Genomic DNA, 115,343 nt, shown 5'->3' on the forward strand with positions numbered 1-115,343 from the left:
AGCCACCGGCGCGGACTCGCAACCATCACCGATTTGATTGGCGCAGAGCGCGACCTGATGGCGGCGCGATATACGCTCATCCAAACTAAGGCAGGCCTGTTGATCTCGTCGTCCGCCGTGGTTCACGCGGTCGGGGGCGCGTCGGCCTCGAGTGCGCCTGTACCGTGAATACTCAACCCCGAATTGAACTGTCGTTCGGTCTGCTAGGCCCGCCTATCTTGGCAGGGTGCAGTCCAGTCATTAGTCCCGTCATTAGCGTGGCCGGGGCGAATTTCCCCTTGTGGACATTGTGTCTTCTGGTGTGAGCTACGATCGCGCTATCTTTGCGGCCATTGTTTGTTGCCATTGGACTCGACCAATGGATGGCGCCCCGAACCCTCGTCTACTGCTGTCTTGCGCTGGTGGTCGCCTTCCTTTGCTGGCTGCTCGTTGGGAGGTGAACCGGTAAAAGGTTCCTATGGCGCAGCCAAGCAAAACGGCATCGAGACGGCCCCCGTGGACGCGAGCGCTCGGGCGAACGTTGAGCGGTGTTCTGGTCCTGGCGGCCTTGGTGCTGGGGTGGGTCGTTTACCGAGCGTATTTTGCAAATCCGCGGACTGATGACGCCTACGTTCGCGCGGACACGGCGTCGGTGGCGGCCCATGTCAGTGGTCAAATCCTTCAACTACCCATAAAGGACAACCAGCGAGTAAAGAAGGGCGACCTTTTGTTCGTGGTCGATCCACGTCCCTACAAACTTGCGCTGGATACCGCGTGGACCAAACTGCACTTGACCCAGATCGAGATCAAAACGCTGCAAGACACGATCAAGGCGGCGGATGCCCAGTTGTCCCTGCGCAAGGCTGACGCGGCAAATATCAAACAGTATCTGGACCGTATCGTCCCGTTGCGCGAGCGCGATTTCGTTACCGATAACGAGGTGGTTGAGGCGCGCAACAAGCTTAAGGCCGCGCAGGCGGGCGTCGCTGCCGCGACTTCTGATCTGCAGAAGGCGCAAGATGCGTTGGGTGTTTTGGGCGATGTCAACCAGCGAATCCGTGCGGCTCAGGAAGCGATTGACGACGCGCAGCTCAACTACGATTACTGCTTCGTGCGTGCGCCTTTTGATGGCTACGTAACCAACCTGAACATTGCCGAGGGGCAGTACGCCAATGTCGGGCAGCCCGTGCTTACTCTGATTGACGACAGCAATTGGTACGTGCTCGCGTATTTCAGAGAAGACCTGCTGGATCGAATCCGGCCTGGAATGGGCGCTGACGTCTCGCTGCTGAGCTACCCGGGAAGGCTTTTCCACGGAGAGGTGGAGGGGATCGGGTGGGGACTCTTTCAATCCAATGGTGCTACGGTCGGCGGCCTGCCGAATGTCGAAGAGACGCTCAACTGGGTGCGACTTAATCAACGCTTTCCCGTTCGAATCAGCCTTAAGCATGCTGACGCCAACCATCCGTTTCGTATGGGCCAAACGGCAGTAGTCACGGTAAGGGGCAGATAGTGGCCTCGTCGGCCATCGAATTCCTGACAAAGGAGCTGGCCCCGACTCGCCGGCGGTTCATCGAGGCAGCGCGGACCGCAGTCAAAGCCACTGTTACTACGGGGTGCGCTGCCACACTACAGATACTTGGCCCGTTCGGAGCCCTGTTCGCCTTCCGACTTGGACAACCTGGAATTTCTTTCGGACTGTTCGAAGGAGGCCTAACCATTGTCTCCGCCGCGATAATGCAGGCAGCCATCGTGCCGATAACCGGCAAACTGTTGGACTATCCGGGGCTCATTATCGCCTTCCTGTTTGTGGTGTTCGCGACCGTGGCCTACCTGCTGTCCAACACCCGATTGTTTCTGATCCTGGCGCTGGTGGCAGTGGGAACCATCACGACCGTGTATGTCGGAATTTTTGAGCCGGGTCAGATCGGCTGGGGCTCGACCTACACTTTCGACGGGATTTTGGCCGCGACCTTGGTGATGGTCGCAGTCGACAGCTGGATTTGGCCGTCTCCGGCGGAGCCAAAGCTGCTGGAGTCCGTAGCCGCCGACTTCGAACGATCTAGAATGCGCCTCCAAATGGTCGAGCAACGCTATCTCGATCCGCTTTCCGCGCCACTGCCGACTCCACTACTTGCATCGCAGCTGGCATCACACTTGGCACTGTTGGAGTCGATCAAGGAACACGAGAAGCCGACACCCGAGCATCTTGCTCGTTTACTCGACGCAGTGGTTACCGCCGAGCGGGTCTTTCTGGAAGTGGAGCGTCTCGCGGTGCTCGCCGATGAACCGGTATCAGATGAAATCAGACGAACCTATCGATACCAGCTCAGGGTGGTTTTGAGCGATCTCGACGCGGTTCTCGCGAGACGGGCCGAGGACGTGCTCGCCGGAATCCAGGGTGTTGAGAATCCCGCAGAGGAAGTCTCACCTCATTTGCGCGGGTTGATCCGGCAGCTGAAAGACGCGAGCGCGCAAATTCTGACGGGCCGCGAGACCGCGACGGCGGGTGGGGTGTCGAATTTTGCTGGATTTGTGGACGCTCTGGATGTGATCGAAAATCTACTGGCCACGCCGCTTTTCGGAAGGGTCGCTAGCGAGGCAACCGGAGAGGAAAAGACTGTCGGGCATGAATTTTTTAATTCGGACAGATTTCGCTTCAGTGTAAAGCTCGGAGCCACAATGGTATTGGGGCTCCAGGTCGGACTGACGACGCAACGCGCCGACCTTCAGACCATCCTTTGGAGCATCGCGGTCGCGGGCCAACCCAACCAATATGGCGCAGTCTTGCGCAAGACTATCCTGCGCCTAGTCGGATGCATGATGGGCGGGCTTGCCGCGCTCGGGGCAATGCTCCTTGTGTCACAGAACTTCGACTCGCTGCCAGCATATCTGGTCGCGATATTCGCGGTGACCTTTTTCTCTACTTACCTGTCGCAGAGCAGCGACTGGTTGAACTATGCGGGCATTCAAACCGGCATCACGTTTCTGATCTGCTATGTCGGACTGGGGCCATCCTCGGACATTTACCGGCCCCTGTGGCGCTTTTGGGGCATCGTGCTGGGCGTTCTCACGACCGGCTTCGTGTTTTTGTTTCTATGGCCGGAATATGCCAGTGACAAGCTGGTTGAGAGTCTTAGTAAATTGATCCGCACTACGGTAGCTTTCGCAAAGGAAGTTGCCGACGGGACCGTCACCGAGACACAGAGCGCCGCCCTAGAGCAACGCCTGAGCATAGACCTGTTTGAAGTCCTCAACCTCGCGGATCAGGCGAAACTTGAAGGCCGACGCGGGTTGGTGAATTCAACCAATGGAGTTAATGCCGCGGCTACCCTCATCCGAATCGCGTATCGTTTTCAGGTCATAGCGCGTGCGCGGGGGTCGGGAGCGGAAGCAACTCTACCCCACGAGGTGCTCGCACGCCGCTTTACGCAGGAAAGGGAATATTGCGATGCCCTCGAATCGAAAATTAATATGCTTGAGTCCGTCCGTTCGCCGGACCGATCCCCCGCACCCCTAAAGCAATCAGTTAATGAATTCATCCACATGAGCGACGATTTAACGACCCGCGCTGCGTCGGAAAGTGGTGACCTGGCTGCACAGCTGGAGTCCTATCGTCGACTTCCCGTACTTCTCGAGCATCTTGACGCTGCGCTCTCAAAGATTGTGGTATCGTAAACTTGCAGTGGTTCATTTTTGAAAACGTTCGGATTTGAATCAGCGCCTGCGATCGGGAGCCAGAAATGACACGGCTCCGTCTGCCCCGTTCTTTCGCAGAAAATCTAATGATTTTTCACTCGCGGACACCGAGGCTTCTCGCGATGAGGAAAGGATTTCTCGACGGCGCACTCCCAGGTTTGTTGCACGGGCTGGCCTTAGGAGACTCTGGTCATCTTGAAGGGGCGAGCCGGGGAGGTGAGTCATGGGACTGCTAATAAATGGTGAATGGCAAGATAGCTGGTACGACACGAGTAAGACCGAAGGTCGTTTCGTGCGTGCCGACGCCGCGTTTCGGAACTGGGTAACCCCGACGGGCGAACCTGGCCCGAGTGGCTCAGGCGGGTTCAAAGCCGAGCCGGGGCGCTATCATCTATATGTATCTCTAGCCTGCCCGTGGGCACATCGAACGTTGATTTTCCGCAAGCTCAAGCGACTCGAGCAGGTGATATCGACGTCGGTGGTTGATCCCATCATGGGTAGCAATGGGTGGGCGTTCACGGCTCCCGACGGGTCCCTTTATCCGGGATCAACAGCCGATAGTGCGAACGGGGTTCGGTATCTTTACGAGGTCTATCGATTGGCTCGCCCCGACTTCACGGGCCGCGTGACGGTTCCGGTATTGTGGGATAAACACCGTAACACGGTCGTCAATAACGAATCCGCCGAGATTATCAGGATGCTGAACAGCGCCTTCGACGAGTGGGGAAGTCGGGAGATCAATTTTCTTCCCGCTCACCTGCGTACCCGGGTCGACGAGATCAACGCCTATGTCTATGACAACGTGAACAATGGAGTTTACAAGTGCGGCTTTGCCACCGCCCAGACAGCCTATGAGACCGCCTTCGACGCGCTGTTCGCCGCTCTTGATCGAATCGAGACACAGCTCGCAAGCCAGCGCTATGTCGCGGGTAACGAACTGACAGAAGCCGACTGGCGCCTGTTCACCACCTTGGTGCGGTTCGATTCAGTTTACTATGGCCATTTCAAATGCAATCTGCGTCGGCTGGTCGACTATCCAAATCTCTGGAACTACACGCGCGAACTCTATCAGAAGCCCGGTGTAGCGGAGACCGTCAATCTCGTACATATCAAGCGCCACTATTACATGAGTCACACGACCATTAACCCCACCGGCATCGTTCCCAAAGGACCCCTGCTCGATTTCGGGGCAGCACACGATCGCGCGCGCCTGAAAATATGATGTTAGCAAGTCTGGGTGGGGCGTGAGCGCATGAAGATTCTACATACGCGCAACACGATTGTGGCTTTGGTCGGCCTGTGGTTCAGGTTGATGGGCAGTTTGCGCTGCGGAGAATCTCGCTCCCGGATGGAACCCAAACGCATTTCGGGATCTGAGCACCCTAGAGATAATGACAGTCGGAGCGAAAGAAGGTGAACGCTGGTCGAGGCTGTGGCCGGTCGTTATCGACGGGAAGCTTTACGTGCGGCTGGGCGATCGGGCCTTCGAGCGAGTTCAGAAGAACGTTGCAAGCCCATATGTGCAGGTGAAGATTGGCGGCCAGAGGTTCGACAGGGTCCGAATCGGGGCCGCTCCTGAGATGGCTGAGAAGGTCGCGGCCACGATGGCTTACAAGTACTTCTTGGATATTCTGGTTCGGCATGAGTCGCATCCAATGACGGCGCGTCTCGTTCCTGAATCGATCTCACCGCCATGAGGTAGAGGATAAGGTGGTCGAGCTTGAGCTGAGCTTTTGAGACGGGCGCTCAAGCCGAGGCCACGTGCCGCTTTCGGCATTCACCAGGCCGACGCTCTGTTTCAAGATCTGCTGGGCGAAACGGAGCGCACCTCGCAGATCCGTGGCGCCTCGCTTGGTTTGGCCCCAGCCTTACATCTCTGCGACTGTCTTGCTGAGTGTCGTCCAATCGACGATAGGACTAAGTTTTCGCTTGCTTACCAACCCGCGCGCAATCGCGTCGCTGAACGGACGGAACGTGAGCTCATGGTCCTGGATGTCAAGTACCAACACTATCTTAGCCTCTTCGTTCGAGGCCCACGGACCAGCCTTCAGCGTGACACCCGGCGGAAAGCCATTCTTCATAGCAGCCTCAATGAGTTGGTAGGCGCTTTTGAAACTTTCTTTGCTGGTGACGTTTAAGAAGATTTCGTCGAGATAGAGAGACATCGAACTCCTCCTCACTAATTTCGGTCGGAAGGCGAACGAATTTGGCCCGTGGTACGGAAGGCGATTATCGCTCCACAGAAGCGGGAATATTCCCCGCACGCAGATGCTCAACGACCTTCACGGGGTCTTCCACAACTATGACCGCATATTTTGAGACTAGCTTGGTACCTGACTGCGGCTTGATGCCACTCTCGCTGAGCAACTTCAGCGCCTTCACGAAACTGTCGGACAGGTCGTTACCACTTGCCGCGGGTTCAACGATGATTCTGGCCATCAGTTTTCTCCCAACGATAAAGGATCCTCGCCTTGCTCATCGTGTACAAAATTGCCTCGGAAGATGCCACCCTGTGAATATGGCGGGGTTTCTATTCCGGCTAGCCTTCTTCTCCCGCGGGAGTTCGCGACCAGCTGGAGGCGAACTTTTCCTGACCGCCCCTGGGCAGTTTTTGGGTTCGCCCAAAAGCTCGGGCATTTGTGACCATGCGGGACAACATGAAACCTTCTTCGCGTTGTGGAAAGACGCATATGCGGATCGCCTCGAAATGTTGGCTGTAAAGCAATTCCTTACGTCGACCAGGCCAAACCGAAGTGGCTGAGCCGCCTGTGAACCGAACAAAACTGCACCGGTACTAGCATCCCTGCTTTAAGAGCGACATCCAGGCGATCTGAAGGAGAGCGCTCCCGGAGGTGCAAGTCGCGTGAGGCCCGTTAGGTCGGGACTTGCCGCATCGCACATCACGGTCGAGGTGTTTTAAGCCTAAAGACTCGCAGACTTAAGCACGTCGTTAACCCGCCAATCTCATCCGTGGTGCCGCAGCAATCTCGGCTCTTCTTTCCCCGCTGTGCAAAAGATCGGTAGCTAAGCGTTCCTAGAAGACGATGGCCGTTCGCTCAAATTTAACCAGAGTGGAATCGTTTAATTCAGGTCAGCCCCGATCAACTCTGGCGATTGCGCGTGAAGCGGCAGCTTTCCGAACCTGCGATTCTTACGCGACAAGATTGAGTGAACAATGTCGACGGTGACGGTACCTGCAGGCGGCGAGAAACCGAAGGCGCGGCCAAACTTGATTGTAGCTATGAGGAAGGGAACCTGCACTCTGGCCAGAGGCAGGCTCCCTTCCCCGCAATTTCAAGGAGCCGATGAGAAGTTGAACAAATCGGTCAGATCTCCGATGGCGGGGCGATTGTTCGGGACATAGGGGTTGCCCGCACTGGTCACCGGATTCTTCAGATTGTCTCGGCTCCGACTCGTGATAGGCGCGACGCTCCAGTTGAACTCGATGAACTTTAGGATGGACACGTGGTCGCTATAGACGTGGGAAATGTGGCCGCCAGTTGAAAAGGGCGAAACCACCATCATCGGGATACGGGTACCATCGCCGAAGAAATCGAGCGCCTGGATGTAACCGGAGTCGTAGTAGCCACCGCCCTCGTCAAAGGTGATGAAGATTGCAGTGCTCGCCCACAAGCTTGGGTTGGCCTGCACTGCATCGACGATCTTCTTGACGAAGCCCTCGAACAGGATGAGCTTCGATGAAGCCGGATGGCCATCAACCCAGCCGCTGGGCTTGACGAAGGATACCGCCGGCAGCGTACCATTAGCGATATCGCTGTAAAGGTCAGTCGTGTCTTTCAGGTGCGTAGTGCGAACCGCCGCGTTGGTCATGATGGAGGTGGAATACTGGAAGAAGTTGCAGATGTTGCAGTACTGATCGCTGGTCGGCCCGATTGCCCCAAAATTCAGCTGGTACTTGTCGGTAAGATAGGCGTTAAACTGATCGCCGTAGTATTTAAAGGAAACATTTTTATCAATTAACGCGTCACCGACATTGCGTACAGTCGACGGTGGAATCGTAAAGGGAGTGTTGTTCACATTTGTATCGGTGGAGGCGTTCGACCCATCGCCGAAATAACCCGGGTTGTAATTGTTGAGCAGATAGTAGTGGTCAGGAGCGCAGTTGGGGTTGATAGATACTGAACCGAGGTACGTAGTGACTGCGGTCACCCCCGGTTGTGTGGTATCGGCGCAGTCGCTGTACGAGCCGCCGCCGAATGCGGCGGAGCCAAACGCCCCACCGCCGTAGCCGTCCTCAGTGTACCAGTTGTTTGTGCCCCCAGCCGGATTTGGGTCTTCCACCTCATCGACAACGCCGGCATTGGGCGTCCCTTTCAGGACCAACCGGTTATGAGGTGGAATGGCTGGATTTCCCGCCGCATCACTGAAAAAGAGCGCATCGCCATATCCCATCATGATGTGATTCGCGCCGGTGCCGCCCATAACCGCCTGGTGATAGTTGTCGCTCATCGAGTAAGTGTCAGCGAGGAACTCTAGATAGGGGGCGTCGCCTTGCTGAACGTTATAGAAGCCGAGCGCCGTCGACCCTTCGCCAGTGGTCTTCGCCGAGGGAGAAAACTCAGTGCTAAAATTGCGCGGCTGCGCCAGGCCGTTAGTACCAGCACCAACCGTCACTTCGACCCACGCAAACAAGTCTTGTAGACAGCCGCCCGGGTTCATAAGGGAGGCGAAAGTCAGGTTACAGTCGGCTTGCTGCCACATCTGGTAAAACCTGTGTACGGGACTAGCGGCGTAAGCGTCATAAGGGAACGTGGCGGAAGTTAGCTGGAAGGGTCCCGGGGAAAGACTGTTGACGTTCTGGATCCTGGTGTCCGGAGTCTTCGACTTCAGGCCGGTGCCGCCAGTCAATAGGAACTGATAATAGTTGGGCGCCAGGCCGTTCTCCGAGGTGGTCGCGTCTCGCGGAGTACACATACCGTTGTCTGTACAGACGTTGGTGGGACCTCCGGCCAACGGGTCTGGAAGAAATGGGTAGAGCGCCTTGTCGCCCGGGCTGGTCTCGTACAGCTGACCGGTTGCAGAAGTGTCTCCTGTGTTAGGACAAAGGCCCCCCTTCCCGACATCGCAAGCCGAGTTCTGGTTGGCCATAGAAAAGTTCGGCCCTGGTGATCCGTCGGCGTTGATGATCTTTTCGGACAGAAGATTGTTCACCGTCTGCCCAGTCTTTGGCTGATAGGTGGCGAAAATGTGGTCGAACGTGCGGTTTTCGCCGATGATCACAATTACATGTTTAATGGGAGTACTAGTGTTGTTGTCGTTGCTGGGTGGAACTGCAGCGCCGACGAGAGGAATCCCAATCACAAAATTCATCGCTGCGACAAAACTTAGCGTAACCGCAGAGTTGTGGATGATACTTTGAACACCGGATCTGATCTTCATCGTGGTAGTCCCCCAGCGAGGTTGGCGAGCGATCGGAATAACCGCTTGGGAACTACTACAGCATTCCCATTAACCAGGTCTTACCAATCGATTAAAAGCGTCCGGGATTTTAAAAAAATGTTGGATGCGCCGTCGGTTGGATTGTTGGACGAGGTTCATCAGTTATCCGATTGGAGTCTTCAAAACTTGAGTTTTAGAGAAACGCGGTAACAACGCACCACACCTTTGTAAACAAGACCCCCCTGCCGTTTTTGAACTCGAGAGATGACCGGTGTTGTTTCACGAGGTTTTGTCTGACACGGACCAGTGAGGTCCTGCTATTTGGCACTTAACACCGAATTCAGCGATGCATACCTGATCACCTTAGCCGCCGAAGCTCATGCGAAGCCTGCATTTGGTGGGCGCTAGGGGTATGCGCTCGTCAAGTTCGGAACATGGTTGACGATAAGGGGGGAGCGAGCCATGGCCACCCACCCGAGGCGAAGAAACCGTACTGGGGCTAGATGTGCGCAGTCGCGTCTGCGACGGCTGAGTACTCTCCTTTGTCGTCGCGCCTACTCCGCGATCATGGACGCTAGAGTTTCGATGATCGCGATATTTTGGAGCAGTTCCTGTGGCAGGCCATGCCGCTCCTTCAGGTAACTCGGGCTGTTGTACGAAACCCAAACCTTTCCGTTCTCATCCTCGCCGACCAGGATCTTGAGGGGTAGATCGATCGCGCTGCTGGGGGCAGCCAACATAAGCGGCGTGCCGGCCTTGGGACTCCCAAAGATCAACAGCTTGGTAGGACGCATTTTCAAACCCGCCCTTTGGGCTTCGCCGCTGTGGTCGACCATCGCGAACAATTGGACTCCCTTCGCCTTGAGTATGTCCTCAAGCTTTTGCACGGTTTGGTCTACCGAATGATTGCTAGGTATTTCGACGATTCCCGTAACTTCACTGGGGGCCATGGAGCGTCTCCGTTTTTCTTACCGTAGACGGGTTGAGCCCGGAACGGAAGTTGGACTGGCAAAGGTCTTGTGCACCGAGTCGCGATCCGGTTCGGACCTCACTTAGACTTCGCGGAACGCGGAGATCATTTTTGAGGCGAAGAGCTCAAGATGGGGTTGGACCCAGCGCGGTGGCAAGGTCCGGGAATAGTAGTGGGTCAGCGGAACTGTGTTGATGTAGTCGCGGATTGACGATGAATTCTCGGGATCGATGGTGGCGCCGGATTCTACCTACCTCCGCACTCGACGTAAGCGATCCAGACGCCGCGGCCAAAATTATGTAAAACTGCGAGTTTCGCTCGCTTTATATCGACGACCTGGACGCGGGTACATCGAGGCAGTAAGCGATCGGCGAGGGGTCGTGAGGTTCGAGGTTCGCGGATCCGCTGATCTCCGAGGTGAACGCAGAATGATGACGAGGCCCACGTAATGTTCGTAACCCTCGTCGAATCTCCTCTTCGCGGAAGCTCCCCAACTTGGAGTTGAGCATCTCGGAGGGAGACATCCTCTTAGATCATCAGACGGGAGTCGCGCGGATGCGGGTATGTAGCCATTTTTCAATAAGGTCGCGACTGAACCGCCAATCACTGCCGACCCGGAATGCGGGGAGTTGGCCGTTTCTGAGCAACCTGTAGACCGTCGAGCGATGGACCCGCAGAAAGTCCGCCAACTCATCGGCGGTCAGCAATTCGTCATGTCCAACTCTGAGTGCTTTCACTTCCAAGTCGGGTTTCACCTTCGAGCTGAGGGTTACTACTCGAGCGGACCAACTAGTGATTTGTTCGTACCAGAAGCGTGAGCCTTGTGAAATTGGACTTTGGTCCAATGGGCACTCGAGGGGGTGGGCGCGCGCTCATCACGGCGAGCGCGGACTGTGGGTCTATCGCTCGACGAACGCGTCGATATCCGCGATTCGCAGATGCTCGAGAACCTTCAATGGGTCTTCGGTGACGATAACTGCATATTTTGAGACCAGCTTCGTGCCCGAGCGGGGTTTGATGCCGTTCTCATTGAGAATATTCAGCGCCTTTATGAAGCTGCCTGGGAGGTCATGACCAGGGGCTGCAGGCTCTACAAAAATTCGGACCATTTTATCTCTCACTTTGGAATCGACTATCTGCTCGATCTATTGATGGTCAGACACAGGAGGAGGGCTATCAGCGATGAAACTCCGAAAGCCGAAACAAAACCAAGCCAAAACAAGGTCACCTCTCTGTCACCCTCTGAAATTGGTCTTTACGAAGGAGGAAACGGATCTACCGCCTTCAACTAGCAGCTCGCGGCAGTCACGAAGATCGTTCTAGTAGCACCTTGCTAGTTGGACGCGCTCGCGGTCCTGCGTATTCAGGCGGGAAAAGACCAGCTGTCGACTGCAATAAATGGGTTCCGGAATTGAGGCCAGGCTTTTTGGTTCCTCTCGGAGGAACTTCGCACTGCGGATGCGTTTGACGGCCGAAATCGTAACGCGGTCCGAGCAGCGCATCCGGTCTCTTGAGGGAGGATGTCTTTCTCTGAAGGGTCCGGCGCCAACACACACGCTGGCCGCAGCCAGCAAGGGACGGCCGCGCGATCTTTCGGACTCACGTCGCTAAAAAGAACCAGCGGGACGGTAGCGGCGCGCTTGGCCCTTTCCCGCGTCGGTCGATCAGACATATAAGAACGAGACGGGAACTGCCCGTTCGCCAAGCTCATGGCGATGCTCAGACGGGCAGCGAAGCTTGTACGTGGCTGCGCGTTTGAAAGAAACCAAAAAAACCTCCGGTGCGGGCGCTCATCGTGCACAAAAGGGTGCTGGAGCTACAGGGGTAGATTTCGAAGCGCTGCTCAGCGATTTATCGGCCGCTTTCGTCCGTGTGGCGGTTGACGAGATCGACCGTGAAATGGAGCACGGGCTTGAGCGGATCGTGCTGGCGATGAAGGTCGATCGCAGTACCGTCGTGCAAGTAGTTCCCCAAGACGGATTTCTCTACGTAACCCATCAGTGGGCGCGAGCGGGTGTTGGGACCCCGCAGCGGGGCATACCGATTGATCGGACACCTGAAACCCCTTGGCTCGATGACCAGATAGCATCGGGCCACGTGGTAGTGTTCTCGCGCCTGGACGACGTTCCGCCGGAGGCCTCAACTGATCGGGAGGTCTTCCGTGACGCCGGGAGCAAATCTAACGTTACGATCCCATTGCGGGTCGGCGGAGTCGTGGTCGGTGCCCTCTTGTTTGGCGCGGTCCGTTTCGAGAAACATTGGTCGGAGCAGGAAGTGCAGCGCCTCAAACTGGTGGCTGAGATCTTCGGAAACGCCTTTGAACGAAAGCGTGCCGAAACGGAGATCCGCCGGCTCGCGGAGGAATTGCGTCAGGCTTCACAGGTAATGACGATGGGAGAGCTGACCGCTTCGCTGGCGCACGAGCTCAACCAGCCGCTCGGAGCAATCTTGAACAATGCGAAAGCTGCTCGACGCCTGCTTACCGCCAAGACCCCGGATCTAATCGAAATTGACGCCGCGCTGGACGATATTATTCGCGATGATGCACGGGCAGTAGATATCGTCAAGAATGTTCGCGCCATGTTCCAACGCGGCGCGGCCAAGATGGCACCGATCGATGTCAGGCAACTCATAGTTGAGGTAGCTCGCATAGTGAACAGCGATGCGAGGATGAAGGAAATCTCGTGGTCCTTGGAGTTGTCCGATTCGCTGCCACGCGTGCGAGGCGACAAGACACATTTGACGCAAGCCATCCTGAGCCTGGTCGTAAATGCATTTGACTCGGTTTGCGACGGCGACGGACCGCGCGAGGTTGTTCTGCGCGCGGATCAGGTGGAGCCCAATCACGTACACGTATCCGTGCGCGATTCCGGCAAGGGTATCGACGCCAAGGTGATACCGAATCTGTTCGAGGCTTTTTACACGACCAAACCGCGTGGCATGGGCATGGGCCTCACCATCGTTCGTTCAATCATCGAGAATCATGGAGGCCGGATCTGGGCCACTCGCAATCCAGTGCGTGGCGCTACCCTGGAGTTTATTCTGCCAGTCGAACCGAATAACCAGCCGACCAGCTGAGCCGAACGCCAGGAAGCTTACCCATCGTCCGACGCGTTTGCGCCGAAAGCGGTATGCGACCGCGACGACCAAAAATGAAGGCCTTTCGACGGCCGTTGTGGTGGGGGGATGCGGGGAACTAGCGCCTAGGGCAGCCGCCTTCATTGGACCAATGTCCAATTGCGCGATTCAACAGGATGTAAGAAAAGAACCTCAACCATAAAGCGGTGGCCAGGAAGCGTCGGCTGCAGGGTCACGGACGAATCAGCGGTTAATAACAATGAATAAAGAATTTTTACAGGGCAGGCGATGGGTAGCTAGCGCTCTCTTCGTCGTGGCGTCAGCCGTACTCCCGTCATTAAGCTCTGCGCAAGAGGTTCCAGTTTTTCAAATTACGCCGCTCGAAAGCACGATCAAGTTCGGCGTGAAAGCGTCCGTGCCGATCGAAGGTCGGTTCGACCAGTGGAGCGCCACTCTAACCTTCACGTCCCCGGAGGTGACGACTGCAGTCTTTGACGTTGAGATACAGGCTGCCAGCGTGGATACGGGGAGCAGCCTGAAGAATAGCAAGCTCAAAAGCTCGGATTTCTTCGACGTCAACAACAATCCGTTGATTACGTTTAAGTCAACCAAGGTCGTACAGACCGCTCCTGACACCTTTGAGCTGGACGGCAACTTTACAATTCGGGGTGTTACTAAGGCCGAGAAGCTGGCACTCACGGTGTCTGGCAGAGGAACCGGCACGGGGCAGATTAACGGGACCATGGCCTTCGACCGCAAAGATTACGGGATGAACAGCGGCATTCCCTTTATTAAGATCGCCGACCGTGTATCGGTGACGGTCTCCCTGAAGGCGACGCGAGTCGCCGGGCCTCCGGTAGTGTTTAAGCAGTAGTCAGCGGAGCCAATGCGCCAGCGGACCCCAATCCCGCTTGGGATACCAGCCACCCTGAACCTAGCGGAGGCCAGGCAGGGTCATACGGCGCGGACCCCGAGCTCCGACACCTCCCGGGAACTGGGCAATTTTTAGAGGGTGGCAGATGTCACCAAGGTGTCATTTACAGCGCCACGCCAAAGGCCACAATCGGATCATGGTTTAGCAGCCGACGGAATTGCGGGCCGGAGGGAAGCGGGACTTCTGCCGCTTATAGGCCCGAGTTCCGTCGATTCATCGAGGAGAGGTTTCAATGGCGAAGGCGAAGCCAAACATTCTAGTCATCTGGGGTGACGACATCGGCACCTCCAACCTCAGTATCTTTACCAAGGGGATGATGGGTTACCGGACACCTCATATCGATCGAATTGCCGAGGAGGGAATTCTGTTCACTGACAGCTACGGGGAGCAGAGTTGCACTGCGGGACGATCGGCATTCATTACGGGTCAGAGCGTATTTCGTACGGGTTTGAGCAAGGTCGGATTGCCGGGAGCCGATCTGGGCCTGCGTGGTGAAGATCCCACCATCGCGGAGCTGCTAAAGCCGCTGGGCTATGCCACCGGCCAGTTCGGCAAGAACCATTTCGGCGACAAGGATGAATTTCTGCCAACCAACCACGGATTCGACGAGTTTTTTGGCTTCCTCTACCACTTGAACGCGATGGAAGAGCCAGAGTTGCCGGATTATCCTTTGTCCTCCGACTATCCCAACTTCAAGAAGAATTAAGGCCCCCGCGGTGTGCTCGAGTGCAAGGTAAATCCAGACGGCACCCAATCAATTCACGATACCGGTCCACTGAGCAAGAAGCGTATGGAGACCATCGATGATGAGGTCGTGGCCAAAACGAATGACTTCCTAGAGCGTCAAGTCGGGGCCAGCAAACCGTTCTTCGTATGGTTCAACACCTCACACATGCATTTCCGCACACACGCCAAGCCCCAGATCCGGGGCCAGGCCGGGCGCTGGCAGTCGGAATATCACGACGTGATGATTGAACACGACCTGGTAGTCGGCAAACTGCTACAAAAACTGGACGACCTGGGCATCGCCGAAGATACGATCGTCATGTACAGCACCGATAACGGCCCGCACATGAACTCGTGGCCTGACGCTGGTATGACACCCTTTCGCAACGAGAAGGACTCGAACTGGGAAGGGGCCTTCCGCGTCCCGTGCATGGTCCGTTGGCCGGGCGTTGTCAAACCTGGCAGTGTCTCCAATGAAATCATCAGCCACCTGGATTGGCTGCCAACCTTCTTGGCCGCCGCTGGCGAGGGCGACATCAAAGAAAAACTTCTCAAGGGCCATCAGGCGGGCAAGAAAACCTTCAAGGTTCACCTCGACGGATACAATTTCCTGCCTCACTTGAGCGGCCCGGCGAAGGCGCCGCGGGTGGAATACTTTTACTTCTCCGACGACGGCGATATGATGGCCATGCGATACGACAATTGGAAAGTGACGTTCATGGAACAGCGGATGCCCGGCACCCTGCGAATCTGGCAGGAACCACTCGTCTCGTTGCGGTTTCCTAAGCTATTTAACCTCCGCACCGATCCCTACGAGCGCGCCGATATTACCTCGAACACCTATTGGGACTGGGTGTTAGATCACATCTTTCTGTTCCTTCCCGCGCAGGCAATCGTGGCAGATTTTCTAAAAACTTTCGGGGAATATCCGCCACGCCAAAAAGCAGCGTCCTTCACCATTGACCAGGTGCTGGAAAAGCTTCAGCGGCAAGGCGGAAGCCATTAGATGCAAATGCGCTGGGATCGACCGTCGGCCGCGAAGAACATTAGATACTGCCGGATACGGCCCAACCTTCAGTCATTTTGCCTGCGGGATTCCAACCATTGCTCAAATGAAACGCGACTGAAGCGCCAATCACCCCAACCCCAACTGGGAAAGCCCACAGATCACCGCTCTTCGCCAGCCCGTAGATGGTCGACGGATGGATCGGGAGAAAGTTCGCCACTTCCTTCGCAGTAAGGATTTCGTCGCTTAACGGTTTACGCGCCTTCATTTTTTCTCCATCAAGTTTGGGCTCCCCGCTGAGCCTAAAATCGGAACACCAGAATTCCGCGCTTCTCCGCTCGCTTGAGGACAGAGCGCGCATGAGCCTCGCAGTAATCGCGTTTCCAAAAGGACTGACCTATTCGGTCCGCGCATTCGATCTGGACTCTCGCGTATCGGGCGCAGTGGCTCTGGCTCCTGCATCTGGTGACTTAGTAGATGCGCCTCGCGAAAATAAATGAAGTTGTGCCCTCGAATCGCCAGAGGATTCTACTGAGGTTGGCCACCTCCGGGCCTCGCTTGAGGCGGGGGTAGTAGCTCGCGATACATTTGGCGTCGCTGACCCGTTCGCGTAGATGTTGAGACTGAGCGGATGCCAACTTCATAAGTCGTCCGAGTCCCCCAGGATCAGTGCTTGGGCGAAGGCGAGGATGTGTGGTTTGTGGGGCATAACCGCGTGCTTGCAAATTGTCGGCGTGGTCAAATTCCGCGACAGGTTGCGATGTGGGACGGAAGTTGCTGGATCCTACCAGCGCACAGCGAGCTGAGGCTTTGCCACTAGGGTCGGTCTCGTCGAGTCGGTTTCCACGCGGCCCTCATCTAGCTGTAGGAACGCTGCTTCAGCAGCTTCCGATTCATACGACCGGAAAGCCGCTCGAATACGTCTAGCGAATCCGCCGACAACTCAGTTTGCCAGGACCGATCTTCGACCAGGCTCAAGTCAGGCTTCAGGCGCACATCATTGCCGCCGATAAGATGGTAAGGCTCCGCGGGACTCGCAAACATTGAAGGAAGGTATTGAATACCGATAAACCGGCAAAGTTTGCGAATGGTCTGCTGCGGGGGCGCGGCAGAGTTCTTCGTAAGCCAGACGGATCTGACGCTCAGGCGGGACACGACGAAGCATCCACTTTGTATACAGGTTCGCGCGCCACCATCTCTTGGCGGCCTCGTGAGCTGTGTAGCCGGTCTTCATGAGCGAGTTCATTACCGCGCGGCCGTCCCTGGTGAGGTAAACGGCGAGGACCTCACACGGCCGCATGAAATGGATGTGTAGAAAACGGTAGATACTCTTCGAAGAGTCGACCACAATAGGCCGTCCGCTAACCTCACATGCAGCGCATAAAACTCAACGGCATTGCGAGTTCGCTCGAGTAGCGCCGACCAAGCCGACAAGCGAGCCATTTGAAGCCATATGGGCTTCGGGAAGGTCCGCACGGCGATGATTGATACTAGATGCGCCAGGCGTTGCGGGGGAGGGTTCGCTCGAAGATCCTGGACAGATCAATTGCAAACTCGTTGGCGAAATCGGTTGGGCTGAAGGCCCGCTTCGCGCTCAGCCGATCTACCACCTTCGACCATAGGGGACAGGACCTGACTGGTACTCCGCAGTTGCAAAGTTGGTTGAGCCCTATCCAGCGGTCGAAGAAAGCGATCTCGCTCAGCGCAAGAATCTCCGCATGGGCGCCGAGGATCATCGCCAGCACCGTCGAACCGCTATGTCCAGATCCGACTATGAAAACGAACCGGCGTGGGAATCTGCTGGCAGTGGAGGGGGATTTCTCGATTGCGCAACTTGAGCGGTGCATAGAAACCACGACCCTACCGGCATTCCTTCCGGCTCGCTGAGAACACGAGACGCTTCGAGCCAGCGAGGCCGCTGCTCGCTGGGCAGGCTTCGTGCCAAGTCAAAAGCGCCGGCCTGCCGACTCCGAATCCCGTCAGGTGAGGCAAATTGCTTCGCGTTTGGTCATCGTCGCGTAGAAAATTGCCGCGATCGTCCGACCTGGTCAGCGCAGGTCGGTGCGCGTTACCTGCCTTGACGACTGTCGAAAGCGAAGCCGCTGGCACCTGTTTCAGTGAAGATCTGGATCCGGACAGGATTTAGGGAATAGCCGCGCCGTTGGCCAGAGAAAGCGTTCCCCACAGTTGCTGACAGGAGAGGCTGCCTGTTTTTCACTATTGCGGCGAAGCGGCGCTGCCGCCTCACGCTAGAGACTTCGGTGAACGCAACGCTTATCGGGCGAATGCTCAGGGGCCATCGGCGTCCTCCTGGGAGCCGGGGCTCAAGCGAAGAGGGCCGACCGGGCAAAAGGGTAAAGCCCAGCGGTGACGATTGGAGCGTCACCGCCGGTGCGTTGAGTCCGTGAAGGTCTTTGATCAGTCAGGCCAATTGACAGAGGGCCACCGGGTCTTCCAGGGTTTCTGCGCGGCTGTTTGTTGGAGAGCGTTGATATACCAGACTGCGCCTGATGTCGAGTCGCCATCGTACCAACTGCCGGAATAGTGCAGCCCGATGCATCCCCATAAGATCGTGTTGAGATTTCCGCTGGCGATATCACCAGCATAGGTGTGCCCATTGTAGGCAGGCTTGCCGGCAAAGTATGGCGCCAAGTCACCGTCCATGCAGGCTCTTTGGTCAGCGAAACGGTAGTCCGCCGAAAACGCAGTAGAGGTCTGCATCATCGGCCAGGTTTGCCAGTCGTAATAGACTTTGGTCTGGAAGTCGCCCCATGAGTCATAACAGCAATCGGAGCATTCGTAGTTCCAAAGACTAGTGAAATCCCCGTTAACGCACTGGGATTCGACGGTGTGTTTGTCCCCGCCGCTGTTCAGCTGGTCCCAGCTCCAATGTTCGTCGGTCGCCTGAGCGCGGACCACATCCTCGTCGATACCCCATTTGCATGCGGCCCAGCGAAAAATCATATCGGTGGTGCCGGTGTATTGCCCGTCCACCCGAGCATAGGCCCAAGTTCCGTTGTAGGGACTCCACGCATAACCATTGTTAGCGTATGCTTGGAGCTGTGCAGAGGTTGGTTTGGTATTGTTCGGCCCTTGATTATCAGGAACCATTTCCTGTTCCCAGGGGATCTCCGCCGCACAGGTCTCGTCGTTGGGTAGCGAAGCGCTCGCCGGAAGCGTATAGAAATGCCCCACGGGTGAAGTACCGCTGTTGTTCACGTTGACTTTGATCGTCTCGGCGGCATTGGCCGGCTTGCCGCTCGGGTACGCGTCGACCTGCAGGGTGTGGGTGCCGTTTGCAAAGGAATTGGTTTTCCAGGTGAAGCTGACGTTGCCGATTCCTGAAACCGCGATCCCCTTTCCGTCAACCCAGAGTTTAGACCACCACGCCGAAGTGATTTGCGCACTGACAGTGATGGTGCCGTTCACCGTCGCTCCATTGGTAGGATTGGTTATTATAACCTCCGCACATGCCGCTCGAGCCGTGGCCAGCACGAGCGATCCAAATAGCAACCCGATTAGTTTTCCAAATCTCATCTTTAGCCCTTCTTCCATTCCATCGACCGCCAGTAACTGGCGAACTCGGGCACACCGCTGCGTCGCACTGGGCACTGCTTTTTTCGCTTTCGGCGCGCGCGTCGAGGGTACCGCTGTCGTCGCCGCAGGCAGGGAGCCCTCGGGAGAACGAGGGACTCAAGAGCTGCGACGAGACCGGTTGCTCTTTGAGCGCGGAAATTCACCGCGCATCAAGGCGACTCAAAAATGTCCGCTTTCAGAAAATCAGGCAGTGGGCGAGCCGCGTCCGCCAAAGGTGTGAATGGTAAGGAGTTAGGTGATAGAATTCAGGCGTGGGTTCAGGACTATTGCGAACGGGCCGGACTTCTGATTTCTTCCGATACCTCCAGTCATGGTTCCCCCAACTCAACGGAAAAATCAGGGTCGCAAATGGATACATTTAGCATCACAAAAAGTCAAGTAAAGTTTTGTGTCAACGCTCCTTACAGACGTTAGTTGACCCGGTTGCCAGCATCAGGGGTGATGCTAAGCACGTCTGCATTGAAATAGCGACTTTAGCTCTAGCGTTGTTAAACGTATTTTCGTGGAACCGTGCAGAAGTCGCCCCCGCGAGAGGCTGTGGATAACCGAGATTTCCTTTGACGTGTCTCGGGGTCAGGTACCTCAGGTGAATGAAAAACGTTTACTTCACCTCTCGCTCTACCTCCTCCCGCCCTGGTGGTTCTTGGCATCCTCAGGAGACCTGGCAACCGATCCAACAGGCGCGTTTAGAGGTGCCGAGGAGTTGGGAAGAATTGATTAAAAGTTACCAACAGCCTGCTTTCCCGCAGCCCTCTTGGCTTCAAAACCAACCTTTGACAACCGCGCCCTGATCGGTTGTTCTTGGTCCAATAGTGCTATGCGAGCGTATTTCGCCAGGTTAAAATCTGCCGCGCTTGTGGATAACCTGTGGATAGACTCCCGATTTTTTATCTGGCGCCGGGGCGTCTTTGCATTGCGATGGGAACGATGAGAGCCATTCAGTTTGACCGGCTAGGCGGGGCTGAGGTGATGGAATTGAGGGAGGTTCCCGTGCCGGAACTTCGTCCCGGTACGGTGCTGGTGAAGAATCACGTCATTGCGATCAACTACGGCGATACGTTCTTCCTTCGCGGTACCTATCTGGTCAAACCCCGATTTCCCGATACGCCGGGCATGGAGGCTTCGGGAGTGATTGCGGCGGTCGCCTCCGATGTGAAAGCCCTGAAGACCGGAATGCGGGTTGCCTACATCGGGATGGGTGCCTATGCCGACTACACCCTCATTCGTGCCTCGCGGGTCATGCCGATTCCTGAGGAAATGAACTTCGAGCAGGCCGCTGCGTTTCCCATCGCAGTCTTGACCGCCTGGCACATGCTCCACACCTGTAACGACACCAAGCCGGGCGAATTTGTAATCGTGCACTCGGCCGCCGGGGGCGTCGGGATAGCCGCGGTGCAAATCGCCAAGGCCGCGGGTGCGCGCGTGATCGGGACGGTCTCGAGCGATGAAAAGCTCGCGCTAGTTACGCAGTTTGGTGCCGATTGGGTGATCAACTACGAAACTCAGGACTTCGCCGAGCAAGCGCTGAATCTTAGCGAAGGACGCGGAGTGAACCTGATTCTCGATGCGGTCGGCAAGCCAACCTTCGAGAAGGGACTACGATGTCTAGCCCCGCTCGGACACCTGATAGTCTATGGCCGTGCGGGCGGCGCACCGGGTCCGGTTAATCCGCTCGAATTGTTCGGCAAGTCGGTGAAGGTCAGCGGATTCGCCGTGACGATGATGTATGCGCTGGCCGACCATCACAAACGAGCCCTCGACGAGGTGTTTCGCCTCGAGCGCGAGGAGAAATTGACCGTGCCGATCGGAGGCAGGTTTCCACTGGCCGAAGCAGCGCAGGCCCATCGTTTTCTCGAATCGCGCCGCTCTACCGGAAAGTTGCTGCTCATTCCTTAGGATCGCCGTCGTCTCAGTCCCACCGCAGCAACGCGTCACTTCGGACCTAAGCCCGGAAGCCACAGTTGTAGGAATAAGGATGCTCGCGTCAATGATTGCAATCGCCACCGCGGCTCTACTTTCTCTGCCGTTTGCCTTACCCTCATCTGTGACTCCGGAATAAGGAAGAAAAATGGAACACGCACAGATAAACGGAATTAATATTGCTCACGAAGTTGGCGGCGCAGGCACCCCGATGGTGATGATTCACGGCGCCCAAGGCGACCAGACGATGTTCGCTGGCGTCGCAGCCACATTCAGGCCAAGGTTCAAGGTCCTGACTTTCGACCAACGCGGCTCGGGTCTGAGTGATAAACCGGACATGCCTTACTCGGTGGCGATGCTAGCCGACGACACGGCGGCACTGATGGACCATGTCGGATTTGCGGATGCTCACATCATCGGCGTCTCGATGGGAGGGATGATCGCCCAGGAGTTTGCACTGCGGCATGCACCCAAAGTACGTTCTCTCGTGCTTGGCTGCACAACGCCCGGCGGCCCGAAGTCGATTCGCGCGACGGGGCTGGCCACCAACGCCTATTCAACGAAAGAAATGTCGGCTGAAGAGCGGGGCAGGGCGCTGACGGAAGCTGCATTTACCAAGGGCTACCTCGCAAGCCATCCGGAGTTGATTTCCCTGATGGTCGAGCAGCGCCGGCAGCGGCCAATCGATCCGGTCGGCTTTGCCCGGCGCCTGGAAGCGTTACAAACCTTCGATACCTACGATCGCCTGCCGCAAATCAAATGCCCGACCTTGGTGATCACGGGCAAAGACGACGCGCTCATTCCTTGGGAGAATTCCCGCCTGATTGCAGGTCGTATCGCCGGCGCGCAGCTCAGGATCCTCGAGCCCGCCGGCCACTGCTTTTGGCTCGAGCAGCCCGAGCAGTCGCACGAGGCGATCGAACACTTTCTCGAAACGATTGCGAACCCGTCCGTCTAGCATCGGTCTCGGCTGTTGTGAGAGACGGCGTTGTCCAATCTGGAACGGGCGACGGACAGTCCCGAACAGCGATCGACGACCGAAGTCGCTCGCTCTGTGGCTCGTTGAAGTCCGAATAGCGTCAGATTCGGACCCGAGGTTTTCTGCCGCTATCCGGGTAACCTGTCGTCTAGAGAACCGTCAGTGCAGGTTGCCAGAATCCGTCTCGGCTCCCTGGGCACATCGCCGGGACAGGTCCCAAGGTGCTGCTGCTCTCGTGAAGCGCTGCTACATTTGTGCGACGCACCTGAGCGTCGAGCGCACTACTTCCAGTGTGACTGGGAGTCCAAACGCCCAACCCATGGTGAGACCCACCAGAAAAATCGTGCCGATCATAGCCCTCACCTAACAACCCGACCGAAGTCAGTGTTTCTTTCGGAGCCGTCCCCAGTTCAGTACGTTTCGATGGCCAAATTATTAAGCAAAGAGCGCGCCAATCATGAGATCGAACCAATGCCGACCTCCGCTCCGTGCCTACGCACCAAGGATGGCACCTTTACCTTGTCGGGGAGGGGCTGCTCTCCTTAAAGAAGGAAGAACTCTTCATCGCGGTACCTTTACGCTCCCCGTTGCCGCGGCAGCTCATCGTTTTCTACTTGTCGGGACGCGCCTTGGCATCGGCACTTGAAAGGCAGTACCCACGGCCGTGGAGCAAGCACGAGGAGTCAGCCTCGTGGGCGTCTCGGCGGAGGCACCGAATTTCTGCTAGCCGGCCGCCATCGAAAGCCTGGGCCAGCGCCCGGTCGGCCTCCTCATCGAGTGCGCCCACGCACGGAAAGACCGCGAAATAGGAAAGAAACCTCGCTGCAAAGCCGTGCTCTTCCCGATCGATTCGGAACATCGCACCAATTCCGGCAATCCCAGATCCAAATCGGCTTCCCTTTGGCCATCGGACCAGAGGTAGGATCAGTGTTCCAAGTGGCTTGAGGCTGTCGAGCCAGCGCGGGCAAGGGAAGCTCGCACCGGCATTAACGAAGATCGCGTCGACCTTGCCGGCATCGTAGGTCGTCGCATCGGCGCAAAGGATCTTGACTTGAGGAAACCGCTTCAGATTCTCGCGCGCTCTCGTCGCCAACTGAGGATCGAGTTCGAGCCCGACCACGCGGCCAGTTTCGCCGACGCAATGGGCGATGAGCGCCGTGTAGTACCCCGTCCCGGTTCCGGCGTGCAGGACTGTCTGGCCCTCTTTCAATTCCAGGGCCTCGATTAACGCCGTCAGGGCGCTGGGCAGCCCGTTATTCAGATTGCGCTCGGGATCGAGCGCTACTACTACGTCGTCGTAGATTTGAGCAAGGTCGCTGGTAAATTCCCGGTTCCAGAGGTTCGGTAGCCTTATGATTCCCCACGGGGGCGGTCCAAGGAAATCTTCACGGGCGACCGTTCCAAGCGCCTCGATTAGGCGCTCCGACCGCAAGCCTGCCTTGTGGCGAACCTGGCTAGCGTACCGCTTGCGCGCTTCCGATGAATCCACCGCTCGTTTTAAGAGTGTCGATATTCGAGGTCGGCGGCCTCGTCCCGCGTATTCTTTAGTTGAGCTTGTTGGTGAGGTCCACGTCCACGCGCCAATGGATTCGTGCCCGCGCCGCATCCGCATGCTCGCGAAGGATGCGCTCTCTGATCGACCTCAGCGCCATTTGCTCCAACCTTCCGGCTGCCGCCGAAGGGTCTACTAGGAACGCTCGCAATTCCTCTCGAGCTTCATCGATCTCATCGGGTGCAACCTGGTCAAACAGCTCCGCGAGCGTTGCGATCGAGCGCCGCCGATTCCTGCGTTTTTTACTCATGGGTGGATTGCTCCGCGTGACGCAGCGAGTCCTTCCGCGTCCGCCGAAATCTTCAGGGCCAGTCGTCGCAGTCGCTTGAGGCAATTGTTTACGTGGTTCACCGGTCTTCCGATTCGAATCGCGATGAGCCGCGGCCTCGTCTCGTTAAACTCGAGTATTGCATTAAGTACTTCAGCCAACTCCGGTGTCCCCTTGGCCGCTTCTGCCAGCTGGTCAATCCTCTCATCAGCGTCGCATTCGGACTCAGAAGGGTCGGCGGCATCGAAATCTGCGGGGCGCCGCGGCCACGGACCTTCGTCGCCATCCTGAAAAGCGATTCGCTCGGCGCCATACGGCGACGTATCGTCCTGAAAAAAGCGTTCAATCCGCCGGTTGTCAGCGGACAGGGCCAGGTGATTGAGCAGACTGTCGACGACGCGTTTGAGAAACGGCAGCAACGGTCCCCGTTCCGGTTCCCATTTCCGTTCGCCTCCGATGACACTGACGATCGCCTGTGCCGCGATGTCGTCGGGCATCAGGCCTTTGGCCAATGCAACGTCACTTCCGGTGCGCCAGAGAAGGTTGCGGGAGCGGAAGGCCGCGTAGGCAGCCAGCTTCATGCCTGTTTCCCCCCAATCTACCCGCAGAAGCTCTTTTACTACATCCAAGGCGGGCGGCCTCCACCCTCGCTCATAACACCAATACCGGTAAGTGTTCGATTCTTGCCACGAACAAAATTCGCGATCTTGCCGATATTAATTTTTGGGAGGGCGTTGATAAAGCACCTCCCTTGGAAAGCCAAGGCGGTTAATCTAGCCCTTCAAGGATACGCCATGTCCGTACCTACCATCACTATTCCCGAGTCTTGGGAACTGGCCGTCGATGCTCTGGTCGAAGCGACCACGCATATTCGGGATTGTTTCCGTTGCAGGAGAGTCTTCGCTGTCGCTTACGAGGCGGTCGACGTGGGTCCGACCTTCTTCGATGAGTTCCGCCCCTGGGGACTGGTGAATCTGATCCTGTCCGAGCTCCGGCGGTGCGATGCGTGGCCGAAAGAAATCTGATCCGCGGACGCGTCGGTCCTTGGAGACTGCTATGCCGCGTAAGCCTGTTTGCTCCAGTTTTCGACGTCGACACCCATTACGAGGAGCCATAAGGATAGCGCTAGTTCACCAACAGCGGAGGGTATCAGAATGTATGGCAACAGGTGGGCAGCGAACCGAGGGGATAGAAAGCTTGCCAAGCTACTGGCCAAGTAACACAAACCCGCGACCGCCATCAGGACGCCCAGTATGCGCGTGGTCGCCCTCGTCCCCGCGTCGCCGCGTGTGATCGTGGTGGATCGAACGAACCCATAGGTGAAGGCACCCGCTGCTATGTTGAGCAGGTAGAGTAAACCGGCCAGTCTGGCCTCAAGTCCTGGTATGCTTCGGCGCTATGGCCTGTCATAGGGACTTCATCTCATTATCCAATATGGCGCCGGGTTGCGTAGAGCGCGACGGGCGGAGCTGATCGGACTGACGGATCCCGCGAAATTTAGTGACTTTGTCTTTTGGGAACCCGAAAGGAGAAAGCGAGCGAGAGAGACCTGTCTACCCATCCGATTGCAACTCGTTAGCCTGCCCGTCTGGGATTTCAGAGGACCTTCCCGAACCGAGATGCGAAACAAACGCGGCGGATTCCTGACGGTGATGGCTCTACTTCTCGCCTTGGCTATGGTCGTGGACGTGCTCAAGGCTCTATCGAAACCGCTGCCTCCCGGGTCGAAGGTAGCGGGGCTCCAGATGCCGCCCAGCGGTATCGTGGTTCTTGGCGTGCGCCACACCGGGGCGGGCGCGACAATCTTGGCCCTGCTGGTGGCAGGTGTCCTTTTTTTCTATGCAGTGGGAATCTGGTGTATGAAGCGCTACGCGCTCACGGTAGCCTGGCTGTACGCCGCATACGCGATAATCAACGTCACGCTCTTTAGCATTCGAAATCCGGCGCCGCCAACACCAGGCACAACGATCTTCGCGATCGTATATTTGGTCGGGGCGATCATCCTTACGCTTGCCACCGCGATCGTACTTACCCGACGCCGTGGAGACCTGAGCTAACGTCCACGTCGCGTCCTAGGTAGGCAAAAGGGTGCTCGAGGTTTGCCCCCTACGAGGTGGAGTGGAGAAGCGTCTGGGGATAGAGCTTTCCCGGCGAATGCACCGGTACCGGGACCCCAGGAAGGGCCTCGTGGAATCGCTTTCAGTAAACGCGGTAGTGCTAAACCAAATCTCCACAACCAAAACATCACGAATGGAGGCGGATCTAATGAATTATCGGCAACTTGGGCGCAGCAATCTCCGGGTCGCGACCATCGGCCTGGGATGCATGGGGATGTCCGATTTTTACGGTCCGCGTGACGACGCCCAGTCTGTCGCGACCATCCAGCGGGCGCTCGACCTGGGGGTCAACTTTCTGGACACCTCAGACGCGTACGGTCCCCACAAGAACGAGGAACTCGTCGGACGTGCAATTCACGGTCGTCGGGATCAGGTGCTGTTGGCCACCAAGTTTGGAATCGTGCGAGGATCGGACGGCTCGCGAAGTATCAACAGCAAACCCGAGTATGTTCGCCGTGCATGCGAGGCGAGTCTGAAGCGTTTGGGAGTCGAAACCATCGACCTCTACTATCAGCATCGTGTCGATCCCGACACTCCAATTGAGGAAACCGTCGGCGCGATGGCGCGCCTGGTTGAAGCAGGGAAGATCAGAACCCTCGGCCTGTCGGAGGCCTCGCCACAGACCATCCGGCGCGCGTGCAAGGTTCATCCGATCACGGCGCTGCAGACAGAATATTCTCTTTGGAGTCGTGATCCCGAGGACGAACTACTGGGCCTCTGCGCAGAACAGGGAATTGCCTTCGTAGCGTACAGCCCGCTGGGCCGCGGGTTCCTTACCGGACAAATCAAAAAAATCGAAGATCTGGCTGCTGACGATTTCCGCCGCATGTCGCCACGCTTCCAGGGCGACAATTTTCAGAAGAATCTGCAGCTGGTCGACCGAATCGCTAAGATCGCGAGTGAGAAAGGCTGCACTCCGTCCCAGCTAGCCCTGGCCTGGGTAACCGCGCAGGCGCCCCATATCGTCACGATTCCCGGCACCAGACGAATCAAGTATCTCGAGGAAAACGTCGACGCAGACAAAATTCGCTTGACGCCGGAAGAACTGAAACGAATCGATGAGGTCGCGCCACGCGGAGTGGCGGCGGGGGAGCGTTATCCCGCGGTCCTGATGGGTTCGATCAATCTCTAATTTAGGATGGCCTCGCTGCTTAGGTCAGATCGCACAATTCCATTCTTATTGAGCCTGGCGGTGCAAAAAGAGGTCCCGCGTAGTCTGGGTTACCGGTCATCGCAACGGGGCATCGTCGCGCGGTAACGCGACCGTTGGAGCAATCGGTGGATGGGTTACCGGTTAGCCCGTTCACACGCTTGCCCCTCCAATCCGGGGCAGAAAAATTTTTTGCTTTGGGACGCGAGCTGATGTACCAGACTCTGCCGAGCCTTTCCGCCGGAAAAATATTCCAAAGCCGTGCTGATTCCGCGACGCCTCGACGCCTCCTACCAATGCGTCGTTGATGGAACTTCGCCAGCGATGGGGCGCTGAAGATGCTCTTGCCCGGTAAATTGGCGGAACAGGTTTTGCGGCCCAAGCATCGTTAGCATGATCTGCGCCGCGGGCACGAGATAGAAGATCGAGCCGGGTACCCACATGATGGCGCCAGCGACGATTTGATCGCCCATAGGCGTGAAACCGGCGACTGACGGCACGCTCGCATAGTAGGGGTAAAGGAGGCGGCCAGAGAAAATGAACAGCGCCGAGAGGATCGTGTTCTGGCCGTCGGCGAGGAACAGGTAGGGCAACAACGCCCATCGCGGCCATCGCGCGACGCTGGGCCACGGCTGGATGACGGGAAACCAGAACATCAGGGCTGTCGTGAAGAAGCATGCGTGCTCGACCACGTGCCAAGGGTCCGAGCGCAGGGCGAGCTGGAAGGTTGCGGGGAGGTGCCAGATCCAAGTGGCGAGCACAAAGGCGAACCAGCATACCAGCGGCTGTGTGAGCCATCGGTAGGCGCTCCTGGTTAGCCTCGGGCGGAGCGCGCGGCCAACCAGCTTGGCGGCGCGGGGGGGTAAGCCCCGGAGCAGAGGTATCGCCGGCGCTCCAGCGAGCAGGAGCGTCGGCGATACCAGCATCAGCAGCAGGTGCTGGGTCATGTGCACCTGCAGCAGAAGGTCGTCGAGCGCCTCGAGCGGCGACGCCACAGCGAGGGCGAGGGCGGCGATGCCGCCGAGGAAGGCGCCCAGATGCCAGCGCGTAAAGCGCGCCGGCATCTGACGGTGGACACGGCGGTAGCCGCGGACGTAGAGCGTGGCGATCGCGATCAAGGTCGCGAGCGTAGTGACCGGAGGCCGCCACGACGCGAGCGCAGTTTGCAGCGAGGGGTCCATCTAGTTGCTCGAAACGGGAACCGCCGGTTGCGCCGAATTGCGCGCCGGTGGTTCGCTGCGCGGATGCATCGTCGCGAGGAATGCGACGATCGCGTTGACTTCGGCGGGTGAAAGATTCTTTCCGTAGGCCGGCATGTTGCCACCGCCCTGAAGAATCTGGCGGACGATCTGGCTGCGGGTCAGGCGTGTGGCAGTGGCGTCGAGCGCAGGCCCACGCATTCCGCCCTGGCCCCCGAGGGAGTGACAATTGCGACACTGCTTGCTTTGCACGAGCAGCGCGCCCCGGAGCTCGAGCGGAGTGCGGCCTTTCACGTAGTCGACGGGCGTCGGCGCCGCGCTCCACGCTTCCATGTCGGGAGACCACGGCGAGAACGTGCCGAGCCAGGTGAGGCTGCCGATCGTCGTGACGATCAGGATGACGATTACCACCGAGATGGGACGGCGGCGCCAGCTCTTCTCGCCGGTGCCAGACAGGAAGGGCAGGGCGAACAGCAGTCCGATTGCGATGGGCGGACCCGTGAGCATCAGAACGGTTTCGGTCCACGGCGGCAGCAACGCGAACACCGAAAACAGCCACAAGAAGAAGAAATCTGGCCGCGGCACGGTCTGGATGATGGTCGGATCGGGCTGGCCGTTGGGACCGATTGGGCCGGCGAGCGCCGCCACGGCGAGGAGGGCCAGGATGATCAGTCCGGCGAAGACGAGATCCTTCTGCGCAGCGTACGGCATGAACGGCTCGCCGTCGCGATGCACCATCTCCTGGTACTGCTGGAGGTAGGTGGAGCGCCGCACGATCCGACCCGGCATCGGCCATTCGTTGATGCCGAGTCTCAGCACGAGAAACAGATGCAACCCAACGAAGCCGATCAGCGCGCCGGGGATGACGAAAACGTGCAGCGCGAAGAAGCGCGACAGCGTCCCGCCGGCGATGATCGGTCCTCCGAGTATCAGAGCGACGATCTTAGAGCCGACGATCGGAGTGCGGCCAGCGATCGATGCGCCGATGCCTAGCCCCCAGTATGCGTTCTGATCGAAACGGAGCACCTGGCCGGTGAACGCCATGCCGAGGGTGCATAGCAACAGGAAGCAGCCCGCGACCCAGGTCAGTTCGCGCGGATATTTGTACGCGCCAAACAAAAAGACCTGAATCATGTGGATCAGCATCAGGGCGACCATGAAGTTGGAGCCCCATCCGTGCAGGGCGCGCAGATACCAACCGAGCGGCTGCTTGTAGTTGAGGAAAATCAGACTGTCCCAGGCGCGATCAGCGGCGGGCGTGTAGACCGTGGCGAGGCAGATGCCGGTGACGACCTGCAGAATGAAGACGACCAGGGTGGCGCTGCCGAAGACGTACCACCAGCTGGCCGAGCTGCGCGGCACGGGGTGCTCGGCAACCCCGACGATCGCATCGGCCACCTGGAGGCGCTCGTCGAACCATCGGCCGATCGATTTGAGCAGGTCGTTCATGCTTCCGGCTTGCCGAGAGTCGGCAGCTCGCCGGCGTAGATCCACAGCTGGCCCGCTTCGATCTTGTATCTGTATTGATACAGCGGGCGCGGCGGCGGCCCCGAGGCGTGCCTGCCGTCGGCGTAGAAAACGCCACCATGACACGGACACATGAACAGCTCGGACTCGGCGAACCATCGGACGGGGCATCCGAGGTGCGTGCAGTTGATGGCGAAGACCCGGAAGTCATTACCGGTCATATGGCGCACCCAGCATGGAATCTTTGCGGTTTCGCCGTCCCATTGTTTCTTAAACGGATTTACATATTCGGCCAGACGAGTCTGATTTTGCGGATAGTCAGTCAGCGGGCCGAGCGATATCCAGTTAAGCCAGATGAAACGTCGCGCAGGCGAGAGTATATATCCGACAATCGGTATTGCGAACACTGCAATAGCGATCGCGTTGATAGCTATTCCGAGACTGAACAGGAAATGACGACGAGTAGTCTGGTCTGCCACTTCATTTCCTCGAACTCAGAGTCGCAGGACGTTTCGAAACGAGCCAGGCGACCACATCCGCGACCTGCTGAACGGTGAGGGGTTGGCCGGAGGCAGCGTGCTTCCAGTCGGGATGGCCGAGGTCCGGCCGTCCCGCGATCACAATCGTGCGCAGGTACTGATTGCTGACCAGCGAAAGAAACGAGGGATCGACGACTGAGCCGGCAGCGATAGGTCCGCTCGCGTCGGGGCCGTGGCAGGACTGGCAGTTCGAGGCGTACACCTGCGCGCCATTCTCCAGGTTGCCTGCTGTCCCGAGCGAGTACGACGGAGCGCCGTCGGCCGCTCCAGGAGCACCCGCCCATTTGTCGCGGATACCGGCAATCAGCAAGTCGATCTGATGGCCGGTCAGACTGCCGCCGGCTTCTTGCGCGAATGGCGGCATTGGGGTGCCGGGAACTCCTTGGGCGATCACGTGGCGCAACGAAGTATCGTCAACGATGCCCAGATACACGGGATTGTTGAGGTCGATCGCCGCGCCGAAGCGGCCGTCGGCGCCGTGGCATCCGGCGCAGTTCCCCAGGTAGAGCGTGCGGAAATCAGTCACGTCAGTCGGCCGCAGCGGAAAATCGGCGAGCGTAGGACGCCCGGGAGCGGAACGGCAGCCGGTGATGAGGAGCGCGGTCAACGACACGCCCACAAAAAGCGATCTTACGACGTGCGGGGTCAAATCAGTTCTGACCTTCGCGGTCACCCCCGAGTCCCGGAGCCTCGATGCCGGTGCGCACCGCGAACGGAAGGTGCTGCATAGTGGTGACGCGTTCGGTTTGATTGACCACGAAGCCCGCGACCGCGCCAAAGGCGATCTGGCACAAAATGAACCAGCGCCACTCGATACGCGCATCGAGGACCGGGTTGATCACGCTAAGCGACGACCACAATAGGCCGGTCCACAGAAGGGGCGCGACGATCGCAGCCCAAAACGCCGGGTAGCGGGGGAACATCGGCAGCATGACGCCGTACAGCAGGCCGACCAGGATAGACGCAGAGGCGTGAATGATCAGGGCAACGACAAAGGCCTCCGGAATAAACGACGAAAGCGTCGCAGTGCTGGCGTTGGCGAGATTGGCAAGCACGGTCGCCGCAAGGACGTTGGCTGTGTACCAAAGGCTGTGATGAACCACCACGCTTTGCAGGACCGCGAGCCCCGCCATGGCAATTCCGCCAGCGATGCCCCCCTTTATACCCGCGGAGTACGAGTAAATTTCCAGCGGCAGGATCGCGCGATTGCCAAGCTCGCCGACGTGCAGGTAATCAACGCCGATCGTCGCAGGCACGATGGCTGCAGGGGCGGCCTCGACCCGCAGCGGCTCACGATGCTCGACCGGCAACACTTCCCCGAACCATCCGACGGCGCCCGAAATGAACAGCACGCCCCCGACCAGCGTAACTGCGACGTTGGTCACCAGGCCGGCAAACACGAGGGTTAGGCCGAGCGCCATCAGCATCGGCCATGGAGTCGGCGCGGGAGCTTCGATTGGATTGTCGGGGTTCCCCTCTACAGGCATTGCATTAGCTCATCGTCCAATCACGTAGACGGTAAGGAATACCACAACCCACACTGAATCCACGAAGTGCCAATACCAGGAGAGAACGTCGGCGCGCTCGACGTGACGCTCGCTCATATAGCCGAGCACTGTCAGGATCAGCACGAGCAAAATTAAAACCAGTCCTATTGTCACGTGCAATGCATGCAGTCCGACGAGTGAGTAATAGGTGGTTCCGAAAAGATTTGTTCGAAGGGTCAGTCCCTCGTGATAGATGAGGCGGTGCCATTCGATGGCGGTGCCGATCAGAAACTCAGCGCCCAGTACAAAAGTCACGAACCACCACGCGCTGAAATTGCGAATAGAGCCGGCGCGCAGCGATCGGATCGCGATAACGATCGTGATGCTGCTTGAGAGCAGGCAGATCGTATTCACGATCGGCACGGAGAGGACCTCTCTAGGTGAAGGACCGCTCAAGCTCTTCCCGATATAGAAGATGTAGGCGACCACGAAGATCAGGAAGAACGACGATTCGGTGAGAATGAGGGCGAGAATCCCGACACGACCGCGATAGGGGAGTGTCTCGCTCCACGGTGTTGACGACGCGCGCATGGTGGTCGATGCGGCGGCCATCAGACAGCGCTCCGGTTCATTCGTATCTCCAGTCCGGGTCGTCGGGATGCTTCAGGTCCCACAGCGGGCGGCGACTGCGAACCACCGGCAGAGTCGCGAAGTTGTACTCGGGCGGAGGCGAGGTCGTCGACCATTCGAGCGTCCATGCGTCCCAGGGATCGTCGCCGGCCGGCTCTCCTGATCGCAACGACCGAACGACATTGATCACGAATATGAGCACCGCGATGCCCTGTACGAGCGCGCCGATCGACGCGACAAAATTGAGGGTCTCGAGTCCGCGCCCAGGTTGATAGGTATAAATACGACGCGGCATTCCTTGCATGCCGGCGAAGTGCTCAGTATCGAATGTCAAATGGAAGCCAATCACGAAAAGCCAGAAATGCCAACGGCCAAGACGCTCACTGAGCATTCTGCCGGTAGCCTTTGGAAACCAATAATAGATGGCGGCGAATATCATGAAGACAATCGCGCCGACCAGTACATAGTGAAAATGCGCTACGACGAAGTACGTATCGGTAAGCTGCCAATCGAAGGGTGCAACCGCGAGCATGATGCCGGTCAGACCCGCGACCAGAAACTGGAACAGGAAGGCGATACTGAACAGCATAGGAACCTTGAAGCGCAATTTTCCACGCCACATGGTTCCGAGCCAGTTGAATATTTTGATGCCAGTGGGAACGCCGACCAGCATGCTCGAGGCTGCAAAGAAGGAATTGCCCGCCGGCGTCATGCCGACCGAGAACATATGATGCGCCCATACGCTCATGCTGATGAATCCGATCGCGCAGCTGGCGGCCACCATCACGCTGTAGCCGAAGATAACCTTGCGGGAGAAAACCGGAATGATTTCAGACGCGAACGCGAAGGCCGGAATCACCAGTATGTAGACCTCGGGATGGCCGAAGATCCAGAAAAAGTGCTGCCACAGGACTGCCGAGCCTCCCGCCTGAGTGTCGAAGAAATGTGCACCCAGAAAACGATCGAGCAGCAGCATCACTTGCGCAGCCGACAGCGGCGGCAGCGCCACCAGAATCATGAACGACACGACGGTAGCCAGCCACACGAGCACCGGCATCTTGGTGAGCGTCATTCCTTCGCATCGCATGCAGAACACGGAGCTGACAATGTTGGCCGCAGTCGCAGTCGAGCCCACGGTCGTGAGCAGAATACTGAGTATCCAATAGTCGGTACTGTTGCCGCGCGAGAACGGCAGTTCCGTGAGCGGTGCATATGCGAACCATCCGACATCGGGCGCGCTGCCGGCGCCATACAAGCCATCGCCGCCGATATAGCTGAAGTAGAGGAGCAGGGCACCGAAGAACCATAGCCAGAAGCCGAAGGCGTTGAGCCGCGGAAAGGCGAGATCGCGCGCACCGATCATGAGCGGCACCAGGTAGTTGAACAAACCGGTGAGGATCGGCATCCCGACCAGGAACACCATCGCCGTGCCATGCATCGTCAGCAGGCGGTTGAAGACCTGCGGCGGCACGATGCCGGAATTAGGTACCGCGAGCTGAAGCCGAATGGTGGCGGCCTGGAGGCCTGCGACCAGGAAGAAGAAAAGGCCGCCGGTGATGTACATCAGTCCCAGCCGCTTGTGATCGACCGTGATGACCCATTCGTGCAGCCGGCCGAGGATCGGAAGCTGCTCGAGGTCGTCTACGGCGTCCAGTCCCATTTCGCGATCGATAGTTCCCGCCAAGCGCGTTCCCCTCCTTCAGCGCAGAGTCGCCAGGTAAGCCACGAGGTCGTCGAGGTCCTTGTCGTCGAGATTCATCGCCGGCATTAACGCCCCAGGCTTCATCACGCTTGGATCGCGCACCCACACACGCAGATGATCGAGATTATTCATGGCGACACCGGCGCCGATGGTCTCGCGCGCCATCAGATGCGTCAAGTCGGGGCCGAAGCGGCCGTTCGCACCGGTGCCCTGAATCGCATGGCAGTTGACGCATGCGGTGGATTCGAAGATCTGCTGGCCGTGCGCGACTGACGCATCGACAGCCGCCGGCTGCTTTTGCGCCGCGACCCAATTATCGAAATCCGCGCGCGGCTCGACGATCACGCGCAGAAGCATCATCGCGTGCTCGGTGCCGCAGAACTCGGCGCATTGTCCCAGATAGGTGCCCGCGACGTGCGGATCGATCCACATCGTGTTTTTCTTGTTCGGGATCACATCAGTCTTGCCGGCCAGACGCGGAACCCAGAAGCTGTGCGCTACGTCCACCGACTCGAGATCGAGAAAGGTTGGTGTGGGATTTTTCGGATCGCTCAGCGGGACGTGAAGCTCGTTGGCGGTCACGATGCCGAGCTCAGGGTAGTGAAACTCCCACCACCATTGATGCCCGATCACGTGGACGCTAATGGCGCCCGGCGGGCGCCTCGGCGCCTGGACCGAATAGATGGTGCGCGCGGTGGTGAGGAAGAGGACCAGCACGATAAGGACGGGGACGGTCGTCCACGCAAACTCGATCGGATTGCTGCCGTAGACCTGCGGCGGTTCGCGACCGTTGTCACCCTGGCGGGCGCGATCTCTGATGAGGCTGATGACCAGGAGGCCGGCGACGATCAGGAAAATCACAGCGGTGATCGAACACGTGAAGAACGCCAGCGTCCTGATCTCGTGCGCCGGAGTCGAGACCGTGTCGAAGATGCTGCTTGGGGGAATCTTCGAGTTCGACTCGCCCATGCCCCAGTCGTTCGCAAACGCGGCGACGGGCATAGTGGCAACGATGACAATAGTGAAGAACCAGCGGTGCACACGTCCGAGCAAGATTTTCTCAGCCTCCCGAAACTTCCCAAGTCAGGGTCAGGGCATCAGCAGTTCCTCCACCTTCCGATGCCAAGGTGTGCTTTTTGAACGCAGTGTAGCTTACACCGGGACCCTTCCCGGTGTCACGATACCTAACGCCGCGAGTGTTCGTGAACGCTTCGAACTCCCGCTTTTAATTAGTCGAACCCGCTCCGAAACGAGCCTAAGACGCTTCGGGAACTGACCTCGATTCGTCGCCGCTCCAACGACAAATCAGTTCGGGGACGGCGGCTTTGGATACCCGCAGTGTGCCCTTCTTCAGGGGCGATGGACAAATGGATCCCGGACTATCCGGGAACCTCGCAGCGAATTTAACCTGGGAGTAACCGAGAAGTACATTCCGAAACTGGGCGAGGAAGATGGTACCAAACAAACACCAGGCGGTCGCACACTGGTCACTGACATACCTAAGTTGGCCCTGAAACGCTTCTGTCGTTTCTGGCCGGAACCCCCGACAGATTCCCGGAATTCTCATGGAGCCCGGCGAAACCCGGTCTGTATCCGAAGAGCCTGACAGCCTTCAGCGTCGAATTGGCAGTAGGCTATGCTTGTGTGGAACCTTACCTTGCCTGGGTTGGTGACGCCCAGGGAGTTTTCTGTGCCCTCTGGGGCGCAACGAGTCCTGAGTTCAGGTTTCTACCCGATGCGGGACAGGAGCTCGCGCGCTCGCTCGATGGCAGTCTCCTGATGGGGCTGCAATTCCTGGTGGGCGCGACTTTGCACCCATTCCAGATACGGATCGCAGACTTCAGTGCGTAGTCCCGCGAGCTCTTCAACAATGGCCAGTCCACAAAACGGTACGTACGTCCTCTGCGTATCCGCCTTCGTGTGCAAGCACCAAGCGGCCTGCGCAGAGATCTGAGGCGGCCTGCACCATCATGTTCGTCATTCGTCGATAACATTCGCTGTGCAGCATCATGCGGCCCAGCGGATCGTACGCGTTCGCATCGAGACCGCTGGCCACCACGATCAATTCGGGCTTGAAGTTGTACAGGGCCGGCACGACTACACGCTCAAAGGCCGCAAGGTAAGAACCCACCCCAGATCCCGGTGGCATCGGGATGTTCAGATTTAGTCCCGCACCCGGACCCAAACCGTTGTCGGAGATAGAGCCGCTTCCCAGCGGGTACAGGTTGTCCTGATGAATCGAAATAGTGAGCACCTCGGGATTCTCGTAAAAGGCCAGTTGAGTGCCATTCCCATGATGAACGTCCCAGTCCACCACGGCAATTCGATTGACGGCTAACCTGGCCCTGGCATACATCACCGCGACAGCAATGTTGGCGAATATGCAAAAGCCGCGGCCGCGATTCGGTTCGGCATGGTGACCAGGTGGGCGCACCAGCGCATACGCGTTGTCGGCCGCTCCTTTCACAACTTCTTCAACGGCCGTCATTACGCCACCAACGGATAGCATCGCAATTTCAAAGGCGCCCGCACCGAACGGAGTCAGCTCGCCCGCATCGCCGCCGCGCTGCGCCGAAAGCTGGCGAATCAATTCGATGTACTCGTGGGTGTGGAACCGTACGAGGTCGACTTCTGAGGCCGGTCTTGGCCTGATGGATTGCAGGTTATCGAGGAGCCTCGTGGCGGCCAGAAGATTGTAAAACCGTCGCTTGGTTTCCGGGTTCTCGAAGCCCGCACTGGGTTGGGTCGGGAACGAGCCGCCGCCGGAATCGTGCCACATGTAGAGCTCATCGAACACGAACCCTGTCTTTCTTTTCGGCATCACATTCCGGATTTGCGCCCAGCCGGGGCGATTAAACCAGCTCCGCTTCCCGCCTGAAAAATTCCTCGCAGAGAAAGCCTGTGCCGGTACGTTTTCACGTTGGGCAGCGGATCAGGCTATTTGTCCCTCGATCCATAAGATACAGCTAGCCCCGCTCGCGCGTCGGACTGGATGCCGTATTGTGGAATCGGATAACGCAATCCGTTCGATGCAAGCCGCTTCATTCCTTCGATCGTCTTGGGCAGAAAATGGGGCGGAATCGCCATCAGCAGCTCTTCATCCAACACACCACCATAGCGCCGCTCCGCGTAGCACGGGATCGAAAGACTCGGCTCTCCAGTTTTGAGCGCCCGACCCCATGAGTCCGCGCAAGCCGATTCTCCGACCACACCCCATTGAAATTTGCGATAGCCCGACCACTGAAGGCCATTGATGAAAATGATCATCTGGCCCGGCGTTGCGTAGATCAGACAAATATCGGGGGGATTGAGTCGTCCAGAAACCAGCGGCGATACCGCCATCGCGGTGTAGCGGCCGTGTGGCACGGTGTCCATCGCGTGCTGATGCGCCGATGAATCCTCGAGCGTGGAGTACCAGACTCCCGCCATCGCCTTGCCCGAGAGCCATTCCTCGTCTTGTGGATGTAACCCAATCACGGCCCCGCACTGCGCGCCAACCAGATCTTTCATAGTGATACCAACCGTCCATCCTAGGCGCGCCGCCTGAGCGACGATCTGATCGGTGGTGTGAGTCGACTTGGGTCGCCGGATTTTTGGGATGGCTTCCATCTCCTCAGCCGCGCGGAACAACTTCATGCCGATAGGCGTGGTGCGCAGCCGCAACAGCTTGTTCAAATCGTCGACAATCGCATTCCAGTCGTAAGTGACTTGATCGGACATCCGGCCATACCTCTCTGACAAAATACGGCAGAAACCTCCCAAAGCTCCATGGCCCCCTGACTTTCGCCCTCCCACTCAAACCGCAGGGAGAACATGCCTTCTCGTTCACCTAGGAACCGAATCCGCCCAAACCGACGAGTGCTCTCCAACAGAGCGAGCGCATAGCATTATGGCCATACGGATCCCCCACCTAGTGCCGCGCGAAGCCTGCGCGACGGCCCATGCGCGGCGTTTAACAGACTGCCTTCTAAATGGAAAATGTCGTAGCAGAGCACCCCAGCTCTTACCTTCTCGCGGCTCGCAGCCCAGCCAAAAATCCCGCTTGGCAACGCCGATTATTCCACTTCAATTGAAGCATCCTTGCGCGCATGATAGATGATGGCGGTTCTAAGCGGCCAGACTCGGCGGGGCGGCGTACCCAAGTGGTAAGGGAGAGGTCTGCAAAACCTCGATGCATCGGTTCGAATCCGATCGCCGCCTCCAATTCCCCAACAAAGACAAGGGCTTTTCTAATCCTTCGAAATGGCGCTTCTGCTGGTCTTGTGTGAGTGTGCGACGCTTTTCCCAGTCGGGGAATGGGACTTACTTTTGCTGTGAGCAGCGTCTTTCCAATATGCGGGTCTCGCGCGTCTTGGTCATTTTTAGATTCACGATAGTCAAGTCCCTGGTCGCCCACCTAAAAACTTCGCCCCCACGGTCCCCCGTAAAGGTTTGGTTGGATGATATGTTCGTACCCCTCCCCAGCACCATCTTGGGAATCACCCATGTGCCGTCTGCCGTTTTCTGAAACATGTCGCAGGGCGCATAGTTTATCGCGTCTGCCCAGTTGTTTGCCCTGTACTCGGTGGGCTGAGCGGAGGTTGTCGACCAAACAAACAAGGCAGCGACAACGACCAGCACGTAAGGGTATTTTCTAATATTTCGGTTTTCTTTCATTTGGTTCCCTAGTCGACTCGCTTGAGGTTCTGCTCAGTAACCCGCGCCATCAGCCGCAAGACGCAGTCCCTAAAATGGTCACGCTTGAAGGGGTTGCCACCGCAGAAGCCGCACTTCTCAAACGCCGAGCGTCTCGGCGTCGGCGCTTTCCTCGGTCCCTAACAAGGGACGAAACGAGCCTGATAGTTGTCGCAGTGAACCTCCACATCGTGAACGGCGTTTTTCACCACGGGTACGACCGAAGAGGGCTCGGTGAACGCGCGCCCGCCAGGTGAGTAAAGGCCCGGCAGACGTCGGTCCGACTAAAATCCACTCAAAGTATCGCTGCACGGCCAGAGCTCCGATTGTAGGTAGTGGCGGTGGCTCAGGGAAAACGCAAACAGGAGGATCCAGCTGACCTAAAGCCGGACGCGAAAGAAAGCTCGCTTTTGGACAATCTGTAAGAATTTTAATACTTCACTCCGAGAAAGCAAAAATGCGTTTCCAGTCGTTCCGCATGCTAATAACCGCCCAGCCCCTCTTCTTTGCTTCCGCCATAAGCGTATCGGGAAAAGAGCCAACTTTGGTATCCGGCAGACCGTCAGCGGGACCGTATGCGTACTCGCGCTCCGGATCGTCGTGCAAAACCAGCATCATGAGCCTTGCACCACCGGCCCCTTGGGTCCATTCGAGCATCTGTTGATCACCGCCCGAATTTCCGAAAGCGGCGCAAGGCCGCTTGCCAATGAACAAGTTAATCCCAATGGCCTTGCCCGTGAAGTCGTCAACGAAAAACACCTTCGGTTCGCGCAACAGTATTGGCTTGCCCTCTCGATACGCATACTGGGTTAGGACACTGGATCCGATTACCTGTTCCGGCGGAATCCCATATACGCGGTCACTGTATACGCGGACGAACTGCTGACCGCCCCTCGTTACGATATAGGTCTTGAACTCGTTGGCGCGCAGAAATTCCAGGACTTCGAGCATCGGTTGATACACGAGATCGGTGTAGCGCCGATGAAACCTGGGGTGTTTTGCCCTTGCCAGCCACTGCTTCACGATCTCCCCGAAGGCTTCAGTGCTCATCCCGGTGTGAGTGGCGGCGACAATTGTTTCCCAATCCGATTCGGAAAATCCAGCCAGGGCGGAAGGGTCGTTGGCGAGAACTGCCTTGAATGGTTCCTGTTGATTCCATTCCCGACGCCGGGGCGCTAGCTCGTGGACCCGGTCGAGCTCAAACACGGCCTTTGTATAGAGAGGATGTTCGACCCAAAGGGTGCCATCTTGATCGAACGTGGCAATGCGGTCTGCAGGATGGACGTACCTGGGGCTCGATTTGTCGGTTACCTCGCTGACGAAAGCCATGATGGCTCGCTTCGCCAGGCCTTCGTTCCAGGAGGCAAGTGAAGGTGCTTGGGCGCGAGCGCGAACTGCCAGCAGCAATCCGCAAAGCAGCGCGATAACGGCGAATGCACAGACTCGTCCTCTGAACCTTCGAAGAATGCTCATTTGGTCAGCTACTAGCGCATCGTGCAGCTCACGCACAAAGGACCTCCGGCGGTCAACTCCGCGGTCCGCTGCTATTCCTAAGAGGCGACCAGCAGAAGCGTAGGGTCGTTTTGTTTGGGAATCCTCCCGCCTGTGGACGGCAGACTTCCATAGGCGCTTAACTAAGCGCTGATGCTTGTCAAAGGAGAAAACTCCATGATCAAACGTTTTGTCCTGATCGCGTTAGCAGCCGCGCCCGTGTGTTTTCTCGACGCCGGGGTCCTTTGCGCGCAACCGTTCCCGATGATTGACAAACTTGCACAGAGAGTGGTGGAGAAGTACCAGAACTCTTCCTGTCAACAGTTGGCCGAGGAGAGAATGCAACCGAGGGCACCAAAGGGAGAGATGGAGCAACGGGCGATCACGGTGCTGCGCTCCGATCCACAGATGCGAACGGAATTCATCAATCGCGTGGCAGCCCCAGTTGCCAATAAGCTCTTCGAGTGCGGTCTGATTCCCTAGCGTCGGTGCCGCGGTACTTTCGAATTGGTCGCTTAGACGAATCCGAGAAGACGCGCTCCCTCGGGACGTCAGGGGCGACGGCGCGTAGGCGATCATCAAGGGTCCATTGACCTCCCATGTTTCCCCGAGAGAGGTGCTGGTGGGCAGCTGAGCGAGGCATTGTGGAAGTGCTCGTAGTCCGAATCAGCTGAGGGATCTTAGTAGCGCTGCCACCCAACGTCATTTTCCTTCGACATAGCCAGGGATAGCCGTCGCAGCGCCTGGCTCGGACTTTTTAGCGGACTCAGCGATTTGGACGCTGCGCTAATCCGAACATGCCAAGATGTCTAGTGCGTGAGCCTGAACCGTGCCACGCGGGGCGTTGGTCGTACGCTCAAGAGAGTGACGGGTGCTGGAACCCGCCGGAGGGGGACGGTTGATTCGTTCCTCCGGTCAGTCCGTTCTCCTCCTCTCTTCTTTTCCCTCCGAGTTGCGGAACGATTCAGGCCTTCAGACTCCGTCGCCGTTGACCAGGAGAGCACGAAGGAATGACATTTTTCTGGCTTGGTGTAGTTGCGGCGTTCGGGTTTTCATCGCTGCTGACGCTGCTGCTGTTCGTCATTACATATTGGTCGAAAAAATAGAGACACAGGACCCGGCTGCGGCTGCGCGATTCCGCAGCCTGAATTCGGGGGCTCGGTGCCCGAGCGCGGATCCTGACGTCGAAATGTGGCCCTCCGCCAAAAACAGCGCTTGCTCAGGAAGGGCTTGTTTACGCCGCGCTGTGACCTGACCGGCACTCTCGTGGGGATAATGCCAGCGTGCTTGAAAGCCGCGGGTATCGGCTCTGAAGGGCTACTTTTGTCCCAGCTCCAATAGAGGGAGCGCGCCAAGCTGCCGCATTACTCCCAGCGTATCCCAGTTTTCCCACTCCTCCTGAAGTTGGCCGTTCCCAACACGATAGATGTGAATGCCGGTGAAGCTGATCTGCTTGCCAGTCGCGGCAATCCCCATAAAGGCATTTTGGTGGGTGCCGCGTACAGTGTAGCGGTAGACCACCTTGTCGCCTTCAGCCACCATGTCCTCGATGGTGAAATGAAGGTCGGGAAAGCTGGCGTGGACAATCGCGACTAAGCGTTTGACGCCTGCGGGACCTTTTGCCTCGGGCATCGACGAATCATGGTCGATGAAGGTCGGCGCGAAGAGCTCGTCTATCAAAGTCAGATTCCTGTTGTTCAAGACCTCTTCAACGTACCGCCGCACGAGAGCCTTGTTCTCTGCTGCCATTGATACCTCCTGTGCTGCTCGACGTTCGCGGCTCGGGTAAAAGCGTGGCCTATTGGCCTTTGATGTTCCGCGCAGTTACCCGCGGAATCAGGCGCAGCACCGAGTCCCGTGAAAATGTCCGGCTTGGTGGGGTCCCCCCCGCAGATCCCACACTTCTCCACGTCCTTTGTCCGCGAGTCGCATTATCATCACCATACCAGGCAGAAAGCGCGCGGAGCAGTTTCCACGCCGAACCTCCGGGGTGCGTTCTTTATTAGGTTGCCGTGCGAATGGCAGATCAGTTTGCGATTCTATGCGTCTTCGTCTCACGGCTCTGGCTCGCGTTCGGCATCCGCACGAACACAGCAGATTGGTCAGTTGAGCAACCTCGGGAAAACCAGCAGCGCTGGGCTCCTCCATACCGCGGCTCGAAAGATGGGATGGCTACTTATGAGAACGGAGCGACGGACGGCGCTGTGCAGGACGCCGCGGGGAAAGTGCTTGACACGCAGCGTCAATCGTCAAGTGACGAGCGCGCCTCAAGTGTGGCCTCGAGATTCTCGACAATCGCCTTGATCAGACCATTGATTGCAACGAACTCTGCCGCGTAATTGTAGCTATCCGCATCTGCCTTTCGATCAACGGCGTGCGTAACCCGCTTGCTGAACGCGTCGAAAACCGTGTTACCGTTTACTGGGTCTCTAAAAAAAGCTTTTTCTAGCAGCGTAATTAGCTTCTCGCGGCCAGCATCACGCTTCCATCTGATCGTCAACTGGCGAAGCAGAATGTCATCGTCGGCGCGCGACGGGACCGAGAGAAAGATGCAACAAAGATTTCGTGCGTGGATGATTGCGCTTTCGATAACGGCGTTCTTGAGGACCTGGTTCCCTTCGACGACTGGGCTTCGGTTCTTTAGAAGGGCGAGAGTCGAGAAGAACATGTCACGCTCGTAGCCGACGACCTTCCATTTCCGTTCGTTGCTTTTGTCATTCGCCGAGCCCGACGATTGTAATCTGTTATGCCGACGTGGCGTCCTAGCGTTGCCCATGGCGGTGGTCCCTTCGCTGCAGAGGTCGCGATTGCTACAGAGTACCGAAGTCCGAGCACTCGCCAAGCGCAGAAGGCGGAGTTAACTGGGCCGTTTTTGAATCCGAGCCTGGGCGTCCAGCGGCTACCGGGTAGGGCCTTTGACCGCTTTCGATTTTTTGGAGGCGCTCGCAGGAACCCTCCCGAATGAATCGGGCGCTGTTCCGGGCACAGGCTCGATGAAACAGTCTTCAATAGTCGTCTGTGCGTCAGATCCGGAATCAACAGGCGCAGCGTCCTCTTGTCTTTGGTGGTGGACCCTGCTGGAGCCGTTCCGAGCTCCCTCGCCACGAGGGTTTTTCGCTTTGGTGCCCGTCTTGTCCTGGTCTGAAGCTCGTGTCGGGGACAGGCACTGGAATAGCTTTGGACGACTTGGGAAATCGGTGGAAATGGGGCGGTCGGCGTCATCGTGCCAGGAATCCTGGTGCCCTGGCGACAAAAGATTCTTTGGTGGCCGAAAACTCAGCGCGCGCTCGACTTCACCCTTAGGGTTGCCGGACAGCTTGGGTCGTCTTCGGGGCCGTAGCACAGGTTCTTGATGTCACCGGGAGCGCGCGATGAATCCTCGCCGTAGCTGCAGATCCACGCGCCGCCCTTCTCATAGAGCGCGACCGCGTAGTACTGGCCGGAGGGCAGGGTCCCTGACTGTGGAGTTCTGGTCAGTTCGCGTGACTCCCGGATCGAGAATCCGTCGTGCGCAGCATTGATCTGAAACTGCATGAAGAATATTTGCCATACGCCGCGCTTGGCAGAAACCTCGTATTGCATCGGATGGTTGTCGGAGAAAACCGGCTTGTCGCGGCAGAGCCACGGACGCGGCTCGCCGGCCCATGACGATCGGGTCAAGACCAGGAAAGTTGACGTGATCAGCGCGAGCGATCCTGCCAATATCTTAAGTTTGGTCACCGGTTTTGGCTCCTGATCCTCCGCGTAACCCTGCATCAGATGTGGTCGCGCGGCCCTAGCGCCGCGATTTGCGTCACTATTGCGCTGAGATTCGAGTCCTTGGGTGTGAACACGGCGCGCACGCCCATCGCGAGGAGCCGCTTTTGATCGACCTCGGGAATAATTCCGCCCATTACCACTCGTACGTCTGCCGCGCCGCGCTCCTCCAAGAGCGCGAGCGTGTCGCGCGCGATTGTCAGATGCGCCCCCGCCAGGCTCGAGATTGCCAGTACATCCACGTCTTCCTGGAGCGCGGTCTCGACCATCTGCGCCGAGGTCTGCTTGAATCCGGCCAGGACTACTTCCATGCCGGCTTCCATGCATGCGCGTGCGAGCAGTTTGACCGCGTTGATGTGTCCGTCGAGACCCGCCTTACCCAGCGCCACCTTGAGCCTCTTGCCATTGGCCCTTACCGCGGAGCCCGACACCGCAGCACGTGCGTCGAGAATCTGTGGTGTGTAGCGCCCCTGGCTGACCCGTTCGAGTGATTCGGTCCATTCTCCGACAGTCCCGCCGGCACGCGCGAGTGCTATGGTTCCCTCCATCATCGGGCCGCCCTCGGCCGCGGCTCGCTCCAGCATCTCGCGGGCGCGTGCCACCGCAGAACTGTCACGCCGCTGGCGCCATCGCGCAAGCGTGCTTATTCGTTCCTGTTCCGCGCTCCGCTGCGCGGAGTCGTTGTCGGTCGTCGCGGGCGCTCCCGAGAGACCGATCTCGCCCTGGAACGCGTTGACTCCCACCTGCAGAATTTGGCCCGACTCGATGCGGAACTGTCGCTCCATCAGCAGACGCGTAAGCTCGGTGCCCACGATCTCGAGGGCTCGCCTATAGCCCGCCGCGCGGAGTTGCATGGCGAGTTCCCGTGCCCGCGCCGCAGTCTCCTCGGTAAGTTTTTCGATAAGCGTGCTGCCCTCGAAAATATCGCCATATTTGGTGATTTCCGTCTCGTACATCAGCACCTGCTGCGTGCGCAGCGAGAGCGTTTGTTCGGCCTGGTCGGGTAGCGAAAGCGCCTCGCGAAAGCCGGGAAGCTGAAGCGCGTTAACGCGTGCCTGTGCGGAAAGCGTGACCGGGAGCGCCTCATAGGCGATGCGAATGATATTAACCTCAGGCTGCTGCTCGGTGAGTGAGAGCGACCGCACCTGGCAACCGGCACGAAATGCGACGTCGTTGATGCCGTACTCGGATTCGCACAGTTCGCGCCACAATTTGAAGTAGGCGCGGACCTTGCAAATTTCAGGCACCAGCTCAATGCCGCTGTTGATGAAAAATGAGATCCGCCGCACGGTCTGTTCCAGCGCCGTCGGGGTCAGAGTCTTGCGCAGCGCATCGAGCAGGAGCAGTGCATTGCCGAAGGTGAAGCCAATCTCTTCGGCCGGTCCGGCGCCGCTCTCCATGTAGTGATAACCACAGCAATTGATCGGATTCCAGTTGGGCACGTGCTCGACCGCAAACTTGATCAATTCAGTCGAGAGCCGAAACGACATCTCGGGCTGGAAGATTGAAGTCCCGCGCGCAACGTACTCCTTCATCAGGTCGTTTTGCGTGGTCCCGCGCAGCTCAGTCCAGGGAACTCTGTGCCTCTCGGCCACGACCAGGTACAGCGCGAGCAAGAAGGGCGCCGTCGCGTTGATCGTCATCGAGGTGTTGATTTCGTCGAGCGCGATGCCCTCGAACAGCGCGTCCATGTCCTGCCAATGGCAGATCGAGACCCCCGCCTTGCCGACTTCGCCCGCCGCGACCGGGGCATCCGGGTCGTAGCCGTTCTGGGTCGGGAGATCGAACGCGATCGAAAGACCACGTTGGCCGGATTTTAGATTATGATGAAAGCGCGTGTTCGCCTGGCGCGCGTCACCGAAGCCGGCGTAAGTGCGAATAATCCACGGCTCCCGGCCACGCCGGGGTTTCTCGCTTCGCTCGGGTTCACTCATCGCTTCGCCCGGGGCACGACCGCGCGGGTCGCTCCCAGCCTAGTTGCGACGGCGAGCCAATTCCAGCAGGCGCCTTTCCGCGCTAGTCGCTGGAATCTGTGGTAGGCGCGCCGACGTTCACGCAGCGCGAAGCCCACAGTGGAACTACCAGCACCATCGAGTCGTCTCTGATGAACTGGTCGGCGTTCGCGTTATCCTCGACCAGGGCGCGCGCCGCACGGGCCCGAAACGATTCGCATTGCGATTTGTTTCGGAACATCGGCGAGTGACTGCTCCATTTCATCATGGGAGCGGTCGGATCGAATTTGCCAAGGGATTCTGGCGCGGGTGCGATCATCATGAACCACCCCGCGAGGGCGAGCATCGCCCACATATGTGCTCTCATACAACTCCATTTCCGTCCGGGATGTCGCGGCTGCTTGCGGCAGTCCGCTCATCCCTTGGCGGCGTCGTGCCGCACTCCACCGCTATTCAGCCTTGATGCGAAAAACGAGGCAAGATGGGTGACCAGCGTTTCTGCGTTGCGACCGGGCAAGTCCGGAAGCTCCATAATCGAAGCGCGTGACAAGCGCGCGAGCTTCGCATGAGCTCTGGGAGTCTGGGCTGCCCGCGCCAGTTCTGCGCGCGCGGCTTCTGTCAGTTGTTCGAGATGACGGAGCCCGTGGGTCGCCTCGGCCCGGCGTGCGAACTGCATGACGTCGCCCGCGCTGAAGTCAGTAGTTGCCGCTCGGTTCAGAAAAATCGCCGCCGGCGGAAAATCCATCGCCGCCAGCGCCTTCTGCGTCTCCAGCAGCTCCGAGACTGCCAGCGTTTCTGGAGTGGTCACTTCTACGATCGCGCAGAGCTTTCGATCGTGGAGCGTACGTTCAATATTTTCGGCTTCCTGTCCGACGACGCTGGCGCCGAAGGTTGCACGCGCCGCGGTCGGCATCTTGAGCAAGCTAAGCGCCTGTCCGCTCGCGGGCGCGTCAACGACTACCAGGTCCCACCGCGCGCGGTGATCTTTGGGTGAGAGCTCGTAGCAGACCTTCCCCAGCATCATCAGTTCACGCAGCCCCGGCGCGGCCTGCACGAAGAATTGATAAAGGCGGCTCGCAAACACCGCTTTGAGCACCGCGCGCGCGGGCAGGACCAACGCCAGGTACTCGTCGAGGGCATGACCACCTTCGAGGACCATCGTCGAGAATCCTGCGCGCACCGGGACGGGCTTAAACGAGCGCTCCACGCCCAGCGTCCCGGCAACCGGTGCGCGCGAATCCGTTTCCATCAGCAGCGTCCGGATTCCCTGGCGCGCGGCGCACGTCGCCAGTGCGGCACTGGTGGTGGACTTTCCGACACCGCCCTTGCCGAGCACGACGATCAACCGCCGCTCGAAAAGTTGGGTGAGCATCGCAGCGTCAGGTGCCGAAAGCGGTGGGCGCGGCCGGCGGTTCGCTTACCAGCGCAGGAGATTTGCGCCCCAGGTCAGGCCGCCGCCGCACGCGTTCAGCATCACCAGATCGCCATCGTGGACCCGGCCCTGCTCGATCGCTTCATCGAGCGCGATCGGGACCGAAGCGGCCGAGGTGTTACCGTAACGGTCCACGTTGATGAAGACTTTCTCGACTGCCACTCCGAGGCGCTCGGCGACTGCATTGATGATTCGGCGATTGGCCTGATGACCCACGACCAGGTTGACGTCATCGAGCTCGATGCCGGCGCGGTCCGCCACCTGGCGGCAAACTTCTTCCATGCTCTTCACGGCGATCTTGAAAAGCTCGGGCCCCTTCATCTTGATCGCATCCTCTGACTCGCGCCGGACTTCGGAGTCCAGCGGGCCGCGCACGCCAGTGGCGCGGCACGAGAGCAGCTCCCAGTGTTTCCCCGACGATCTGAGCAGGCTTGCGAGCACGCCGCGATTGCCCGGCTCCGAGACCAGCACCGCGGCCCCGGCTCCGTCGCCAAACAACACGGCAGTGCGGCGATCGGTCCAATCAACGAAGGTCGACAACGCATCGGTGCCGACCACCAGCACGCGTCGGAAATCGCCCGCCCGCATGGAAGTATCCGCCACGCTCAGCGCGTACACGAAGCCCGAGCATGCCGCGGCTACGTCGAATGCGGGGATCGAATCGACTCCCAGCCGGGTCTGAATCTGGCAGGCAAAGGAAGGAAACGCGTACTCGGAAGAGACCGTGCCCACGATGATAGCGTCGAGGTCGCTGGCCTTGATTCCGGCGCGATCGATCGCCGTGCGGCTGGCGGTGGTGGCGATCTCCGCGAGCGATTCGCCGGACCGCAGCGTATAGCGGGTACCAATTCCGGTCCGCGACTTTATCCACTCATCGGAGGTGTCCATGAACCGCTGGAGCTCCTGGTTGGAGACCGCAGTGCGGGGCAGGGCACGGCCGGTTGCAACAATTCTGGAACCCATCGAAACGCCCTGTTCACGCAGCTCGGAAGGCCAGCGTGGTGTTGGTGCCGCCGAACCCAAATGAGTTATTGAGCGCGATGCGAATCTTGGCGGGCCGCGCCCGGTTGGGAACGTAGTCGAGATCGCACTCCGGATCGGGATGTTCCTGGTTGATGGTGGGTGGAATGATTCCGCGTTCGATCGCCAATACCGTGAACACCGACTCGATGGCGCCAGCGGCGCCCAGCGTATGTCCGGTCATCGACTTGGTCGAACTGACCGCGATCTTGGCCGCGCGCTCGCCGAACACGCGTTTGATGCCCTGGGTTTCTGCGACGTCACCCTGCGCAGTCGAGGTGCCGTGCGCGTTGATGTAGTCGACCTCGTTAGGATCGAGATCGTTCCCTTCCAGGCACATGCCCATGCATTTCGCGATGACGCGCCCCTCGGGCGCCGGTGCGGTAATGTGATGCGCGTCGGAGTTGGTCCCGTAGCCGCAGACTTCCCCGAGGATTTTAGCGCCGCGGGCGATAGCGGCTTCGCGCTCCTCGATCACCATCGCCGCGCCCCCTTCGGCCATCAGGAAACCATCGCGATCCTTGTCGAACGGTCGGCTCGCGCGCTCCGGCTCCTCATTGCGCGTGGAGAGCGCGCGCATTGCGATGAAGCCGCCTACCCCCAGCGCGGTGACCGCGGCCTCGGTCCCGCCGACTATTCCGGCGTCAAGGATGCCGAGCTTGATCATCCGGTAGGTCTCCCCAATCGCGTGACTGCCAGATGCGCACGCGCTGGTGGTGGCGAAGGTGGGTCCGCGCGCACCATAGCGGATCGAAATGTGCCCCGGTCCGAGATTGGAAATCAGTTTGGGAATAAAGAACGGGCTCATGTGCTTGATCCCGGACCTGAGAACTTCCTTGTGCGTCTCTTCTACCGTGGTCAGGCCGCCAATCCCCACCCCGACCAGCACGCCGAAGGAGTCGGCGTTCTCCTCGGTGACCTGGTAGCCCGACTGTTCCATGGCCTGCGCGGCTGCGGCGTAGACGTACTGGATGAACGGGTCCATCTTCTTGATGTCGCGCTTCTCGATCCAGTCCTCCGGCTTGAAGTCCTTCACTTCCGCGGCGATTCGGACCGGAAACTGAGATGCATCGAATTTGGTGATAGGGCCTGCGGCCGACCGTCCCGCGACGAGCGCCTCCCAATTCTTTTCAATTCCGGTCCCGAGCGGTGTCACCAGGCCAAGCCCGGTCACGACCACGCGGCGATCCAACATTCTTCTCATCGAAGCCCTCGTCTCCCCGCTGGGAGTTAGCCTCAATCATCCAACAAATCACGATCAGGGAAAAGTACGTGCGCCCAAATTGCTCACCTGTGGAAAACCCGCTTGAAAGCAAGCGCACTCTTTTGAAACAATCTCGTTGTGCCCGCGAGTGTTCCTCAAGCAGATCCCTTTCTGAAGCTGGCCGAAAATCTGGGCGAACTTGAAGTAGTAATCGGCCCCAAGGCCCGCCCGGTGGTGGCGGAGGTGAGAGCGGGACTGCGCGACGCGATGGCATGCCGGGAACGGGGCGATCTGCCCGGCGCGCTCGCCACAATCGAGCGAGCGATGGAACGGCTCGCCGCGCTCGCCACCCAGTTGGATCCCGCGGAGGGTGCCATGATGCGCACCTTGGCGCAGCATTTCAGCCGGGCACTCGGCGCGGGCCTCAAGAGTGAAGCAAAAGTTGCCGTCAACGCGATGAAGAGCAAAGCCGGCGATCCCCAGGGCGGCGACGACGGCAACCAATGGTAGTACCTCGGGACGTTGGCACGCGTCTGGCGTCTCAAAACGGTAGCACCCGGTTTAGGCGGTTAGATAGTTTGTTGGGGAGACCAGCGTGGCCACCGCAGCGGAAGTGAAGATCGAGCGCTCGAAGCTCGACCAGTTGTGCATCAATTCGATACGCATGCTTGCCGCGGATGCCGTGCAGAAGGCCAACAGCGGACATCCCGGCTTGCCTATGGGCATGGCGGCGGTGGTGGGGATGACCACGTTCGGTACTTCAGCGCCATACCAGGATGCGATGCGGAATTTCGGTTTTATCGTGGAAAACGTGGTGGAGCGCGCGCTGAAGTTGATCGGCTGGGCCGGGTGAGGAAATTCTTACTCTATGGGCGAACCGAAAATAACCATCCTCGACGATCCGCAGTCGGTCTATGTCCACGCCGCGGAGGAGATCACGCACTTCTCCGGCGAGGACATCTGCACGCACGCTCAATTCACGATCGCGCTGTCCGGCGGCTCCACTCCCGCGGCGATCTATGACCTGCTGGCAACGCGGTTCAGGTTGAGTGTCGACTGGAAGGAAGTTCAGTTCTGGTGGGGCGACGAGCGTTGCGTTCCCCCGAACGACCAGCAGTCAAACTACGCGATGGCGGATCGAACCCTCCTAAGCCATCTGGAGTTGCAGCCGGAGCAGGTCCATCGGATACGCGGCGAGCTGACGCCCGCGGAAGCAGCGCAGGCCTACGAGCAGGAATTGAGAAGCGCGTTTTCGTTGGCAGACGGAGAATTTCCGCGTTTCGGTCTAGTGATGCTCGGGCTAGGCGGCAACCGCCACACGCTGTCGCTTTTTCCCGGCCACAAAGCAGCCATCCAGGAGACACGAAGGCTGGTGGTGGCCGACGAGGTCGAGGCGACGCCCCGTCCGCGGGTTACTTTCACGCCCCCGGTTGCCAACCATGCGCAGCGCGCGATGTTCGTCGCAACCGGAAAGGAAAAAGCCGAAGCGGTGCGCGATGTGATTGTGGGCCCGCACGACCCGCTGAAATTTCCGGCCCAAATAATCGAGCCGTCGGATGGCGAGCTAATCTGGCTGCTGGATAAAGCCGCGGCCAGCTTGCTGCCGAAAGGCTGAAGCAAGGCCCTGTTTGGTTCGTTTCCAGGTCAGATGCCGCGTTTCATCGTAAGACATATTACCGCCATCCTAATCACGCTGGTGGTCGCGTGGTGGGCAATCTTCTACCTGCCTCAGAGTCCAACCTGGGCCGTTTTGTGGCTCAGGAATGCGGTGCAAAATCGCGATGGAGACGCCGCGGTCCAATACATCGATTTCCAGAGCGTGGTACAGCACGCCGCCAAGGAGGTGGTCGCTCAGAACGCGGGGAACAATCCTCTGGGCTCGTTCGTCGGACAGGCTGCAGTGCAGCTGCTGGCAGGACCGCTCTCCCAGGTCGCCGAATCCTGGGCAAAACAGAAAGTCAACGACGGCGATCCCAATCTGCAAATTCCCGCTGCCGCCGTCGCCGGGTCCCTTGTAGCGCTCCATCGCCAGGGCGATTCGGCATGGACCAAGTTCACCGATCGCAAGGGCCAGACCTGGGAAATTCACCTGCTGCGGGAAAATGGCCGCTGGCAAATCACCGAAGTCAAAGACGCGAAAGTGCTGCTCCAGAAGCTGCAAGAGCACGAAGCCAAGCAGCTGAACCCGGGGCCGTGAATGCCCCGGGAAAGGGTTACCCGTGGATGAATCGCTAGTTCAGCCGCCTGCGTTTACAGTGTTTCCGGCTCTCGGTACACTGGAGAATTAACGCGGGCGAACCGGCCGCTCGGCTCGCTCGTGTTTTACTGTTTGCCTCTCAATATGCGCCGCCAGGACATCCGCAATTTGGCGATCGTTGCCCACGTCGACCACGGCAAGACCACCCTGGTCGACGCGATGCTTCAACAGTCGGGAGTATTTCGCGCCAACGAGAACGTGCAGGAACGGGTGATGGATTCGTTTGCGCTCGAACGCGAGCGTGGCATCACCATCATGGCGAAAAACACTTCGATCACCTGGGGTGAAACGCGAATCAACATCGTCGACACTCCCGGGCATTCCGATTTTGGCGGTGAAGTGGAGCGCACCATCTCGATGGTCGACGGCATTCTTCTGCTGGTCGACGCTTGCGAGGGCCCGCTGCCGCAAACCCGCTTCGTGCTGAAAAAGGCGCTCGAGGCAGGACTGCCCGCGATCGTCTGCATCAACAAGATCGACCGGTCCGACGCGCGCACGCCGGAGGTGTTGGATGAGATCTACGACCTGTTCATCGACCTCGAAGCGCGCGAAGACCAGCTCGATTTCCCGGTCTTCTATACCAACGCCCGGGCCGGGACGGCGACCGCGAAGCGCGACGTCTCGGGCACCGATCTCGCGCCGCTCTTCGATGCGATTGTGGCGCATCTACCCGGTCCGGAGGTGCAGACCGGTGGGGTCGTGCAGTTTCAAGCCAACAACCTCGACTACGATGACTACGTCGGACGATTGGCAATCGGACGACTGATCGGTGGTTCTCTCGTCGCGGGCGGCACCTATTCCCTGTGCCGTCTCGATGACTCGCGCGTGACCGTGAAGGTAAGCCGGTTGTATTGCTGGCGCGGGCTCAAGCGTATAGAGGTGCCGCGCTCGGACGCAGGCGATATCGTCATCGTAGCCGGGGTGGAGGACATGGCGATCGGTGAGACGATATCGGATTTAGAAAACCCGCAGCCGCTGCCGCGGATTCGCATCGATGAGCCGACCGTCGCGATAACGTTTTCGGTAAACAACTCGCCATGGGCGGGACGCGAGGGCGACTACGTCACCTCCCGCAAGCTAGGCGAACGCCTCGAGCTCGAGGCGCGTCGCAACGTCAGTGTCAAAATTGATCAATTGACTCCGGACTCCTGGCGCATGCTGGGTCGCGGCGAATTGCAGCTCGCGGTAATCGTGGAAACCATGCGCCGCGAGGGTTACGAGTTGCAGGTATCTCGCCCCACCGTGGTCACCCGGGAAGTCGGCGGCGAGAAGCATGAACCGATGGAGCTGCTGGTTGTGGATATCCCCGAAGAGCACATCGGGACTGTCACCCAAATGCTCTCCACGCGCAAAGCCAAAATGCGCACCATGGTGACCCACGCAGGGGGTCGTGCGCGGCTTGAGTATGATATTCCGGCGCGCGGCCTGATCGGGTTTCGCGGCCGCTTCTTGGAGAGCACACGTGGTAGCGGCGTGATGCATTCGATCTTTAACGGCTACGGCCCGTGGTGCGGAACCATCATGTCGCGCGCGAACGGTGCGATGGTCTCCGATCGAGAGGGAGTTGCGACCCCATACGCCATCTTCCATCTGCAAGAACGAGGCCGCTTCTTTGTCGCGCCCGGCCAGCCAGTCTACGAAGGCATGATTGTCGGCGAATACTCGCGAGAGATAAATCTGCCGGTCAACGTCTGCCGGGAAAAGAAACTCAGCAACATGCGGGCCGTAGGCCACGACGAGGCTGTTCGCGTCAGCCCCCCTCGCGTCATGAGCCTAGATCTGGCTTTGGAATGGATCGACGAGGAGGAGTTAGTCGAGGTCACGCCCAAGTCGGTCCGTATGAGGAACCGGGTGCTTAAGACCGCCCTACGCAACAAACATCGCGTGGGCTTTGCTGAGTCAGCGGCCGTGGAAATGGCCGAGAGTAACTCCTGACCTCAGGCCTGGCCTGCGCCTGCGCGAACCTGCGCGGTCAGAAAATGAAAATCCTGCGGCTCGCCGCCATCCTCCTGCTGGTTTTGGTCACGCTGCTAAGCGGCGCGGTGCTCGCGTTGCTCGCCAATAAGGACCGGCTCATCCAGGCAGTCCTGCGGGGCGTTGAGGAGCGTACCGGCTACCGAATCACGACGGGCCCCACGCATATCCGGGTAAGCGGCCATCTGATTCTCGAATTCGACCATCCCCAGATCTCCCGCGAAGGGCGCAAAATTCTGAAGATCGACACGCTGCGGGCCGTGCTCAGTTATCATTCGATACTGTTTTCCCGGGGTATGCCGCTCTACTCGCTGGTGCTGGTACGGCCCGAGATTCAACTGCCCCAAGGGGTCGCGTCCGCGGTGACTATACCGCTGCCGCGCATTGGCACCGAATTTGCCGAGACCATCATCAAGCTCTTGGACAGCTTGGAGCGCGCTGCATGGAAGATCGAAACCGTTGACGCCAGGATTTACGCCAGCGACGGCAAGGTCGTGTTTGACGAGCTCGGAATTCTCGCTTTTCGCAGGCATCGAGAGCCACATTTGTGGCGCGCGGAATTCGGGGTTCGCTTCATGCAGCCTCCATTTGAAGGATTTCGTTCTAACGGCCGCATCAGATTCGCGGCGCGCCCCAGCTCACAGGACGATCAGATTGCCCGCGTTTACTTCTACTTCTGGAACGATCGAACGACCGAGCTCGCGCTCAGCACCGCCCGGCTCCAGGGACGGGTTTCTGGGCGAGCTACCCTCGCCCTTGCGCACGACGGCACCGCGACCGGTTCGGTGAACCTCGCCCTGGCCGGCATGCTGCTAAAGGCCGAAGATTCATCTGCCACCGAGAAGCTCGGCGACTACACCTTCCAGGTCAAGTATTCCGAATCTGCGCAATCGATAAAAATCGTGCGCTTCAGGGTGGTGCATGATCAGGTCGCGCTGGCCTCGGGTGATGCTGAACTAAGCGGGCTGGCGGACCAGAAGCCGGTGCTCACGGTTCATCTGGGTTCCAGTGTTCCGCTCAAGATCGAAACCATTAGGTCGCAGCTGCGGTTTTTTCGCGATGTCCCGGCGAACGTGACGGACGCGCTGAAGCAGGTTCGTTCCGGACGTCTGCTGGTTTCGACCGTGTCACTGGCCACCACCCCGCAAAAACTGTTGGAAGCTCCCGACGCTGCCATCCGCGACGGCATTGATATTTCCGCAGCGCTGGAAGATCTCAGTTTCCCCCTGCCGGAGGACCTGAAGCTCCCAGTGGTCCAGAAGTTGACCGCGCAGCTCCGCTACGCGCACAACACGATGTCCGCGACCAGGGGCTCGGCCACTCTCGACCAATCCTCGTTCAGCGAAGTCTCGGCGCGGCTCGACTTTGCAAAGAAATTCGATGCCCTCGCTTATCAGCTGTCATTCAACTTCGACGCGAACCTGGCTCAGCTATACCCCGCGGTGATGCAGGCGTTGGAGCGGCTCAAGGTCGAAGCGAGAAAAGAGGTCCAGTCCATCGCAGGACGTGTCACTATCCGGAGCTCTGCGTCCGGGTCCTTCAAGCTTGCCGCGCCGGTCCTGCCGACGGCTTACCGCGCGTCATTCGAGGCCAACCGCGCTACCCTGGTCGCGACCGGAGCACCGGGGCCGATAGAGTTCGCCTCGGGCGTAGTGACTCTGGAACCGGGAAGGCTCCGCCTGAGCAGGTTGGCTGTCAAGACCACCGGCGGCTATGGCTTGGTGGATGGTACCCTGGGGTTGGATCATTCGGGAGCCCACGTGCGCGACGTGACGGTGGAACTGCACGACATGCCGGCGGGGTTGTGGCTGGCGCTCGCGGTCGATCCGGACGCGATCAAAGTCTCTGGACCGGTGGGCGGCAAAGTCAGAATCGAGGCTGACTCTTCGCGCCCGGGAAAGCTGCTCGTAAACGGAAGACTAGTTATCAGCACTGGCTCGGTGCAATTTGGATTTCTTCGCGCGCCGATGAAAATCCAGGGCGCCACGGTCAGGTTCACGGGACGATCGCTGGCTGTCAATCTGCCGTCGTCGGTGCTGGAAGGCTCGCCGATTGATTTTCGGATGACCATTGCGGACCTGGGCAATCCGACGATGAGAATCGAAGCGAATGTCGCACGGCTGGATTTCGAAGTAATGAGGTTCATCCGCTTGCCATGGTCGCCAGCAGCCCCACCCGCCGTGTTTCCTATCCCGGTCAACGGTCATATCGAGGCGCAAGACGGCAATCTCAGCAAGCTGCAGATGTCATCGATAAAGACCGACTTCTGGCGCGTCAACGGCGACTGGAAGGTTTACAATTTCACCGCCAATGCGTTCAACGGCAGCGCCGAGCTGGAGATAAGCGGTCGAGCCAAGGACAACTGGATTCACATCCAGGCCAAGATGAGCAACATGGATATCAGCGCGATGTTCCTACTGCCGGGAGATCGCACCGAGTCACCGATCGTCGGCAAGACCTGGGTGGCAGCGGACCTGCGGGCGGATACCAATGGCAACTTCTTCCAGACCATGGAGGGGCGCGCCTCGTTGACCATTCGCGATGGTGTCCTCAATCGCTTCCAGCTGCTCTCCCGACTGCTTGCTCTGATTGATCTGAAGAGTTGGCTGACCGCAAGATTTCCTGATCCAACGCTGAACGGACTTCCGTTCGACACCATCTTCTTCGATCTCAAGGGTGATCACGGAGCTTTCTCCACCGAGAAGTTTCTGCTCCAGGGACCGGTGATGGACATCACCGCCACCGGCGATCTCGACCTTGCGCAAAGCACGATGGACATGAAGGTGGCCGCGTTTCCTCTCAGCACTTTCAATTGGGCGCTGAAGATGATTCCGATCATCGGCACCAACATGGCTGATTCGGCAGGTACCGTGGTGGCCGCATACGTTCATGCGTACGGCCCGGTCAGCGATCCGAGTGTGACCCCAATGCCGATAACCTCGGTCACCGAGATCATCAAAAAGATGCTGTTCCTGCCGATCAACGTGATCAAACCCAACACCGTCCAGTGACCCGGCGCCCGGCGCTGATCGTCTTCTGCCGTGAGCCACTTGCGGGCCGGACCAAAACGCGTTTGCTCTCCCATCTTCCACCGCAGGATGCAGCCGCGCTGGCCGATGCATTCATAGTCGACACGCTCGCGAAGGCTGCGAAAATGCGGCCCGCGCGACTGGTGATCGCGGGGACCTCGGAGTCTTGCGTCGCTGAGTCTCCATATTTTCGCATGCTCAAGCGCCGGTTTGATGCTGAGCTGCTAGATCAGGGAAGGGGCTCGCTCGGAGCAAGGATGGCGCGCGTGCTCGGATCCGTCGCGCGCGACCGCGGAGCCTTGCTCGTCGGTACGGACCTGCCGTCGTTGCCGCATGCGGCCCTGTCGCGGCTGTATGCGCTGCTGCAACGGCATCCGCTGGTCCTGGGGCCGTCGCTAGACGGAGGCTACTACGCGGTCGGAGTGCGCGGCGAAGTGCCGCCGATCTTCACGGGTATCCGGTGGGGCTCCGCGCGCGTATTTACCGAGACCGTCAAGCGTATCAAATTCGCAAAGCGGCGACTGGCGATCGGTCCGGTCTGGCACGATGTCGACCGCTGGCCTGATCTAGTACTCCTGTGCGGATATCTTCGGAGTTTTGAGGCAAGTGCAAGCCGTCCCCGCTATCATCCCTGTCCCGCGACCGCCCGCGTTCTGAAGCGTCTTGGACTGCTACCCCGGCGCCGGTAGAGTACGCCAGAGACCGCGTTTTTATCGATGATCGAACTTACCCTTTACACGCGCCGCGACTGCGAGTTGTGCCGCGAAATGGAAGACCAATTGGAAAAGGAACTACCGCGATTTGTCGCGGAACTCCGGCGCATCGAGATCGACGGCGACGCTGCTCTGGAAGCGAGCTACGGACAGGAAGTACCGGTGCTTTTTGTTAACGGTCGCAAGGCGTTCAAATTTCGATGCAGCACGCGCGATCTACGCAAACGTCTGTCCCGGGAGGTCTCTCGCTGATGGCGCGGCGAGTGAACAACGTGCTGGTGGTGCTGGTGACGTGCGCGAACGAAGAGCAAGGCGCGTCGATTGCGCGTTCACTGGTTGGTGAGCGCCTGGCAGCTTGCGTCAACCTGGTCGGTGGCATTCGCTCCATCTATCGGTGGCGCGACAAGCTCGAAGATGATCGGGAGACTCTTCTGCTGGTCAAGACGCGAACTCAGTTGCTGGCCCGGGTGGAACGGCGAGTGCGGGAACTGCACACCTACCAAGTTCCCGAGGTTGTGGCCCTGCCCCTGTCCGCAGGCTCCAAGCCATATTTGGATTGGCTGTTCGAGGCGACCGCGGCCCGCGGTCGCAGCAAGGCACGGAAACCATGATCCGAATGGCTATTTCCGGCACCGGCGCGATCGCCGAACGCGCGCATATTCCTGCGTTGCAGAGCGTCGCCGGCATCCAGATTGTGGCCTTGCAAAGCCGGACTGCGGAGAAAGCACAACGGGTCGCAGCACGCCTGTGGCGCAGCGGGGCGACCCCTCCGGCGATCTACACGGACTTCGCGCAAATGCTAGGGCGCGAACGGCCCGATGCGGTAGGTATCTTCACCCCAAACTACCTGCACTGTGATTACGCCCTGCAGGCCTTCGCCCGCGGCGCCCACGTGCTGTGCGAGAAGCCAATGGCGCCTACCGCCCCCGCCGCGCACCGCATGGTCGATGCCGCCACACGCGCGAGCCGGGTTCTGATGGTCACGATGCAGCGGCGCTACGGCGGATTCGAAGCGGCCGTGCAACGCGCCCTGCGCATGGGCGCGATCGGAACACCCAACTTTATTCGGGCACGGCTGTCACATGGCGGCCCTGAAGGCTGGGCTCCAGGCCAGGGATGGTTCGTAGATCCAAAACAGGCGGGGGGTGGCGCCGCTCTGGACCTTGGGGTTCACGTGGTGGACCTCGCGCTCTGGTACCTGGGTGAAATAGCGGCGGTAAGTGGATACACCGCAACGATAAGCAAGCCGATCGATGTCGACGACACGGCGGTAATGCTGCTGCGCTTCCGCAGCGGCGCACTCGGGGTAATCGAGGCGAGCTGGGCAAGCCAGCCCGGTCTTTCCGGACTTGAGATCTACGCAAGCGCGGGGCGGGTGATAATGGGTTACCCGCGCAACGAGCTTTCCGTAGTTCGCGCTGACGGAACCGCGGTGCCCGGTTACTCTCGCGAGGAGCTCGCTGCGCAATTCGATGCGCACGACCCGCTGGCGCCGTTTCGCGCGCTCGCGCAAAATTTCGCCGATGCGATCGACGGCCGCGCTGTACCCACCCCCAACGGGCTCGACGGGCTTCGGGCGGTTGAAGTGATCGATGCGTGTTATCGGTCGTCGCGGAGCGGACGGCACATCGACCTTCCGCTGGAAGGAACCTGATCGTGCAGAGAGCCAGCTGAAATGTTTCGACCGTCGATCAAGAAGATGGACCCCTACACTCCGGGCGAGCAGCCGGGTCCCCGCGAACGCCTCATCAAGCTCAATACCAACGAGAATCCGTATCCACCGTCGCCCCGGGTCCGGCGGGCGGTCGGTCAAGCCGCCAACGCCACGCTACGGCTCTATCCGGCGCCGCGCGCCGATGAGTTCATCGCTTGCGCCGCAAAGCTCTACAAGGTGCCGAGCGAAATGATCCTAGCCGGTAACGGGTCGGACGAACTGCTGGCGATGCTCTTCCGTGCCACCCTTGACCGCGGCGATACGGTTGCCTACCCAACGCCGACCTATTCCCTGTACGACACGCTGGCCGCGGTCCAGGAAGCCAAGGTCCTGCACTTCCCCTTCGGGCGCGACTTCAGAGTCCCGATTGAGGCACTCGGCCGCGCGCGGGCCCAGCTTACCATTATCTGTAACCCCAACTCGCCCTCTGGGACCATGACCCCGGTGCGCGGATTGGCGATTCTGGCCCGAAAACTTCGTGGACGGCTGCTGGTAATCGATGAAGCGTACGTCGACTTTGCCAGCGACAACGCGCTGCGCCTCCTCAAGAATCATCGCAACGTAGTCGTACTGCGCACGCTGTCCAAGGCTTACTCGCTGGCCGGAATGCGTCTGGGACTTGCATTCGCGCACCGCGCGACCATCCAGGCGCTGCTCAAGGTGAAAGATTCCTACAATCTGGGCCGCATCGCACTGGCGGGGGGTGCGGCGGCGCTCTCCGATTCGGCTTGGATGCGGCGTAACGTGGAACGGGTGAAGAAGACTCGCGCGACAGTCGAGGTGCGACTACGCAAGATGGGCTTCGAGGTGCCGCCGTCGGAGTCGAATTTCATATTAGCTCGAATGCCGGGCCACGACCTAAGCGGCGTGACGCGCGGACTGCGCCGTGCGGGAATTCTGGTTAGATATTTTTCGATACCTTCGCTGCGTGATGCGATGCGCATTTCGATTGGCACCCCCGCGGAGATGGCCGCCTTGCTCCGCGCGCTCGGTCCTCTGGTTCGTGCGGAATTTGGCGAGGCTTGCCGTCGGAGTGCGTGATGGGTCGGATAGCCAGTCTGTTCAGCGGCTTTCGGCGGCCGCGAAAATCGCCGCCCAGCGAACCGGAGGAAGCGCGCGCCGCGGTGTCGTGGGTGGTTGCCGGACTCGGCAATCCGGGAAAGGAATACGCCGGCTCGCGGCACAACACCGGGTACTTGGTCCTTGATCGGATCGCACAGGCACAGCACGTTCAATTGGGTCGCCGTCGCTTTCAGGGGGCTACCGGCGAGGCGGAAATCTCGGGCCAGCGCGTGCTGCTGGTGAAGCCTGAGACCTACTACAACCGATCCGGTGACTGTATTTCGTCACTGCTTGGCTATTTCAAAGTCCCGCCCGAGCGTCTCATCGTAGTTCACGATGAACTCGACCTTAAGCCCGGAGATATCCGGATCAAGTCAGGCGGGGGAGACGCTGGAAACAACGGGGTCCGTTCAGTAGTGGAGTCGCTCGGGACCCCCGATTTCATCCGGGTGCGGATAGGAATCGGCAAGCCGCCTCCCGGCGACGCGGACCATCGCCACATCTTGGAGCCGGTTCGTCGTGCGGGCGCGGGCGATTCCGATTCAGTCCTCGACCGCGCGGCGCAGGCGGTGGAGGCGATAGTTACGCAGGGACTCGCGCGCGCGATGGGACAGTACAATCAGCGCGCCGAACCCTAGCGGAACGGCGACTGGTGAGGTGAGGACTTTCCCGGACACCCTAGGTTTCCGCTACGCTTGGGATTTGTGAGGTGAACGGTGAGCGCACGGGGAGAGCAGCAGGGTATGAGCGTGGAGGAAAGAGCGGCGGTGCTCGCGCGGGGCAGCGTCGAAGTCATTTCGCAGAGCGAGTTGGAGGCAAAACTGAAGCTAGGGCACCCGCTGAGAATCAAGCTGGGGATGGACCCAACCGCGCCCGACCTGCATCTTGGCCATTCGGTAGTCCTCAAAAAGCTCCGCGATTTCCAGCGCGACGGCCACACGGTCGTATTTCTGGTCGGTGACTTTACGGCAATGATCGGCGATCCGACCGGTCGCTCCGAGACCCGCAAGCCGCTGACGCGCGAGCAGATTTCCGCGAACGCTGAAACCTACCGCGGGCAGGTCTTCAAGATCCTCGATCCGAAAGGGACCGAAGTCCGCTTCAACAGCGAGTGGATGGATGCCCTGGGGGTTCGCGATCTGATCAAGATTGCGGCGCGGCTCAGCGTGGCGCGCATGCTGGAGCGCGACGATTTCGAAAAACGTATGGCGGCTGGGGACCCGCTGTTTCTCCACGAGCTGCTGTACCCGTTGATCCAAGGTTACGATTCGGTAGCTCTGGAAGCCGACGTCGAACTGGGAGGCACCGATCAAAAGTTCAATCTGCTCGTGGGCCGCGACCTGCAGCGTGCGATGGGACAGGCCCCGCAGGTCGTCATGACGATGCCCTTGCTGGAAGGACTCGACGGCACACGCAAAATGTCCAAGTCCTATGGCAACTTCGTCGGGCTTACCGACGCGCCGGAAGAGATGTACGGCAAGCTGATGTCGGTACCCGATCCGCTGATGATCAAGTATTACGAGTTGCTGACCGACCAGGCGCCCGCGGAGCTGGCGCGCATTCGCTCCGGCGCGATTCACCCGATGGAAGCGAAGAAGCGACTCGCCTCACGCATCGTCAGCGAATATTACGAGGCGCAGGCGGCGGGGGCCGCGCAACGGTACTTCGAGTCCAAGCATCAGCGCCGCGAGGTTCCCGACAACGCGCCGGTGTTCCGACTCGAACGCGACATGTGGATCTGCGAATTGATGAAACAGATCCGCTTTGCGCCTTCCACCAACGAGGCGCGCCGCCTGATTGGGCAGGGTGCGGTGCGCGTCGACGGCGAGGTGGTCAACGACGTCAACTTCCGGATTCTTCCCGGCACTCACAAAGTGCTCGAGGTAGGCAAACGCCGGGTAGCGCGGATCGCGAAGTAGCGTCGCTACCCGCGAACAGCCCGTCTGCAAACCTAGGAGTCCTTTTTTTCTGCCTCGGCGACCGCCTCGCGGAGTTTTTTCATGGTGCGGTCGAGCGCCTTTAGATAGCGTTGCTTCGTCCAGGTTTCCTTGGTGCGCATTTTGAGCCATCCCAGCTTGACTGCGTCGGGCTTGTTTCCCATTTCACCAGTCGAAACCTCGATAACGGCGCGTTCCTCGGGACCAAGGGTAGCGAGCACTTCACGTTTGAGGCCTTGCAGGAATCCGGCTTTGAGGTCGATGTCGATCTTCATGGCTTGATATCACCAGCGTAGATCACTCCTGCATCACCGCTCAACTAACTTGTACCAGGCCGGGCGCGGGCCACTCGGCGCCGGCAGGAAGAATGCCGATGGAATATTTCAGGAAGCCGACCGGGATCTTGAGTCCTGTGTACACGTGGAACGGTGCGCAAATGCGCGAGGTGATGTGCTCGGAGGAGGCCGGGGCTTTCATGGGTGCTTACAATCAGGCGCAGTGGCCCAAGACTCGATGGCGGTGCGTAGTCAGTTTCTGACCGGCGTGGGCATATCTGAGGCGAAGGGACGCTAGCCCGCTTGAAATAATGCGCCGGTGATTGCGTACACTGCAAGGATGTGTTAACCGACAATAGGTTAGCGGCCGGAACGATCGAACGAGAGCGAGTGTGCGCTCGGCCGCTCCCAATTGGGCGAAGCTGAAGAGGGGCCTTCGCCCATTTTCTTCTGGGCGTCAAGCCCGGAGGCGTTTTTAGTCCGCCATCGAAGTCGCACGGCGTAGGCTAGCTATGCGAGGGGTCGGGCAGCTTCGGCTTCTGGCAGCCGCCGCCCGCGGCGCAATTCAGTCCGGCGCCGATGTAGATGAGTGCAGCCTTGATGGGAAAGAACGTGTAGTTGAGAGGCGTCTCAATCGGGTCGAACGTCGAGGGCGGTTGATTACGAGCCTGAACTTCGGCCTGGGCTTTCTCGGGTGCCTCTATCTGCTGGATCGAAGCTACCCGATCATTGGAGCCGAATACCGCTACCTTTCCCGAGTCCAGCCAGACGTAGCGAAGCACGGTGGCACCCGAGTGGTCTGGATCCGGGACGGAATCCTTGAGATCCGGCGGTCCCATGGCCTGCACTGTCTCGTCGGCGGTCATACCGGCGGTTAGCGACGCATGGTTGCTCGCTGTGGAGCAGGACGCGATCGCAAGCGCCAGCAACAGGGCCGAGGCGCTCGCGGCGAAACGACGTGCAGACATAGCAAGATTCTCCCGAGCGGTCCCAAATCACGTAACATACCCCCTCGATCACGGCAATCGCGCGATTTGGGAATGACATCGCGCGATGTGGAAACGGTGGACCGAGACCTCGACAGGCTGTTCGTGTACGGCGCCTTGCTCGATGCAAAACTGCGAGGCCGCCTGCTCGGTCGCGAGCTCCGCAGCGAGCCGGCGCGGCTTCCGGGATACTACAGGGGGCGCACGCAATACTTTTTCGTCGCTCGTCGTGTGGGCGCCAGCGTGCCAGGCGAAATCCTGTCCGAGCTTCTGCCCCACGATTTTGCGGTCCTCGACCGGTACGAAGCCGTGCCCCGTCTGTATACGCGCCAACGCGCGCAGGTACAGACCGCAATCGAGGAACGGGTCAGCTGCTGGATCTATCTACCGACCGGATGGGAAAGGCGCTGACTTAATCTTCGGTCACTTCGCTTCCGCCGGCGGAGCGGCCTTGGACTCGGGTCGTTTGATGCCAAACTTGTCGAGCCGGTACTGAAGGGTGCGGTAGCTCATGCTCAGCATCTTGCACGCTTTGGCGATGACCCAATCGCTCTTATCCATTGCCTGCAGGATTAATTCGCGTTCGAAGTTCTCGAAATTGATTCCCTCCGAAGGAATCTCGAATTTATCGCTCCGCGGCCCGCGTTCACCGGCCTTTGCCAGAGTCTTGCGGGCCAGCACCTCCTGGGGAAGGTCGCGTGGGGTAATGGTGTCGCCCTCACATAGCAGGATCGCACGCTCGATGGCGGATTCCAGTTGCCGCACGTTCCCCGGCCACGAGTAGTCGAGCAGTATCTCCATTGCCTCGCGGCTGATTTCCTTGACCCGGCCCTCGGCCGAATGACCGAATTTCGCCAGCGCGTGATTAGCCAGCAGCGGGATGTCTCCCTGCCGTTCGCGCAAGGGGGGAACCGTGATAGTCACGACGTTCACACGATAGTAGAGATCCTCGCGAAAGCGGCTCTCCGCGACCTCCTCGGCAAGGTTCTTGTTGGTAGCGGTAACCAGACGAACATCAACTCGAAACGATTCATTACCACCTACGCGGCGAATCTCCTTTTCCTGCAGGACCCGCAGAATCTTGGCCTGCAGCCCTTGCGGAAGATCGGCGATTTCGTCGAGGAACAGAGTCGATGCGTTGGCGCTTTCAAATAGGCCTATCTTGCGCTCGGTCGCTCCCGTAAAGGCGCCCCGTTCATGGCCGAAAAGCTCGTTTTCGATGAGGTTGTCGGGAATCGCTGAGCAATTGATCGCAATGAACGGCCGCGCGGCGCGCGGGGAGTTGCGATGGATCGCTCGGGCCACCAGTTCCTTGCCGGTGCCGCTGTCGCCCTGAACGAGCACGGTGCTGTTGGAGGGTGCCACCTTGCGCACCATTCGGATGACCTCCTGGATCGCGGGATCCTGTCCGACGATGCCTTCGAGCTCGAACTTCCCTTCGAGGCGGCGCTTCAGCAGTTGGTTCTCTTGCTGCAGGTTTGAGAGTTCCGCCGCCTTGGCCACCGTCATCACGAGCGTTTCCCGATCAGTCGGTTTGGTCAGATAGTAGAACGCGCCGTTTTTCATGGCCTGAACCGCGCTCTCGATAGTTCCGTGCGCGGTCAGAACGACCACCTGGCAGGAAGGGTAGGCGGTGCGCACTTTGTCGAGCAGTTCCTCGCCCGACATACCGGGCATCATCAGGTCGGTCAGCACCACGTCGAAGCGGGTGGGACCCAGCAGCTCCATCGCGCGCTTGCCGGTCGCGGCTTGTTCAACCGAGAAACCCTCGTCGCGCAGAGTTTCAGTGGTTATTTCGCGTTCCAGGTCGTTGTCTTCAACGACCAGCACCGATGACTGGTTCATGCGTGTCTTTCCATCCCGGTCTGCGGAAAAGTGAAGGTAACTGCGGTTCCAGGTCCGGTTGGGTTGGGACCTATGTCGATGGTACCACCGTGGCCTTCGACGATCGCCTTGGACAGGAATAGGCCCAACCCGATGCCCTCGCGCTTGGTAGTAAAAAACGGCTCGAAAACGTGCACTGCCGCATCCGGATCGATTCCCGCTCCGGTGTCGCAGAACCTAATTACGAATCGCTCGTTCTCGCGGCTAAAGGTGATCCTCATGGTGCCGCCGTCGGGCATTGCCTGCACCGCATTGGCGACCACGTTCATGAAGCAGGTGCGGAGTTTCTCCGCGTCGACGTTAAGCACGGTCGCAACGCTATCCGCGTCTTCCAGCACCTCGATACCCTGGCTTTTCATCTTGGATTCGGAAATCGCCAGCACCCCGTCCACCAGCTGCTTGACGTCTGTCGAGGCGGGACGGATCTCGATCGGCCTGCCGTAATGTAAAAAGCTTTGCACCAGCTCGCTCATGCGGCGAACCTCGTCTTTCATGAGCATGACCTGGCGCACAAAATTGTCCGAATCCTGAGCGAGCTGACGCGTGTAACGAGTCCGCAGCTGGTCAAGCGCCAGACTGATGAAGTTGAGAGGATTCTTTATCTCGTGTGCCAAGCCCCCGGCGAGTTGGCCCAGCGCCGCGAACCGCTCGAGCCGGTTGAGCTCATGCTCACGCTCGCGCGCCCGGCGCAGCTGCTGAACCATCTCGTTGAAGCTTCGGGTGAGGAGGCCGATTTCATCGCGGCGGTTGGCCTCCGGCACCGGCGCGAGGCCGCGCGCTGCGATATTCTGGGCCGCGTCGGCGACTGCATGGATTGGTTTCACGTAGCGGTCCGCCAGGATGTAAGCGAACACCAATCCGATGGTAAAAATGACGAAGGCCGCAGCGATCTGATGGATCCAATTTACGACCAGCGGCTGCGCGGAATCGCCGAAGTCCGCCACGACCTGCACGTAGCCGAGCAAATGATCTTCGACTTCGATCGGAATCAGATAAACGGTGGTTTCCCGGGCCGCTGGACCTAGTCGGGCCCCCGGGATGGTCAGGATGTCGGCACCTTGCTTCAACTCCTGGGCGACTACGTTGTCCTCAGAATGGGGCACCAGGGCGGCGCCGATGAGCTGTGGATTGGAGCTGTTGATGATGAGCTTCTGCGATGACGCGATGGAGACTTCCAGGCCCTGGCTATTGAGGCTGCGGACGTAGTTTTGCAGGCGATCCCGATCGGTGTTGCCGACCGCTGTCAACTCCTGCACCCCGATGTGTATCGCGCGAGCAAGGTTTTTAACTTGCTGCTGCGTGGTTTCGACAATCGCGGCCTGGGTGCCGAGACTCACCCAGAGCTCGGCGCCGAGGGTGAGGGCCAGCAGCAGCACCATCAGGAGTATCAGCTTCGCCTTGAGATTAAGCGGCGGGAATTTGAGTTGCATTTCAGGCGACCGTCGCCGGACTAGGGCCGGCGAACTTCAGGTCCCTAAAGAATTGGTTTCTTCCACTCGGGTCAGGTTTTCTGCGCGCTGGTGCGCGTGTACAGAAGGCGCATTCCATAAATTGCCAACGACAGAACCGCCACGACCCAGAGCAGGCGTTCGAACCCGCCGAGGTAGTGGATGACGACCTCGAGCTGCCCGCCGAACAGATATCCTATCGACACGACAACCGGAACCGAAATTATCGCGCCCAGCAGATCATAAGCCAGAAATCGCAGCGGGGTTACCCCAAAGGATCCGGCGGTCAGGTAGATCAACGCCCGGAGTCCGGCCAGAAAGCGCGCGTAGAATATGGCGCGATGACCGTGGCGGCGCATGAAAGCCCGGATCCGATCGATCTGCGCCTTGGAGCCGGGGCGATTGAGTCCGAAGTAGCGCACCAGCCCAGTACCGAAACGGCGGCCCAGAAAAAACAGCGAGTTGTCGCCAGCGACCACCCCGAGCAGCGCTACCGCCAGGGTTATGGGGTAACGAATGACTCCGCGGTGGACCAGGAATCCGCCGGCCAGCAGCGCGATATCTTCCGGCATCGGCAATCCCATGCCACACAGCAGCAGGATCACGAACAGCCCCAGGTACGTGAAATGTTCGATGTAACCGGAGACGATGCCTACCAAGCGTCAGTCTCCACTGGCATATCTGGCGCGGATTGCATCGCGTATCTGCTCGACCGGCGTGCCTTGTTGTGTCAACTGCGCCGCCATCCGCGCCTCGCCCACGCAAATGCCGCAAGTGCTGCCGTGCTTGTCGCGATAACAATCGAGCAGGCTCTTGTGCCCTTCGCTCTTGTCGCAGCCACAGTAACAATGAAGCTGCGCAAGCAAGCCGGGGTTTTGCCGCGCTATCTGGTAAGCCTCGCGTACCTCGCCCTTGAACAGGTTAGGATCGAGGGTCAGGCGCAGATTCGACGCCGGATCACTCCCGGTCGCCGCCTGCCCAATCGTGTCTGCGAAGCCGCCGGGGGCCCCAAACCACACGTATGCGCCCGCCGCCATCAGGATGAGGGTGGCGATTACCGCAAGCGTCCCTTTGGTGCCCATCAAGTGCTCCACGACTACTATAGCATTTCAATCATCTGGAGAGTTTGCCGGGCGAAGGTGTACAGGGCGGCCGGACGATGAGGGCCGCGGCGGGTCTCGCGGAGCGGGCGCAACAGATCCATCGCTAAAATTCGCCGCCGGAAATTGCGGCGATCGATGGGTCGGTCGAGAATTCGAGCATAGAGCTCCTCCAACTCCGCAAAGGTGAACATCCGGGGCAGCAGGGTATAGGCGATGTTGCTGTACTCGAGTTTCGACTTAAGGCGCCGGAGCGCGTAGGTGGCCATCAGCGCGTGGTCGTAGGCCAGCGGGGGCAACTTGAAAAGTTCGAACCACCCCCCGGCCGCGTATTTGGGCGAAGGCCCGCTCACCCGCTCCGGGTCGGCAATCAGCGCCATGTAGGCGACCGACACCACGTGCGCGTCGGGATCGCGCGAGGGATCTCCGAAACTGAAGAGTTGTTCGAAGTAGCACTGGCCAAGTCCGGTCGAGGTCCGCAATTCCCGCCGCGCGGCGTCGTCGAGCAGTTCGCCGCGCCTTACCAGCCCGCCCGGGAAGGCCCATTTTCCGCGCGCCGGACCGCGCGCAAGTTGGACCAGGTAGGTTTTAAGCTGCCGCTCGCGGACCGCAAACAGCACGGTATCGACGGCTACGCGGGGGCGTTCGAAGCGATCCGCGGACTGTGCCGCGCCGTGGTCGGCTGCCGCTGCCGAGTTGCTCAGGCGCTCAACTCGAGCATCCGCTCCAGCGCCCTCCGCGCCCCCTCGCGTACGTCGTCGGGAAGGTTGATTTCGTAGCGAAGATTGCGGAGCGAATCGAGGGTGCCGTCGAGAGTGATCATCTTCATGAAGCGGCATAGTTTGCACGCCTTGTAGAAGTGCTTTTCGGGTATCTCCATGAGCAGGCGATCGGACAGGCCACATTCGGTAACCACCAAAAATTTGTCGGCCTCGCTGGTACGCGCATAGTTGACCATGGCGCTGGTCGAGAGCACCGCGTCGGCCAGCGCGAGCACGTCCTTGCGGCACTCCGGATGGGCTATCACCTTGATGCCTGGGATCGAGGTCTTGACCTTGTTTACTTCCGCCGGCGTTATCTGATGGTGGACGTAGCAGTTACCATCCCATGAAATTATTCGTTTGCGGGTGTTCTCCTGTACATAGTTAGCCAGATTCTGATCGGGGACGAACAGCACGTTTTCGGAGTCGATGGCGTTGACCACCTTGACTGCGTTGGCCGAGGTGCAGCAGGCATCGCAAAGCGCCTTGACGTCGGCGGTGCAGTTCACGTACGCCACGACCTTGAGGTCGGGATAGATTTGCTTCAGTTCCGCCTTGCGTTCGGCCAGGGCTTCTGCAGTGACCGCATCCGCCAGCGAACATCCCGCTCTCAGGTCGGGAATCAGCACGGTGCGCCCGGGATTCACGACCTTGGCGGTCTCGGCCATGAAATAGACTCCGCAGAACACGATCACGTCGGCGTCGCGGACCTCTTTGGCCTTGCGGGCCAACTCCAGCGAATCGCCGACAAAATCCGCGACCTCAAAGATTTCCGGCCGCTGATAGTTGTGCGCAAGCACGATGGCCTTGCGCTCCTCCTTGAGGCGCAGAATCTCGGCGATCTGCTCGGCGTACCGCTCGCAAGCCTCGAGCCCGTAGCCACTCTGGTCAAGCGGCGCGAGCTTGTCATGAAGCGCGCGCGCCGAAATAGGGGAGTGTGTGGGTGCGTTCAATGGCAAATCCTTGTGTGCCCCGGATTCCAACGCCTCCGCAGATTCCACCGCCGACCGGGTACTTTGCGTCAATTTGACACTTACTCTAGTCAGCCGCGCTCCGGCACGCAACCGGCGTCGGCCGTTCAGCCTTACGCAAAGCGAGCCGGGCGCGTCTTCTCACCAAGGAACGCAATTGGCGCTGTGTCCCGAGCCTCTGCTAAACCGAAGCACGGACCCGAGGGTTGGCATGGCACTCGGGCGGAGTTAAACCGATGGATGAAGTTCTGGACAAGCAGGTAATCGAGGCGGTGCGCCGGTTTGTGGAACGCGACGTCATGCCGGTGGCAAGCGAACTGGAGCATCGCGATGAGTACCCGCAGGAGCTGGTCGACAAAATGAAGGGGTTGGGTCTTTTTGGCGCCACCATCCCGGCCGCCCATGGTGGCCTCGGCCTTTCATTCAGCACCTACGCACGAGTCATGGAGGAGCTCTCGCGCGGATGGATGAGCCTGGCGGGCGTGATCAACAGCCATCTGATCATGGCCTACATGATTGTCCATCACGGCACCGAGGCGCAGAAGCAATACTTTTTACCGGCGATGGCTTCCGGCGAGAAGCGGGGCGGGCTGGCTTTGACGGAGCCGCACGCCGGCAGCGACGTGCAATCGATCCGCAGTACCGCGGTCCGTCGGGGCGACGACTATTTTCTCTCGGGCAGCAAAATGTTCATTACCAATGCCCGTCACGGAACCATGCTAGCGGTTGCAGCCAAAACCAATCCGAAAGCCGAGCCGGCCTATGCCGGAATCAGCATGTTTGCGGTCGAGAAGAACGCAAACGGGCCGACGGTCAGCCGCAACCTCAAGAAGCTCGGCTACAAAGGAATCGATACCTGCGAAGTTCTGCTCGAGGACTTTGCGGTGCCGGCCACGAGCCTGATCGGCGGCATCGAAGGGCAGGGCTTCAAGCAGGTGATGAGTGCGCTGGAAGTGGGAAGGATCAACGTCGCGGCACGCGCGGTCGGAGTCGCGCAGGCCGCCTTTGAAAGCGCAATCCATTACGCGCAGCAGCGGACCGCCTTTGGCAAACCGATCGCGCAACATCAGGCCGTGCAGTTGATGCTCGCCGACATGGGCACCCGCCTCGAAGCCGCGCGTCTGTTGGTAATCAGCGCTGCAGGAAAGAAAGATGCGGGCGAACGGTGCGACGTCGAGGCCGGAATGGCCAAGCTCTTCGCCTCGGAAGCGTGTGCCAAGATCGCACTCGACGCGATGCGCGTGCTGGCCGGTTACGGCTTCACGCAAGAGTTCCCAGTAGAGCGGTTTTACCGGGACGCCCCGCTGATGATGATCGGTGAAGGGACCAACGAAATCCAGTCGCTGGTGATCGCTCGAGGGCTCCTGGCCCGATATTCAATCTGACCAGGAAGTGCGCTGAGACCCGCCGGGGCGTAACTCGGAACGCGGGTCGCCGGTCAGCCGCCGCTACGAGGCTTGCGGGGTGACCGGCTGTCCATCATGGAGCTGCGCCGGGGGCACTACGATCACGCTTTCGCCCCCGCTCAAGCCCTGCAGGACCTGGACACCGTCCTGGTATTCGCGCCCCAGCGACACTTCCATCCGGTGCGCGGTGTCCGCACGCACGACCCACACGTACTTCTGGTTGCCCTCCTCGACGACGGCCTTCTGGGGAACCAGGACGAGCGCCGGCGCTTCTTCTTTAACTGCGGACCCGCCGAGAAATGAAATCTTGGCACTCATCTCGGGTTTGATAATGGCGAGGTCAGGGGTGAGGATATGAACCTCGACCTTGACGGTACCTTTCTGGCGGTCCGCTTCCGGATAGATCTTCACGACCCGTGCGTCGAATGAGCGATCCGGATACGCATCGAGGATCACGCTCGCCGACATCCCCATGGTGACCTTGGCGATGTCGCTCTCGTTGATATCGACCTCCGCGCGCATGTCCTCGGTGTCGGCGATCTGGGCGATGTCGGTGACGCCGCCGCCGGCATTCGCACCACTAGCGTAGGTGATCATGTCGCCCACTTCGTGAATCTTGGTCAGCACCAGACCGTTGATCGGTGAGCGAATGACGCACTGATCGACCAGGTATTTGTAGAAATCGATCCCGCTCTGGTCTTTTTTGAACGCGGCCTGCGCCTCGTTGAGCTTGTTTTCGGCCATATCGAGCTGGTCACGGGTCGCGACGCCGGCCTTGAACAGCTCGCGCTGCCGGTCCGCCTGTGCTGCATACAGTTTGATATCTGCCTCGGCGAGGTCGCGATCGGCCATCGCCTGTCGCAGCTGTGCCTGATAGTCGCCGTCGTCGATGCGCGCCAGGATGTCACCCTTCTTGATGTGCTGGCCTTCCTCGATCGGCTCGGCAACAATCTGGCCGAGTTGCTTGGTTCCAACCGTGATGTACTTGTGCTGGGTGACGATATACCCGGAACCGGTCAGCAGGGTTCCTGGCTCTCCCGCCTGTTTGATGGTGACGAGCGCGGTTTGCACCTCGGGCGGGCGTCCAAGCGTACGCGCGTAGACCTGGTAACCGATCGCGGCGCAACCCGCGATGACCACCAGCGCCACGAGCGCGGGAACCAGACGGCCAGGGCGCGTCTCGGCCTTGCGCGCGATGCGGAGCGATTCGAGCTCGCGAATGCTTGAAGACGGGCGAGGTGATGACGGTTCAGTGCTCATTGCGCTCAACCCTTCCTTAACGCCTCGACAACCTGCATTTTCATAGCTTGGCGCGCGGGAAGCCAGCCGCCCAGTACACCCATTACGGCCGCAAATAACAGGGCCTGCAACACCACCGCCGGCGTCACCCGAAACGCGAACGCCATGGTAGAGAAGGTCACGAAATTGCCGAAGCTGGTCGAAAAACCATCGATCGGTAAGGCCAGGATCACGCCGAGCGCCCCGGCTGCCACCGCGAGCGCCAGCGATTCCAGCATGAACGATCCCAGCACCGCGCCGGGTCTGAATCCCAGCGCGCGCAGAGTACCAATCTCGGTGGTGCGCGCGGAAACCGCCGCGTACATGGTATTCATGGCCGCAAACACCGCTCCGATCCCCATGATGATCGCGACGATCATGCCCAGTGCGCGCAGCTGATTGGCCACCACCGACTGGTCCTTGTAGTAGTCGGTCTCGGTCTGCGCCTGCAGGTTGATGCGCGGATCGTCGGCGATCCTGCGGATCAGTGCGTCGATCTCGGTGCCCGGCAGCATCTTGAGGCGGGCGCACGCGTAATAGGCACCGCGCTGAGTGTCGTCCTGGACGTTGTGGATGTCGGCCCACACCTCCGACTCGAACGAGCTTCCCCCCGCGTCGAAAATTCCCACCACCTTCCAGTTGCCGCGCCCAAAGTGCATCGTCGACCCGACGCTGGTATTCGCATAGCGTCCGACCAGCGCTTTGCCCACGATTACCTCGTTGAGTGCCGGCTTGAACATGCGACCCTCAATCAGGTGTACGTTTTGATGTACCTGCAGGGCGACCGGAAGCACCCCGCGTACGACGACGTTGTCGCTGGCCCCACCGGACCGCTGCATGAGCACCTGCACCGGGAGCTCCGGCGAGGCGAGTGGGTTGCCGTCGGCATCGCGCTTGATCTGGGGAAGAAATTTCAGTGCATCGAATTGATCGAGCTGGACGGCCGAGGAGGTCTCGGTGGTCGAGCCCTTGCGTACCACCACCACATTGTCGGGCGATCCGGTATCGCTGATCGCGGATCCCAGGCCGGCCACCATCGCCATCACTATCACGAACACCGCGACCACCAGCGCGATTCCGCCCGCGGTCATCGCCGTGGATACGCGCCGCACCAGCAGACTCCGGATGTTGTACTTGAGCGGGATCGCCATGGTCACGCAACCAGCCTTAAAGCATCGACGATGTTCTGCCGCGCGGCGGAGCGTGCCGGGAACCACGCGCTCAGCAGCCCGATGAGACAGGCCGCACCGAGCGCCTCCACGACCACGATGGGAGGCATCTGCAGGTTACTGATCCCGATCGCGGGAGAGCCGACCGCGAACACTCGCAGAATGATATACGCGCTCGCGCAACCGAGAATTCCGCCGCTTAAGCCGATAATCAGCGACTCGCCTAGCAACAGCCCCAGGATGGTGCCGGAGCGAAAACCGATTGAGCGCATGACTGCGATTTCGCTGCGTCGCTCGCGAATCGACATTGCAGCGGTATTGGCCGCGACCAGTCCGATCGTGAGGACAACGATGAGGCCGAGAATTTCCGCCAGTTCGAAAAAGGCCCGATAGCCCTGTGTGAACGAGCCCATGAAGGCCGCTTCGGATTCACTGCGGGTTTCCGCCATGGAATTGGCGAACTGCTCGTCGACGGAGGCGATGATTTGCGGGATATTCTCTGACTTATCCGCGCGGACCCAAAACATGCTTACAAACCCGGGGCGCCCGGCGGCTTCTTCCAAGTAGTCACGCCGGAACAGGAGAAAATTCGGCGGCGCCTTGTCGTTCATCACCCCGACGATGTTGAGCGTTACGTTGAACGGATAGACGGTTCCTCTGAGTTGAATCTGCTGACCGACGTGCAGCCCGAAGCGCTTCATGGTCCCGCCCGACACCAGGCACGCGGTGCGCAAGCGTTTGAAATCATCGAACGACGCCTTGGAAATTCCCCAGTCGTCCCACATGAGATCGACCTGGTCGGGATCGACTGCCAAGTTCGGGAATTGGTCATTGACCTCGTGGTAGATTCCGCCAAACCAGCTTTCCGGGACGACCGCGATAACGTGCGGTGTCGCCGCGATGCGCTGCTTGTAGGCCTCGGGCATCGAGTAGGTGACCCCAGCCTTGTTGTGAACCGCAAGCCGCAACGACGATGCGCGATCGGCGAGAATCTGGCGCGCCAGGGTTGGGAAACTAACCAGCGCAGAGAAGATGAACAACGACACTGCGATTGAGAATACCGTCAAAAACGTCCGCCGCTTGCTACGCAGCAGATTCTTGAAGACCAGCATCGTGAACTTCATCGCGCTTCCCTCCGCCGCCCCTACGCGCTCGCTCCCGCAGCCGCCGGCTGTGCGGCGGCCTTGCCGGGTTCGATTCCGGCCAGGATGCCTTTGTCGAGCCGATACACGGTGTCGACGTAGCGCTCGGCGCGCGGATCGTGGGTAACCATCACGATGGTCTTGTGGAACTGCCGGTTAAGTTCGGTGAGCAGGTTCAGAATTTCTTCGGCCGATTTCGCATCGAGGTCACCGGTCGGCTCGTCGGCGACCACGATGGTGGGATCGGTGACGATGGCGCGGGCGATGGCCACGCGCTGCTCCTGGCCGCCCGACAGCTGGCGCGGATAGTGATCCATACGGTCGGACAGACCAACCACTTTGAGGGCAGTCTCGACGTGTTCGCGACGTTCTGCTTTGCGCAGGTGAGTCAGCAACAGCGGAAGTTCGACGTTTTCGAAGGCAGTTAGGACCGGGATCAGATTGTAGAATTGGAACACCAGCCCGATGTGGCGGGCGCGCCACGCCGCCAGATCGCGCTCCTTCATGGAAGTAATTTCCTCGCCCCCGACCGCGACCCGACCGGAGGTCGCGTGGTCGATTCCGGCGATCAGATTCAGCATTGTGGTCTTGCCGGAACCGGACGGACCCATAATCGCGACGAAGCGTGCTTCGGGAACCTTGAGGGTCACGTCATCGAGCGCGCGAACTTCGAACTCGTCGCGTTTGTAGACGCGAGTCACGTGGTCGATGTCGATCGCGTATTTTTCGTCCATTCGCTTCTCCCTTGTGCGGTCTGCATTTATCGCGCCGGGGCCGCTCGGCGCCGGGGACGCGCTCGGCCGTTGACCGAGAGCTTGTTTTTCACTTCGTCGAAGAGGCGGGCGAAGACCTCGGCCTTCGCATGGGTGACCGCATAGCCGATTTCGATCAGCGCCTTGCGAAACACGCTCTCGCCGTGCTGTTCCATGTCGTCGGCAAGCCAGCGCAGCATCTGGGCACGCTGCAGGTCTTCCTCGTGGACCTGGGCCATGTGGGTGAGTGCGGACTGCGGATCGTGATGCGCGAAATAGATTTTCACCTGCGCCTCATCGAATACGAACACTGGTTGTGCAGGCTCGCGGAGAGTTTTTAGGAAGCGCGCGCGTCCCGCCTCGGTGATCGCGTAGACCTTGCGCGAGCGCCGGCCGTGGCGCTCGACGCGTTGCGTCACCAAGCCATCGCGCGCCAGCTTCTTGAGCGCCGGGTAAAGCGAGCCGTCGCTCACGCGATAAAAAAATCCTACCGGGTTGCGAAATCGCCGCTTCAGGTCGTAGCCGGTAGCTTCGGAATCCATCAGAAAGCCGAGAATCGGAAACTTCACGTCGATCCGCGGGGTGGTCTGCTGGACATCGCGTTGCCATGAGGATTCCTGGGCCGCGGTCGAACGCACCGGCAGCGGTGAAGTCCGTTGCAAGGTCGGCAGCGCCATAGCTCGTCTCAATAGCTCGACTTGAGATAACGAGTCAAGCTATTAAACCGAGACTTGCTCACCGGCCAGGCAGGTACATGGTGAATGCGCGCTTCCAGTTGCTCGGGCCGGTCAGGGCCGGGATGTGCCGCATCGCGCCGTGCATCTCCTCCTGCTCGGCGAGAGCAGGTTCCGTGCCGAAGACCCGGTCCCAGAACGGGCTGGTCACCCCAAAAATCGCATTCGGCCGATGAGTATGATGAGCAAGATGGCGGAGACGGAGACGGGTTTCGAGCCGATTGCGCGGGCGCACAAAATGGATTCGGTAGTGCACGGCTTCGTACCCGACGAATCCCCCCACCACTCCAAGGAAGAAAAAGGTTGCCGGACGGAAGCCGGAAAACGTAATCAGCGTAAGGGTTATGGTGAGCAGCGGCAGCCAGGCCCGGGCCGTAAACACGGCGTGGGGGTCGCGGTGGTGTACGTCGTGGAGTGGGCTGACGAAGGTCTGAAAACGATGGCTTAGCGGACCGTGGATCACGTATTCCAGCAGCGTCCAGGCGCCGAGTCCGCCCGCGAACAGAACCGCGCACCCCAGCATGCCTTTAGAGTAAGCCGCTGGCGAGGGGGCGGCAAATGCAGTCACGCGACTGCTCACGGGTGCATCCGGGGGGCTGCAGGGTGGGTCGCGCGAGGGCGGCGAATTGGTTGCCCTTAGTTCAATATTGAAGTATATCAGCAATTGAATATCGAAACGCGCAAAATCGCGTTACCGGAGTGGTCCCCATGTGGAACTCGGACAATCCTTTTCTCAACGGAAACTATGCCCCCTGGCGCGAAGAGGGTGACGCCTGCGACTTGGAGGTCGAGGGCGAAATTCCGCGCGAGCTTAGAGGAGCGCTCTACCGGATAGGGCCCAACCCGCACTTCAAGCCGGGAGGACGTTACCACTGGTTTGACGGCGACGGGATGGTGCACGGCTTCATTCTTAAGGATGGGCGCGCGGCGTACCGCAACCGCTACGTGATGACCGAGGGGCTACGCGCGGAGATGAAAGCGGGACGGGCACTGTTCGGCGGACTGCTCGAAGCGGCCAAAGAATTGCCTGCAGAGACACCTCCCTTCAAGAACGCGGCGAACACCAACATCATTGGCTATGCGAACCGGCTGCTTGCGCTGTTTGAGGCGGCACTGCCCCACGAGCTGGAGCCGCTCACGCTCGCCACGGTGGGTCTCTATAATTTCGGCGGCAAAGTCAGTGGCCCGGTCACGGCGCACCCGAAATTCGACCCGCAGAACGGCGATCTGTTATTTTTCGGCTATCAACCGTTTCCACCTTATGTGACGTGGTATCGCGCCGATCGAGCCGGCAATCTGCTCGAAGCGCGCCCGATCGACAGCGGCCTTGCGGTGATGATGCATGACTTCGTGACCACCGACAATTACGCGATTTTTTTCGCGTGCCCCTCGGTTTTTCGCATCGAGAATCCGCCGGCCGGAAAACCGCTGCTGAACTGGGAGCCGCAGCACGGAACCCGTATCGGCGTCATGAGCCGGCGGACTGGTGAAGTGAAGTGGTTTGCGGCGGAGGCGTTCTTCGTCTTCCACTTTCTCAATGCGTATGAACAGAACGACACGCTGATCGTCGATGGATGCCGGATGAGTGCGCTGGATATGAGCGGCAACAATTTCGGGCAGCCTCCGTTTCCTTGGCGCTGGCGCCTCAACCTCGCTGACGGGTCGGTTAAAAGTGAGCAACTGGAAGACTACGTAGGCGAGTTTCCACGTCTCGACGAGCGTCGCGCCGGCAAGCCGCATCGCTTCGGTTATCTGGCCGCCCGAGAGCGGAGTTCGAGGGGCTTCGATGAGGTGGGATTTGATTGTGTCGCGAAGCGTGATTTCCAGACTGGCAAGACGGAATTTTTGAAACTTGGTGAGGGACGGATGCCGGGAGAGCCGGTGTTTGTGCCGCGCGGCGGCAATGCTTCCGAAGATGACGGATGGGTGATGTCGGTGTGGTACGACCCCTCGCTGAACTCCAGCGAGTTGGTAATTCAGGAGGCGGGCGATTTTGCCGGCCGCCCGGTCGCGCGAGTCAAGGCACCGCATCGCGTACCGTTCGGTTTCCACGGCAATTGGGTGCCTGAAGCCTGAGTGAAGAATTCGAATCCAAAAGCGTCTCCGCCCGCCGCACGGAACCCCTTGGAATCAAAGAAGCGGGGGGCGGGGGGCGGCGGGGCAACGCCGGTGAAAGCGTCACTGGAACTAGCGCTGCTCGGGCTCATCGCAGCTGCGCCGCGCATCTGCGGCTACGACATCTCCAGGATTTTCAATCTGTCGATGCGCCATTTCTGGCATGCGCACCCGGGACAGATCTACCCGACGCTTGCACGCATGGAACGCGAGGGCTGGATCAGCAGCCGCGAGCTAATCCAGCGCGGACGGCCAAACAAGCGACTGTTCGCGATCACAGCGACGGGCCGCGAAGCCCTCGAGCGATGGCTTGAAAGCCCGTACGAGAAGCTCAAGCTCAAGCACGCACCGCTTTTGAAAACGCTTTATCTCGGGCATCTGGGCGCTGGCCGCGCGCTTGCGAAATTCGCCGAGCAGCGCGCTGGCTGCCTCGCCTATCTCGAAGAGCTGCGTGGAATCGAACGCGACTTTTTCGCACAAGGCGGTTACGGCAGCGCACACCAGATGTTCTCGTACTTCACGCTACGCTACGGAATTGGCTTTATGGAGGAGAGCGTCCGCTGGTGTGACTGGGCGACGGAGGAAATCGAACGCAATCGCAGTCTGTTCTCTATCGATGCAGAGCAGGCCAAGCCCGAGCAACGCAAATTCGCGCGTCGCTGAACTCGCGTATGATTCTGGGAGTCTCTTAGAAGTCACCGCGCAAGCCTACGGCCTCGCTTGTGTTTTCGTCCTGCTCCCGTACCCCAGGTGACCAAAAGCCTTGTTGCCAGACTCGGCATCGAGTGGCCGTTGGTCGCGATCAAACGTTGTCTGCCGACCGCGTTGCGGGTTGGGCGAAATGTTTCTTCACACTCGGGCCCGAACCGCATGGCGTCGGCTCTGCGGGTCCAATAGGCTGTGGGCGTTGTTTGTGGGAGTTGCTCACCTTAGATGAACCAGCTGTCCGGGTCCGCCGCGTCGTCTTCAGCTGCGTCCGAGGGTAGCGCAACGCGCCCCAGACGTGCGCACCGCCGGTTCCTGGTCGAGCTGATCAAACCATCGCACTATGACGACGACGGTTACGTGATCCAATGGTGGCGCGGATGGATACCGTCCAACTCGCTCTCCTGCCTGTATGGACTCGCGATCGATTCCAAAGCTCGTCGCGTACTCGGCGAGGACGTTGAGATCGAAGTTGCGGCATATGATGAAACCAACCAGGTAGTTCCCCTGCGGCGAATAATCCGTCGCTTTCGGCGCAATCGTTTCTGTGGCGTGGTCTGTCTGGTGGGAGTTCAGAGCAATCAATTTCCGCGCGCGATGGATATTGCGCGCGTGCTGCGCCGCAGCCAGATCCCGGTCGTTATGGGCGGTTTTCACGTCAGCGGCTGCGTAGCGATGCTGCCCGCGATGCCGCCCGAGTTGAAGGACGCCCAAGACCTGGGCGTGACCCTGTTCGCGGGCGAGGCGGAGGGCCGCTTCGATGAGATTCTGAGAGCTGCCTATCAAGGAAGGCTCGCGCCGCTCTACAACTTTGTTGACCAGCTGCCCGCGCTCAACGACCAGCCGACCCCCTATCTGCCGGCAAAGCTCATCCGCCACAACCTCGGAAATATCAGCGCGTTCGATGGCGGCCGCGGCTGTCCGTTCAGCTGCAGCTTCTGCACCATCATCAATGTGCAAGGACGCAAGTCGCGCTATCGCAGCGCCGACGACGTGGAGCGACTCATCCGCGCCAACCACGGATCCGGGGTCGCGACCTACTTCATCACCGACGACAACTTCGCACGCAATCGAAACTGGGAAGCAATTCTCGATCGCATTATCGAGTTGCGCGAAACGCACCACCTACGCATTCATCTGACCATCCAGGTCGATACCCTGTGCCACAAGATTCCGCGCTTCGTTGAGAAGGCGGCGCGTGCCGGCTGCAAGCGGGTTTTCATCGGGCTGGAGAACATCAACCCTGCCAGCTTAAAGGGCGCGTCAAAGGGGCAGAACCGGATCACCGAGTACCGCGCCATGCTGCAGTCCTGGCGCAAGGCGGGTGTGCTTACCTACGCGGGTTACATCCTCGGCTTCCCCAGCGATACTCCCGAAACCATCGCGCGCGATATCGCGATCATTCAGCGCGAGCTGCCGATCGATCTGCTGGAATTCTTCATGCTGACCCCGCTGCCTGGTTCCAAGGATCATCTCGACTTGCACCTCCGCGGCGGAAAGCTTGATGAAGACTTGAACCGCTACGACCTCGAGCACGTGACCACGGCTCATCCCCAGATGGGCCGCGCCGAGTGGCAGGCCGTCTACGATCGCGCCTGGTCCCTGTACTATTCGGCGGAACACAACGAGACCCTCATCAAGCGCGCGATCGGCAGTGGTATCAATCCTGCGCGTCTGACCTCGATGATCTTCACCTTCTACGCAAGCCACGAGTTTGAGAAAGTGCATCCGCTGCAGAGCGGCGTGTTTCGGCGCAAGCGTCGCAAGGACCGCCGCAATGGACTGCCGCTGGAACCGCCGCTCGCTTTTTACGCCCGTCGGGGGCGTGAAATGTTCGCGACCTATGTCCCCGCCATTCGATTTCTGTGGAGGCTGACGCGCCTGCGGCATCGACTGCTCAAGGATCCGACCCTTCGCACCTATCGGGATCTGGCTACCACCCATCTGGAAAACGAACTCGCCGAAACGCTCGGAATCTATGAAGCGACCGAAGCCGCGCGCCGGGTGGCGACCCAAGCTCGACTGCGGTCCGCTGCGGCCCGAGGGTAATTCACCGCACTAGTCGCGAAGGGCTTGCGTGCGCCCGACCATGGAGTACCTCGATGCCCGTGCAAACGCGCACCGTCTCTGCTATGTGCGGGGTGGCACTGACGATTGGGTCACAGAGACGCGCGATGAGCGGGGCGCTCGACGACATAAAGGTCATTGAATACGCCGAGATGGTGTCGGGACCGATCTGCGGCAAGATGTTCTCCGACCTGGGCGCCGAAGTCATCAAGATAGAAGCACCCGGGGCGGGCGACCCCGCACGCCAGTATCCCCCCTTTCCCGACGACCAGCCCCATCCCGAAAAAAGCGGGATGTTTCTCTATCTGAACACCGGCAAGAAGAGTCTCACGCTGGATCCTGCGACGCCCGCCGGTGGCGAAGTCTTCAAGCGTCTGATCTCTAAGGCCGATTTCTTAATCGAGAACCATCCGGCCGGGTTTCTCGAGCGCATCGGACTACCTTATCCAGCGCTCCACGCGCTGAATCCTCGCTTGATTGTCGTATCGATCACTCCGTTTGGACAAACCGGTCCCTATCGGGATTGGAAGGGCTCCGATCTTATCGAGTGGGCGATGAGCCTCACCGGCTACAATACTCCCACCCTGATCGATGACGGCGAGCGCGAGAATCCGCTGCGCGCTCCAGGTCATATTGCCGACATGATGGGAGGCACCAATGCCGCGGCGGCGGCGATGATGGCTTTGTTTCAACGCGAGTTGACCGGAGACGGTCAATGGATCGATGCGCCGTGCTGGCAGGCGACGGTCAACACCTCAAAAATCGAAATGGCGGCCTACAGCTACTTGGGAATCCCCTTCAGCCGGATGCGGGGCCAGACCCTGGTCGGCTTGGAGCCGATGGCGTGCCGCGACGGCTACGTGTACACGCTCTGGGCCGCCGATTCTCACTATCAGGCGCTCAAGAAACTGCTCGGCAATCCCGATGGGCTTGATACCGAGTTGTTCGACACGCTGGCAGGACGGCAGCAAAACGACGACGTTTTGCGCCTGGTCATTCGCGAAGAACTCAAGAAGCACGACATGAAATACCTCGTAGACGAAGGTCAGAAACTGGGTCTCACGATCGGACCCGTCTACAAGGTGTCACAGGCGGCGAATCATCCACACCTCGCCGCGCGCGATGCATTCGTCGCCATCGAGCATCCGGTGGCAGGTCGTTTCCTGTTCCCGCGGCAGATGGTTTCGATGACGGCCACGCCAGCAATTCCGTCGCGCGCACCCATGCTCGGCGAGCACAACAAAGAGATACTCGACAGACTTGCGATTCCGCGCGAAGACCAGCACGGCCTTCACGCGGCGGGAGTTATCTGATGGCACCGCTTCCGCTGGAAGGAATCCGCGTGGCCGATTTCAGCTGGATCATCAATGGGCCGCAAATTGCCCAGTGGCTGGCGACCATGGGCGCCGAAGTGATCAAGATAGAGTCGCAGGTTTATATCGATATTGGTCGCATCAATCCTGCGGGCATGGCGGATGGAAAGCCGGGACCGAATCGTAACGGCTTCTACCACATGCTCAACTACGGCAAGAAAGCGATTAACCTGAACCTGGGGACACCGAAAGGCTACGATCTCGCTTGCGACCTGATCCGGAAAAGCGACCTGGTAATCGAATGCTTTCCACGTCCCGTGTCAGAACGTCTGAATCTGACTTACGCGCGAATCAAGGCGGTCAAACCCGATATCGTGATGATTTCGGTGTCGCTGTTGGGTAAGACCGGCACCGAGCCGTCGAGTTGGGTCGGATGGGGCCCGATGGCATGTTGTTTCGCCGGAATGTTCGATGCCCAGGGCTATCCGGGCGGTCCGCCGCGGCAAACCGGAGGGACCTGGCCTGACTACGCGATCGCTTCGGCGGTGGTGTTCCACACACTCGCCGCGTTGCGCCATAGGAAGCGTACCGGCGAGGGTCAATGGATAGATGCAAGCATGGGTGAGACCGTCATCAGTCAGATGAACGAATGGTTCATGGACTACTTCATGAACCATCGCGACCGCGGGCAGTGGGGGAACCGGGACGCGATGATGGCACCGCACAACACGTACAAGTGCAAGGGCGAGGATCGGTGGATCGCGATTGCCGTCAGCAACGACGCCGAATGGAACGCCCTGTGCGCGGTGGCGCTGCATCCCGAGTGGGCGCGCGATGCGAGGTTCGTCGATCGGGCAGCGCGGTTGAATCATCGTGAGGAAATCGACGCTCTGCTCCGCGACTGGACGCGTTCCCACGATCATCGCGAACTGGCCGCAACCTTGCAGAGAGTGGGCGTTCCGGCGGGCCCGGTGCTGGACAGCGTGGAGCTTCATGAAGATAGCCATCTATGGAAATGGGGCTATTGGATGAAGATGGCTCATCATGAGGTTGGCGAGCGAATCATTCCGGGCATGCCGGTGAAAATGAGCAACGTGCCGGAGCTGAACTACTCGATGCCGCCCGACGTCGGACAGCACAATCGCGAGATTTTCGGTGGGCTGCTCGGCCTTAGCGACGCCGAAATCCAAACCCTCATGGAGCAGAAGGTCATCTATTGAACGCGGGATTTCTCGCAGGCAAGGTGACGCTCGTTACCGGAGCGGGCGGCGGAATTGGTCGGGCGACGGCAGTGGTCCTGGGGCAGGCGGGCGCCAAGGTCCTGGTCTCGGATGTCTCGACGCGTCGCGGTGAGGAGACCGTCGGTCTGGTCCGGGCTGCTGGCGCCGAAGCGGAATTCTTCAAGGCCGATGTATCGCGGGCCGCCGAGGTAGAGACTCTGATTACGGCAGCGGTGACGAGATGGGGTCGCCTGGATTGTGCGCATAACAACGCTGGAATCTCCGGGACCGTGGTGAACGTCGCCGACGACACCGAGGAGAACTGGGACCGCACCCTGGCGGTAGATCTGAAGGGTGTCTGGCTCTGCATGAAATTTGAGATCAAGCAGATGCTCAAGCAGGGGGGCGGATCGATAGTAAATACTGCCTCGACTGCGGGCCTGCTCGGCGCAGTTCGGATGGGTGCCTATGCGGCCGCCAAGCATGGCGTGGTTGGCCTAACCCGGACCGCGGCGCTCGAATATGCTCGTTCCAACATCCGGGTAAATGCGATCTGTCCGGGCGTGGTCGGAACGCCCGTCATCCTCGGGTGGTTTGAGGCCAACGAGCGACTCAAGAAGGCCATGATTGCGCAGGAGCCGATAGGCAGGGTGGGGGAACCGGAAGAAATCGGCAATGCAGTGGCGTGGCTCTTTTCTGATCGTGCATCGTTCGTCACCGGCGCGGCGATTCCGGTAGACGGCGGCATGACCGCGCAGTAGATCGCCCCACATAGTTCAGTACTCTAAGCTGAGCTATGCCGCAGTTCATTCCGGGCATCCAGCTCAACCAGCTCTTCTATAACGAGGCGGTGGAGCCTGTCTTGGCTTCCGCATTCCCGGGGCTGCGTTATTCCGCGGCACTAATCGGCTACGGATCCGACGTGCTTGGTTTTGATTCGGCGCGTTCCACCGATCACGAGTGGGGGCCGCGCCTGGTGATCTTCCTTGCCGAGAACGAGCGCGAGGCGGTGGGCCCTTCCATCGACGAAGTTCTCTCGACCCGTCTTCCAGTTGAATTTCGAGGCTATCCCACCCAACTTCACGAAGCCCGATGAGAATCGGGTCCGAATCATGACGTCCGCTGAAACGGATAAGGTACAGCATCACGTTTATCTTCATAGCCTGCGCGAGTTCGTCGGACGCTATTTGGGCGTGGTCCCGGACGCCGCGTTCTCCAATATCGACTGGCTGCTGATGTATCAAAACACGCTGTTGGAACTCACCGCTGGGGCCGTCTATCACGATGGCCTCGAGGAACTGATCCCGTTACGCGAGCGGCTAAAGTGGTATCCACGCGAGGTCTGGCTGTACATGCTCGCATCGCAATGGATTCGCCTTGCCCAGGAAGAGCACTTTCCCAGCCGATGCGGTGAAGACGGCGATGAAGTCGGGTCGCGCATCAATGCGGCGCGATTGGTCCGCGACGTCATGCGCTTGTGCTTTCTGCTCGAACGCCGATACGCCCCCTACAGTAAATGGCTCGGTACCGCCTTTGCGCGTCTGAATTGCGCGCGTGAAATCGAGCCTCTGTTGCACGCCGCGCTCGCCGACGACTCCTGGCCAGGCCGCGAACGGCACCTGTGCGCCGCTTATGAGGCGGTTGCACGCATGCACAACGTGATGGGTATCTTTGCACGACTGGATGGCGGCACCATGTCTTTCCGCCAACGGCCCTATCGAGTACTCGGCGCCGGACGATTCGCGAAAGTGGTCAGCGATGAGATCCGCGACCCGCAGTTGCGGAAGATTTACGAGAGCGTAGGCCCGATAGGTTCGATCGATCAATTTGCGGACAGCACCAACCTTCTTATGCGCTCCGACCTCCGCACCCGTCTTCGAGTGCTATTCGAAAGGGTCGGTTGAAGCTTTGTTGCAAGCCTGCATGCCAAACGCCGCGGGGTGGGCGGTCTTGAACCGATATCTGATTCAAATGGAATCAGTTTGCGGTTTGCGGCATGCTTTAAGCGGGCGAGGACGCCCGGATCCGGGAGGCGGCCCTGTAGATCTTGGCGAAATCGTGAGTATCTTTAGGCTGGGACGCTGAATTTAGACCCTCTTCTAATCGTCAGTAATTCAAGGACTGCGGCATCTGGTATGCTGGCTGGTCCGAGGCGTTTCAGGAGGCACAGATGGTTAAGAAAATCGCTGCCGTACTCGGCGGCGTGTTGTTGGGGCTGACTATCGCGTTTGCACGCGCGGGGGCATTTCCATTCTGGGGATCCAGCGATAAAGGGGAGGCGCAGGCCGATAGTTCTGCGCCGCACGCTGTTTCGTCACCCCTGATTGCGCCGGCACCAGCCGCGCCAAACTCACCCGAGCCCAATGAACGCAGTGGCGTAGTGGGCTCCTTCGCACCGTTGGTGAAACACGTATGGCCGACGGTCGTGAGCGTACGGGTGGTCCAGGACGTAAAGTCATCCGGGATGGCGATGGCGCCTTTCGGAGAGGGCGATGAGGGTGGTGGCGGCGGTGACGAAGGAATGGGCCCCCCTCCCGGTGGCGATCCCTTCGAACAGTTCCGCCGATTCTTTGGCCAGATACCCAAGGAATACAAGCAACGTGGGCTCGGCTCAGGCGTGATCATTTCACCCGACGGCTACATCCTGACCAACAACCACGTGGTTGGTGCCGCCGACGAAATCAAGGTCACACTCAGCGACAAACGGGAATTCAGTGCGAAGGTCATCGGCAAGGATCAGAAGACCGACCTCGCCCTGATCAAGATCAGCACGAAAGACGCGCTGCCCAGTGCGCTGCTGGGAGATTCCGACAAGACTGAAATCGGCGATTGGGTCATCGCCATCGGAAATCCTTTTGACGTCGGCATGACGGTCACCGCCGGTATCGTGAGTGCCAAGGGTAAGATCCTCGGTGGCAACTATGACGACTACCTTCAGACCGATGCCTCGATTAACCCGGGCAACTCGGGTGGGCCATTGTTCAATACCGACGGCCAGGTGATCGGAATTAACACCCTCATCTACACGCGCACCGGCGCCAACAACGGCATCGGCTTCGCCATCCCCATCGATCTGGCCCGCAACGTTGTGGAGCAGCTCAAGGCGCACGGACGGGTCGTTCGCGGCTGGCTGGGTGTCGAGATTCAAGAGGTGACCGCGGATCTCGCGCAATCGTTCGGACTGAGTAAGCCCGAAGGTGCACTGGTTGCAGCCGTCGACAAGAGCAGCCCAGCCGACAAGGCCGGCATTGAGCGTGGCGACATCGTCATCAAGTTCAACGGTAAAGATGTCCACGACGAGCACGAGCTGCCGACCTATGTTGCGCAGACTCCGATAAACAAGACCGTCGATGTTATCGTGCTGCGTAACGGCAAACCTAAAACGCTGCAGGTAACCATCGCCGAGCTGAAGGAGCAGGATGTCGCCAGCGCCAAAAGCCAGGAGCCAGGTGGCGACTGGGGTATGAAGGTTGGTGACATCACTCCGGAGCTCGCGCAGCAGTTCCATCTCAACGCGGGAAAAGGAGTGGTTGTGCGTGGCGTCCAGCCGGATAGCCCCGCTGCGGAGGCGGGATTGCAGCCGGGCGACCTGATTCTCGAGGTCGGCTCTAACAAGGTTGCTGACGTAAAGGACTTCATAGAGAAGGCGAAGGATGCCAAGAGCAGCAAGAAGCCGACGCGCATCCTGCTCCAACGCGGGAGCGCCACTCTCTACGTGGTGGTGAAGCCGGCTGAAGAAGGCCAGGGCTAAACCATCTTTCCCCACGAGCTCACGCACGGCGTGGCGGAATTTTCCGCCACGCCGTGCGTCTTTTCTGGTTAACCCTTGGTGGCGGGGACCGCATCCCGAGGCGCGCTCACGCCCGACCTCTGGCTCTTTCCCGCGAGAGCATCGACAGCTAGCGTCGAAGGTCGGTGCGCACGATGCGGCCAACGCGCAAATGCGAGGTTTTGATCGCCGGAGCCGGGCCGGCCGGGCTTGCCACCGCCCTTTATTTGATCAAGTCGCGCCCCAACCTGCGCGGCCGAGTGGTGGCATTGGAGAAGTCCTGCCATCCACGCTTCAAGACTTGCGCGGGAGGCCTGATTCCGAAGGCCAGGTTGGCGCTGCAGGAGTTGGGCATTGCGCTCGACGTCCCTTCGGTTACGGTCCAGAGCAGCCGAGCGCGAACGGTCGTCGGCGATGCGATTGTCCATCGCGATGAGCCGGTCGGAACGGTAGTGAGGCGCGATCAATTCGATGCGTTGCTGGCGCGGCAGGCGCGCGCGGCGGGGCTCGAGATCGTGGAACATTGTCGGGTGGTCGACGTCGCGCAGAAGCGCGGCTTGGTGCAGGTAGTTAGCGAACGCGGGAACTTCGAGGCCCGCGTACTGGTCGGTGCCGATGGCTCGGGTAGCGCCGTCCGCCGAAGCACTTTTGGCCACGACAAGACCACCATCGGGCGCGCGCTGATGACCGACATCGAAGTTGATGCAAAGGCGGCGGTTGAGTTCGCCGCGCAATGCTACCGCTTCGACTTTCGTTGCGTCGGTGTCGGCATAAAGGGTTACGCGTGGTCGTTTCCTTGTTTGATCGAGGGGCGGCCACATCTGAACGTCGGCATCTATGATCAACACCCGCGCGCCTCGCGGGCTTCTGGCGGCGAGCACGCGGCGCTGCTGGGCGAGCTTAAGCGCGCGTTCCCCGAGCTTCCACTTGAGCACCTTCAGGGTCGGGGCGGAAACTTCCGGGCCGCGCCAATTCGCTGGTTTGACCGGCGTGATCGCTATGCGAAGGGAAGCGTCATTCTGGCGGGAGATGCCGCAGGAGTTGACCCGCTGATGGGTGAGGGCATCTCGTGCGCTTTTGAACACGGCAAGGCGGCGGCAGGGGCAATCGGCCAATTCCTTGATGACGATCCGGTGGCGTTCACGCGATATGACCGCGAGCTCCACCGCGGTGTCACGGGGCGCAAACTTCGCAAGCTCGCGTTTGCAGCCCGTCATTTCTATGGCCCGCACCATCGAACCTTCTTTCGCCTTTCGCGCCTAAGCCGACGCGCGCAAGAAATCGGGTTGGATTGGTACAATGGCGCGCGCCGCTGTGATGAACTCTCGACGGCGGTCCTGGTGCTGCGCTGGACTGGTTCTGTTCTGTTCGGCGCTTCGGTAAACTGACTCGAAAAATGGACGTGGTGAGGGGCGGTGGATTTTTTCCCGCGTGTGAACTAGTGGCCAAGAGGAAGCGGAAACGGCGGGGGCGAAGGACACTGCTCATCATCGCGATTGCGCTTCTGATCGCAGGCTTCGTCATTCGCCGTACCTTGGTTCCGCAGGTTCTGCACTACCTCGCGTACCGCCCCGGGGAAAATCCCACCACCCCCGTGGGCACCGCCTCGCCGTCGGAGCAGGTCAGCTCTCAACCTCCGCCTGCCGCGCCATCGGCGGCGGCGGCCGCCACACCTGCCGCGCGTAAGACTACTCCCGCGCCCAGCGAGCATCTCACCGAGAGCGACCGACAGCAGCTCGAAGACATCCTCAAGCGCAGGAGCCGGTAACCTCCCGATGCCGCATGTGCAGGTAATAGACGACCTCGGCTTTAAGGTGGACCTGGCGAGCTCGCCTGGCAGGATTATTTCGCTGGTGCCCAGTTGGACCGAGACCCTCTTCGCTCTGGGACTCGGTGAGCGGGTGGTCGGGGCCACGAAATTTTGCGTGGAGCCAGCGGAGCGAGTCGAGTCGATCAGAAAAGTCGGGGGCACCAAGAACCCCGACTTGCGCACCATCGCTACGCTGGCGCCCGACCTCATAATCGCGAATGCGGAGGAGAATCGACGTGAAGACGTGGAGCGCATGCGCACGCAGGGGTTCCCGGTTCTGATCACCTATCCGCGCACGGTGCCTGCCGCGGTCGAGTCGTTACTCAAGATCGGTCGAGTCGCGGGGTGCGAAGCGGAGGCTGACGCGATGGCGCGCGAGATCACCCGCACCGTCAGCGAAGTCGAAGCGGATGTGGGCGTGTGGGCCAAGCTTCGGCTGCGCGCCTTTTGCCCGATCTGGAAGAAGCCGTGGATGGCGTTCAACGCCGATACCTATGCGCACGATGTCCTTCGCATGATGGGATTCAATAACGTCTACGCGGCGGCCGGCGAGCGTTATCCAGCGACCACGCTCGACGAAGCAATCGAACTGCGGCCGAACGTGGTGCTTCTGCCAGACGAACCCTATGAATTCAGCGACAAGGACGTCGACGAACTGCGTACGGTCCTGCCGCCCGGTCTCGCACGTCGGGTACTGACAATCAGCGGTCGAGACCTGCACTGGTACGGCGTCCATATGGTGAGCGGCCTAAAGTCGCTTGCCCAGCGGTTGGCGAGAGTCCGTGCGGCAGTGCTTTAGGGGCGAGTCGAAAAAGCGACCGGAGCGCAATTTGCGCGCGTTGCACAAACCCACTAAATCAAATTCCTAGCAGCCGCCGCTTGGCTCGCCCAGGCCTTCGCGTAGGAGACATCACGATGCCACAACCGCCGCTTGCCGGAATCAAGGTGCTCGATCTGACCAAGCTTGCGCCGGGCCCTTTTTGTACGATGATTCTTGGCGACCTCGGCGCCGACGTAATCAAGATCGAGGAACCGGGTCCCCCCACCGGGCGGCGCGCCGAGCAAGCAGGCAAGGCAGGCACCGAGGGTCCCGGCGCGCCCTTCAGCGGTTCGCCGTTCAACGCGCTCAATCGCAACAAGAAATCCATCGGGCTCAACCTGAAGAGCGGACCGGGCAAGGAAGTGTTTCGGCGCATGGTTCAGCGCGCCGACGTACTGGTGCAGGAGTATCGGCCCGGCGTGGCTGAACGCCTGGGAATCGGCTACGAGCAGATGTCGGTTCGCAACGACCGATTGATCTACTGCGCCATAACTGGCTACGGACAGGACGGTCCATACCGCAACCTGGTGGGTCACGACCTCAACTACATCGCCACCGCGGGAGTCCTTTCCATCGTCGGAAGAGCGGGCCAGTTGCCGACCATCCCGCACAACCTGATCGCCGACTACGCGGGGGGCGGCATGCACGCCGTGATTGGAATCCTGGCCGCGCTGGTCGCGCGCACTCAGACCGGCCGCGGGCAGTATGTCGACATCTCGATGATGGATGGTTCGATGGCGCTCATGGCGCAGTCGTTCGCGAGCTTCTTTGCCAACGGGAGGTTGCCCGCCCGCGGCGAGACCCCGCTCGACGGGGCAATTCCCAACTACAATCTGTACGAGACCAAAGACGGCAAGATCATCACCATCGGCGCCATCGAGCCGTGGTTTTTTGCGAATCTTTGCCGCGCGCTCGGACGCGAGGATCTGGTCGAGCACGAATACAATTCCGCGCGGCGCGCGGAGATCCAGGAATCATTCAGAGCCATCTTTCGGACCAAGACGCGCGACGAATGGTTCGAGATTCTGAGTCGGACCGACGTATGCGTCGGCAAGATGAACACCCTGGACGAAGTTGAGGCCGACCCCCAGGTTCAAGCGCGCAAAATGATCGTCGAACTGGATACGCTCGAGGGCCGCAAGGTGAAGCAGGTGGGCATTTCAGTAAAGCTATCGGAGACCCCAGGCTCGATTCGATCGCTGGCGCCGACCTTGGGACAGCACACCGAGGAAGTCATGCACGGACTCGGATACTCGGACGAGCAGATCGAAAAGTGGCGTGCCGACGGTTCGGTAAAGTGAGACGACGGGAGCAGGTCATGAGCAAACCGGTCCAAACCATCGCGGAGCTGCGAGCGATCGTTCCTCAGCCGGCCAAGCTGGTCGAGGCGAAAATTCTTGATCACCTGGACGAGCAGGCCTCCGCATTCCTCGCTGCTTCACCATTTCTGCTGCTGTCAACCTCGGGTACCGACGGACGAATCGATGTTTCGCCGCGCGGCGACGAGCCGGGATTCGTACGAATCGAGGACCCGCGGACCATCGTGTTGCCGGAGCGCAACGGCAACAACCTAGCGTTCAGCCTTCAGAACATTGTCGAGAATCCGAACGTCGGAATTATCGCTCTGCTGCCCAACGCCGGGGAAACACTACGGATAAACGGCAAGGCCGTCATCCTTGCCGATTCGGACTTGCTCCAGGAACTAGGCGCCCGGGGCAAACCCGCGATGGTGGCAGTCCGCGTTCGATCGAGCGGGCCTATTTTCAATGTGCCCGAGCGCTTCTGCGCTCCCGGATCTGGGACCCGGAAACCTGGACCGCGCCGCGGCGCATTTCGTTCGGGAGGATCATCGCCCGGAGGACCGCGAACCAGAAGGACCTGGAGCAGCGCATCGACGCGATGGTCGATCGCAGTTACAAGTCGCTCTGATCGGTTCCCTGCCTGCGGGCAGCCCTGATTGCCCGGTGCCGCGAGGTCCATCTATCATTGCGGCATGCCGCAAAGCGAAGCGATGTTCATACGCGGGCCGCACGATCCGATCGCGATCGAGCGGGCTGAGGGGCCCTGGCTGTACACGCGCGACGGCCGCAAGATCCTCGATGGCGGGGCCGGCGCGGTGGTTGTGAATATTGGACAGGGGCGGGAGGAAATTGCCGAAATTGCCCGCCGGACGATCGCGCGCCTCGACTACGTTCTCCCGGTCTGGACCTCGCCCGAGCGCGAGCGGCTGGTCGAACGGTTGCTCAAGTGGACACCCGCGGGCATCGACCGATTCTTCTTCACCAGCGGCGGGTCGGAAGCGAACGAGGCGGCCTTCAAATTTGCGCTTCTTTATCACAAGGTCCGCGGCAAGATCACCAAGAACAAGATCGTTGGGCGGCAGTTCTCCTATCACGGCAACACCATCGCAGCATTGTCTGCGGCCGGCACCGGCCGGCGCGCGGATTACGAGCAGGTGCTTATCGACTGGCCAAAAATTCCGCCCTCGTACTGTTACCGATGCCCGTGGGGCAAGACCTACCCGGGCTGTGACCTGGATTGCGCCGCGGCGCTGGAGCAAAAAATTCTCGAGCTGGGCGCCGACTCGATTGCGGCGTTTATCGCCGAGCCGATGATGGGGTCGGCGGGCGGTGCGGTTCCTCCGGTAAAGGAATATTGGCCGCGTCTTCGAGAGATCTGCTCGAAGTACGACGTTTTGCTCATCGCCGATGAAGTGATGACGGGCTTTGGCCGCACGGGCCGGCGCTTTGCGGTCGACCATTGGAACGTGGTTCCGGATATCCTGGTGGGCGGCAAGGGTCTTACCGGCGGGTATTTGCCGATGGGCGTGTGCGCCGTGCGCGGAGAGCTGGTTGAAGAGGTGGAGCGCAGCAAGGCCGACTTCATGTTCTACACCTACAGTTCGCATCCGGTGACGTGCGCGGTCGCCGACGGCGTGCTCGAGATCATGGAGCGTGAGCAGCTCGTCGAACGTTCGGCGCAAGTGGGTGCGCGGCTGGGAGCGCAACTGCGCGAGGAGTTGTCGGGTCATCCGATGGTGGGGGACATACGGGGTTCGGGACTGTTCTGGGGCATCGAGCTGGTGCACGACAAGGCCACCCGCATGCCGTTTGCGCCCGAGAAGCGAGTCACCAACAAAGTGCTGGCCGCGGCGCTGCGGCGCGGGCTGTTCTTCTACCCGGCAAACGGAATGGCAGGGCAGGGCCGCGGCGACGCGATGATGCTCACCCCGCCGTTCGTCATCGGCGACGAGGAAATCGAATTCGCGGTGCGTACCGCCCGCGATGCACTCGAAGATATCCGGCCGACTTTGTAAGTCCGCGCTGCGGGCGCATCTTTCTGGCCTGAAGGAGTTACCAAAATAATGGCCGATAGCATTATCGGGCCCACGTCCCATTACTTCTATTCGCAGCGCCTAAAGCTTCACTACGTCGACTGGGGGAATCCCGGTCGCCCGCTCCTGGTGCTGATGCATGGGGGCCGCGATCACTGCCGCAACTGGGACTGGGTCGCGCTCGATCTGCGCGATCACTTCCACATCATCGCGCCCGACCTGCGCGGTCATGGGGACTCGGATTGGGCGGTGGGCGGAAACTACTCGATGATCGATTACGTGCTGGATCTGACCCAGCTCATGCGCGCCGTGGCGTCCGAGCCCGCAACCCTCATCGGACACTCCCTGGGGGGCAGCATCGTTCTCCAGTACTCGGGCGTCTATCCGTCCTCGCTCAAGCAGGTCGTCTCCATCGAGGGCATGGGTCCGCCTCCGCACATGATCCAGGAGACACCGGCGCACGCTCGGATGGGCAACTGGATCGGACAAATGCAGGATCTCGCCCGCCGCAAGGTCCGCGAGTACTCCTCCATAGAGGAGGCGCTGGGCCGGATGCGCGAAGCGAATCCCCATCTGAGCCAGGAGCAGGCGCTGCACCTGACGGTGTGGGGCGTGCGGCGCAACGAGAACGGTACCTATTCCTGGAAGTTCGACAACTACGTGCACGCAACTTCGCCCTACGTGTTCAACACTCGCGACGCGCGCGAGATCTGGGGCCGAATCACCTGTCCCACGCTGCTGATTCGGGGCGCGGAATCGTGGGCTGGCGATTGGGTCAAGGATGGACGTTTCTCGGCATTTCGCAGCGCCCAGACCGATACCATCGAAAAGGCCGGACATTGGGTGCATCACGACCAGCTCGGCGCTTTTCTCAAGACCCTACGCCGCTTTCTGGGCCTCTAGGATTGACGGCATGATCAATTGCGGAGCGGGAAGATGAGAGCGCCAGGCTTCGGGTTGCGCACCGACCAACGCGAATACGTGCAGCTCATCTTGTTGTCGGTGATGGTCGGAGTGCTGGGCGCGCTCGGGAATTTCGGCTTTCGGGCCCTCATAGAATTTTTCACCTGGCTCTTTCAACAGGTCCTATGGACCGCGCTGGGAATTGAGCGGGGCGGTTACTTCCGCCTGCTGATTCCGCTGGTACTGATGAGCGGCGGGTTTTTGATCATGCTTGTTGACCGGGTGTTCCCGGAGGACGTCCTCGGCTACGGCTTTCCGCAGTTCCTGGAGCAAATAAATCTCGGCAATCCGCGCATCAAGCGGCGTTGGATGTTCGTCAAGGCGATCGGTGCGTCGCTCTCGCTGGGCTGTGGCGCGTCGGTCGGGCGCGAAGGCCCCATCGCCCAGATAGGCGGAGCCATCGGGTCCGCGGTTGCGCGGCTGCGCAACCTGAGCCCGGACCGGGTGAAAGTGCTGGTTGCGGCAGGGGCGGGGGCGGGCATCGCGACTACCTTCAACGCGCCAATCGGCGGGCTTATGTTTGCGCAGGAGATCGTTCTGCTGGGCCACACGGAGCTTGCGAATCTTACGCTGCTCATCATCGCGACGACCACCGCGGTGGTCGCATCGCACGCGTTTCAGGGCAGCCACAGTGTCTTCGTGGTGCCGCAGTTTCAGCTGCGCAGCTACTGGGAGATGTTCACGTACGGGATTTTGGGCGTGGTGCTCGGCGTGATGGGCGCCGCCTTCATCCGGTTTTTTCATTTCACCGCGGGCGCATTTCGAAAGATGCAAGTGCCGGACTGGGCCAAAATCGAATTGGGACTTGCGCTGGTGGGTATTATCGCGATCGGGTGGCCGGACAATCTCTCCGACGGGTACCCGGTAATCAATCGCGCAATGGCGGGTGAGTTCGGCCTGGCCACGCTCGCCGCGTTGACGGTGACAAAGTTTGTGGGTTCCAGCGTCTCACTCGGCTGCGGAGCGCCGGGAGGAGTGTTTGGCCCGATTTTTTTCATCGGGACCATGGCGGGCGGGGCGTTTCAACGCCTGTCGGCGATGCTGTTGCCGCACCTGACCGGTCCGCGCGGTTCGTACTCATTGGTCGGTTTGGGTGCCTTTCTTGCGGCCACCACCCATGCGCCGCTGACCGCGCTGTTCCTGCTTTTCGAGATGACCCAAGGATACGACATCGCGCTTCCCGCGATGATCGCGACCGTTACCGCATTGGTAGTCGCGCGCGCGATCGAGGGCGAATCGATCGACACCTACCGGCTTGCCCGCGAAGGCAAGACCCTACAAATCAGCCAGGAACGATTGGCGTTGACGCAGATTCCGGTAAGCGCGGTGATGACCAAGGAGGTCGCGCTGGTGCGCGAGAACACGGCTCTGGCCGATCTCCTCCGAGTTGCCGGCGAGACTTCGCAATCGACGCTGCCGGTAGTTAGCAGCGAAGGGGGACTGTCGGGGCTCATCGTGACGCGCGCCTTGCTCGGTTTGCTTGCCGGCGGGCGGGACTTAGGTCCGTTGGTCAATGCTTACGATATTGCGGAAGCGAATTGTGCCGAGGTTCTGGCTACCGAGAACCTGTACTCGGCAAGCCAGATCATGGAACACGAGGGGATCGAGGAACTGCCAGTCGTGGAACGCCGCTACGGCGGGAAGTTTCTCGGTTTGGTGACGCGCCAGCACATCGTGCAGGCTCTCAATCGCGTCACCGCGTCGGTGGGTTCGATCGCAACGCGTGATGAGCCGATTTATTGGGCGAGCGGATACCGTGTGACTCGGCTGGAGATTCCGCCGGCGGCGGCCGGAAAGACAATCCGGGAGCTGGATCCACGCGCGCGCTTTTCGGTTACCGTTCTGGCGCTGCGCAGTGTCAAAAATCCGGACGCCGGCTTCACTCCAATCACCCCGGACGGAACCTTGAATGCCGGTGATCTGATAATCACCGCCGGCCGTCCCGGCGATATCCGCAAGTTCGAGCGCGAGCTAGAACAGCCCGCCTCGGTGGCGTCGGGGTGACGTTTCGGCCGCGGTTTGGGCGCACGCAAAGGTGGGGGGCGGCGCGAGCGCCCCTGCTAGTGCGCGAACTCACGATTGTGAGAACCCTTCGTTCAGCTTGGGCGCTGGGTGCCGTCACCGGGGAAGATGTACGGCTTCGCCCTGCCGGCGCGAAGTTCCGTGCACAGTTCCTCCACCGTCGTGACTGGCCGTTCAAGTTCGGTGGCGCAAGTGAGGAACCACTTTCCGCTGGCAAAGTGTGCATCGCTGCCGCCCACCGCCGTCATTCCGAGCTTGAGGGCGGCATCTGAGGCGCGTTCATTCTCGGCCGGGGAATTCTGGCCGTTGAGCACCTCGATCGCCCCCAGCGCCGCGCCGTGGCGCGCGAGCAACGCATCGAGACGCACTCCGTAACCGGAATCCCGAAATGGATGGGCGGGAATCGCGATGCCGCCCTGGTGATGGATTACTTCGATCAGGTGGTCACTTTTGAGCATGCGGCTGGTCAGGTCGAAGCGGCGCATGACTTCGCCGTTGATTCCGAACAGAAGCAGGTGGCCCAAATCGGTGTCGGCTTCGATGCCCCTGAACACCCGGATTCCGTAGCGCTCCGACAATTCCGCGTAGGCGCGTTCGATCTCGGCTTCGGTTGGATAGCGGCGATGTTCGGTGAAACAAATTGCGCCGAGGCCGCTCTGATTGCGGGCCGCGAACTCCAGGTATTGCTCCGCCGAGACCTGGGAATCGGCCGACAATTTGGTGTGTACGTGAAGGTCAACGATCATGGCTCTGCAAAGGTGTCATGCACCTGGATGTGATCGACAATTGAAACAATTCCCGCGACCCGAAAGGCGAGCCAGCGGATGTTCGCGCGATCGAATTCCGACGCTACCGTACCCCACACGACGAGGGTGTCGCCATCGAGCCGGAAATTCACCTTCTGGTATCCGTCGGCGTCGAGTTCATGGCGCAGCGCCTCCAGCCGCTCGCTGGGCGGTACGCTGCTCTCCGGAGCTACATCGGGCGGCGGGGGCACTTCGGGCTCATGGACCATGGTGCGCGCGATGAGGCTGGTGAGAACGAACGCGACCGCAAACAGGCCGGCCAGAAGCAGATAGTATAGGGCCGGATTTTGCCTACCCGGGCGACGACGAACGCGTTCCGGTTGCGGGAAATCGCGATGGCCGGGAAAGTCGCCGAGCGTGACCGTCTCGGCGTCGTTACTCACCTGTTCCGGGCCCAGGACGATAGCCACCGGCGCGGCGCAGAACGAACAGAAGCGCGAGTCCGAGGGAATCAAGCGGCCACATCGAGGACACGAGATCTCCTCACGAGGAGTGACCAGCACGGTTGGGGCAGTCGACGACGGCGGCGCGGACGGATCAGTGTTTGGCGGCGCTCCTAGTCGCGCGTTGCGCCCGCCTTTGCGAGGCGCGGGTTTCGCTGCCGGCGACGCACGGTCGGCGGCGTCACCCGACTGCACTGAAAGCAACCGACCCTTGAATGCGACGGCATCGGGGATGCGCAAGACCACATTGTATTGCAACGATTGGTCGACCAGTTCTGCCAGTTCCTGGGTGACGGCCGGGCACAGCGACCCGAGCGGCGGAAAACTGAAGGGCGGCTCGACGGCGGGATCCCGGCCCGAGAGCGCGTGATGCATGGTTGCGCCGAGCGCGTAGAGATCGGAGCGGAACTCGGCCTTGCCGCGATACTGCTCGGGAGGTGCGTATCCCTGGGTGCCAATCATGGTGGCGTTGCTCTGGGGCTGGAACAGTCGCGCGATGCCGAAGTCGATTAGTTTGACCTGCCCGTAGGTAGCCAGCATGACGTTTGAGGGTTTGAGGTCGCGGTAAATGACCGGGGGTTCCAGGTTGTGCAGGTACTGGAGCGTGTCACAGATTTGCAGGGCTATTTCTACGACCTCCTGCTCGGGCAATTTCCCGCCAGCCTCGTGCAGCTTCTGCTCGAGCGTGATGCCGTCGATAAATTCCATCACCAGGTAGTGCCGATTCTGCTCGCTGAAGCGATCGAAGACCCGCGGGATATGTTCGTTGGAGAGCTGCGCGAGCATGTCGGCTTCACGCTGGAACGCGGCAATGGCCTGCTTCTGCATCTCGGGACTGGTAAAAGAATCCACCATTTCCGCCAGCGCCGAGGGACGCGCGGCCAGCCGCAGATCCTCGGCGAGATAGACCATTTTCATGCCGCCGCCGCCCAGCGGTTTGACGACGCGATAACGTCCGCCAACTATGGTGTCGGCTGCGATCATTGGCTCTCTATAGTTGCTCTCCAAAAGGCCCCGGCCGCCGGCGCCGATTCCTGCGTCGATTGTGCCTGAGCCGCATGAAGGCATCGTCTTCGAGCGCGCCTTTCAAGGCGGCGTTCGATGCGCAGATCACGTGGAGCAGAAGTCCGAGCGGGAGGCCGACAGAGTACGCGAACGCAACTCCGAAAAACCACGTCAACCCGCGCGCGGGGCGTCCCTTATATATGTGCCCCAGGCCGGGAATGATGCTCAACACTGCGGCGAGCACCGGGTTGAACCCCGGATTAAGAGCGAAAAAATGACCGCCTGCCAATGGGGCGCCGCAGTCCTTGCAGAACTGCGCCCCGGTAACTACGACCGGCTGGCCGCATCGCCAACAATAGCGGGCTTGCTCGAAATCCGGTTCAGGCACGGAAGGTAAATGGCGCCTGCCCCAGCCTTATCAAGTCGCCATCGGCGATTGGCCTTTGGGTCACGCGTTCGTCGCTGACGTAAGTTCCGTTCTGGCTTTGCAGGTCGCGCAATTCAAATCTGCCGTTGATGGATTCGATACTCGCATGATGGCGCGAAACCGACGAATCGTTGATGACAATGTCGTTGTCGGGGGCCCGTCCCACGCGGATCACGGCACCTGGGCGAAGGGCGAAACGTTGCCCGGAACCATCGACTAGACAGGGGCCGCTTACCCGCGGGGTGGCGGCAACGGTCGAACTCAAACCCGGCGCGGCACGAGGCATCGGCGCCCGCACCGTGCCCGCTGCCTGACGCAAGCGGAACTTCAGCTCGTAGCCGCCAATCCTAATCTGGTCGCCGTCGTTGAGGGGCTTGGTTTCGATTCGCTCTCCGTTGACGAAGGTGCCATCCTGCACGGCAAGATTGCGAATCGTATAAGCGGAGTTCTTGAGCTCGATCACGGCGTGGCGCGGTTGCACGGCGCTATCGCCGAAGAGACCGATCGGGTTTTCTTCCGCCCTGCCTAAGGTTGCCCGCGCGGCATCGACGCGATATTGCCGGCCCTTCAAACGTCCCTGCTCGACGGTGATCCACGCGGCTTTGGTGAGTTCCTGGACCAGGCCGATGAACAGGCCGATTGCAAGACCGATGGAACAGAGCCCGATGAAGCGTGAGGCGAGTCCCTGTGAGCCGATTCCGCTCGCGATGAGATTGCCGAGGGGGTCGAAGAGGAGGCCTCCGACCAAGCCGCCAACCCACCCGCCGATCGCACCCTTGAGAATGTTTGGTAGTCGCAGCGTCGAGATTCCGACCCCGGCGCCGAGCATCGCGCCCATGATCGCCCAGCTCAGCACGCGAGCACAAAAGAGATAGAAGGTCGAACCTTCGTGACTGAGGCTCCAGCCGCCGAAGTTCAGGATCGCGCTGAAGACCCAATTGGCGAAATAGTTGGCCGGAAGTGCAAGCAACACGCAGATAATGAACCCGCGCGCAAAACGGCGCTGGGTCGCCCCGCTCAAATCGAGGTGCTGGCTTTCCGCAGCCACGATCATGCCGCCGATCAGGCCCGAAAGAATCGCCATCGCAGCGTAGGACCAAACCACGCTCCACGCGTTCATTTGCTCGGTCAGCGTGTGTCCGTGGCTGCTGAGTTCGACCGGGAGCCATCCCAAAGCACCGCCAGCCAGGCCGGCACCCGCCTTAAACAAAAGCTCTCGCTGGTTGATGGAGCCGTTCATCGAAAGTGGTCCTCACCCATAAGCGGCGCGTGCCGCTTCCTCATCATAACCTGCCTCCGATGGCCGGAAAATGCAGCTCTCTACGCTTGGCCCAGCGCCACTTCGGCAATCGAATAGAGGGAAACATTTTTGGATTTACTCGGTCCGGTCTTGAAAACCCTCACATTGTGCAGCGATCGGTTCGGAATTCCGCGAGCCATGCCGGTGGGACCTTCGCCAAATGGTTTGTGTCGCCGCCGAGGTGTGCTTGGGATCTGCGTGGACATGATGCGCCGTTTGACACCTTGCTGAAAAGGGTGCGCTGCGGCGGACCAGTCCAAGCGAACGTTGCCACGGAGGGACCACAAGTTACTCATTTTTCGAAAAGGAGACCGAAGCATCAGTTCAGCGGACGCAGACCTAAGCCCCGATACTCTGGGGTGGGAGGACAGACCGCCAAGGCGGGGCCTGCCGATAACTGGAAACGCATGCGGGTGTCGGTTGCCGCGTGGCAGCGATCGGGGCATCATTCCAACGATCCTGTTGGAAAAGAAAGCCCAGTCGCATGCCGGAAGATAGCTTGCTGCTCGAGAAATTTGGTCCGCTCCAGGGAGTGAAGATCGTTTCGACCGGGACCTTGATCGCACAACCGTTCGCCGCCGAGCTGGCAGCGGAGATGGGCGCCGAAGTCATCCAGGTAGAACGGCCGGTGGTTGGTGACAGTGGGTGGCGCACTATCGGAGTACGCCTCAAGAACTCCGGGGACGGGCCCGCGGTCGCGACGACCTGGGTTCAGGAACGGCGCAACGTGTTCTGCGTGACGCTCGATTTGACGAAGCCGCGCGGCCGCGAGCTTCTGCTGAAGTTGCTCGCGCGTGCGGACATCTGGATGGAAAGCTCGAAGCCGGGGACCTATCCGAAATGGGAACTCGATGACGCGATGGTCTGGAAGGTCAATTCCAAACTGGTCATTACGCACGTGAGCGGGTTCGGACAGACCGGCGATCCAGACTACGTCATGCGTCCATCGTATGACGTGGTGGGGCAGGCGGTTGGAGGCATGATGTATCAGACCGGCTATCCCGACCCGACTCCTCCCACCCGCGCCGCGCCCTGGACGGGGGACTACGTTACCGCGTTGTTCACGCTGTGGTCGTCATTGGCGGGTCTCACCTATGCCCGCTCGACTGGCAGGGGACAAGCGATAGACCTTGCCCAGTACGAGGCGATCCACAAGACGCTCGGCGGCACGATGGTCGAGTATTTTCAGGAAGGAGTCGTGCGCGAGCGTTCGGGCAACCGGGCACAGGGATTTCAGCCGCTCGATTCGTTTCAGGCCAAAGACGGATGGGTCGTGATGGGTGCACTCGGGGAGGTTTATAACCGGCTGCTGACAGTTATCGGTCTGGACCCTGCGGACCCGAAGTGGCAGAGCGCGCGAACCAATCTCGAGTCGATCGAAGGAATCGAATTCGACGCGATGTTGCGCGGCTGGATCGAGGAGCGCACGGTTGCGCAGGTCGTTCATGCGATGGCCCAAGGCAAGGTGCCATGTTCGCCGATCATGACGAGCAAGGACATGGCCGAGGATCCCCAATACCGCGCCCGCCAGATGCATATCGAATGGGAGGATTTGCAGGCGGGCCGGGTGAGGGGAATCGGAATCGCGCCCAAGTTTTCCTTGACCCCGGGTAAGGTGGTGCGCGGGTCGCCGGCGGTCGGTCACGATAACCAGCGGGTGTACGCCGAATTGCTGGGCCTGAGTGAGGCGGACTTGGAGTCGTTGAAGCGCGACGGGGTTATCTGAGCGTGAAACCTCGCGCGCGGAGCACCAAGGGTCTCGGATTCGGGGCAAGGTCGCCGCTGGTTGCCCAGCGACCGACCAAGCCGTACTACAAGTCGCGGTGACGCTTTCGCGTGACCGGGAGCTTTTCAAACGAAGTACTGAACATGCTTGGCAACCAAGTGCCCGCTGCTAGGCCACGACTTTGCCCATAAACTTTTCTGCGCTGCGGGTGAAATCTCGCTCGTCGGGGTAACGCCCGAGGTCCAGGATGAAATAGGTCGCCCCAGCCTCCCGTTCCGCGTCGAGCTTGGCGCGAGCCGAGGCGATGTCGTCGAGCTTCATGCCGCGCCGGACTACTATTTCGGGCTCGGGTTTGCCGGCGGCGCGCACCCGCGCGCGTAAATCCTCAACCAGAGGTTTAAGTTCCGCCGCACGCTGCATCGGATGCCATCCGTCGCCGAATTCCACGACCCGTTCCAGCGCCCTGGGGCTGCCGCCGCCAACCCAGAGGGGCGGGCGTTTTGGATGCGGTTCGAACACAAAGGCCGGAAACTTTACCAGCTTGCCTTCATAGGCGATCGCCTCGCGATTGCCGAACAGGTGATGAAGCACGCGCAGCGTCTCGGTGGTCACTGCACCACGTTTGCGCACCTCAACCCCGAGCGCATCGAATTCCGGCTTCATCCATCCGACGCCGACCCCGAGGATCATTCTCTCGTCCGACAATTCCTGGATGGTTGCAACCTGTTTGGCAGTCAGCACCGCCGGCCGATAGGGCAGAACCAGCACCGAGACCCCGATCCGGATGCGGCTCGTCATGCCAGCCAGGTAGGCGAGCGCCGCGAGCACGTCGAGGTAGCGGCCTCCGGAGCCCTCGGTCTGATCGGGCGGAATGCAAAGATGGTCGGACACGAAGAGCGCATCGAAGCCCGTGTCTTCCGCGCTTCGTGCACAGGCGCGGAAGGTGGTGCGATTCGATTGCGGTCCCATGTTTCGAATGGCGATTCCGTACTTCATGATCGGACGTCCCTCTTCGACGGCAGAGCTGGAGCTGCATCGATGGCCATGACCACCCGATCGAATTCGCGAAAGCCCAGCGATTTGTAGAACGCGCGCGCCTTGCGGTTATTTCTGGACACCTGCAGTTCGAGCGTATCGATGCCTGATTTATGGCAGAAGGAACGCGCCAGGTCGATCAGCCGTCGCCCGATCCCAAACCGCCGCCAGCGCGCTTCGACGTACAGCTCGGTGATCATGCCTTCGAAACCGCCAAACTCGAGATCGTAGTTGAAGGTCAGCACCAGGTAGGCGACCAATCGCTCGCGGCCTTGTGCCACCCAGACCCGGCCCAATGCGGGTTTGCGAAGCAGCGTGCTCAGCGCGCCGCCAATCGTCCTGCGCTCGAAGCGGATCCGGTCGAAGCGGTAGTACGCGCCGACCAGGCCAAGGAGCTCGCGGAGATCGGATGACCGTGCGGTCCGGATGGCCGGTGGAAGTTTCACAAAGCTACCAACTTAAGGCGAGCACGCGGTCGCGACAAGCAGTCTTTTTAGGATCGCGGCTGGAAACCACCTCCGGTGCGCGGCACACTTGGAGGGCATCGGAGGGGGACCCGTGGGACGACCATCGGCGAAGGAGCGGAGACCTTACAACAGCGACGCAATTCTGGACGTGGCGGTCCGCGTGTTCCTGGAGCGGGGATATGATGGCGCCTCGCTGGATGACGTGGCGCGGGCGGCCGGAATAACCAAGGCCAGCGTCTACTATCACGTGAGCAGCAAGGAAGAGCTGCTCGAGCGCGGGGTGGGGCGTGCGTTTGATGCGCTGCACGCCGTGCTGCAGGAGACCGCGGCGCGGCGCGGGCCGTCGCTCGAGCGCCTACGGCACATCATCAAGCGTACGATCGAAATTACCGTCACGATGCTGCCGGAAGTGGCGCTCTTGCTGCGGGTGCGCGGCAATACCCGCGCGGAACGGCGCATCGTTGAGCGTCGGCGAGAATTCGATCATCGGGCTGCGCGCTACTTTGCCGCCGCGCAGCGCGCCCACGAGATCAGGAGCGACCTGGATGCGCGGCTGGCGACGCGGCTGTTGTTCGGCATGCTCAACTCGGTAAGCGAGTGGTACCGGCCCGAGGGCGCGCTGGATGCAGCGGGCATCGCGCGGGCGGTATTTGGGATCGTGTTCGAAGGGCTCGAGGCCCGCCGTCCACGGCGCCTTGAAAATCTACCAAAAGGTTGATAACCTTCGATGTGTGAGGACGCAGCCATGAGCGAGTTCATCATTCCCGCCGGCGGACTGATTCCGGCGCCCAAGGTCGAGCAACCCAATATCTTCCCGATGGAGTGGCGCTGCGAAACGCCCAAGCTCCGCGAGATCTACGAGCGCGCGAAACGCGAGGGCTTCAATCCGTCCGACTTACCCTGGGAGGAACTCTCACCCGAATCCTACAGTGACGACGAGAAGGTGGCGATCATGTACTGGTGGGCGCTGCTTTCCAACTTCGATTCCTCGGGGCCGGCGGTGTTCGCCCGCGCCACCATCCGCGCCTGGGAGGCGCACGAGGAGGACCCCGTCCGCAAGTGTTTCTTTTCCATCACCCGTGACGAAAACAACCACGAGGAGTGCTGCCGCCGCGTGATCGAGAAGCTGGTGCCCGGCGGACCGCAGGGCTTCACCCCGCGCAGCGAATTGCAGCAGGTCGCGCTCAACAATATCGACTGGCTCTACCACAACGGCGGACGCTACTGGACCGGTTATAACCGCGCGATCGATCGTTACCCACTCGCGATCATTTTCACTTCCTTCATGATGGGGGAGGTTGCTTCTTCGACCCTGTTCCACGGAATGTCACGCGCCACGACCCATCCGGTGTTTCGCCAAGTGTTCAACGCGATCGGGCGGGATGAAGCGCGGCATCTGCAAATCTGCATAAGCCTGCTCGAAAAGCAGTGGCCGGGGCTCACCGATGAGCATCGCGAGTTCATCACCAAACAACTCCGCGCCGGCTTCGTGTTCCTGTCGATGGTGTTGTGGGAGCCGCCCAATCAGTTCTGGGACCTGCCGGACTATTTTTTGCACAACCATCGCATTCTGCTGCGGGTCGCGCGCGAAGCGGGATTGGGAATCCTCACCTACGAGCAACAGGCAGACAATTGGCGGCTGGCGATCGCGCGGGTGCGCAAGCTCGTCGAACGATGGGGCATCCAGTTTCCGGCGATTCCCGAACTCGATATCGATGGAGTCGAGGTCGGCGACATTACCGCGGACGACATAATTCCGGTGTTCTGACCGGTTTTCTGTCCGCGCCCACCCGGAGGCAATCACATGGCGGTCGATCTGACGATTAAAGATTCGCTTGCTGAAATCGTTCTCAACCGTCCCGACAAGCTAAACGCCATCAACGAGGCGATGGCGAAGGAGTTCGTTGCCGCTTTTGAGCGGGTCGAGCGGGCCGCGGTACGAGCGCTGTTGCTGAGGGGCGAGGGCGCGGGATTCTGCGCCGGACGCGATCTGGCGGATGCCGACCCTGGCAACGAAGACGCCGAAGCCATTCTGGAAGGCATGGTCAACCCGATCATCAAGCGGATCGCTGCTTTTCCGGCGCCGACCTTTGCCGCAGTGCACGGGGCTTGCCTCGGCGTGGGGCTCGGAATGGCGCTGGCCTGCGACGTGGTGTACTGCGCGGATGACGCGAAGATAGGGTCGCCGTTCGCGCGGATTGGCGCGGTACTCGACTCGGGCGGGCACTCATTTTTTGCGGCCCGCCTGGGCTCGCATCGCGCGCTGGAGCTCATCTATACCGGCCGCCTGCTTTCCGGAGTGGAGGCGGCACAGTGGGGGCTTGTTAATCAAAGCTTGCCGAAGGAGAAGTTGGTTGAGCACGCGCGCTCGGTTGCAGCGCAGGTCGCAAAGGGGCCGACGGCCGCGTTTGCGGAATCAAAGCGGCTGATGCGGCGAATCGACGAGGAGGGTCTGGGACTCTTCGCGGTGCTGCGCTGCGAGGCTCAAGCACAGGGGGCAGCGGGGAGGACTGCGGACTACAGGGAGGGCATCGGCGCATTTCAGCAGAAGCGGCCGCCCCGGTTTGTAGGGCGGTAGTGAGACCCGGACTCAGCGACGGCAACGCGAACAAAGAAAGGTCGGCTGCGCTGATGACGGCCGAGCATCATCGCCACGCTGCTTGAGCCCTTGCGAAAAATTGCCTTAGGGCGTTCGCTCTAGCGTCCAGGGTCATGGAGCGGACAATCGGATCAGCTCTTTCTCTTCGGATTGCCGTCGCGGGCTAAGCGGCGGGCAGCGTCGCCCAGCGCGCCGGCGGGGTGGAAACGGCTGTACTCCTCGGCCGTCAGGCCGCGCGCTACTTCGAGAGCTACTGACAGACCCGCCAGCACGAAGGTTTCCGCGAGCACGCTGATTCTCGGGGCCAGGCCCAGCCCGCCACCTTCCTGCCGCACTGGCGCGCAGATGACGAGATCAGCCAGCCGCGCCAGATCGGAGTTGCGATTGCCGGTTACCGCGATCAGTTCGGCGCCCTGCTCCTTGATCGCAATGGCGGCGGAACAGATCTCGGTGTTACCGCTGTTGGAAATCGCGATCACGATGTCGTGAGGATGTACCTGTCCGAGACTGCCGTGCAGGGTCTCGGTTGCGTGCAGAAAGGTGGCGGGTGTGCCGACCGAGCAGAAGAGGCTCGCCGCATACCGTGCGACGTGCTCGGGTTTGCCCACTCCGGTTACATGCACCCGGCCCCCCCGTGCCTGGACCTGCCGGATCATTTCCACGGCACGGGCGAGAGCGCCGAGGTCGAGACCACCACGGAGAATTTTTAGCTCGTCCAACGACTGCGCGAAGAATCGCTCGATTTCCCGAACCTCGTGCTCGGCCTGTTCGACCGGCGACGGCGCGCGGAACCCATCGCTGCGCACGGACTGGGTTTCGGGAAGCGTCGCGCCGTAAAGGTCGAGGATTTCGCGGCGCAGCTCGAATCGTTCCGGGAAGGCGCCGAGGCGCCTGATGCAGACCGCGCCCGCAGCGTTAGCCAGCCGTCCCGCGGCTTCCCAGGGAAGCTTCCAGCGCAGCGCAGCCAGAATTCCCGCCAGAAACGCATCTCCAGCGCCGGTCGCATCGACCTGCTTCACCCGAAACGCGGGCACCTTGAGCGCAGCATCGCGGGCCGCAATCGCGCATCCGCGATCACTCATGGTGATGATCACTGCGCGGTTGCCCCAGCGGGCGCGAATTTTCTCGGCCATCTTAAGCGGGTCGCCGTTTTTCGATTCGGCAAGGCTCGCGGCGACGGCCTTAGATGGTTTCAGTATTGTCGCGAGCCGGAGCGCACGTTCGAGATCGGCGCGCGTTCCAAGCATCTGGGCCGCGTCGGTGGCAGGAAGGTCCACGTCCAGGACGCTGGGAATTGAATGCTTGCGCGCAAAGGCCAAAATCGCATTCACAGTGGGGAGCGGCAGCTGGGAGACTTCGGTCGAGATTATTTTCGCGCGTCTCATAAAAGCGCCGTGACGGCGCTGGATTTCCTGGGGCCGTAGCTCCGCGGTCGCTCCACGCGCCATGTAGATCGCACGGTCGCCATTCGCGTCGACGATCACGGTCGCGAAGGAACTCGAACTGCCGTCGAGGGTCAGGTGCTGCGCGATGCCGAACCGATCCATCCCGGCGCGTAGGAATTCACCGTGCCCGTCATCACCCATCTTACCGAAGATGCCGGCGCTGAGTCCGAGCACGCGCGCCCAACCGAGATGGTTGAGTACGAGGCCGCCCACCTGGGTACGCTCCACCGAGCCACCCGCGTCATGGGCGTCCAGAATGGTTTTTTCGTCGGCGGTGATGATTCGTGGAGCGCGGTAGAACAGGTCCACGACCATGCTGCCGCATCCTACGACGTCGAGTTTTCCGTCAGCCATGCCCGCGAAGAACTCCGGGCGCCCGCTCGAGCGCCGGATGCGCATCATATTCACTGACCCATCCGGGCTCCAGCTGCTCGGCATTGCGCTCGAACATCCGCCCCACGCGTGCCGCGAACTCCCGTCGTTCGGCGTCCTCGAGCGATGGGGTTCCCCGGGCGACTGCATCGCTCCCAACAACGCCGAGCTCCTTCAGGGCGGCCTTGTAGCACGCGATGACGGGCACGTAAGGCTTGCGCGCGCGTTTGAAAATGCAGGCAGCGCGGAGTCGTTCGACCGCGCTGCTGTAACGGGCTATTAGCTCGCCGTTTCCGGCGCGACACACCCGCCATGCTCGCTGCCATTCGCGCGGGAGGAGGTTGGCTGGGCCCGCAACCACCCCATAGGGCATCGAACGTTGGGTTACGTAGCGGTTCCATCGATGGCGCAGCGAGCCGGCGATACCTTCTGCGGGAGCGAACAGGTCGAAAATCAGGTAGGGGTCGCCTGCATAAATTGCGAACTCATGGGAAAGCTTGAAGTGCGAAGCGGCACGGGTGTAGTTGCCCAACACCGTCTTACCGGCAGTGACTTTTACCCCGCGCACGTATTCTAGCCGTGCCATCCTCTTTACATCCCGGGTGTGGAGATGGGGCGACTTGCCGGGCGCGGCGATGTCGGCGTTGTCATACAGGAATATCGGGATGGACCGGCCCAGTTTTTCGAACAGCCCGCCCACCTCGCGCTCCACGAAGTCGGGTGGTGAACTTGCGTCGCGAATCGAAAGCGGCGCAACGACCGCAGCATCGGAGTCGAGTTCGATGGCATACTTCAGATTTGCCAGAGTCTCAGCACCCGTGTGCGCGGTGATTCCGACCCACGCCTCGATTCGACGACCGATCGCGAGCGAGACGCGCCGGCATTCATCGACTACGATTCGCGAGACGGTCTGGCGTCCCCGATTGTCCATTCGGTCCCATTCGCCGGTCGTTCCAGCCGCGAATATAATATCTGCGCCTCGGCCTCCCTGAATGATGTACCGTACGGCGGCACGCTGTTCCTGCTCGAGCACCTCGCCCTTGGGCGACAGGATGGTGACGATCGGTGTCGAGAGGCCCGGGCGCGGTAGGTATTCGGAGATTGACTGCACCAGCCGGGATACTATCAAACGAAAATGGCGTGGGGCAGAGCGGAGTGCGGGGTTCCTACGCTTACCGGCTTTTTCTTCCCGGTCAGAGATGGCCGGCGGTTCTAATCCCGCGAATTCTCAGGCGCGAACGACTGTCGACCGACTCGCGTGAAGGTCGAGCTTGCGCAAAAGCTACAATACGGCGATGCCCATGTAGGTCTTGAAGGTCCAGCGCTTATCATTGGAGGCGAAGTTCTCTATGCGGCCCTCTATGCGAACCTGGTAGGTGCCGTTGGGAAGCGCGGCGGCCTTTGGCGGATTGTTGCTCCAAAGGGACTTCTTGCAGGCCTCGATAAACAGCTTGTCGATAATCGCCTTTCCCGAGCGCTGTTCGATAACGATTTCCCGGAGTTTGCCATCGGGTGCCAGCGTCGCGGTCAGGACCACGGGCTGGAGAGTATCCGGCAATTTTAGACGGGCGATGTCGTCATCGGTCTCTCGCAGCCGCACCTGACCCCACAGCTGGTCGAGCAGGCTTCCCGAGAAACTGGCGTATTGAGCAGCCTTGAGATTCATGAGTTGCTGGACAGCAGGCATCGCGTCGGTGCCCACGTGGCGCTGGCTCCCGGGGTTCCCCTCAAAAGCATGACCGTACGAATCGGTCTGGTTGGTGGCCTCGTATGCCGCGTGCGGATTGCTGATTTCGGCTACCGGTTTCGCGGACAGCGTCGACAAATCGTTCACGTAGTGGGGCGTCGAAGGCGCTTCGGGACCCGCGATATCAGACGGACCGCAAGCGCCAATCGAAGAGAGCAGGAATAGACTAAGGATGAAGCGGAGCGTTCTCACTGCTACCTTTCTGGACGCCGTCGAGCGCAAGAAGCTTGGGCCGCGAGTCATTGTAATCAGTCATGAAAGCGTCGAACAGTTCCTGGCCCAGTTGCCGCTCTTCGCGTTTCACTTCGGCGGAATGCGCATCGGCAACCGAATCACCTACCCGGGCGAGCAGTTCGAGCGCGGGAGCATAACTGAATTCCGCATTCGCGCTCCCGGTCCATCGATAGAGCCCGGTGCCTTCGGGGCGGGAGGAAAACGTCGCGCGAAAGCCGCCATCGCCCTGCGCAAGCACCCGTAGGAATTCGCCTGCGATCAAATCGATGATTTTGTGGATGCCGGGCGGTGCCACCAACGTTGGCACGGCCTCCATTGTGCTGATGGTTTCCACGGTGTCCGGACCAGACCGGAAATTCGTCGCGAAGCTCAAATCCTTGAGCCCGAAGGTCAATCCAAGCCGCGTGAGTGTGACCGACGTCCTGGTGTAATAGATGCCGTGGCCAGGTTGCGTCAGGTCGACGCCTTCCGCGGCTGCCTGATAAGCCTCGTTGAAAGGCGTCAGCAATCCTCTGCGCACCATGAAGATGGTGCGCATGCGGCCGCGATTGAACTGAGTTTCGAACCAGCGGTTGCCGTGCGAGTCGGTGACCACCGTCTTGGCCACTACCGAAGGCGCGATCGAGCGATAGAATTGATCGAGCTGCGGAAACGGTTTTAGCGAATTTGTTTGTAACTCTGCATCGAGATTGAACAGAACCACCGGGTCGCCGGAGCCAGAGAACTCATCAAGTACGTTGCGAAACTTCAAGTAGTGCTCGAGCTTAGCTGAGAAGTTGGGCAAATCGTTGTGAAAGCGATCGAGGATCGCGCGATCGTGGTGGTTGAACACGCCAGGTTGGGTGTCCCACGGCGCGCGCAGGTCGCCGTGGATGAAGCGCAACAAAGCCGCCAAAAAAGCCAACGCGCCACTGGCACCGTACGTGTCGGTGAGCAAATCGCCGCCAACTTGACCGTCGACCGCACGAATATCGCCGTCGACTGAGCCGGGGACAGGCTTAAGCGCGAAGGCGCCCACCAGGTGAAAGGGAAGTTCCGGAGTTTGAAATTTGGTGGTCAGCTCATACAAGTAGCCCTCTTGCGCTGGCTGACCGATCACGGAGACCTGATGGGCCTTCTCGGGAAGCTCGGTCCAGGCGATATCTTTGCGAGAGTACAGAGACGCGGCACGAATGAGGGTGGCCTGACGGGGCGGAAGCTGATCGAGAAGCTTGCGGACCGGCGGACTGAATTCGGGGTGCAGCCAGATTTTCCCCTGAAAATCCAGCTGCCGGTCGGCGATCGCAAGAGAACGTTGCGCGCGTGACGGACCGGGAGGCGCCAATGCTAGAACGGTGTTAAAGATGGACTCGCCCGGCGCAGAAAAGCCGGGCGCGGGTACCGGGTGGGTCGCCGGTGTCTCGGCGCGGGCGAGACCGGTCCCGGCGAGTACCAAGAGCGTCGCGCACGCTACAGAAGCGCATCGGAGTATGGCCGTAGAAAGCCGCGGAATTGTCTGGTGTGACCGCTGGTGGTATCGTTGGCGAAATGGCAATGAGTGGTTAGATTCACCTAGATGAGAACCGAAATTCATCCCGAATACCGCCGCTGTATAGTCACCTGCGCCTGCGGCAACACCTTTGAGACTCGCTCGACCGTCAAAGAGTTGCACGTCGAGGTCTGCTCGAACTGTCATCCGTTTTACACCGGCCAGCAGCGCCTGGTCGACACCGCGGGGCGCGTCGAGCGCTTCAAGCGCAAGTACGGACTGAAGTAGCATTTGAGCTCCCGCCGCCCAGGGCGTCGCACGTCTTAGGGTGACGGGAGAATGGTATTTGCGGCGGGTGATTCCCGCCGCGATTCGTTTCGGGGTCTGAAGTGCGCTCCGAGTTGGTCGAAAGATGCTCGACAAAATCAAAGGAATTGAAGAGCGCTTCGCGGACCTGGAGAAGAAACTCCAGGACCCGGCGACGATCGCCAACAATCGCGAATTCGCGCGCCTGGCCAGGGAACGTGCGCAACTGGTGGAGGTTACCGATTGCGCGCGCGAGTACCGCAAATTGCTGGATGAGGTAGCGGAGCACAAGTCGATTCTCGAAGGCGATGACGCGGAGTTGCGCGAACTCGCCAAGGCGGAGCTCCCAGCATTGCAGAAGAAGCAAGAGGCGGTCGAGCAAAAGTTAAAGCAACTTCTGACCCCGCGCGACCCCAATGATGAGAAAAACGTCCTCCTGGAAATTCGCGCCGGCACGGGCGGTGCGGAAGCATCACTGTTTGCGGGCGAACTGTACCGCATGTACGCGCGCTACGCCGAGCGCCACGGCTGGAAACTGGAGGCGATGAGTCTCAGCGATACGGGACTCGGCGGGATCAAGGAGGTGATCGCGCTTATCAGCGGACGCGGCGCCTACTCGCGTCTCAAATACGAGGGCGGGGTTCATCGGGTGCAGCGGGTGCCCGAAACCGAAGGCTCGGGACGCATCCACACCTCGGCGGTGACGGTTGCGGTCATGCCCGAAGCTGACGAAGTGGAAGTGAATATCAACGAAGACAAGGATCTGCGCATAGATGTTATGCGCGCTTCCGGGCCCGGCGGGCAAAGCGTGAACACGACCGATTCCGCGGTCCGCATCACCCATATTCCAAGCGGCATGGTTATCGTGTGTCGCGACGAGAAATCGCAGCATAAGAACAAGGGTCGCGCGCTCAAGATTCTACGCGCGCGCTTGCTGGAAAAAGCCCGCGCCGAACAGGACGCGCAAATCGCAGCTACCCGACGCTCGATGGTGGGGACGGGTGACCGGTCCGAGCGCATTCGCACCTACAACTTCCCGCAATCGCGGGTGACCGACCATCGTATCAATCTGACCATTCACCAACTCGAGCAATTTCTCGACGGCGCACTGGACCCGGTAATCGACGCTCTCGCGACCCAGGAGCAGGCACAAGCGCTCAGCGCCTGACCGCGAATGCCGCGACCGACCGCATCGAGCCAAACCCCAAAAGCGTCGGTCGTCATGGAAGCGGCTGCGGCAAGCCTGGCGGCGGCCGGGATCGAGTCGGCGCAACTCGACGCGCAGCTTTTACTGGCGGCGGCCACCCACGTCGATCGCGCGGCGTTGCTGTCGGGCAGCGTGGATCTGTCCCCTCAAACTCTTGCGCAGTTTGCACCGATGATGGCCCGGCGCACGGCGCGCGAGCCGGTGGCTTATATTCTGGGCCGACGAGAGTTCTATTCCCTGGACTTCGAAGTCAACCGCGAGGTGCTCATTCCGCGCCCGCACACGGAGACGGTGGTTGACGTGGCGCTTGAGTTCATCGCCGACCACCCGCGCGCTCGGGTCCTCGATCTCGGGACCGGATCGGGGGCAATCGCAGTGGCGCTGGCCGTAAACGCGGCTGAGGTTAGCGTCGTAGCATCTGATATCTGGCGGCCCGCGCTGGCCCTCGCCCGGCGTAACGCCGTAAGCATCAAAGTTGCGGAGCGAATCGGCTTCGTTGCGGCTGACCTTTTCGAGCGGTTGGATGCCGGGCCTCCCTTGGGGAAGTTCGATCTCGTCATCTCCAACCCGCCCTATATTGTCGACGATCAAGTCGCCCGGCTGGAGGCAGAGGTGCGGAATTTTGAACCGCTGGTGGCTCTGCGCGGAGGCCCCGACGGCTTGGATTTCTTCAGGCGCATTGCGGTCGGCGTCAAATCGCATCTGGAACGGGGCAGCCTTCTGGTGCTGGAGGTCGGCGCGGGACAGGATAGTGCGGTGGCCGCAATTCTCGCCGCGGCGGGAATGCACCCGGCCGCCGTGATAAAGGATCTGGACGGCATTGCGCGGGTGGTTACCGCGCGACCCTGAGCTCGCGATGGAAAAAATGATCATACGTGGCGGCGCGCCGCTTAAGGGGCGGGTCGTCCTCAGCGGAAGCAAGAATGCCGCGCTCCCGCTCATGATGGCATCGCTGCTGACCGATGAGCCGGTGCGAATCAGCAACGTGCCGCGGCTTTGGGACGTGCGAACCGCGATCGATCTCTTAAGCGGGGTTGGGGTCGAGGCCAGATGGGCGGGAGAGCATCAACTCACCCTGCACGCGGCGCGCGTGACCGGACACGAAGCCCCCTACCAGCTGGTCAAAACGATGCGGGCCTCCTTCTTCGTGCTGGGCCCGCTGCTCGCGCGCTCGGGCCGCGCCCGCGTCTCAACGCCTGGAGGGTGCGCGATCGGAGCCCGACCGGTGAATCTGCATATCAGCGGAATTCGTGCCCTCGGAGCGCGCGTCCAACTTCGGGGCGGGTACGTTGAGGCACATGCTGAACATCTCAAGGGCGCACGAATCTGGCTGGACAATCCCTCGGTAGGAGCGACCGAGAACATCATGATGGCGGCAACCCGCGCTCGCGGGAGGACACAGATCGAAAATGCGGCCCGCGAGCCGGAGGTCCAGGATCTCGCGAGCCTGCTCAATGCGATGGGGGCGCAGATAAGTGGCGCGGGAACGCACGTCATCGAAATCGAGGGTGTCGATCGCCTACACGGGGCCGATCACGAGACCATTCCGGATCGAATCGAGGCCGGGTCCATGATGATCGCAGCGGCGATAACCGGCGGCGATATCGAAGTTGCCAACGCTCCTGCCGCGCATCTCGACGCAGTCATGGTCAAACTGCGCGAGGCCGGAGTGGAGGTCAGCGGGAACGGCAGCTCGGGAGTGCGCGTACGGCGCAACGGGACACTCAAGCCGGTGGAGGTTCGAACGCTTCCGTACCCGGGATTCCCCACCGACCTGCAGGCGCAGATGATGGCCCTGCTTACCCAGGCCTCCGGGACCTCAGTGATCACGGAAACCATCTTCGAAAACCGCTTCATGCACGCCCCTGAGCTGATCCGGATGGGCGGCGACATCCTGATGAAGGGTCCCACCGCAGTGGTCCGCGGCCCCACCCAGCTTAGTGGCGCACCCGTGATGGCAACCGATCTGCGTGCGAGCATGAGCCTGATTCTCGCGGGTCTGGCTGCTGAAAACACCACCGAGCTAAGTCGCATCTATCATCTCGATCGTGGCTACGAGGCTCTCGATGCGAAGCTCGGCAAGCTCGGTGCTCGTGTT

The 115,343-nt window shown here is 60.1% G+C and carries 109 protein-coding genes, 1 tRNA gene and 1 pseudogene (1 of these 111 running past the window's edge); 56 read left to right on the plus strand and 55 right to left on the minus strand.

Features of this window, described 5'->3' with window-relative positions; all coding sequences use genetic code 11:
• Nucleotides 1-457: 457 nt before the first annotated feature.
• The 4 genes from VGI36_17300 (at nucleotide 458) to VGI36_17315 (ending at nucleotide 5,375) form a co-directional block, all read left to right on the plus strand.
• Nucleotides 458-1,492, plus strand: coding sequence for an HlyD family efflux transporter periplasmic adaptor subunit (locus VGI36_17300; GenBank protein HEY2486904.1), 1,035 nt, complete (start codon nucleotides 458-460; stop codon nucleotides 1,490-1,492).
• Nucleotides 1,492-3,657, plus strand: coding sequence for an FUSC family protein (locus tag VGI36_17305; GenBank protein HEY2486905.1), 2,166 nt, complete (start codon nucleotides 1,492-1,494; stop codon nucleotides 3,655-3,657). Before VGI36_17300 ends, VGI36_17305 begins: the two co-directional genes overlap by 1 nt.
• 244 nt (nucleotides 3,658-3,901) lie before the next feature.
• Nucleotides 3,902-4,900: a glutathione S-transferase family protein gene (locus tag VGI36_17310; protein HEY2486906.1), complete on the plus strand. Its 999-nt coding sequence runs from the start codon at nucleotides 3,902-3,904 to the stop codon at nucleotides 4,898-4,900.
• Between the two features lie 169 nt (nucleotides 4,901-5,069).
• Nucleotides 5,070-5,375 (plus strand): hypothetical protein, encoded by a 306-nt coding sequence (locus VGI36_17315; GenBank protein ID HEY2486907.1) that lies wholly within the window; start codon nucleotides 5,070-5,072, stop codon nucleotides 5,373-5,375.
• A 171-nt stretch (nucleotides 5,376-5,546) separates the two neighbouring features.
• Here VGI36_17315 and VGI36_17320 read toward each other — a convergent pair whose 3' ends face one another.
• The 6 genes from VGI36_17320 to VGI36_17345 all read right to left on the minus strand — a co-directional run bounded on the left by VGI36_17320 (nucleotide 5,547) and on the right by VGI36_17345 (nucleotide 11,157).
• Nucleotides 5,547-5,843 (minus strand): hypothetical protein, encoded by a 297-nt coding sequence (locus VGI36_17320; protein HEY2486908.1) that lies wholly within the window; start codon nucleotides 5,841-5,843, stop codon nucleotides 5,547-5,549.
• Between the two features lie 64 nt (nucleotides 5,844-5,907).
• Nucleotides 5,908-6,117 carry a hypothetical protein gene (locus VGI36_17325; protein HEY2486909.1) on the minus strand — a complete coding sequence of 70 codons (210 nt, stop codon included), beginning with the start codon at nucleotides 6,115-6,117 and terminating at the stop codon, nucleotides 5,908-5,910.
• A gap of 855 nt (nucleotides 6,118-6,972) precedes the next feature.
• Nucleotides 6,973-9,078, minus strand: coding sequence for an alkaline phosphatase family protein (locus VGI36_17330; GenBank protein HEY2486910.1), 2,106 nt, complete (start codon nucleotides 9,076-9,078; stop codon nucleotides 6,973-6,975).
• Nucleotides 9,079-9,632: 554 nt separating this feature from the next.
• Entirely contained in the window at nucleotides 9,633-10,028 is a 396-nt protein-coding gene (locus VGI36_17335) for a DUF302 domain-containing protein (GenBank protein ID HEY2486911.1), read from the minus strand.
• A 556-nt stretch (nucleotides 10,029-10,584) separates the two neighbouring features.
• Nucleotides 10,585-10,803: a helix-turn-helix domain-containing protein gene (locus VGI36_17340; GenBank protein ID HEY2486912.1), complete on the minus strand. Its 219-nt coding sequence runs from the start codon at nucleotides 10,801-10,803 to the stop codon at nucleotides 10,585-10,587.
• 144 nt (nucleotides 10,804-10,947) lie between these two features.
• Nucleotides 10,948-11,157, minus strand: a complete 210-nt coding sequence (locus tag VGI36_17345; GenBank protein ID HEY2486913.1) for a hypothetical protein — start codon at nucleotides 11,155-11,157, stop codon at nucleotides 10,948-10,950.
• A gap of 634 nt (nucleotides 11,158-11,791) precedes the next feature.
• On the opposite strand from VGI36_17345, the gene VGI36_17350 reads away from it, so the two are divergent.
• The 4 genes and pseudogenes from VGI36_17350 to VGI36_17365 all read left to right on the plus strand — a co-directional run bounded on the left by VGI36_17350 (nucleotide 11,792) and on the right by VGI36_17365 (nucleotide 15,792).
• Complete coding sequence (locus VGI36_17350; protein ID HEY2486914.1) at nucleotides 11,792-13,126, plus strand: GAF domain-containing sensor histidine kinase; 1,335 nt, start codon at nucleotides 11,792-11,794, stop codon at nucleotides 13,124-13,126.
• A gap of 259 nt (nucleotides 13,127-13,385) precedes the next feature.
• Nucleotides 13,386-14,000 (plus strand): YceI family protein, encoded by a 615-nt coding sequence (locus tag VGI36_17355; GenBank protein HEY2486915.1) that lies wholly within the window; start codon nucleotides 13,386-13,388, stop codon nucleotides 13,998-14,000.
• 292 nt (nucleotides 14,001-14,292) lie between these two features.
• Nucleotides 14,293-15,300, plus strand: a pseudogene (locus VGI36_17360) (arylsulfatase).
• A gap of 132 nt (nucleotides 15,301-15,432) precedes the next feature.
• Entirely contained in the window at nucleotides 15,433-15,792 is a 360-nt protein-coding gene (locus VGI36_17365; GenBank protein ID HEY2486916.1) for a hypothetical protein, read from the plus strand.
• Nucleotides 15,793-15,832: 40 nt separating this feature from the next.
• Here the strand turns inward: VGI36_17365 and VGI36_17370 are convergent, their stop codons facing one another.
• From VGI36_17370 to VGI36_17380, 3 genes are all read right to left on the minus strand, one after another.
• Complete coding sequence (locus tag VGI36_17370; GenBank protein ID HEY2486917.1) at nucleotides 15,833-16,060, minus strand: helix-turn-helix domain-containing protein; 228 nt, start codon at nucleotides 16,058-16,060, stop codon at nucleotides 15,833-15,835.
• 1,222 nt (nucleotides 16,061-17,282) lie between these two features.
• On the minus strand, nucleotides 17,283-17,528 hold the full coding sequence (locus VGI36_17375) for a hypothetical protein (GenBank protein HEY2486918.1): 246 nt from the start codon (nucleotides 17,526-17,528) through the stop codon (nucleotides 17,283-17,285).
• A gap of 682 nt (nucleotides 17,529-18,210) precedes the next feature.
• The gene (locus VGI36_17380) at nucleotides 18,211-19,347 is read right to left on the minus strand and encodes an Ig-like domain-containing protein (GenBank protein ID HEY2486919.1); all 1,137 of its coding nucleotides are present in this window, start codon (nucleotides 19,345-19,347) and stop codon (nucleotides 18,211-18,213) included.
• A 969-nt stretch (nucleotides 19,348-20,316) separates the two neighbouring features.
• Here VGI36_17380 and VGI36_17385 point away from each other — a divergent pair.
• Together VGI36_17385 and VGI36_17390 are read left to right on the plus strand one after the other, a co-directional pair.
• Nucleotides 20,317-21,285, plus strand: a complete 969-nt coding sequence (locus VGI36_17385) for a quinone oxidoreductase (GenBank protein HEY2486920.1) — start codon at nucleotides 20,317-20,319, stop codon at nucleotides 21,283-21,285.
• Between the two features lie 172 nt (nucleotides 21,286-21,457).
• Nucleotides 21,458-22,267, plus strand: a complete 810-nt coding sequence (locus VGI36_17390; protein HEY2486921.1) for an alpha/beta fold hydrolase — start codon at nucleotides 21,458-21,460, stop codon at nucleotides 22,265-22,267.
• A 631-nt stretch (nucleotides 22,268-22,898) separates the two neighbouring features.
• On the opposite strand, the gene VGI36_17395 is transcribed toward VGI36_17390, so the two are convergent.
• From VGI36_17395 to VGI36_17405, 3 genes are read right to left on the minus strand one after another with little or no spacing between them, the layout of a single operon-like run.
• A complete protein-coding gene (locus VGI36_17395; protein HEY2486922.1) occupies nucleotides 22,899-23,777 on the minus strand; it encodes a methyltransferase domain-containing protein in 879 nt (292 codons plus the stop codon).
• A gap of 55 nt (nucleotides 23,778-23,832) precedes the next feature.
• On the minus strand, nucleotides 23,833-24,090 hold the full coding sequence (locus VGI36_17400; protein ID HEY2486923.1) for a hypothetical protein: 258 nt from the start codon (nucleotides 24,088-24,090) through the stop codon (nucleotides 23,833-23,835).
• Nucleotides 24,087-24,689 carry a hypothetical protein gene (locus VGI36_17405; GenBank protein HEY2486924.1) on the minus strand — a complete coding sequence of 201 codons (603 nt, stop codon included), beginning with the start codon at nucleotides 24,687-24,689 and terminating at the stop codon, nucleotides 24,087-24,089. Before VGI36_17405 ends, VGI36_17400 begins: the two co-directional genes overlap by 4 nt.
• A gap of 213 nt (nucleotides 24,690-24,902) precedes the next feature.
• Between VGI36_17405 and VGI36_17410 the strand changes: the two genes are divergently transcribed.
• From VGI36_17410 to VGI36_17420, 3 genes are all read left to right on the plus strand, one after another.
• Nucleotides 24,903-25,133: a hypothetical protein gene (locus VGI36_17410; GenBank protein HEY2486925.1), complete on the plus strand. Its 231-nt coding sequence runs from the start codon at nucleotides 24,903-24,905 to the stop codon at nucleotides 25,131-25,133.
• A 594-nt stretch (nucleotides 25,134-25,727) separates the two neighbouring features.
• The gene (locus VGI36_17415; protein HEY2486926.1) at nucleotides 25,728-26,165 is read left to right on the plus strand and encodes a hypothetical protein; all 438 of its coding nucleotides are present in this window, start codon (nucleotides 25,728-25,730) and stop codon (nucleotides 26,163-26,165) included.
• Between the two features lie 208 nt (nucleotides 26,166-26,373).
• A complete protein-coding gene (locus VGI36_17420; GenBank protein ID HEY2486927.1) occupies nucleotides 26,374-27,357 on the plus strand; it encodes an aldo/keto reductase in 984 nt (327 codons plus the stop codon).
• A gap of 308 nt (nucleotides 27,358-27,665) precedes the next feature.
• Here VGI36_17420 and VGI36_17425 read toward each other — a convergent pair whose 3' ends face one another.
• The 10 genes from VGI36_17425 to VGI36_17470 form a co-directional block, all read right to left on the minus strand.
• Nucleotides 27,666-28,556, minus strand: coding sequence for a cytochrome c oxidase assembly protein (locus tag VGI36_17425; protein HEY2486928.1), 891 nt, complete (start codon nucleotides 28,554-28,556; stop codon nucleotides 27,666-27,668).
• Complete coding sequence (locus VGI36_17430; protein HEY2486929.1) at nucleotides 28,557-30,023, minus strand: cytochrome b N-terminal domain-containing protein; 1,467 nt, start codon at nucleotides 30,021-30,023, stop codon at nucleotides 28,557-28,559.
• The gene (locus VGI36_17435; protein ID HEY2486930.1) at nucleotides 30,020-30,520 is read right to left on the minus strand and encodes a Rieske 2Fe-2S domain-containing protein; all 501 of its coding nucleotides are present in this window, start codon (nucleotides 30,518-30,520) and stop codon (nucleotides 30,020-30,022) included. Before VGI36_17435 ends, VGI36_17430 begins: the two co-directional genes overlap by 4 nt.
• A 1-nt stretch (nucleotide 30,521) precedes the next feature.
• Nucleotides 30,522-31,199, minus strand: a complete 678-nt coding sequence (locus tag VGI36_17440; GenBank protein HEY2486931.1) for a c-type cytochrome — start codon at nucleotides 31,197-31,199, stop codon at nucleotides 30,522-30,524.
• A 31-nt stretch (nucleotides 31,200-31,230) separates the two neighbouring features.
• Complete coding sequence (locus VGI36_17445) at nucleotides 31,231-32,067, minus strand: hypothetical protein (protein ID HEY2486932.1); 837 nt, start codon at nucleotides 32,065-32,067, stop codon at nucleotides 31,231-31,233.
• A gap of 9 nt (nucleotides 32,068-32,076) precedes the next feature.
• Nucleotides 32,077-32,679, minus strand: a complete 603-nt coding sequence (locus VGI36_17450) for a heme-copper oxidase subunit III (GenBank protein ID HEY2486933.1) — start codon at nucleotides 32,677-32,679, stop codon at nucleotides 32,077-32,079.
• 16 nt (nucleotides 32,680-32,695) lie between these two features.
• Nucleotides 32,696-34,381, minus strand: coding sequence for a cytochrome c oxidase subunit I (ctaD, locus tag VGI36_17455; GenBank protein HEY2486934.1), 1,686 nt, complete (start codon nucleotides 34,379-34,381; stop codon nucleotides 32,696-32,698).
• Between the two features lie 15 nt (nucleotides 34,382-34,396).
• Entirely contained in the window at nucleotides 34,397-35,452 is a 1,056-nt protein-coding gene (gene coxB / locus VGI36_17460; protein HEY2486935.1) for a cytochrome c oxidase subunit II, read from the minus strand.
• An 811-nt stretch (nucleotides 35,453-36,263) separates the two neighbouring features.
• Nucleotides 36,264-37,220 carry a class II histone deacetylase gene (locus VGI36_17465; GenBank protein HEY2486936.1) on the minus strand — a complete coding sequence of 319 codons (957 nt, stop codon included), beginning with the start codon at nucleotides 37,218-37,220 and terminating at the stop codon, nucleotides 36,264-36,266.
• Between the two features lie 116 nt (nucleotides 37,221-37,336).
• A complete protein-coding gene (locus tag VGI36_17470) occupies nucleotides 37,337-38,119 on the minus strand; it encodes a DUF169 domain-containing protein (protein ID HEY2486937.1) in 783 nt (260 codons plus the stop codon).
• Between the two features lie 408 nt (nucleotides 38,120-38,527).
• Between VGI36_17470 and VGI36_17475 the strand changes: the two genes are divergently transcribed.
• A tRNA-Cys gene (locus VGI36_17475) sits at nucleotides 38,528-38,602 on the plus strand.
• 909 nt (nucleotides 38,603-39,511) lie between these two features.
• Here the strand turns inward: VGI36_17475 and VGI36_17480 are convergent.
• Complete coding sequence (locus VGI36_17480) at nucleotides 39,512-40,402, minus strand: HAD family hydrolase (protein HEY2486938.1); 891 nt, start codon at nucleotides 40,400-40,402, stop codon at nucleotides 39,512-39,514.
• Nucleotides 40,403-40,741: 339 nt separating this feature from the next.
• On the opposite strand from VGI36_17480, the gene VGI36_17485 reads away from it, so the two are divergent.
• Nucleotides 40,742-41,047, plus strand: a complete 306-nt coding sequence (locus VGI36_17485) for a hypothetical protein (GenBank protein ID HEY2486939.1) — start codon at nucleotides 40,742-40,744, stop codon at nucleotides 41,045-41,047.
• An 834-nt stretch (nucleotides 41,048-41,881) separates the two neighbouring features.
• Here the strand turns inward: VGI36_17485 and VGI36_17490 are convergent.
• From VGI36_17490 to fabF, 8 genes are all read right to left on the minus strand, one after another.
• Nucleotides 41,882-42,313, minus strand: a complete 432-nt coding sequence (locus VGI36_17490; GenBank protein HEY2486940.1) for an ester cyclase — start codon at nucleotides 42,311-42,313, stop codon at nucleotides 41,882-41,884.
• 493 nt (nucleotides 42,314-42,806) lie between these two features.
• Nucleotides 42,807-43,340: a hypothetical protein gene (locus VGI36_17495; protein HEY2486941.1), complete on the minus strand. Its 534-nt coding sequence runs from the start codon at nucleotides 43,338-43,340 to the stop codon at nucleotides 42,807-42,809.
• 500 nt (nucleotides 43,341-43,840) lie between these two features.
• A complete protein-coding gene (locus VGI36_17500) occupies nucleotides 43,841-44,284 on the minus strand; it encodes a hypothetical protein (GenBank protein HEY2486942.1) in 444 nt (147 codons plus the stop codon).
• 35 nt (nucleotides 44,285-44,319) lie between these two features.
• The gene (locus tag VGI36_17505; GenBank protein ID HEY2486943.1) at nucleotides 44,320-46,254 is read right to left on the minus strand and encodes a methylmalonyl-CoA mutase family protein; all 1,935 of its coding nucleotides are present in this window, start codon (nucleotides 46,252-46,254) and stop codon (nucleotides 44,320-44,322) included.
• An 82-nt stretch (nucleotides 46,255-46,336) separates the two neighbouring features.
• On the minus strand, nucleotides 46,337-46,639 hold the full coding sequence (locus VGI36_17510) for a hypothetical protein (GenBank protein HEY2486944.1): 303 nt from the start codon (nucleotides 46,637-46,639) through the stop codon (nucleotides 46,337-46,339).
• A gap of 48 nt (nucleotides 46,640-46,687) precedes the next feature.
• Nucleotides 46,688-47,644, minus strand: coding sequence for an ArsA family ATPase (locus VGI36_17515; protein ID HEY2486945.1), 957 nt, complete (start codon nucleotides 47,642-47,644; stop codon nucleotides 46,688-46,690).
• A 45-nt stretch (nucleotides 47,645-47,689) separates the two neighbouring features.
• Nucleotides 47,690-48,667, minus strand: a complete 978-nt coding sequence (locus VGI36_17520; protein HEY2486946.1) for a beta-ketoacyl-ACP synthase III — start codon at nucleotides 48,665-48,667, stop codon at nucleotides 47,690-47,692.
• A gap of 13 nt (nucleotides 48,668-48,680) precedes the next feature.
• On the minus strand, nucleotides 48,681-49,928 hold the full coding sequence (gene fabF / locus VGI36_17525) for a beta-ketoacyl-ACP synthase II (protein HEY2486947.1): 1,248 nt from the start codon (nucleotides 49,926-49,928) through the stop codon (nucleotides 48,681-48,683).
• A 138-nt stretch (nucleotides 49,929-50,066) separates the two neighbouring features.
• Between fabF and VGI36_17530 the strand changes: the two genes are divergently transcribed.
• The 13 genes from VGI36_17530 (at nucleotide 50,067) to tyrS (ending at nucleotide 62,596) form a co-directional block, all read left to right on the plus strand.
• Nucleotides 50,067-50,438, plus strand: coding sequence for a hypothetical protein (locus VGI36_17530; GenBank protein ID HEY2486948.1), 372 nt, complete (start codon nucleotides 50,067-50,069; stop codon nucleotides 50,436-50,438).
• 85 nt (nucleotides 50,439-50,523) lie between these two features.
• Complete coding sequence (locus tag VGI36_17535; protein ID HEY2486949.1) at nucleotides 50,524-50,781, plus strand: hypothetical protein; 258 nt, start codon at nucleotides 50,524-50,526, stop codon at nucleotides 50,779-50,781.
• A 15-nt stretch (nucleotides 50,782-50,796) separates the two neighbouring features.
• On the plus strand, nucleotides 50,797-51,543 hold the full coding sequence (gene pgl / locus VGI36_17540; protein HEY2486950.1) for a 6-phosphogluconolactonase: 747 nt from the start codon (nucleotides 50,797-50,799) through the stop codon (nucleotides 51,541-51,543).
• Between the two features lie 33 nt (nucleotides 51,544-51,576).
• Entirely contained in the window at nucleotides 51,577-52,125 is a 549-nt protein-coding gene (locus VGI36_17545; protein HEY2486951.1) for a DUF2939 domain-containing protein, read from the plus strand.
• A 168-nt stretch (nucleotides 52,126-52,293) separates the two neighbouring features.
• Nucleotides 52,294-54,120 carry a translational GTPase TypA gene (gene typA / locus VGI36_17550; GenBank protein HEY2486952.1) on the plus strand — a complete coding sequence of 609 codons (1,827 nt, stop codon included), beginning with the start codon at nucleotides 52,294-52,296 and terminating at the stop codon, nucleotides 54,118-54,120.
• Nucleotides 54,121-54,164: 44 nt separating this feature from the next.
• On the plus strand, nucleotides 54,165-57,170 hold the full coding sequence (locus VGI36_17555) for an AsmA-like C-terminal domain-containing protein (protein HEY2486953.1): 3,006 nt from the start codon (nucleotides 54,165-54,167) through the stop codon (nucleotides 57,168-57,170).
• The gene (locus tag VGI36_17560; protein HEY2486954.1) at nucleotides 57,167-57,877 is read left to right on the plus strand and encodes a TIGR04282 family arsenosugar biosynthesis glycosyltransferase; all 711 of its coding nucleotides are present in this window, start codon (nucleotides 57,167-57,169) and stop codon (nucleotides 57,875-57,877) included. Before VGI36_17555 ends, VGI36_17560 begins: the two co-directional genes overlap by 4 nt.
• Nucleotides 57,878-57,904: 27 nt before the next feature.
• Nucleotides 57,905-58,153: a glutaredoxin family protein gene (locus VGI36_17565; protein HEY2486955.1), complete on the plus strand. Its 249-nt coding sequence runs from the start codon at nucleotides 57,905-57,907 to the stop codon at nucleotides 58,151-58,153.
• A complete protein-coding gene (cutA, locus tag VGI36_17570; protein HEY2486956.1) occupies nucleotides 58,153-58,512 on the plus strand; it encodes a divalent-cation tolerance protein CutA in 360 nt (119 codons plus the stop codon). The genes VGI36_17565 and cutA overlap by 1 nt, the downstream gene beginning before the upstream one ends.
• Before the next feature lie 5 nt (nucleotides 58,513-58,517).
• A complete protein-coding gene (locus VGI36_17575) occupies nucleotides 58,518-59,555 on the plus strand; it encodes a Gfo/Idh/MocA family oxidoreductase (protein ID HEY2486957.1) in 1,038 nt (345 codons plus the stop codon).
• Between the two features lie 21 nt (nucleotides 59,556-59,576).
• Nucleotides 59,577-60,656, plus strand: coding sequence for a histidinol-phosphate transaminase (hisC, locus tag VGI36_17580; protein ID HEY2486958.1), 1,080 nt, complete (start codon nucleotides 59,577-59,579; stop codon nucleotides 60,654-60,656).
• On the plus strand, nucleotides 60,656-61,315 hold the full coding sequence (gene pth, locus VGI36_17585) for an aminoacyl-tRNA hydrolase (GenBank protein ID HEY2486959.1): 660 nt from the start codon (nucleotides 60,656-60,658) through the stop codon (nucleotides 61,313-61,315). The genes hisC and pth overlap by 1 nt, the downstream gene beginning before the upstream one ends.
• 78 nt (nucleotides 61,316-61,393) lie before the next feature.
• A complete protein-coding gene (gene tyrS / locus VGI36_17590; protein HEY2486960.1) occupies nucleotides 61,394-62,596 on the plus strand; it encodes a tyrosine--tRNA ligase in 1,203 nt (400 codons plus the stop codon).
• Nucleotides 62,597-62,628: 32 nt separating this feature from the next.
• On the opposite strand, the gene VGI36_17595 is transcribed toward tyrS, so the two are convergent.
• Nucleotides 62,629-62,889, minus strand: a complete 261-nt coding sequence (locus VGI36_17595; protein HEY2486961.1) for a hypothetical protein — start codon at nucleotides 62,887-62,889, stop codon at nucleotides 62,629-62,631.
• Nucleotides 62,890-62,987: 98 nt separating this feature from the next.
• On the opposite strand from VGI36_17595, the gene VGI36_17600 reads away from it, so the two are divergent.
• Nucleotides 62,988-63,152 (plus strand): hypothetical protein, encoded by a 165-nt coding sequence (locus VGI36_17600; GenBank protein ID HEY2486962.1) that lies wholly within the window; start codon nucleotides 62,988-62,990, stop codon nucleotides 63,150-63,152.
• 243 nt (nucleotides 63,153-63,395) lie between these two features.
• On the opposite strand, the gene VGI36_17605 is transcribed toward VGI36_17600, so the two are convergent.
• A complete protein-coding gene (locus VGI36_17605) occupies nucleotides 63,396-63,857 on the minus strand; it encodes a hypothetical protein (protein ID HEY2486963.1) in 462 nt (153 codons plus the stop codon).
• 72 nt (nucleotides 63,858-63,929) lie between these two features.
• Here VGI36_17605 and VGI36_17610 point away from each other — a divergent pair, with 72 nt between their 5' ends.
• A complete protein-coding gene (locus VGI36_17610) occupies nucleotides 63,930-64,286 on the plus strand; it encodes a gamma-glutamylcyclotransferase family protein (GenBank protein HEY2486964.1) in 357 nt (118 codons plus the stop codon).
• Nucleotides 64,287-64,298: 12 nt separating this feature from the next.
• Here VGI36_17610 and VGI36_17615 read toward each other — a convergent pair whose 3' ends face one another.
• The 6 genes from VGI36_17615 to nadA all read right to left on the minus strand — a co-directional run bounded on the left by VGI36_17615 (nucleotide 64,299) and on the right by nadA (nucleotide 70,021).
• Entirely contained in the window at nucleotides 64,299-65,720 is a 1,422-nt protein-coding gene (locus tag VGI36_17615; protein ID HEY2486965.1) for a sigma-54 dependent transcriptional regulator, read from the minus strand.
• Nucleotides 65,717-67,189: a HAMP domain-containing sensor histidine kinase gene (locus tag VGI36_17620; protein HEY2486966.1), complete on the minus strand. Its 1,473-nt coding sequence runs from the start codon at nucleotides 67,187-67,189 to the stop codon at nucleotides 65,717-65,719. Before VGI36_17620 ends, VGI36_17615 begins: the two co-directional genes overlap by 4 nt.
• Before the next feature lie 71 nt (nucleotides 67,190-67,260).
• Nucleotides 67,261-67,866, minus strand: coding sequence for a DedA family protein (locus VGI36_17625; protein HEY2486967.1), 606 nt, complete (start codon nucleotides 67,864-67,866; stop codon nucleotides 67,261-67,263).
• A gap of 3 nt (nucleotides 67,867-67,869) precedes the next feature.
• The gene (locus tag VGI36_17630) at nucleotides 67,870-68,289 is read right to left on the minus strand and encodes a CYCXC family (seleno)protein (protein HEY2486968.1); all 420 of its coding nucleotides are present in this window, start codon (nucleotides 68,287-68,289) and stop codon (nucleotides 67,870-67,872) included.
• Nucleotides 68,290-68,306: 17 nt separating this feature from the next.
• Complete coding sequence (locus VGI36_17635) at nucleotides 68,307-69,011, minus strand: NUDIX domain-containing protein (GenBank protein HEY2486969.1); 705 nt, start codon at nucleotides 69,009-69,011, stop codon at nucleotides 68,307-68,309.
• On the minus strand, nucleotides 69,008-70,021 hold the full coding sequence (gene nadA, locus VGI36_17640) for a quinolinate synthase NadA (protein ID HEY2486970.1): 1,014 nt from the start codon (nucleotides 70,019-70,021) through the stop codon (nucleotides 69,008-69,010). The genes VGI36_17635 and nadA overlap by 4 nt, the downstream gene beginning before the upstream one ends.
• 254 nt (nucleotides 70,022-70,275) lie before the next feature.
• Here nadA and VGI36_17645 point away from each other — a divergent pair, with 254 nt between their 5' ends.
• Nucleotides 70,276-71,424, plus strand: a complete 1,149-nt coding sequence (locus VGI36_17645) for an acyl-CoA dehydrogenase family protein (protein ID HEY2486971.1) — start codon at nucleotides 70,276-70,278, stop codon at nucleotides 71,422-71,424.
• A 63-nt stretch (nucleotides 71,425-71,487) separates the two neighbouring features.
• On the opposite strand, the gene VGI36_17650 is transcribed toward VGI36_17645, so the two are convergent.
• From VGI36_17650 to VGI36_17675, 6 genes are read right to left on the minus strand one after another with little or no spacing between them, the layout of a single operon-like run.
• The gene (locus tag VGI36_17650; protein ID HEY2486972.1) at nucleotides 71,488-72,705 is read right to left on the minus strand and encodes an efflux RND transporter periplasmic adaptor subunit; all 1,218 of its coding nucleotides are present in this window, start codon (nucleotides 72,703-72,705) and stop codon (nucleotides 71,488-71,490) included.
• A gap of 5 nt (nucleotides 72,706-72,710) precedes the next feature.
• Nucleotides 72,711-73,874, minus strand: a complete 1,164-nt coding sequence (locus tag VGI36_17655) for an FtsX-like permease family protein (protein HEY2486973.1) — start codon at nucleotides 73,872-73,874, stop codon at nucleotides 72,711-72,713.
• A gap of 2 nt (nucleotides 73,875-73,876) precedes the next feature.
• Complete coding sequence (locus VGI36_17660) at nucleotides 73,877-75,016, minus strand: FtsX-like permease family protein (GenBank protein ID HEY2486974.1); 1,140 nt, start codon at nucleotides 75,014-75,016, stop codon at nucleotides 73,877-73,879.
• 20 nt (nucleotides 75,017-75,036) lie between these two features.
• Nucleotides 75,037-75,768, minus strand: a complete 732-nt coding sequence (locus VGI36_17665; GenBank protein ID HEY2486975.1) for an ABC transporter ATP-binding protein — start codon at nucleotides 75,766-75,768, stop codon at nucleotides 75,037-75,039.
• Nucleotides 75,769-75,794: 26 nt separating this feature from the next.
• Nucleotides 75,795-76,463 carry a PadR family transcriptional regulator gene (locus VGI36_17670; GenBank protein HEY2486976.1) on the minus strand — a complete coding sequence of 223 codons (669 nt, stop codon included), beginning with the start codon at nucleotides 76,461-76,463 and terminating at the stop codon, nucleotides 75,795-75,797.
• Nucleotides 76,464-76,521: 58 nt separating this feature from the next.
• Nucleotides 76,522-77,088: a sterol desaturase family protein gene (locus VGI36_17675; GenBank protein ID HEY2486977.1), complete on the minus strand. Its 567-nt coding sequence runs from the start codon at nucleotides 77,086-77,088 to the stop codon at nucleotides 76,522-76,524.
• A 140-nt stretch (nucleotides 77,089-77,228) separates the two neighbouring features.
• Here VGI36_17675 and VGI36_17680 point away from each other — a divergent pair, with 140 nt between their 5' ends.
• From VGI36_17680 to VGI36_17760, 17 genes are all read left to right on the plus strand, one after another.
• Entirely contained in the window at nucleotides 77,229-78,596 is a 1,368-nt protein-coding gene (locus VGI36_17680; GenBank protein HEY2486978.1) for a carotenoid oxygenase family protein, read from the plus strand.
• Nucleotides 78,597-78,689: 93 nt separating this feature from the next.
• Nucleotides 78,690-79,298, plus strand: a complete 609-nt coding sequence (locus VGI36_17685) for a PadR family transcriptional regulator (GenBank protein HEY2486979.1) — start codon at nucleotides 78,690-78,692, stop codon at nucleotides 79,296-79,298.
• 270 nt (nucleotides 79,299-79,568) lie between these two features.
• Nucleotides 79,569-81,389 (plus strand): radical SAM protein, encoded by a 1,821-nt coding sequence (locus VGI36_17690; protein HEY2486980.1) that lies wholly within the window; start codon nucleotides 79,569-79,571, stop codon nucleotides 81,387-81,389.
• Nucleotides 81,390-81,442: 53 nt separating this feature from the next.
• Nucleotides 81,443-82,720: a CoA transferase gene (locus VGI36_17695; protein ID HEY2486981.1), complete on the plus strand. Its 1,278-nt coding sequence runs from the start codon at nucleotides 81,443-81,445 to the stop codon at nucleotides 82,718-82,720.
• Nucleotides 82,720-83,940 carry a CoA transferase gene (locus VGI36_17700; protein ID HEY2486982.1) on the plus strand — a complete coding sequence of 407 codons (1,221 nt, stop codon included), beginning with the start codon at nucleotides 82,720-82,722 and terminating at the stop codon, nucleotides 83,938-83,940. Before VGI36_17695 ends, VGI36_17700 begins: the two co-directional genes overlap by 1 nt.
• Complete coding sequence (locus VGI36_17705) at nucleotides 83,937-84,701, plus strand: glucose 1-dehydrogenase (GenBank protein ID HEY2486983.1); 765 nt, start codon at nucleotides 83,937-83,939, stop codon at nucleotides 84,699-84,701. Before VGI36_17700 ends, VGI36_17705 begins: the two co-directional genes overlap by 4 nt.
• Before the next feature lie 35 nt (nucleotides 84,702-84,736).
• A complete protein-coding gene (locus tag VGI36_17710; GenBank protein HEY2486984.1) occupies nucleotides 84,737-85,036 on the plus strand; it encodes a hypothetical protein in 300 nt (99 codons plus the stop codon).
• Nucleotides 85,037-85,052: 16 nt separating this feature from the next.
• Nucleotides 85,053-85,844, plus strand: coding sequence for a DUF4037 domain-containing protein (locus VGI36_17715; GenBank protein ID HEY2486985.1), 792 nt, complete (start codon nucleotides 85,053-85,055; stop codon nucleotides 85,842-85,844).
• Between the two features lie 266 nt (nucleotides 85,845-86,110).
• The gene (locus VGI36_17720; protein HEY2486986.1) at nucleotides 86,111-87,691 is read left to right on the plus strand and encodes a DegQ family serine endoprotease; all 1,581 of its coding nucleotides are present in this window, start codon (nucleotides 86,111-86,113) and stop codon (nucleotides 87,689-87,691) included.
• Between the two features lie 173 nt (nucleotides 87,692-87,864).
• A complete protein-coding gene (locus VGI36_17725; protein ID HEY2486987.1) occupies nucleotides 87,865-89,097 on the plus strand; it encodes an NAD(P)/FAD-dependent oxidoreductase in 1,233 nt (410 codons plus the stop codon).
• A gap of 53 nt (nucleotides 89,098-89,150) precedes the next feature.
• Nucleotides 89,151-89,477 carry a hypothetical protein gene (locus VGI36_17730; GenBank protein ID HEY2486988.1) on the plus strand — a complete coding sequence of 109 codons (327 nt, stop codon included), beginning with the start codon at nucleotides 89,151-89,153 and terminating at the stop codon, nucleotides 89,475-89,477.
• A gap of 7 nt (nucleotides 89,478-89,484) precedes the next feature.
• Entirely contained in the window at nucleotides 89,485-90,318 is an 834-nt protein-coding gene (locus VGI36_17735) for a helical backbone metal receptor (GenBank protein ID HEY2486989.1), read from the plus strand.
• Nucleotides 90,319-90,434: 116 nt separating this feature from the next.
• The gene (locus VGI36_17740) at nucleotides 90,435-91,640 is read left to right on the plus strand and encodes a CaiB/BaiF CoA-transferase family protein (protein ID HEY2486990.1); all 1,206 of its coding nucleotides are present in this window, start codon (nucleotides 90,435-90,437) and stop codon (nucleotides 91,638-91,640) included.
• 17 nt (nucleotides 91,641-91,657) lie between these two features.
• Nucleotides 91,658-92,296 carry a pyridoxamine 5'-phosphate oxidase family protein gene (locus VGI36_17745; GenBank protein ID HEY2486991.1) on the plus strand — a complete coding sequence of 213 codons (639 nt, stop codon included), beginning with the start codon at nucleotides 91,658-91,660 and terminating at the stop codon, nucleotides 92,294-92,296.
• Nucleotides 92,297-92,332: 36 nt separating this feature from the next.
• Nucleotides 92,333-93,655 (plus strand): aspartate aminotransferase family protein, encoded by a 1,323-nt coding sequence (locus VGI36_17750; GenBank protein ID HEY2486992.1) that lies wholly within the window; start codon nucleotides 92,333-92,335, stop codon nucleotides 93,653-93,655.
• A gap of 48 nt (nucleotides 93,656-93,703) precedes the next feature.
• Entirely contained in the window at nucleotides 93,704-94,576 is an 873-nt protein-coding gene (locus tag VGI36_17755) for an alpha/beta hydrolase (GenBank protein HEY2486993.1), read from the plus strand.
• Between the two features lie 33 nt (nucleotides 94,577-94,609).
• Nucleotides 94,610-96,640, plus strand: coding sequence for a chloride channel protein (locus VGI36_17760; protein HEY2486994.1), 2,031 nt, complete (start codon nucleotides 94,610-94,612; stop codon nucleotides 96,638-96,640).
• A gap of 92 nt (nucleotides 96,641-96,732) precedes the next feature.
• Here the strand turns inward: VGI36_17760 and VGI36_17765 are convergent, their stop codons facing one another.
• Genes VGI36_17765 through VGI36_17780 form a run of 4 tightly spaced genes read right to left on the minus strand, consistent with a single transcriptional unit; the run spans nucleotide 96,733 to nucleotide 100,579 of the window.
• Nucleotides 96,733-97,404 carry a PHP domain-containing protein gene (locus VGI36_17765; GenBank protein ID HEY2486995.1) on the minus strand — a complete coding sequence of 224 codons (672 nt, stop codon included), beginning with the start codon at nucleotides 97,402-97,404 and terminating at the stop codon, nucleotides 96,733-96,735.
• Nucleotides 97,401-98,891, minus strand: a complete 1,491-nt coding sequence (locus tag VGI36_17770) for a serine/threonine-protein kinase (GenBank protein ID HEY2486996.1) — start codon at nucleotides 98,889-98,891, stop codon at nucleotides 97,401-97,403. The genes VGI36_17765 and VGI36_17770 overlap by 4 nt, the downstream gene beginning before the upstream one ends.
• Nucleotides 98,892-98,898: 7 nt before the next feature.
• Nucleotides 98,899-99,300 carry a DUF6677 family protein gene (locus VGI36_17775; GenBank protein ID HEY2486997.1) on the minus strand — a complete coding sequence of 134 codons (402 nt, stop codon included), beginning with the start codon at nucleotides 99,298-99,300 and terminating at the stop codon, nucleotides 98,899-98,901.
• The gene (locus tag VGI36_17780; protein ID HEY2486998.1) at nucleotides 99,293-100,579 is read right to left on the minus strand and encodes an FHA domain-containing protein; all 1,287 of its coding nucleotides are present in this window, start codon (nucleotides 100,577-100,579) and stop codon (nucleotides 99,293-99,295) included. The genes VGI36_17775 and VGI36_17780 overlap by 8 nt, the downstream gene beginning before the upstream one ends.
• A gap of 544 nt (nucleotides 100,580-101,123) precedes the next feature.
• Between VGI36_17780 and VGI36_17785 the strand changes: the two genes are divergently transcribed.
• Nucleotides 101,124-102,365: a CoA transferase gene (locus tag VGI36_17785; protein HEY2486999.1), complete on the plus strand. Its 1,242-nt coding sequence runs from the start codon at nucleotides 101,124-101,126 to the stop codon at nucleotides 102,363-102,365.
• Nucleotides 102,366-102,533: 168 nt separating this feature from the next.
• Here VGI36_17785 and VGI36_17790 read toward each other — a convergent pair whose 3' ends face one another.
• Both VGI36_17790 and VGI36_17795 read right to left on the minus strand, forming a co-directional pair.
• Entirely contained in the window at nucleotides 102,534-103,361 is an 828-nt protein-coding gene (locus tag VGI36_17790; GenBank protein HEY2487000.1) for a TIGR03619 family F420-dependent LLM class oxidoreductase, read from the minus strand.
• Nucleotides 103,358-103,846 carry a GNAT family N-acetyltransferase gene (locus tag VGI36_17795; GenBank protein HEY2487001.1) on the minus strand — a complete coding sequence of 163 codons (489 nt, stop codon included), beginning with the start codon at nucleotides 103,844-103,846 and terminating at the stop codon, nucleotides 103,358-103,360. The genes VGI36_17790 and VGI36_17795 overlap by 4 nt, the downstream gene beginning before the upstream one ends.
• A 112-nt stretch (nucleotides 103,847-103,958) precedes the next feature.
• Between VGI36_17795 and VGI36_17800 the strand changes: the two genes are divergently transcribed.
• From VGI36_17800 to VGI36_17810, 3 genes are read left to right on the plus strand one after another with little or no spacing between them, the layout of a single operon-like run.
• On the plus strand, nucleotides 103,959-104,585 hold the full coding sequence (locus tag VGI36_17800) for a TetR/AcrR family transcriptional regulator (protein ID HEY2487002.1): 627 nt from the start codon (nucleotides 103,959-103,961) through the stop codon (nucleotides 104,583-104,585).
• A gap of 27 nt (nucleotides 104,586-104,612) precedes the next feature.
• Complete coding sequence (locus tag VGI36_17805) at nucleotides 104,613-105,635, plus strand: hypothetical protein (protein ID HEY2487003.1); 1,023 nt, start codon at nucleotides 104,613-104,615, stop codon at nucleotides 105,633-105,635.
• Nucleotides 105,636-105,671: 36 nt separating this feature from the next.
• A complete protein-coding gene (locus VGI36_17810) occupies nucleotides 105,672-106,445 on the plus strand; it encodes an enoyl-CoA hydratase-related protein (protein HEY2487004.1) in 774 nt (257 codons plus the stop codon).
• A gap of 152 nt (nucleotides 106,446-106,597) precedes the next feature.
• Here VGI36_17810 and VGI36_17815 read toward each other — a convergent pair whose 3' ends face one another.
• The 4 genes from VGI36_17815 to VGI36_17830 all read right to left on the minus strand — a co-directional run bounded on the left by VGI36_17815 (nucleotide 106,598) and on the right by VGI36_17830 (nucleotide 111,699).
• Nucleotides 106,598-108,265: a PfkB family carbohydrate kinase gene (locus VGI36_17815; GenBank protein ID HEY2487005.1), complete on the minus strand. Its 1,668-nt coding sequence runs from the start codon at nucleotides 108,263-108,265 to the stop codon at nucleotides 106,598-106,600.
• Complete coding sequence (locus VGI36_17820; GenBank protein HEY2487006.1) at nucleotides 108,258-109,394, minus strand: dihydrodipicolinate synthase family protein; 1,137 nt, start codon at nucleotides 109,392-109,394, stop codon at nucleotides 108,258-108,260. The genes VGI36_17815 and VGI36_17820 overlap by 8 nt, the downstream gene beginning before the upstream one ends.
• A 171-nt stretch (nucleotides 109,395-109,565) precedes the next feature.
• Nucleotides 109,566-110,222: a hypothetical protein gene (locus tag VGI36_17825; protein HEY2487007.1), complete on the minus strand. Its 657-nt coding sequence runs from the start codon at nucleotides 110,220-110,222 to the stop codon at nucleotides 109,566-109,568.
• Nucleotides 110,197-111,699, minus strand: a complete 1,503-nt coding sequence (locus tag VGI36_17830; GenBank protein ID HEY2487008.1) for a hypothetical protein — start codon at nucleotides 111,697-111,699, stop codon at nucleotides 110,197-110,199. Before VGI36_17830 ends, VGI36_17825 begins: the two co-directional genes overlap by 26 nt.
• A 120-nt stretch (nucleotides 111,700-111,819) precedes the next feature.
• Between VGI36_17830 and rpmE the strand changes: the two genes are divergently transcribed.
• From rpmE to murA, 4 genes are all read left to right on the plus strand, one after another.
• Nucleotides 111,820-112,020 carry a 50S ribosomal protein L31 gene (gene rpmE, locus VGI36_17835; protein ID HEY2487009.1) on the plus strand — a complete coding sequence of 67 codons (201 nt, stop codon included), beginning with the start codon at nucleotides 111,820-111,822 and terminating at the stop codon, nucleotides 112,018-112,020.
• A gap of 124 nt (nucleotides 112,021-112,144) precedes the next feature.
• Complete coding sequence (gene prfA, locus VGI36_17840; GenBank protein ID HEY2487010.1) at nucleotides 112,145-113,206, plus strand: peptide chain release factor 1; 1,062 nt, start codon at nucleotides 112,145-112,147, stop codon at nucleotides 113,204-113,206.
• Between the two features lie 6 nt (nucleotides 113,207-113,212).
• Entirely contained in the window at nucleotides 113,213-114,094 is an 882-nt protein-coding gene (prmC, locus tag VGI36_17845; GenBank protein HEY2487011.1) for a peptide chain release factor N(5)-glutamine methyltransferase, read from the plus strand.
• Nucleotides 114,095-114,101: 7 nt separating this feature from the next.
• Nucleotides 114,102-115,343 carry the 5' portion of a UDP-N-acetylglucosamine 1-carboxyvinyltransferase gene (gene murA, locus VGI36_17850; GenBank protein ID HEY2487012.1) on the plus strand. 24 nt of this gene lie beyond the right edge of the window, so 1,242 of the gene's 1,266 nt are visible here — the first part of the coding sequence; it begins with the start codon at nucleotides 114,102-114,104; its stop codon lies beyond the right edge, outside the window.

It is taken from the genome of Candidatus Binataceae bacterium, assembly GCA_036495685.1.
GTDB lineage: Bacteria > Desulfobacterota > Binatia > Binatales > Binataceae > JAFAHS01.

Coding starts and splice junctions, on each gene's coding strand:
- VGI36_17300 (HEY2486904.1), top strand. CDS start 458: ATGGCGCAGCCAAGCAAAACGGCATCGAGACGGCCCCCGTGGACGCGA.
- VGI36_17310 (HEY2486906.1), top strand. CDS start 3,902: ATGGGACTGCTAATAAATGGTGAATGGCAAGATAGCTGGTACGACACG.
- VGI36_17315 (HEY2486907.1), top strand. CDS start 5,070: ATGACAGTCGGAGCGAAAGAAGGTGAACGCTGGTCGAGGCTGTGGCCG.
- VGI36_17320 (HEY2486908.1), bottom strand. CDS start 5,843: ATGTCTCTCTATCTCGACGAAATCTTCTTAAACGTCACCAGCAAAGAA.
- VGI36_17325 (HEY2486909.1), bottom strand. CDS start 6,117: ATGGCCAGAATCATCGTTGAACCCGCGGCAAGTGGTAACGACCTGTCC.
- VGI36_17330 (HEY2486910.1), bottom strand. CDS start 9,078: ATGAAGATCAGATCCGGTGTTCAAAGTATCATCCACAACTCTGCGGTT.
- VGI36_17335 (HEY2486911.1), bottom strand. CDS start 10,028: ATGGCCCCCAGTGAAGTTACGGGAATCGTCGAAATACCTAGCAATCAT.
- VGI36_17345 (HEY2486913.1), bottom strand. CDS start 11,157: ATGGTCCGAATTTTTGTAGAGCCTGCAGCCCCTGGTCATGACCTCCCA.
- VGI36_17355 (HEY2486915.1), top strand. CDS start 13,386: ATGAATAAAGAATTTTTACAGGGCAGGCGATGGGTAGCTAGCGCTCTC.
- VGI36_17370 (HEY2486917.1), bottom strand. CDS start 16,060: ATGAAGGCGCGTAAACCGTTAAGCGACGAAATCCTTACTGCGAAGGAA.
- VGI36_17375 (HEY2486918.1), bottom strand. CDS start 17,528: ATGATCCTCGGCGCCCATGCGGAGATTCTTGCGCTGAGCGAGATCGCT.
- VGI36_17380 (HEY2486919.1), bottom strand. CDS start 19,347: ATGGAAGAAGGGCTAAAGATGAGATTTGGAAAACTAATCGGGTTGCTA.
- VGI36_17385 (HEY2486920.1), top strand. CDS start 20,317: ATGAGAGCCATTCAGTTTGACCGGCTAGGCGGGGCTGAGGTGATGGAA.
- VGI36_17390 (HEY2486921.1), top strand. CDS start 21,458: ATGGAACACGCACAGATAAACGGAATTAATATTGCTCACGAAGTTGGC.
- VGI36_17400 (HEY2486923.1), bottom strand. CDS start 24,090: ATGAGTAAAAAACGCAGGAATCGGCGGCGCTCGATCGCAACGCTCGCG.
- VGI36_17405 (HEY2486924.1), bottom strand. CDS start 24,689: ATGAAGCTGGCTGCCTACGCGGCCTTCCGCTCCCGCAACCTTCTCTGG.
- VGI36_17410 (HEY2486925.1), top strand. CDS start 24,903: ATGTCCGTACCTACCATCACTATTCCCGAGTCTTGGGAACTGGCCGTC.
- VGI36_17415 (HEY2486926.1), top strand. CDS start 25,728: ATGCGAAACAAACGCGGCGGATTCCTGACGGTGATGGCTCTACTTCTC.
- VGI36_17420 (HEY2486927.1), top strand. CDS start 26,374: ATGAATTATCGGCAACTTGGGCGCAGCAATCTCCGGGTCGCGACCATC.
- VGI36_17425 (HEY2486928.1), bottom strand. CDS start 28,556: ATGGACCCCTCGCTGCAAACTGCGCTCGCGTCGTGGCGGCCTCCGGTC.
- VGI36_17430 (HEY2486929.1), bottom strand. CDS start 30,023: ATGAACGACCTGCTCAAATCGATCGGCCGATGGTTCGACGAGCGCCTC.
- VGI36_17445 (HEY2486932.1), bottom strand. CDS start 32,067: ATGCCTGTAGAGGGGAACCCCGACAATCCAATCGAAGCTCCCGCGCCG.
- VGI36_17450 (HEY2486933.1), bottom strand. CDS start 32,679: ATGGCCGCCGCATCGACCACCATGCGCGCGTCGTCAACACCGTGGAGC.
- VGI36_17465 (HEY2486936.1), bottom strand. CDS start 37,220: ATGCCGAAAAGAAAGACAGGGTTCGTGTTCGATGAGCTCTACATGTGG.
- VGI36_17470 (HEY2486937.1), bottom strand. CDS start 38,119: ATGTCCGATCAAGTCACTTACGACTGGAATGCGATTGTCGACGATTTG.
- VGI36_17480 (HEY2486938.1), bottom strand. CDS start 40,402: ATGGCTTTCGTCAGCGAGGTAACCGACAAATCGAGCCCCAGGTACGTC.
- VGI36_17485 (HEY2486939.1), top strand. CDS start 40,742: ATGATCAAACGTTTTGTCCTGATCGCGTTAGCAGCCGCGCCCGTGTGT.
- VGI36_17490 (HEY2486940.1), bottom strand. CDS start 42,313: ATGGCAGCAGAGAACAAGGCTCTCGTGCGGCGGTACGTTGAAGAGGTC.
- VGI36_17495 (HEY2486941.1), bottom strand. CDS start 43,340: ATGGGCAACGCTAGGACGCCACGTCGGCATAACAGATTACAATCGTCG.
- VGI36_17505 (HEY2486943.1), bottom strand. CDS start 46,254: ATGAGTGAACCCGAGCGAAGCGAGAAACCCCGGCGTGGCCGGGAGCCG.
- VGI36_17510 (HEY2486944.1), bottom strand. CDS start 46,639: ATGAGAGCACATATGTGGGCGATGCTCGCCCTCGCGGGGTGGTTCATG.
- VGI36_17515 (HEY2486945.1), bottom strand. CDS start 47,644: ATGCTCACCCAACTTTTCGAGCGGCGGTTGATCGTCGTGCTCGGCAAG.
- VGI36_17520 (HEY2486946.1), bottom strand. CDS start 48,667: ATGGGTTCCAGAATTGTTGCAACCGGCCGTGCCCTGCCCCGCACTGCG.
- fabF (HEY2486947.1), bottom strand. CDS start 49,928: ATGAGAAGAATGTTGGATCGCCGCGTGGTCGTGACCGGGCTTGGCCTG.
- pgl (HEY2486950.1), top strand. CDS start 50,797: ATGGGCGAACCGAAAATAACCATCCTCGACGATCCGCAGTCGGTCTAT.
- VGI36_17545 (HEY2486951.1), top strand. CDS start 51,577: ATGCCGCGTTTCATCGTAAGACATATTACCGCCATCCTAATCACGCTG.
- VGI36_17555 (HEY2486953.1), top strand. CDS start 54,165: ATGAAAATCCTGCGGCTCGCCGCCATCCTCCTGCTGGTTTTGGTCACG.
- VGI36_17565 (HEY2486955.1), top strand. CDS start 57,905: ATGATCGAACTTACCCTTTACACGCGCCGCGACTGCGAGTTGTGCCGC.
- cutA (HEY2486956.1), top strand. CDS start 58,153: ATGGCGCGGCGAGTGAACAACGTGCTGGTGGTGCTGGTGACGTGCGCG.
- VGI36_17575 (HEY2486957.1), top strand. CDS start 58,518: ATGGCTATTTCCGGCACCGGCGCGATCGCCGAACGCGCGCATATTCCT.
- hisC (HEY2486958.1), top strand. CDS start 59,577: ATGTTTCGACCGTCGATCAAGAAGATGGACCCCTACACTCCGGGCGAG.
- pth (HEY2486959.1), top strand. CDS start 60,656: ATGGGTCGGATAGCCAGTCTGTTCAGCGGCTTTCGGCGGCCGCGAAAA.
- VGI36_17595 (HEY2486961.1), bottom strand. CDS start 62,889: ATGAAGATCGACATCGACCTCAAAGCCGGATTCCTGCAAGGCCTCAAA.
- VGI36_17600 (HEY2486962.1), top strand. CDS start 62,988: ATGGAATATTTCAGGAAGCCGACCGGGATCTTGAGTCCTGTGTACACG.
- VGI36_17605 (HEY2486963.1), bottom strand. CDS start 63,857: ATGTCTGCACGTCGTTTCGCCGCGAGCGCCTCGGCCCTGTTGCTGGCG.
- VGI36_17610 (HEY2486964.1), top strand. CDS start 63,930: ATGACATCGCGCGATGTGGAAACGGTGGACCGAGACCTCGACAGGCTG.
- VGI36_17615 (HEY2486965.1), bottom strand. CDS start 65,720: ATGAACCAGTCATCGGTGCTGGTCGTTGAAGACAACGACCTGGAACGC.
- VGI36_17620 (HEY2486966.1), bottom strand. CDS start 67,189: ATGCAACTCAAATTCCCGCCGCTTAATCTCAAGGCGAAGCTGATACTC.
- VGI36_17630 (HEY2486968.1), bottom strand. CDS start 68,289: ATGGGCACCAAAGGGACGCTTGCGGTAATCGCCACCCTCATCCTGATG.
- VGI36_17645 (HEY2486971.1), top strand. CDS start 70,276: ATGGATGAAGTTCTGGACAAGCAGGTAATCGAGGCGGTGCGCCGGTTT.
- VGI36_17650 (HEY2486972.1), bottom strand. CDS start 72,705: ATGAGCACTGAACCGTCATCACCTCGCCCGTCTTCAAGCATTCGCGAG.
- VGI36_17655 (HEY2486973.1), bottom strand. CDS start 73,874: ATGGCGATCCCGCTCAAGTACAACATCCGGAGTCTGCTGGTGCGGCGC.
- VGI36_17660 (HEY2486974.1), bottom strand. CDS start 75,016: ATGAAGTTCACGATGCTGGTCTTCAAGAATCTGCTGCGTAGCAAGCGG.
- VGI36_17665 (HEY2486975.1), bottom strand. CDS start 75,768: ATGGACGAAAAATACGCGATCGACATCGACCACGTGACTCGCGTCTAC.
- VGI36_17670 (HEY2486976.1), bottom strand. CDS start 76,463: ATGGCGCTGCCGACCTTGCAACGGACTTCACCGCTGCCGGTGCGTTCG.
- VGI36_17680 (HEY2486978.1), top strand. CDS start 77,229: ATGTGGAACTCGGACAATCCTTTTCTCAACGGAAACTATGCCCCCTGG.
- VGI36_17690 (HEY2486980.1), top strand. CDS start 79,569: ATGAACCAGCTGTCCGGGTCCGCCGCGTCGTCTTCAGCTGCGTCCGAG.
- VGI36_17695 (HEY2486981.1), top strand. CDS start 81,443: ATGCCCGTGCAAACGCGCACCGTCTCTGCTATGTGCGGGGTGGCACTG.
- VGI36_17700 (HEY2486982.1), top strand. CDS start 82,720: ATGGCACCGCTTCCGCTGGAAGGAATCCGCGTGGCCGATTTCAGCTGG.
- VGI36_17710 (HEY2486984.1), top strand. CDS start 84,737: ATGCCGCAGTTCATTCCGGGCATCCAGCTCAACCAGCTCTTCTATAAC.
- VGI36_17715 (HEY2486985.1), top strand. CDS start 85,053: ATGACGTCCGCTGAAACGGATAAGGTACAGCATCACGTTTATCTTCAT.
- VGI36_17720 (HEY2486986.1), top strand. CDS start 86,111: ATGGTTAAGAAAATCGCTGCCGTACTCGGCGGCGTGTTGTTGGGGCTG.
- VGI36_17725 (HEY2486987.1), top strand. CDS start 87,865: ATGCGGCCAACGCGCAAATGCGAGGTTTTGATCGCCGGAGCCGGGCCG.
- VGI36_17735 (HEY2486989.1), top strand. CDS start 89,485: ATGCCGCATGTGCAGGTAATAGACGACCTCGGCTTTAAGGTGGACCTG.
- VGI36_17740 (HEY2486990.1), top strand. CDS start 90,435: ATGCCACAACCGCCGCTTGCCGGAATCAAGGTGCTCGATCTGACCAAG.
- VGI36_17745 (HEY2486991.1), top strand. CDS start 91,658: ATGAGCAAACCGGTCCAAACCATCGCGGAGCTGCGAGCGATCGTTCCT.
- VGI36_17750 (HEY2486992.1), top strand. CDS start 92,333: ATGCCGCAAAGCGAAGCGATGTTCATACGCGGGCCGCACGATCCGATC.
- VGI36_17755 (HEY2486993.1), top strand. CDS start 93,704: ATGGCCGATAGCATTATCGGGCCCACGTCCCATTACTTCTATTCGCAG.
- VGI36_17760 (HEY2486994.1), top strand. CDS start 94,610: ATGAGAGCGCCAGGCTTCGGGTTGCGCACCGACCAACGCGAATACGTG.
- VGI36_17765 (HEY2486995.1), bottom strand. CDS start 97,404: ATGATCGTTGACCTTCACGTACACACCAAATTGTCGGCCGATTCCCAG.
- VGI36_17770 (HEY2486996.1), bottom strand. CDS start 98,891: ATGATCGCAGCCGACACCATAGTTGGCGGACGTTATCGCGTCGTCAAA.
- VGI36_17780 (HEY2486998.1), bottom strand. CDS start 100,579: ATGAACGGCTCCATCAACCAGCGAGAGCTTTTGTTTAAGGCGGGTGCC.
- VGI36_17785 (HEY2486999.1), top strand. CDS start 101,124: ATGCCGGAAGATAGCTTGCTGCTCGAGAAATTTGGTCCGCTCCAGGGA.
- VGI36_17790 (HEY2487000.1), bottom strand. CDS start 103,361: ATGAAGTACGGAATCGCCATTCGAAACATGGGACCGCAATCGAATCGC.
- VGI36_17805 (HEY2487003.1), top strand. CDS start 104,613: ATGAGCGAGTTCATCATTCCCGCCGGCGGACTGATTCCGGCGCCCAAG.
- VGI36_17810 (HEY2487004.1), top strand. CDS start 105,672: ATGGCGGTCGATCTGACGATTAAAGATTCGCTTGCTGAAATCGTTCTC.
- VGI36_17815 (HEY2487005.1), bottom strand. CDS start 108,265: ATGGCTGACGGAAAACTCGACGTCGTAGGATGCGGCAGCATGGTCGTG.
- rpmE (HEY2487009.1), top strand. CDS start 111,820: ATGAGAACCGAAATTCATCCCGAATACCGCCGCTGTATAGTCACCTGC.
- prfA (HEY2487010.1), top strand. CDS start 112,145: ATGCTCGACAAAATCAAAGGAATTGAAGAGCGCTTCGCGGACCTGGAG.
- prmC (HEY2487011.1), top strand. CDS start 113,213: ATGCCGCGACCGACCGCATCGAGCCAAACCCCAAAAGCGTCGGTCGTC.